The organism is Leminorella richardii (assembly GCF_900478135.1).
In the GTDB taxonomy this organism is placed as follows: Bacteria; Pseudomonadota; Gammaproteobacteria; order Enterobacterales; family Enterobacteriaceae; genus Leminorella; species Leminorella richardii.
On sequence record NZ_LS483470.1, the window covers coordinates 773127 to 888469 of the forward strand.

Annotated in this window: 104 protein-coding genes, 1 tRNA gene and 2 pseudogenes (2 of these 107 cut by a window edge); 71 read left to right on the forward strand and 36 right to left on the reverse strand. The window is 52.3% G+C overall.

Features of this window, described 5'->3' with window-relative positions:
- From DQM29_RS03620 to DQM29_RS03635, 4 genes are all read right to left on the reverse strand, one after another.
- Positions 1–652, reverse strand: partial view of a LutC/YkgG family protein gene (locus DQM29_RS03620; RefSeq protein WP_232054852.1) — the 5' portion only. Its footprint begins 53 nt before the window's first position; the window shows 652 of its 705 coding nt (coding positions 1–652); its start codon is at positions 650–652; its stop codon lies beyond the left edge, outside the window.
- 16 nt (positions 653–668) lie between these two features.
- Positions 669–2090 (reverse strand): LutB/LldF family L-lactate oxidation iron-sulfur protein, encoded by a 1422-nt coding sequence (locus DQM29_RS03625; RefSeq protein WP_111739353.1) that lies wholly within the window; start codon positions 2088–2090, stop codon positions 669–671.
- A 13-nt stretch (positions 2091–2103) separates the two neighbouring features.
- Positions 2104–2823: a (Fe-S)-binding protein gene (locus DQM29_RS03630; protein ID WP_111739354.1), complete on the reverse strand. Its 720-nt coding sequence runs from the start codon at positions 2821–2823 to the stop codon at positions 2104–2106.
- A 177-nt stretch (positions 2824–3000) separates the two neighbouring features.
- Positions 3001–4542 carry an L-lactate permease gene (locus DQM29_RS03635; RefSeq protein WP_111739355.1) on the reverse strand — a complete coding sequence of 514 codons (1542 nt, stop codon included), beginning with the start codon at positions 4540–4542 and terminating at the stop codon, positions 3001–3003.
- Positions 4543–4722: 180 nt separating this feature from the next.
- On the opposite strand from DQM29_RS03635, the gene DQM29_RS03640 reads away from it, so the two are divergent.
- From DQM29_RS03640 to DQM29_RS03650, 3 genes are all read left to right on the forward strand, one after another.
- Positions 4723–5118: a VOC family protein gene (locus tag DQM29_RS03640; RefSeq protein ID WP_111739356.1), complete on the forward strand. Its 396-nt coding sequence runs from the start codon at positions 4723–4725 to the stop codon at positions 5116–5118.
- A gap of 59 nt (positions 5119–5177) precedes the next feature.
- Complete coding sequence (gene tilS, locus DQM29_RS03645) at positions 5178–6515, forward strand: tRNA lysidine(34) synthetase TilS (protein WP_111739357.1); 1338 nt, start codon at positions 5178–5180, stop codon at positions 6513–6515.
- Between the two features lie 68 nt (positions 6516–6583).
- Positions 6584–6904, forward strand: coding sequence for a c-type cytochrome (locus DQM29_RS03650; protein WP_111739358.1), 321 nt, complete (start codon positions 6584–6586; stop codon positions 6902–6904).
- 54 nt (positions 6905–6958) lie between these two features.
- Here DQM29_RS03650 and rof read toward each other — a convergent pair whose 3' ends face one another.
- Both rof and DQM29_RS03660 read right to left on the reverse strand, forming a co-directional pair.
- Complete coding sequence (rof, locus tag DQM29_RS03655) at positions 6959–7225, reverse strand: Rho-binding antiterminator (RefSeq protein WP_111739359.1); 267 nt, start codon at positions 7223–7225, stop codon at positions 6959–6961.
- Positions 7212–7412: a YaeP family protein gene (locus DQM29_RS03660; protein ID WP_111739360.1), complete on the reverse strand. Its 201-nt coding sequence runs from the start codon at positions 7410–7412 to the stop codon at positions 7212–7214. Before DQM29_RS03660 ends, rof begins: the two co-directional genes overlap by 14 nt.
- Before the next feature lie 262 nt (positions 7413–7674).
- Between DQM29_RS03660 and DQM29_RS03665 the strand changes: the two genes are divergently transcribed.
- The 15 genes and pseudogenes from DQM29_RS03665 (at position 7675) to citG (ending at position 21746) form a co-directional block, all read left to right on the forward strand.
- Complete coding sequence (locus DQM29_RS03665; protein WP_111739361.1) at positions 7675–8211, forward strand: YaeQ family protein; 537 nt, start codon at positions 7675–7677, stop codon at positions 8209–8211.
- A 111-nt stretch (positions 8212–8322) separates the two neighbouring features.
- Entirely contained in the window at positions 8323–9957 is a 1635-nt protein-coding gene (locus DQM29_RS03670) for an ABC1 kinase family protein (protein WP_111741976.1), read from the forward strand.
- Between the two features lie 708 nt (positions 9958–10665).
- Positions 10666–10785, forward strand: a pseudogene (locus DQM29_RS18670) (hypothetical protein); the annotation flags it as partial.
- Positions 10786–10860: 75 nt separating this feature from the next.
- A complete protein-coding gene (locus DQM29_RS18265; protein ID WP_172622630.1) occupies positions 10861–10992 on the forward strand; it encodes a helix-turn-helix domain-containing protein in 132 nt (43 codons plus the stop codon).
- 688 nt (positions 10993–11680) lie between these two features.
- On the forward strand, positions 11681–11974 hold the full coding sequence (locus tag DQM29_RS03680) for a transposase-like zinc-binding domain-containing protein (RefSeq protein ID WP_111741977.1): 294 nt from the start codon (positions 11681–11683) through the stop codon (positions 11972–11974).
- A gap of 334 nt (positions 11975–12308) precedes the next feature.
- Positions 12309–13934, forward strand: a complete 1626-nt coding sequence (dcuS, locus tag DQM29_RS03685; RefSeq protein WP_145960330.1) for a DcuS/MalK family sensor histidine kinase — start codon at positions 12309–12311, stop codon at positions 13932–13934.
- The gene (locus tag DQM29_RS03690; protein WP_170126480.1) at positions 13927–14595 is read left to right on the forward strand and encodes a response regulator; all 669 of its coding nucleotides are present in this window, start codon (positions 13927–13929) and stop codon (positions 14593–14595) included. The genes dcuS and DQM29_RS03690 overlap by 8 nt, the downstream gene beginning before the upstream one ends.
- 242 nt (positions 14596–14837) lie before the next feature.
- Positions 14838–16145 (forward strand): 2-hydroxycarboxylate transporter family protein, encoded by a 1308-nt coding sequence (locus DQM29_RS03695; protein WP_111739365.1) that lies wholly within the window; start codon positions 14838–14840, stop codon positions 16143–16145.
- A 20-nt stretch (positions 16146–16165) separates the two neighbouring features.
- Positions 16166–16465 (forward strand): citrate lyase acyl carrier protein, encoded by a 300-nt coding sequence (citD, locus tag DQM29_RS03700; protein WP_111739366.1) that lies wholly within the window; start codon positions 16166–16168, stop codon positions 16463–16465.
- A gap of 2 nt (positions 16466–16467) precedes the next feature.
- Positions 16468–16851 carry an HpcH/HpaI aldolase/citrate lyase family protein gene (locus DQM29_RS18545; RefSeq protein ID WP_197708843.1) on the forward strand — a complete coding sequence of 128 codons (384 nt, stop codon included), beginning with the start codon at positions 16468–16470 and terminating at the stop codon, positions 16849–16851.
- Complete coding sequence (locus DQM29_RS18550) at positions 16836–17342, forward strand: HpcH/HpaI aldolase/citrate lyase family protein (protein ID WP_197708844.1); 507 nt, start codon at positions 16836–16838, stop codon at positions 17340–17342. The genes DQM29_RS18545 and DQM29_RS18550 overlap by 16 nt, the downstream gene beginning before the upstream one ends.
- Positions 17339–18883: a citrate lyase subunit alpha gene (gene citF / locus DQM29_RS03710; protein WP_111739367.1), complete on the forward strand. Its 1545-nt coding sequence runs from the start codon at positions 17339–17341 to the stop codon at positions 18881–18883. The genes DQM29_RS18550 and citF overlap by 4 nt, the downstream gene beginning before the upstream one ends.
- Positions 18884–19282: 399 nt before the next feature.
- On the forward strand, positions 19283–20293 hold the full coding sequence (citC, locus tag DQM29_RS03715) for a [citrate (pro-3S)-lyase] ligase (protein WP_111739368.1): 1011 nt from the start codon (positions 19283–19285) through the stop codon (positions 20291–20293).
- A 9-nt stretch (positions 20294–20302) separates the two neighbouring features.
- A complete protein-coding gene (gene citX / locus DQM29_RS03720) occupies positions 20303–20833 on the forward strand; it encodes a citrate lyase holo-[acyl-carrier protein] synthase (protein ID WP_111739369.1) in 531 nt (176 codons plus the stop codon).
- A complete protein-coding gene (gene citG, locus DQM29_RS03725; RefSeq protein WP_111739370.1) occupies positions 20805–21746 on the forward strand; it encodes a triphosphoribosyl-dephospho-CoA synthase CitG in 942 nt (313 codons plus the stop codon). The genes citX and citG overlap by 29 nt, the downstream gene beginning before the upstream one ends.
- 3 nt (positions 21747–21749) lie before the next feature.
- On the opposite strand, the gene DQM29_RS03730 is transcribed toward citG, so the two are convergent.
- Positions 21750–22211, reverse strand: coding sequence for an Lrp/AsnC family transcriptional regulator (locus DQM29_RS03730; protein WP_111739371.1), 462 nt, complete (start codon positions 22209–22211; stop codon positions 21750–21752).
- Positions 22212–22630: 419 nt separating this feature from the next.
- On the opposite strand from DQM29_RS03730, the gene dpaL reads away from it, so the two are divergent.
- The 22 genes from dpaL to DQM29_RS03835 all read left to right on the forward strand — a co-directional run bounded on the left by dpaL (position 22631) and on the right by DQM29_RS03835 (position 51945).
- A complete protein-coding gene (dpaL, locus tag DQM29_RS03735; RefSeq protein WP_111739372.1) occupies positions 22631–23845 on the forward strand; it encodes a diaminopropionate ammonia-lyase in 1215 nt (404 codons plus the stop codon).
- A gap of 178 nt (positions 23846–24023) precedes the next feature.
- Complete coding sequence (locus tag DQM29_RS03740; RefSeq protein ID WP_111739373.1) at positions 24024–25313, forward strand: aromatic amino acid transport family protein; 1290 nt, start codon at positions 24024–24026, stop codon at positions 25311–25313.
- 76 nt (positions 25314–25389) lie between these two features.
- Positions 25390–26553: a M20 aminoacylase family protein gene (locus DQM29_RS03745; protein WP_111739374.1), complete on the forward strand. Its 1164-nt coding sequence runs from the start codon at positions 25390–25392 to the stop codon at positions 26551–26553.
- A 692-nt stretch (positions 26554–27245) separates the two neighbouring features.
- Positions 27246–28337, forward strand: a complete 1092-nt coding sequence (locus DQM29_RS03750; RefSeq protein ID WP_415270855.1) for a NapC/NirT family cytochrome c — start codon at positions 27246–27248, stop codon at positions 28335–28337.
- Positions 28338–28391: 54 nt separating this feature from the next.
- Positions 28392–30845, forward strand: coding sequence for a trimethylamine-N-oxide reductase 2 (locus DQM29_RS03755; protein ID WP_111739375.1), 2454 nt, complete (start codon positions 28392–28394; stop codon positions 30843–30845).
- Between the two features lie 570 nt (positions 30846–31415).
- Complete coding sequence (locus DQM29_RS03760) at positions 31416–32084, forward strand: hypothetical protein (RefSeq protein WP_111739376.1); 669 nt, start codon at positions 31416–31418, stop codon at positions 32082–32084.
- Entirely contained in the window at positions 32062–34104 is a 2043-nt protein-coding gene (locus DQM29_RS03765) for an autotransporter outer membrane beta-barrel domain-containing protein (RefSeq protein ID WP_232054854.1), read from the forward strand. The genes DQM29_RS03760 and DQM29_RS03765 overlap by 23 nt, the downstream gene beginning before the upstream one ends.
- A 258-nt stretch (positions 34105–34362) precedes the next feature.
- Positions 34363–34488 (forward strand): hypothetical protein, encoded by a 126-nt coding sequence (locus DQM29_RS18555; protein ID WP_269472283.1) that lies wholly within the window; start codon positions 34363–34365, stop codon positions 34486–34488.
- Positions 34489–35556: 1068 nt separating this feature from the next.
- Positions 35557–36126, forward strand: a complete 570-nt coding sequence (locus DQM29_RS03775; RefSeq protein ID WP_111739378.1) for a hypothetical protein — start codon at positions 35557–35559, stop codon at positions 36124–36126.
- Between the two features lie 172 nt (positions 36127–36298).
- Complete coding sequence (locus DQM29_RS18675; RefSeq protein WP_415270856.1) at positions 36299–36484, forward strand: transposase-like zinc-binding domain-containing protein; 186 nt, start codon at positions 36299–36301, stop codon at positions 36482–36484.
- Positions 36485–36772: 288 nt separating this feature from the next.
- Complete coding sequence (locus DQM29_RS03780; RefSeq protein WP_170126481.1) at positions 36773–37921, forward strand: efflux RND transporter periplasmic adaptor subunit; 1149 nt, start codon at positions 36773–36775, stop codon at positions 37919–37921.
- Positions 37922–41032, forward strand: a complete 3111-nt coding sequence (locus DQM29_RS03785; RefSeq protein WP_111739380.1) for an efflux RND transporter permease subunit — start codon at positions 37922–37924, stop codon at positions 41030–41032.
- Positions 41016–41891, forward strand: a complete 876-nt coding sequence (locus tag DQM29_RS03790) for a MipA/OmpV family protein (RefSeq protein ID WP_170126482.1) — start codon at positions 41016–41018, stop codon at positions 41889–41891. Before DQM29_RS03785 ends, DQM29_RS03790 begins: the two co-directional genes overlap by 17 nt.
- 60 nt (positions 41892–41951) lie before the next feature.
- Positions 41952–42350 carry a helix-turn-helix transcriptional regulator gene (locus tag DQM29_RS03795; RefSeq protein WP_111739382.1) on the forward strand — a complete coding sequence of 133 codons (399 nt, stop codon included), beginning with the start codon at positions 41952–41954 and terminating at the stop codon, positions 42348–42350.
- 1145 nt (positions 42351–43495) lie between these two features.
- The gene (locus tag DQM29_RS03800) at positions 43496–44080 is read left to right on the forward strand and encodes a fimbrial protein (RefSeq protein WP_170126483.1); all 585 of its coding nucleotides are present in this window, start codon (positions 43496–43498) and stop codon (positions 44078–44080) included.
- Between the two features lie 115 nt (positions 44081–44195).
- Positions 44196–46841, forward strand: coding sequence for a fimbria/pilus outer membrane usher protein (locus DQM29_RS03805; protein ID WP_111739384.1), 2646 nt, complete (start codon positions 44196–44198; stop codon positions 46839–46841).
- A 58-nt stretch (positions 46842–46899) separates the two neighbouring features.
- Entirely contained in the window at positions 46900–47652 is a 753-nt protein-coding gene (locus tag DQM29_RS03810) for a fimbrial biogenesis chaperone (RefSeq protein WP_111739385.1), read from the forward strand.
- A 143-nt stretch (positions 47653–47795) separates the two neighbouring features.
- Positions 47796–49034 (forward strand): hypothetical protein, encoded by a 1239-nt coding sequence (locus DQM29_RS18085; protein ID WP_145960332.1) that lies wholly within the window; start codon positions 47796–47798, stop codon positions 49032–49034.
- A 9-nt stretch (positions 49035–49043) separates the two neighbouring features.
- Entirely contained in the window at positions 49044–50156 is a 1113-nt protein-coding gene (locus DQM29_RS03820) for an LPS O-antigen chain length determinant protein WzzB (protein WP_111739387.1), read from the forward strand.
- A 64-nt stretch (positions 50157–50220) separates the two neighbouring features.
- Positions 50221–50451 carry an IS1/IS1595 family N-terminal zinc-binding domain-containing protein gene (locus DQM29_RS03825; RefSeq protein WP_111739388.1) on the forward strand — a complete coding sequence of 77 codons (231 nt, stop codon included), beginning with the start codon at positions 50221–50223 and terminating at the stop codon, positions 50449–50451.
- A 287-nt stretch (positions 50452–50738) separates the two neighbouring features.
- Entirely contained in the window at positions 50739–51251 is a 513-nt protein-coding gene (locus tag DQM29_RS03830; protein WP_145960333.1) for a hypothetical protein, read from the forward strand.
- Positions 51252–51399: 148 nt separating this feature from the next.
- Positions 51400–51945 carry a hypothetical protein gene (locus DQM29_RS03835; RefSeq protein WP_111739390.1) on the forward strand — a complete coding sequence of 182 codons (546 nt, stop codon included), beginning with the start codon at positions 51400–51402 and terminating at the stop codon, positions 51943–51945.
- Positions 51946–51995: 50 nt separating this feature from the next.
- On the opposite strand, the gene DQM29_RS03840 is transcribed toward DQM29_RS03835, so the two are convergent.
- Positions 51996–52205, reverse strand: a complete 210-nt coding sequence (locus DQM29_RS03840; protein ID WP_111739391.1) for a tautomerase family protein — start codon at positions 52203–52205, stop codon at positions 51996–51998.
- Positions 52206–52493: 288 nt separating this feature from the next.
- On the opposite strand from DQM29_RS03840, the gene DQM29_RS03845 reads away from it, so the two are divergent.
- Positions 52494–53027, forward strand: a complete 534-nt coding sequence (locus DQM29_RS03845) for a hypothetical protein (protein ID WP_111739392.1) — start codon at positions 52494–52496, stop codon at positions 53025–53027.
- Positions 53028–53139: 112 nt separating this feature from the next.
- Here DQM29_RS03845 and DQM29_RS03850 read toward each other — a convergent pair whose 3' ends face one another.
- The gene (locus DQM29_RS03850) at positions 53140–53706 is read right to left on the reverse strand and encodes a periplasmic heavy metal sensor (protein ID WP_111739393.1); all 567 of its coding nucleotides are present in this window, start codon (positions 53704–53706) and stop codon (positions 53140–53142) included.
- Positions 53707–53819: 113 nt separating this feature from the next.
- The gene (locus DQM29_RS03855; protein WP_170126484.1) at positions 53820–54734 is read right to left on the reverse strand and encodes a LysR family transcriptional regulator; all 915 of its coding nucleotides are present in this window, start codon (positions 54732–54734) and stop codon (positions 53820–53822) included.
- 345 nt (positions 54735–55079) lie between these two features.
- Between DQM29_RS03855 and DQM29_RS03860 the strand changes: the two genes are divergently transcribed.
- The 5 genes from DQM29_RS03860 (at position 55080) to DQM29_RS03880 (ending at position 60559) form a co-directional block, all read left to right on the forward strand.
- On the forward strand, positions 55080–56045 hold the full coding sequence (locus DQM29_RS03860) for a hydroxyacid dehydrogenase (protein ID WP_111739395.1): 966 nt from the start codon (positions 55080–55082) through the stop codon (positions 56043–56045).
- 26 nt (positions 56046–56071) lie between these two features.
- Complete coding sequence (locus DQM29_RS03865) at positions 56072–56770, forward strand: RraA family protein (RefSeq protein ID WP_111739396.1); 699 nt, start codon at positions 56072–56074, stop codon at positions 56768–56770.
- A 54-nt stretch (positions 56771–56824) separates the two neighbouring features.
- Positions 56825–58261, forward strand: a complete 1437-nt coding sequence (locus DQM29_RS03870; RefSeq protein WP_111739397.1) for a DASS family sodium-coupled anion symporter — start codon at positions 56825–56827, stop codon at positions 58259–58261.
- Positions 58262–58435: 174 nt separating this feature from the next.
- The gene (gene pdxR / locus DQM29_RS03875; protein WP_111739398.1) at positions 58436–59944 is read left to right on the forward strand and encodes a MocR-like pyridoxine biosynthesis transcription factor PdxR; all 1509 of its coding nucleotides are present in this window, start codon (positions 58436–58438) and stop codon (positions 59942–59944) included.
- 159 nt (positions 59945–60103) lie between these two features.
- Positions 60104–60559 carry a GNAT family N-acetyltransferase gene (locus DQM29_RS03880; protein ID WP_111739399.1) on the forward strand — a complete coding sequence of 152 codons (456 nt, stop codon included), beginning with the start codon at positions 60104–60106 and terminating at the stop codon, positions 60557–60559.
- A gap of 144 nt (positions 60560–60703) precedes the next feature.
- Here the strand turns inward: DQM29_RS03880 and DQM29_RS03885 are convergent, their stop codons facing one another.
- On the reverse strand, positions 60704–61921 hold the full coding sequence (locus DQM29_RS03885; RefSeq protein WP_170126485.1) for a sensor histidine kinase: 1218 nt from the start codon (positions 61919–61921) through the stop codon (positions 60704–60706).
- A gap of 191 nt (positions 61922–62112) precedes the next feature.
- Positions 62113–62778, reverse strand: a complete 666-nt coding sequence (locus tag DQM29_RS03890) for a response regulator (RefSeq protein WP_111739401.1) — start codon at positions 62776–62778, stop codon at positions 62113–62115.
- Positions 62779–63139: 361 nt separating this feature from the next.
- Here DQM29_RS03890 and DQM29_RS18680 point away from each other — a divergent pair, with 361 nt between their 5' ends.
- Both DQM29_RS18680 and DQM29_RS18685 read left to right on the forward strand, forming a co-directional pair.
- On the forward strand, positions 63140–63310 hold the full coding sequence (locus DQM29_RS18680) for an IS1/IS1595 family N-terminal zinc-binding domain-containing protein (protein ID WP_415270857.1): 171 nt from the start codon (positions 63140–63142) through the stop codon (positions 63308–63310).
- A 208-nt stretch (positions 63311–63518) separates the two neighbouring features.
- Complete coding sequence (locus DQM29_RS18685) at positions 63519–63689, forward strand: IS1/IS1595 family N-terminal zinc-binding domain-containing protein (protein ID WP_415270858.1); 171 nt, start codon at positions 63519–63521, stop codon at positions 63687–63689.
- A gap of 391 nt (positions 63690–64080) precedes the next feature.
- On the opposite strand, the gene DQM29_RS03895 is transcribed toward DQM29_RS18685, so the two are convergent.
- From DQM29_RS03895 to DQM29_RS03920, 6 genes and pseudogenes are all read right to left on the reverse strand, one after another.
- Positions 64081–65031, reverse strand: a complete 951-nt coding sequence (locus DQM29_RS03895) for a nucleotidyl transferase AbiEii/AbiGii toxin family protein (RefSeq protein ID WP_111739402.1) — start codon at positions 65029–65031, stop codon at positions 64081–64083.
- Positions 65024–65419, reverse strand: a complete 396-nt coding sequence (locus DQM29_RS03900) for a DUF6088 family protein (RefSeq protein WP_111739403.1) — start codon at positions 65417–65419, stop codon at positions 65024–65026. Before DQM29_RS03900 ends, DQM29_RS03895 begins: the two co-directional genes overlap by 8 nt.
- A 70-nt stretch (positions 65420–65489) precedes the next feature.
- Positions 65490–65763 (reverse strand): annotated as a pseudogene (locus tag DQM29_RS03905) (DUF4942 domain-containing protein); the annotation flags it as partial.
- Positions 65764–65905: 142 nt separating this feature from the next.
- Positions 65906–65990 (reverse strand) — tRNA-Leu (locus tag DQM29_RS03910).
- A 128-nt stretch (positions 65991–66118) separates the two neighbouring features.
- Positions 66119–66910, reverse strand: a complete 792-nt coding sequence (locus DQM29_RS03915; protein WP_111739404.1) for a DeoR/GlpR family DNA-binding transcription regulator — start codon at positions 66908–66910, stop codon at positions 66119–66121.
- A 48-nt stretch (positions 66911–66958) separates the two neighbouring features.
- Positions 66959–67855 carry a sugar kinase gene (locus DQM29_RS03920; RefSeq protein WP_111739405.1) on the reverse strand — a complete coding sequence of 299 codons (897 nt, stop codon included), beginning with the start codon at positions 67853–67855 and terminating at the stop codon, positions 66959–66961.
- A gap of 198 nt (positions 67856–68053) precedes the next feature.
- Between DQM29_RS03920 and yihU the strand changes: the two genes are divergently transcribed.
- The 6 genes from yihU (at position 68054) to DQM29_RS03950 (ending at position 74913) form a co-directional block, all read left to right on the forward strand.
- Entirely contained in the window at positions 68054–68941 is an 888-nt protein-coding gene (yihU, locus tag DQM29_RS03925) for a sulfolactaldehyde 3-reductase (RefSeq protein WP_111739406.1), read from the forward strand.
- Between the two features lie 78 nt (positions 68942–69019).
- Complete coding sequence (locus tag DQM29_RS03930; RefSeq protein WP_232054855.1) at positions 69020–69859, forward strand: class II fructose-bisphosphate aldolase; 840 nt, start codon at positions 69020–69022, stop codon at positions 69857–69859.
- 55 nt (positions 69860–69914) lie between these two features.
- Positions 69915–70925: a zinc-dependent alcohol dehydrogenase gene (locus DQM29_RS03935; protein ID WP_111739408.1), complete on the forward strand. Its 1011-nt coding sequence runs from the start codon at positions 69915–69917 to the stop codon at positions 70923–70925.
- 169 nt (positions 70926–71094) lie between these two features.
- A complete protein-coding gene (locus DQM29_RS03940; protein ID WP_111739409.1) occupies positions 71095–72540 on the forward strand; it encodes an MFS transporter in 1446 nt (481 codons plus the stop codon).
- 54 nt (positions 72541–72594) lie between these two features.
- Complete coding sequence (locus DQM29_RS03945) at positions 72595–73962, forward strand: MFS transporter (protein ID WP_111739410.1); 1368 nt, start codon at positions 72595–72597, stop codon at positions 73960–73962.
- Between the two features lie 36 nt (positions 73963–73998).
- Complete coding sequence (locus DQM29_RS03950) at positions 73999–74913, forward strand: aldose epimerase family protein (RefSeq protein ID WP_111739411.1); 915 nt, start codon at positions 73999–74001, stop codon at positions 74911–74913.
- Positions 74914–74978: 65 nt separating this feature from the next.
- On the opposite strand, the gene DQM29_RS03955 is transcribed toward DQM29_RS03950, so the two are convergent.
- From DQM29_RS03955 to lptF, 4 genes are all read right to left on the reverse strand, one after another.
- Positions 74979–76502, reverse strand: coding sequence for a multicopper oxidase family protein (locus tag DQM29_RS03955; protein WP_111739412.1), 1524 nt, complete (start codon positions 76500–76502; stop codon positions 74979–74981).
- Between the two features lie 87 nt (positions 76503–76589).
- A complete protein-coding gene (locus DQM29_RS03960) occupies positions 76590–76919 on the reverse strand; it encodes a hypothetical protein (protein ID WP_111739413.1) in 330 nt (109 codons plus the stop codon).
- A gap of 142 nt (positions 76920–77061) precedes the next feature.
- Positions 77062–78138, reverse strand: a complete 1077-nt coding sequence (lptG, locus tag DQM29_RS03965) for an LPS export ABC transporter permease LptG (protein WP_111739414.1) — start codon at positions 78136–78138, stop codon at positions 77062–77064.
- Between the two features lie 2 nt (positions 78139–78140).
- Entirely contained in the window at positions 78141–79235 is a 1095-nt protein-coding gene (gene lptF / locus DQM29_RS03970) for an LPS export ABC transporter permease LptF (RefSeq protein ID WP_111739415.1), read from the reverse strand.
- 262 nt (positions 79236–79497) lie between these two features.
- Between lptF and pepA the strand changes: the two genes are divergently transcribed.
- The 3 genes from pepA (at position 79498) to DQM29_RS03990 (ending at position 84476) form a co-directional block, all read left to right on the forward strand.
- Positions 79498–81009, forward strand: a complete 1512-nt coding sequence (gene pepA, locus DQM29_RS03980; protein ID WP_111739417.1) for a leucyl aminopeptidase — start codon at positions 79498–79500, stop codon at positions 81007–81009.
- Between the two features lie 130 nt (positions 81010–81139).
- Complete coding sequence (locus tag DQM29_RS03985) at positions 81140–81589, forward strand: DNA polymerase III subunit chi (RefSeq protein ID WP_111739418.1); 450 nt, start codon at positions 81140–81142, stop codon at positions 81587–81589.
- Positions 81590–81620: 31 nt separating this feature from the next.
- A complete protein-coding gene (locus tag DQM29_RS03990) occupies positions 81621–84476 on the forward strand; it encodes a valine--tRNA ligase (protein WP_111739419.1) in 2856 nt (951 codons plus the stop codon).
- Between the two features lie 73 nt (positions 84477–84549).
- Here the strand turns inward: DQM29_RS03990 and DQM29_RS03995 are convergent, their stop codons facing one another.
- From DQM29_RS03995 to rraB, 3 genes are read right to left on the reverse strand one after another with little or no spacing between them, the layout of a single operon-like run.
- Positions 84550–85038 (reverse strand): phosphatidylglycerophosphatase A family protein, encoded by a 489-nt coding sequence (locus tag DQM29_RS03995; RefSeq protein WP_197708861.1) that lies wholly within the window; start codon positions 85036–85038, stop codon positions 84550–84552.
- Positions 85039–85098: 60 nt separating this feature from the next.
- Positions 85099–85947, reverse strand: a complete 849-nt coding sequence (locus DQM29_RS04000; RefSeq protein WP_111739421.1) for an aldo/keto reductase — start codon at positions 85945–85947, stop codon at positions 85099–85101.
- A gap of 27 nt (positions 85948–85974) precedes the next feature.
- Positions 85975–86406, reverse strand: coding sequence for a ribonuclease E inhibitor RraB (gene rraB / locus DQM29_RS04005; RefSeq protein WP_111741980.1), 432 nt, complete (start codon positions 86404–86406; stop codon positions 85975–85977).
- A gap of 187 nt (positions 86407–86593) precedes the next feature.
- Between rraB and argF the strand changes: the two genes are divergently transcribed.
- Positions 86594–87601, forward strand: a complete 1008-nt coding sequence (gene argF / locus DQM29_RS04010) for an ornithine carbamoyltransferase (RefSeq protein WP_111739422.1) — start codon at positions 86594–86596, stop codon at positions 87599–87601.
- A gap of 78 nt (positions 87602–87679) precedes the next feature.
- Here the strand turns inward: argF and DQM29_RS04015 are convergent, their stop codons facing one another.
- A complete protein-coding gene (locus tag DQM29_RS04015) occupies positions 87680–88144 on the reverse strand; it encodes a NanQ anomerase/TabA/YiaL family protein (protein ID WP_111739423.1) in 465 nt (154 codons plus the stop codon).
- Positions 88145–88366: 222 nt separating this feature from the next.
- Between DQM29_RS04015 and ridA the strand changes: the two genes are divergently transcribed.
- Positions 88367–88753: a 2-iminobutanoate/2-iminopropanoate deaminase gene (ridA, locus tag DQM29_RS04020; RefSeq protein WP_111739424.1), complete on the forward strand. Its 387-nt coding sequence runs from the start codon at positions 88367–88369 to the stop codon at positions 88751–88753.
- 77 nt (positions 88754–88830) lie between these two features.
- On the opposite strand, the gene rsmC is transcribed toward ridA, so the two are convergent.
- Entirely contained in the window at positions 88831–89859 is a 1029-nt protein-coding gene (gene rsmC / locus DQM29_RS04025; protein ID WP_111739425.1) for a 16S rRNA (guanine(1207)-N(2))-methyltransferase RsmC, read from the reverse strand.
- Positions 89860–90018: 159 nt separating this feature from the next.
- Here rsmC and DQM29_RS04030 point away from each other — a divergent pair, with 159 nt between their 5' ends.
- Together DQM29_RS04030 and rimI are read left to right on the forward strand one after the other, a co-directional pair.
- Positions 90019–90474 (forward strand): DNA polymerase III subunit psi, encoded by a 456-nt coding sequence (locus tag DQM29_RS04030; RefSeq protein WP_111739426.1) that lies wholly within the window; start codon positions 90019–90021, stop codon positions 90472–90474.
- A complete protein-coding gene (gene rimI, locus DQM29_RS04035) occupies positions 90419–90859 on the forward strand; it encodes a ribosomal protein S18-alanine N-acetyltransferase (protein ID WP_111739427.1) in 441 nt (146 codons plus the stop codon). The genes DQM29_RS04030 and rimI overlap by 56 nt, the downstream gene beginning before the upstream one ends.
- Positions 90860–90911: 52 nt before the next feature.
- On the opposite strand, the gene DQM29_RS04040 is transcribed toward rimI, so the two are convergent.
- Positions 90912–91226: a BON domain-containing protein gene (locus DQM29_RS04040; RefSeq protein WP_111739428.1), complete on the reverse strand. Its 315-nt coding sequence runs from the start codon at positions 91224–91226 to the stop codon at positions 90912–90914.
- A 325-nt stretch (positions 91227–91551) separates the two neighbouring features.
- Between DQM29_RS04040 and prfC the strand changes: the two genes are divergently transcribed.
- Together prfC and DQM29_RS04050 are read left to right on the forward strand one after the other, a co-directional pair.
- Positions 91552–93141, forward strand: coding sequence for a peptide chain release factor 3 (gene prfC / locus DQM29_RS04045; RefSeq protein WP_111739429.1), 1590 nt, complete (start codon positions 91552–91554; stop codon positions 93139–93141).
- 91 nt (positions 93142–93232) lie between these two features.
- Positions 93233–93832: a hypothetical protein gene (locus DQM29_RS04050; protein WP_111739430.1), complete on the forward strand. Its 600-nt coding sequence runs from the start codon at positions 93233–93235 to the stop codon at positions 93830–93832.
- 40 nt (positions 93833–93872) lie between these two features.
- Here the strand turns inward: DQM29_RS04050 and DQM29_RS04055 are convergent, their stop codons facing one another.
- The 4 genes from DQM29_RS04055 to trxC form a co-directional block, all read right to left on the reverse strand.
- Positions 93873–94637 carry a transporter substrate-binding domain-containing protein gene (locus tag DQM29_RS04055; RefSeq protein ID WP_111739431.1) on the reverse strand — a complete coding sequence of 255 codons (765 nt, stop codon included), beginning with the start codon at positions 94635–94637 and terminating at the stop codon, positions 93873–93875.
- 187 nt (positions 94638–94824) lie between these two features.
- Positions 94825–96180: a CDP-diacylglycerol--serine O-phosphatidyltransferase gene (gene pssA, locus DQM29_RS04060; protein WP_111739432.1), complete on the reverse strand. Its 1356-nt coding sequence runs from the start codon at positions 96178–96180 to the stop codon at positions 94825–94827.
- Between the two features lie 221 nt (positions 96181–96401).
- Positions 96402–97136 (reverse strand): tRNA-uridine aminocarboxypropyltransferase, encoded by a 735-nt coding sequence (locus DQM29_RS04065; protein ID WP_111739433.1) that lies wholly within the window; start codon positions 97134–97136, stop codon positions 96402–96404.
- 86 nt (positions 97137–97222) lie between these two features.
- A complete protein-coding gene (gene trxC / locus DQM29_RS04070; RefSeq protein ID WP_111739434.1) occupies positions 97223–97648 on the reverse strand; it encodes a thioredoxin TrxC in 426 nt (141 codons plus the stop codon).
- Between the two features lie 187 nt (positions 97649–97835).
- Between trxC and DQM29_RS04075 the strand changes: the two genes are divergently transcribed.
- The gene (locus DQM29_RS04075; protein WP_111739435.1) at positions 97836–99026 is read left to right on the forward strand and encodes a tRNA/rRNA methyltransferase; all 1191 of its coding nucleotides are present in this window, start codon (positions 97836–97838) and stop codon (positions 99024–99026) included.
- A gap of 102 nt (positions 99027–99128) precedes the next feature.
- Here the strand turns inward: DQM29_RS04075 and DQM29_RS04080 are convergent, their stop codons facing one another.
- The 3 genes from DQM29_RS04080 to DQM29_RS04090 form a co-directional block, all read right to left on the reverse strand.
- Complete coding sequence (locus DQM29_RS04080) at positions 99129–99389, reverse strand: YfhL family 4Fe-4S dicluster ferredoxin (protein ID WP_111739436.1); 261 nt, start codon at positions 99387–99389, stop codon at positions 99129–99131.
- Positions 99390–99674: 285 nt separating this feature from the next.
- Positions 99675–100454, reverse strand: coding sequence for a creatininase family protein (locus DQM29_RS04085; protein ID WP_111739437.1), 780 nt, complete (start codon positions 100452–100454; stop codon positions 99675–99677).
- 18 nt (positions 100455–100472) lie between these two features.
- On the reverse strand, positions 100473–101864 hold the full coding sequence (locus DQM29_RS04090) for a purine-cytosine permease family protein (protein WP_111739438.1): 1392 nt from the start codon (positions 101862–101864) through the stop codon (positions 100473–100475).
- Positions 101865–102431: 567 nt separating this feature from the next.
- Here DQM29_RS04090 and yfhb point away from each other — a divergent pair.
- Entirely contained in the window at positions 102432–103106 is a 675-nt protein-coding gene (gene yfhb, locus DQM29_RS04095; protein ID WP_111739439.1) for a phosphatidylglycerophosphatase C, read from the forward strand.
- On the forward strand, positions 103106–103615 hold the full coding sequence (tadA, locus tag DQM29_RS04100) for a tRNA adenosine(34) deaminase TadA (RefSeq protein WP_111739440.1): 510 nt from the start codon (positions 103106–103108) through the stop codon (positions 103613–103615). The genes yfhb and tadA overlap by 1 nt, the downstream gene beginning before the upstream one ends.
- On the opposite strand, the gene mltF is transcribed toward tadA, so the two are convergent.
- Entirely contained in the window at positions 103612–105099 is a 1488-nt protein-coding gene (gene mltF, locus DQM29_RS04105) for a membrane-bound lytic murein transglycosylase MltF (RefSeq protein WP_111739441.1), read from the reverse strand. The genes tadA and mltF overlap by 4 nt on opposite strands.
- A gap of 299 nt (positions 105100–105398) precedes the next feature.
- Here mltF and purL point away from each other — a divergent pair, with 299 nt between their 5' ends.
- From purL to DQM29_RS04130, 5 genes are all read left to right on the forward strand, one after another.
- On the forward strand, positions 105399–109292 hold the full coding sequence (gene purL / locus DQM29_RS04110) for a phosphoribosylformylglycinamidine synthase (protein ID WP_172622640.1): 3894 nt from the start codon (positions 105399–105401) through the stop codon (positions 109290–109292).
- An 816-nt stretch (positions 109293–110108) separates the two neighbouring features.
- Positions 110109–111536, forward strand: coding sequence for a sensor histidine kinase (locus DQM29_RS04115; protein WP_111739443.1), 1428 nt, complete (start codon positions 110109–110111; stop codon positions 111534–111536).
- A gap of 3 nt (positions 111537–111539) precedes the next feature.
- Positions 111540–112604 carry a hypothetical protein gene (locus DQM29_RS04120; protein WP_111739444.1) on the forward strand — a complete coding sequence of 355 codons (1065 nt, stop codon included), beginning with the start codon at positions 111540–111542 and terminating at the stop codon, positions 112602–112604.
- A gap of 26 nt (positions 112605–112630) precedes the next feature.
- Positions 112631–113974 (forward strand): two-component system response regulator GlrR, encoded by a 1344-nt coding sequence (gene glrR, locus DQM29_RS04125; protein ID WP_111739445.1) that lies wholly within the window; start codon positions 112631–112633, stop codon positions 113972–113974.
- 68 nt (positions 113975–114042) lie between these two features.
- Positions 114043–115343, forward strand: the 5' portion of a protein-coding gene (locus DQM29_RS04130) for an NAD+ synthase (RefSeq protein WP_111739446.1). 319 nt of this gene lie beyond the right edge of the window; only the first 1301 of its 1620 coding nucleotides appear in the window; its start codon is at positions 114043–114045; the stop codon falls past the right edge of the window.

Below are 115343 nucleotides of genomic sequence, written 5' to 3' on the forward strand. Positions count from 1 at the left end.
ATACCTTAATCAGCTCGATGTCAGCGGTGGAGCTTGGGCCGCCGATCAGGTTGATACAGGAGGGCATGCGCTCACCGGCTTCCGCCATTTTGTGCAGCCGCTGAGCTATCTGCGCTACGCGGGGCAGAATGGTGCTTTTGCGCAGCACAAATACGGAGGTTTCCGGCAGCAGGCTGACGGAGCGGCCGCGCTCAGGGGCGGAGAACAGCACCACGCCGCCGGACTCGGTCAGGCCCGCTTCGGCATAAACGATGCCGATCTTGGCCTTTTCCGCCATGTGAATATTCTCTTCACCGTTGGCCGGATCCCACTCATAGGCCTGATAGCTCTCTTTCAGCGCGTCAGTAATGCCCAGCTCTTTTAGACGAACGTCGCCGCTGATAACCACTGGCGCACCGCCGTACTCGTCACACAGGGCAACCAGATCGCCGATAAGCCCTTCAGGGCGGCTCAGAACGCATTTCACTTTCTGCGTGCTGGCAAACTCCATAAAGGCCTGGCACAGCTCGTCCTGAGTTTTGTCTGTTAGGCGGGTCTGTGGGTGATCGTTTACCGGTGCGGCAGCGGCTTCCGGCGCGTGGCGCACTTCGCGACCCAGCTGTTGGGCGATTTCACTGAGAAACGACGCGCGATTTTGTTCATTCATTAGCATAATTATTTATTCCCCATTACCTGTTCTTCTGGGCCTGATGACGCTTGAACCAGCTGCGGAAGCCTTCGCCGTCCGGCGCGGGCAGGTCGCGAGCCTCTGTCCAGTCATTGAGGACGTTGATGCTGAACGGAATTTTACCGTCCTTGATCATCCAGTTCGCCATTTTGGCACCCATTGTCATACCGACTTTCCAGAGGGCAGGGTGGGAGTTGGCGTAGTTGAACAGACGCGTAAAGCGCTGCTCGCCCTTCGGCGTCAGGCCGGTTTCTGCCATCACGCGGCGGTGCTTAACGATAAGCTGCGCCAGCGGGATTTTCACCGGGCAAACCTGGTTACAGGCGTTACACAGCGAGCAGGCGTAAGGCAGGTCGTGGAAGTCTTCATAGCCGCCCAGCAGCGGAGAAATCACCGCGCCGATAGGCCCCGGATAGATTGAACCGTAGCCGTGGCCGCCGATTTGGCGATAGGCCGGGCAGGTGTTCAGGCAGGCACCGCAGCGGATACAGCGCAGCACGTCCTTGAACTCTGAGCCTAGGATCTTGGAGCGGCCGTTGTCGACAATCACCAAGTGGAACTCTTCCGGGCCGTCCACGTGGTTTTCTTCACGAGGGCCGGTCAGCCAAGTGTTGTAGCTGGTTAGACGGGTGCCCACCGCGCTGCGGCACAGCAGGGTGATCAGCACGTCCACTTCTTCAAAGGTCGGCGCGATGCGCTCCATGCCCATGACCGCGATATGGGTCTTCGGCAGGGTAGTCGCCATGCGTAGGTTGCCTTCGTTGGTCACCAGACACAGGCTGCCGGTTTCTGCCACGGCAAAGTTACAGCCGCTGATGCCGATATCGGCTTCAAGGAAGTCTTTACGAATGCGCTCGCGGATAAACAGTGTCATCGCTTCCGGCGTTTCCGGGCCGTCGTAGCCCAGCTTTTCGTTCAGCACCTTGCGGATTTGATAGCGGTCTTTGTGGATGGCCGGTACTACAATGTGTGATGGCGGATCGTTATCAACCTGAAGAATGTACTCGCCGAGGTCGGTTTCGACCACTTCGATACCTTCCGCCTGCAGCACGTGGTTAAGGCCAATCTCTTCCGTCACCATTGACTTGGACTTCACCACTTTTTTAGCCTGCTTTTCGCGGGCAACGTTGCGGATATAGTCAGTGGCTTCTTCTTTGGTGCGGGCGAAGTAAACGTGCCCGCCGTTCTGAGTGACTTTCTCAGACAGCTGATACAGATAGGCGTCCAGATTCTCAAGCACGTGGTTGCGGATCTGCTCGGCGCGGTCGCGCCATTCGTCCCAATGGCCCAGTTCGTTCACCATAATCTGGCGGTTGGCGCCGATGCGCTCTTGAGCCATCGCCACCGCGTTGCGCATGATGGTGTCTTCCATCTCTGCCTTGATGCGGGGCTTGAATTCGACGTTGCTGGTTTTCATCGACATGGTCTTGGTCCCCTTAGCGGCTCATTAATACTTCAGCGATGTGCATGACTTTTACCGGACGCTTTTCACGCGTCAGGCGGCCGCTGATATTGATTAGGCAGCTGGTGTCGGCGCCGATAACAAAGTCCGGCTCAACGTCCATAATGTGCTCTACCTTCTCTTTCACCATTTCGCCAGAAATTTCTGACATCTTGACGGAGAAGGTGCCGCCGAAGCCACAGCAGGTTTCCTGATTGACGATAGGCAGTAGTTCTAAGCCTTCTACGTTGTTCAGCAGCATAATAGGCTCATCTTTCACGCCGAGCTTGCGGAACAGGCTACAGGAAGGGTGATAAACTGCGCGGCCGGGCAGACGAGCGCCGACGTTGACCACGCCCAGCGTATGCACGATAAAGCTGGTCAGATCCTGCATGCGGTCAGCGACGGCCTGCGCTCTGGCTGCCCACTCTGGCTCGTCCGCCAGGTGTGTCGGGTAGCTTTTGATCGCGTAGGTACAAGAGCCCGCAGGGGAAACGATAGGGTAGTCGTTGACTTCCATCGCAGCGATAAGGGACTTCATGGCGGGTTTCGCGTCGTTGACGTAGCCGCTGTTAAGCGCAGGCTGACCACAGCAGCCCTGACGCTCAGGGAAGAAAACTTCACAGCCAAGCTGCTCAAGCAGCAAAACGCTGTCACGGGCCATGTTGGCCTTAATGGTGTCACCTATACAGGTTACGTAAAAATTTACTTTCATTACACATTGCTCCACAAGCGGAAAATAATCGGCGCTTAGCGTTTGCTGTCAGCCTAAGCCAGATACAAAGGCCGGTTATCCGTATTCTTTTGTTGGTCTGAACCGGCTCCTAAGGAGCCGGTGTATTTTCAGAGGCCGGATAATACCATCGCTTAAACGCGTTGTATGTGATTTGTATTACAAATGGAACAGGTAGTACATGGCGCCGATCTTCACGCCGAGAATAATAATATAAATCGCACAGTACTTGAGGGTGCCGGACATAATGGCACTGCCCTGACCGTCCATCTTGGTCGCGGAAACGGCGATAGCGATACTCTGTGGGGAGATCATCTTGCCGCCGGTTGCACCAGAGGTGTTAGCCGCTGCCAGCAGGATGGGGTCAATGTTCAGCTGGGCTGCGGCGCTGGTCTGCAGCTTGCCGAACAGGACGTTAGAGTTGGTGTCGCTGCCGGTTACGAAGGTACCCAGCGCGCCGATAACCGGGGCGATGAAGATGTATCCCGTACCGGTGACGCTAACCAGCGTGTTGGCGATAGAGCCAATCATGCCGCTGGTGTCCATCACGGTCGCCATAGCAACGATGGCGGTAATGGCGATAATCGAGTTCTTTAGCTGAACAACGGTTGACCACAGAACGGACAGCATAGTGCCGATGCCCGCGCCCTGAATCAGGCCGCCGATAAAGGTGGCGATGATAATCAGAACCCCAGGGGTGCTTAACCACTCAACCTTCAGCTTTAAGACAGTGGTGTCGCTCAGCGCGTAAGGGATCACGCTAGAGATTTGGCCCACGCCGTTTTTGATTGCTGGGAACAGGGGAGAACACAGCAGAATAAACAGGAACGTCAGCAGGTAAATGGCGCTGGCGCGAAACAGTTCACCACCGCTGTACTTAACGGCGGCTGGAGCGTCCGCTGACTGCTCTGCTGCTGGCGTTTTGTGGCGCTTGGCCAGGAAGATCGTGACCAGCAGGCTCACCAGGCTACCGGCAAATGCAGGAAGCTCTGCGCCCAGATAGGTGGCAACAAAATACTGAGGGATCAGGGTGCTGATACCGCACATCAGGGTAATAAAGAATACTCCCTTGATAGCGCGAATACCGCCGCCGGCGATGGCAACAATAACGAACGGCAGCAGGATGTTAAACAGCGAGAGCTGAATAATGATCATGCTGCTGAGCTCGCGCACTGGCAGGCCGGTTTGTTCAGCAAGAATAGAGACCGGAATACCCACGGCGCCAAAGGCGGTAGGAACGGTGTTGGCAACCAGCGAGGCGATAGCGGCCTTCAGCGGGTTAAAGCCTAGTGCGATCAGAATGCCGATCGGGATAGCAACTGCGGTACCGTATCCTGCTGCGGCTTCAAGGAAGCCACCGAAACACCAGGAAATAAGCAGGATCTGGATGCGCTTATCGTCGCTGATGTTGGCCAGCACGTTCTTCAGAACGTCCATACCGCCGGTTTTCAGCATCAGGTTGTAGCTATAGATAGCGCCTAAAATAACGATAATGATTGGCCACAGCCCTTTAGAGGCGCCGTAGAGTGTCGACATTGTCAGGTTTTGCACCGGCGTATGCCAAAATATACCTGCAATGGCCAGCGTGATGACAAGAGAAATAATAACCGCGTAGTGAATAGGGGTTTTTATCTTTAAAATCATCACAATCATGGCTATGAGTGGAATGATTCCCAGAAAGAAGGAAAGATATTCGGACATTTTTCAACCTTTTATTGTATTGATAGTAACGTGTTCTGGCGCGGGATTTTAGTTGTTATCATTTTGTAATTCAGTGAGCTGAATCGTGTTACCAATAAAAATACTGATAAATAGTTATTGTATGATTATTTTCAATCCATTGATTTAAATAATAATAAAACTATGTGTTTGGAGTATTTGATGATAAAAGTGGAAAAAATGCACCATCTTGCAGTGATTTGTCGAAATTACGAGCAAAGCAAGAGGTTTTATTGTCATACATTAGGCTTTGAGGTGCTGTCTGAGTGCTATCGGGCAGAGCGGCTATCGTGGAAGGGCGACCTCGCACTGAACGGCGTCTATATGATTGAGCTGTTCTCGTTTCCCTCGCCGCCGCCTCGACCCACCCATCCGGAGGCCTGTGGGCTGCGGCATTTGGCCTTTAGCGTCAAGAATATTGATGAGGCGATTGCTGGGTTAGAAAGTGAGGGGGTAGAGTGTGAGCCCGTGCGCATCGATCCCTATACTGGACGGCGTTTTACCTTTTTCCGCGATCCAGACCAATTGCCGATAGAACTTTATGAAAGCAACAGTTAGCCTGATGAGGATATACTCACAGACGCTGAGTAAGGTAAATTTTTTGTGTGAGTCGTGTAATGACGCGTAACGATACTGCAAACACTGAGAACCTCTTAAAACAAATTGATAGCGTCTTTGAGAACGGCGCCCGTCTGCTGGTGGCTTTTAGCGGCGGCGTTGACTCTTCGGTGCTTCTTCATGCCCTCGTTAGCCTGAGGTCAACATCCCGTATAGACATTGTTCTGCGCGCGGTTTACGTGCACCACGGGCTAAGCCAAAACGCTGACGCATGGGCTCTACACTGCCAGGCGCAGTGTGAACAGTGGGGGGTACCGCTGGAGGTGGTTCGAGTGGGCGTCGCCGCGGCAGGCGCCAGCGTAGAGGCCGCGGCGAGAGAGGCTCGATATCATGCATTATCCGAGAGGCTGCTAAAGGGAGAGGTGCTGGTCACCGCGCAGCATCTGGACGATCAGTGCGAAACCTTCATGCTGGCGCTAAAGCGCGGCAGCGGTCCGGCGGGGCTTTCATCGATGCCGGAATGCATGCCCTTTGGCAAAGGGACGCAAGTGCGACCGCTGCTTGGCGTTCCTCGCCGAGACATCGAGCGCTACGCGGCTGAACATGCCCTGACGTGGGTAGAAGATGAAAGCAATCAGGACGCGCGCTATGACCGAAACTTCCTGCGGCGGGACGTTCTACCGCAGATTGCCGGGCGCTGGCCTCACTTTACGCAGGCCGTTGCCCGCAGCGCAGCGCTGTGTGCGGAGCAGGAAAGCCTGCTTGACGAACTGCTGGCGCCTCAGCTTGCTCTGCTGTGTGATGATAATGGTGCATTGGATATCGACGGGCTGCGCACTGTTTCTGAACCCCATCGTCGGGCGCTGCTGCGGCGCTGGTTTGGTTTGCACGGCGTGACGATGCCTTCACGCGCTCAGCTTGAGACGCTGTGGCTTGAAGTGGCACAGAGCCAAGACGATGCCCAGCCGCAGCTTCAGCTGTTGACTCATCAGGTTCGGCGCTATCGCCAGAGGCTTTATCTGCTGCCGATCCTCAAGGATGTCTCTGCCTCGGTGCTTGAGTGGGACGGGCAGAAGGCGCTGAATTTGCCTGACGGGCTGGGTTCTCTCTCACTGACCTCCGAAGGTCAGGCTGTGAGAGCACCCAGCGACAGCGAGACGGTGACGATTCGCTTTTGCGCACCGGGCAGTCTGAATGTGGCTATTGTCGGGCGGCAGCACTCGCGCGCTCTTAAAAAGCTGTGGCAGGAGTTTGACGTTCCCCCTTGGCTCAGGCAGCGCACGCCGATGCTGTTCTATAATGACATTCTGGTGGCGGCCGTTGGCCTTTTCACCACCAAAGAGGGGGAGCCTCTAGGCACGAATACGGTTTGGCATCTTCAACACGATAAAAACTAGCGCACTCGCTGCGCCTCTTTATTTCTCTATGACTTACTGAAAGCAATGACGTTAACGAGGTTCTCTTGATGAAAAAAATGCTAATGCTGCTCTGTGGCGCGCTGTTGATAAACTTCTCTGTACAGGCTGCGGGTGACGCCGAAGCGGGTAAAAGCAAGTCGGCCAAGTGCGTGGCCTGCCACGGCATGAACGGCAAAATTACCATTCCGACTTACCCCAATCTGGCGGGGCAAAACCAGGTGTATCTGGAACACTCGATGCTGGCCTATAAGAAAGGCGAGCGCACCGGCGGTTTGGCTAACGTAATGGCGGCCTACGTTCAGGCGCTTTCTGAGCAGGATATTGCTGACCTGGCGGCTTATTATGCGGGTCTGGATGTGAAAGAGTAATCGGGATCTAACGAGAGGATACGCGGGCAGATTGCCTGCCCGCGACGGCGTAAATTAATCCGCCAGACTGATTTCGATTTTGCCAAGGGTGGGGTGGCTAAAATAGGCGATATTGTCGAGCCTAAGTTCACGCTGTTCCCCGTCGGCTTCAACAATCAGGTACTCCACTTTCTTTTTCAGCTGCAGGTCGCAGGCCTTAGCCTCCAGTTTTTCACCGCCTCTGAGCTTGATTTCAAGAACCAGATGGTGCTGACAGGCGAGCTCTAAATTATCATAGTCATCACAGTTTATGGGTTGGTACTCTTTTTCAGTCATCACCATAATCACTCACCAGTAAATTGGCGGCAGCGTATGCCGCGCTTTCCCTTACCTCAGACGGCAGCGACGCGTTAGCCGCAATGTCGTCTAATGCTTTTAGCACACAGCCCAGCGCATCGGCAACGTAGCCGAGCTCACCGCTGGCGATTTGCGCATACTTACGTCGAACGGGTTCACTGTATTTCTGCATTGACACCTCCTTTGCCGTGAACCAACGCAAAAAACTCTGTTCAATCGAAGTCAAAAAGGCTTTGTTCGACGAACAAGCGTTGACTATAGCATAGCCGTTATTCTTTATATCAGCTACTTGCCGTCGTTTGAGAAAAAAGTTTCTTTTGTTACTCAGCCCCTAAGGGAGAAAATCAAACGGCTGTGTTTAGCCTCAGGATTGGTTACACTGGACGCCGATTTTCTTTTTTAAATACCGCAAACAGCTACGGGGCGCAGCCTACATGGCACTGAAAGCAACAATTTATAAAGCCGCGCTGAACGTGGCGGATATGGACCGTCAGGTTTACCTCGATACAGCCCTGACGTTGGCTCAGCACCCGTCGGAAACAGAGCAGCGCATGATGCTGCGCCTGTTGGCGTGGATTTGCCATGCAGACGAACGCCTGACCTTTACCAAAGGGCTCTGTGCGGACGATGAACCCGAGCTGTGGTTGCAAAACGATGTGGGTGAAGTGGTACAGTGGATAGAGCTGGGGCTGCCTGATGAAAAGCGCCTGCGTAAAGCCTGCCACCGTGCGAAGCGGGTGACGCTATATGCCTACTCTGAGCGAGCGGCTCGCGTCTGGTGGCAGCAGAATCAGGCAAAGCTTGAGAGCCATAGCAATCTGTCGGTGTACTTTCTTGACGACGCGCAAATGACCCAGCTTACGACACTGTGTCAGCGCACAATGACGCTACAGGCCACCATTCAGGACGGTGCCATTTGGCTCTCTTCTGAGCAGGAAAATGTCGAGCTGACGTTTGAAACCTGGTTGTAGAACGCTGTTGTTTTTACGGTGCGCTTTTCGGCAGGAAGCCAAGCACACCGCGAGATCTCCTCTTTGTCGGCTACAGTTCGAGAAAGAAGCTACTGAAAAGGATGCGATATGCTGCTAAAAACCGTCTACGTTACCGCGCGCGACCGCGTGCGCCTCAAGGCCATTGGCCAGGTGCTGTTTAACTACGGCCTGCAGGATCTGATTCGCATTCTTGGCCTTGGTGCCCTGTTTGGCCGCCGCACTTCCAATGACACCGTTCCAGACAATCAGCCTCAGCGACTGCGTCAGGCGCTGGAGGCGCTGGGGCCAACCTTCGTTAAGCTAGGGCAAATTCTTGCAACGCGTGCAGATCTGTTTGATGAAACCTGGACCAGAGAGCTTGAAAAGCTGCACAGCAACGTAACTGCTGTGCCTTGGGAACAGATATGCCACCGGATCAGCGACTCTCTTGGCGCCCAGCCGGAAGAGGTGTTTGCCGAGTTTGATCGGACGCCGCTGGCAGCAGCTTCGATGGCACAGGTTTATCGCGCCCGACTGCACAGCGGTGAAGAGGTAGTGGTTAAAGTTCTTAAGCCCGGCCTAAAAGAAACTATCGAGGCGGATTTGCGTCTGCTGGCGTGGCTTGCAGAGCTGATTGAACAGCAAAGCCCAGAGCTGGCGCGCTTTCATCCTCGCCAGCTGGTTCGACAGCTGGCGACGGCGCTGAACAACGAGCTGGATTTAACCTTCGAAGCAAAGAATACCCAACGCTTTAGCGAGAACTTTGCCGACAGGCCGGATATCGTAATCCCTCGCCTGTGGCCAGAATATGCAACAGAGCACCTGATGGTGCAAAGCTATATTCCCGGAACGCCGCCTCAGAGCCAACAGCAGCTTGCCGATGCAGGGTTTGACGGACCGACCCTTGCGCGTAAAGGCGCACTGGCCTTTATGCAGATGGTTTTTCTTGACCGGCTCTACCACGCCGATCCCCACGCGGGCAATCTGATGGCGGTAGGAGACAATCAGGTCGCCTTTATTGATTTTGGCATGGCGGGGCAAATCTCAGAGCGACGCTGCAACCAGCTGCTGCTGATGATGCAGTCGCTATCAGAACGGGAATCCGAAGGGCTGGTGAACACGCTGATTCGCTGGAGTGAAGACGCCGGGCCAGATAGCGCAGTGCTTGAGCTAGCGGTGCAGGATTTTTACCAGCGGGTTGGCCCAGGGGAACTGACTCTGGGGCACGCTTTGGTGACGATTCTGGCCATTGCCCGAGAGTATCGCCTGAGTTTGCCGCCGGATCTGGTTCTGCTGTTCAAGGCGCTGATTACTGCTGACGGCGTTTTACGCCGTATCGATCCCAATATCGATATTATCGGTACCCTCAAGCCATTTTTGCGGCAAACCATGCTCAAACACTACGGCGCTGGCGCATCCGGTCGACGGTTGAAGCGGGTAGGGATTGAACTCGTCGAGCTGTGTGAAGCGCTTCCTCAGACGCTGAGTCTGGTTCTGCGACGGCTTCAGCACGGTAAGTTTCAGGCCGATCTGGAGGTTAAGAACCTTAACGAACTGGGGCGCTCTCTGGAACGCAGCGCGATGACGCTGGCGGTGGCAATCGTAACAGCGGCGTTTGCACTGGGGCTGGCGCCCTGGCTGTTGGCGAGCAATCTGACTCTGTTTGGTATACCGCTGTTTCCTCTGCTGTGCTTGGGTGCTGTAGGGACGGGTATCTTCCTGCTGGCACTAAGGCTTCGACCCTGACAAAGGCGCATAAAGTCCACTCTACTATCCACCGTAAAAAGGAGCGCTAGCGTCAAAAGCGCTCTTTGTTTTTTACAACGCAGTGCACGGTATCTTTTGAGCAGATTTATGCCTTTTCTATGCAGTTTTTCACTATTTTAGTAAGAAAACGTTTTTCTACTGTAGAGTACCGCCGCCTACGCTGGAGGCTGATGTTATTCCGTATGTGGAACGCCTTACTCGTAGATTTAGGCTTTTTCTCAAGATATACAGTTAGATATACTCTTTTCTTTAAAAACCTTTCTTTTTATATTGTTTTGCAACTTATTTATATTTATATGATTTATTGAGGTTATTTTTGTTTTCTTATTTTTTATTATATTTTTCATTTAATTTGTTTCTTAATGTTTTTAATCCGTTGAATTGGTTTATCTATTTGATTTAATTGGTTTTTATATTTAATGTTGTTATTCTTCAATATCTTCAATATAATTTTTAAAAAATGTATTACCGCCTATTTTCTATATAATAAACTCGTTGACTAATTATTTATAAGCCATTTTTTATTATTTCTTTTTTACTAGAAACACTTTTGTGTTGAAAATCAAGAAAGCAGGAAATAAGCACTGACAGCTTCACCACCGCTAACGCTATGGCTCTGAGATGAATGCTGATACGCCGCTACTGTGCGCGACTGGTGCGCAAAAGAAGATAAGTTGGAGAAAAGTGATGCTAGAAGGTTCAATCCCGTTTCTTGATAAGAAGAGACTGCGGCAGCTCAGGCAGCCGGTGTGCCCATTTTGCAATTCAAATAGTGAGGTTAGAAAGCACGGATTGGGGAATTCAGGCCTACAGCGCTACTTGTGTAAAAACTGCCGTCGGACTTTTCAATCGCGGTATTATTATCACGCGAACTATCATGACGTGAGTGAGAAGATTGATGTTCTTATTGGTGAAGGGTGGAGCGTGCGTAAAATCAGCGCTCACCTTAAGGTCAGCGAAGAGACGGTTTATCGTCGTATAAGAATTCAGTCAAGCGACGAGTCGGCTAAATAGCGACGACTCTGTGCTTGCTCGCTATCTATAGATTCACAGTGTGACGGCAGGCAAGGTCAATATGTCGGTCACCTTTACGATCGGCTATTACTGCTCCTGACAGGGTGATGTGATAAGAGAAAAGCGTCTTCGGGCGCTTTTTTAATACCAATAAATACTAAAAAAGAAATGATTTATCACGATTCATCGCTATGTGAAAAATACGTATTGGATATTTTTCCTGATCTTTTCATCGAGTTCTTCTCTAGAAACTCAAAAACCATATCGATCATAAAATCTTTTTTTATTATTAAAATGTAACTTACATATCGATGGATTATTTTAAATAGATATATCATGTGATTAAAACGATCTATGCCGATATATTGTAAATTGGTTTTTAAGTCTAAATTAACTAAAAAATAAGCCCTTTAATCTGATTTTATTTGTAAATGTGGGTTTTTAGATCGTTTACACTCTTTTGTCCCTATGATACCTTTAGCGTGAAATCTAGTTTATTTGTGTTTTTTGATGGTTTTAGCACTTTTTAGTTTTCTTTAAGTTTTTATTTTGCAACTCATTAGAATTTTATCGCTTTAGGGTGAAGGCAGACTACAGCTTTTGCTTTTGAAACAGGTATTGATACTTATACAGGCATCTCTGTAGAAGGGCTTTGCTATCAAATTTAACGTGGTGTGTGAGTAGCGACATGATGAAACAGTCATCGCCAACCTGCCCGTTCTGCCATTCGCAGGAGCAGGTCAAGAAACATGGTATAGGGAGCGCTGGCCTACAGCGCTATCTGTGTAAAGGGTGCAGCCGGACGTTTCAGGGGCGCTACTATTATCACGCCAATATTCCCTCTACCGAAGAGCAGGTGGTTCAGCTTTTTCAACAGGGATGGAGCGCCAGAAAGATCAGTATTCATTTAAAAATCAGCCAGCCTACAGTGAACAAGCGCATTCGCAAGTGGCAGGAGAGTTTGCAGCACGAAACCCTGTAGGGAATCCGCATCGTGCGTCATCATATTTAATATGTAGTTCAGCAGGAACCTGCTGTTTTTACCACATTTCCCTTGCCGCTAAATATGTTAAAGAGAGTAGTGAAAGCGCCTTTGGGCGCTTTTTCTTTGCAAAGAAAAGAGACTGTTTTAATAGTTTTATATAGCTGTTATAGAAGAATATAGAGTGATTTTGACGGTATTTTATGCAAGTTTGCACACTATTCGATTCATAAAGTTGCTTATTCATATCACACATCGCTTTCTTATTTTCTGATACGGTTATCTCGCACGGTGCGGTGTGGGCGCCGTTATCGTTGATAATAATGAGAACGCTATGAAACCCTTCGCTTTTTTTAAACGCCTTCCCCTAAGAGTGCAGATTATCATTCTGGTGGTTGCCGTGCTGACGCTGCCGCTGGTGGCGGCAAACGTGCAGATAGCAAAAGATATTGACGATCGGCTGCACGATCAGGCTGGTGACAAGGCGGAAATGGTGGCCGATGCTATTGCGTCATCGCCTCTGGTGATATCGGGATTAGGTAACCCAACCTTAGAGGTTCGCCAAGAGATTCAGGAATACTCTCAGTCGATTCAAAGAGCCACTGGCGTGGAATTTATCGTCATTATCGATATGAAAGCCATCCGCGTTTCCCATCCCGATGCGGCTAAGATCGGTAAACCGATGGTCGGGGGCGATGAGGGGCGAGTGCTCAACGGCGAGAGCTATATCTCTTCTGCCAAAGGGTCTTTGGGGCTTTCCCAGCGAGCTTTCAAACCTATTTTTGATCGTCAGGGACATCAGGTTGGTGCTGTAGTAGTGGGCATTATGTCCTACAGCATCGATCAGGCGGTAGAACGTGTGAACCAGCCTATTATGTCGGCGCTAACGCTGGCGCTGCTTATCGGCATCGGGCTGGCGGTGGTATTGTCTAACAGCATCAAGAAAATCCTGTTTGGCCTAGAGCCGATGGAAATCGCTCGCCAACTGGGCGAGCGCAACGCGGTGCTGGAATCGGTGCGCGAAGGGATCATAGCCATCGATCGCGACGCTCGCCTCGTAGTGGTCAATAACGAAGCCAAGCGTATTTTAGGCATGGCGGGCATTGTGCAAAATGTGATTGGTGAGAAGGTGGATGAATGCATCCCTCACACCCGCCTGACGGAGGTGCTTAGCTCTGGTGAACCGGAGTTTGACCGCGAACAGGATCTTAACGGCATTATTATTTTGACTAACCGAGTTCCCCTTTACGCTAACGGTGAAGTGATCGGCGCCATCGCGACGTTTCGCGATATGTCAGAAGTCAGCAAGCTGGCAGAGGAACTGACGGGGGTTAACCGCTACGTTGAGGCGCTGAGATCTTCCGCTCACGAATTTCTCAATAAGCTGCACGTTATTAACGGATTCGCGCGCAGTGATAATCGACAGGCGCTGCTGGAGTATTTGTCCGACATCATCAATGAAAATCAGGGCGAGCTGGCGTTTATTAATGACGCAGTGCGCGACCCTATTTTGTCGGCATTTCTGAACGGCAAATTTAGCCGAGCCAAAGAAATGGGTGTCGATCTGCTGCTGGACATTGACGACGCGCTGCCGGAAATCCAGCGACCCGGCGTTAGCCATGCGCTGGTTACTCTGTTAGGGAACCTGCTGGATAACGCTTTTGACGCGGTGCAGGCATCAGAGTTGAAAGAGGTTAACCTTCATCTGGCACAGCGAGACGGCGAGTGGAATATTGAGATAAGCGACAGCGGGCCGGGCATGGCGGCGGAGCGCATTCACCAGATCTTTCAGCGCGGATTTTCGACTAAAGGGGAGCACCGAGGGCTTGGGCTGTTTTTAGCCAGTGCCGCGTTAGACAAGCTAAACGGCACGATGGACGTTTCCAGCCGGGAAGGGGACGGCATGACGTTCTTTATCCGCATACCGGCGGATCAGATTAATGGAGGTGATGATGATTAACGTACTGGTGGTAGAAGACGATCCGATGGTGGCCGAGCTGAATAAGAGCTACCTGAGCATGATCGACGGTTTTTCACTGGCGGGAGTCATCAACAGCGGCAGCGCTGCGCTGGATTTTATGGCAAAGCACGACGTTTCTCTGCTGCTGCTGGACGTGTTTATGCCGGGACTGGACGGCCTGAGCCTGCTGAAAGAGGTGAGAAAGCGCTACCCCAGCGTGGACGTTATTATGGTGACCGCTGCCCGAGGAGGGGACGATATTCAGACAGCCCTGCGGCTAGGGGCGATTGACTATATCGTTAAGCCCTTTGTCTTTGAGCGCTTTCAGTCGGCGCTGGTGAACTACCGCGAGCGAGTAAGGCTGCTAGCGGACGAAGGGGAGCTTAGCCAGGCGGCCATAGACGGGCGGATTTTTGCCAAGGAGACCCGTAGCCATAAGGCGCCAAAGGGCATTGAACAGGAGACGCTATCGCGCATTCAGGCGATTATTCGCGAACAGCCTAAGCCGTTTGACGTTCAGGAACTGGTGCCCGTTGTCAGGCTGTCGCGCATATCCCTGAAGAAGTATCTCGACTATATGGTGGAGATAGGCGAACTCTACAGCGAGCTCGCCTATCGGGGGCAGGGAAGGCCGGTTACTCTCTATCGCCGCATTCGTTAGCCGTTTTTAACCAGTATCCTTTTGCGATCGGCGTAACGTTCTTACGCCGGTTTTGCTTTTATTACGTGATGACGATCGTTCTGTCGTGCCTTTTTCTAGATGATTATGAGAAGTTCGTCACAAATTTATCTTTTTAAAATCATTCGCTTACATAAGTTTCATAATGCTTAGATAAGTTTCAGATGCGAGACGCAGTGCAGCGCTCACACCAAAATGGCTCCGACTAACAAAGGAGTCTGATTATGCAAAGCGACGTACAAACTAGCGCTGAAACTGAAAAAAATAAGTTTTGGCAAATAAAAATAGGGCCACTGCCGCTACCTCTGTATCTGATCCTTGCCGCCATCGTACTGGCGGCATCGGTGTTTGGAAAACTGCCTGCCGATATGCTCGGCGGTATCGCTGTGATGATGATCATCGGCATGCTGCTGGGGGACATCGGTATGCGGGTTCCGATCCTTAAAGACATCGGCGGACCGGCTATTCTCTCCATCTTCATTCCGTCTATTTTGGTGTTCTATAACCTGCTTAACCCAGCGGCAGTTGCTGCCATTAAGTCGTTTACTAAAACCTCAAACTTTCTCTATTTCTACATTGCCTGTCTGGTGTCGGGCAGTATTCTCGGCATGGTGCGCGCGGTGCTGGTGCAGGGCTTCCTGCGGATGTTTGTTCCGCTGGTGGTTGGCACTATCGCTAGCTGCGTAGCCGGAGTGGCGGTAGGTTCTTTGACCGGGCTCGGCGCCTATCACTCGTTTTTCTTTGTGGTGATCCCGATCCTGTCTGGCGGTATCGGTGAGGGGATCCTTCCTCTGTCCGTTGCCTATTCGGAAATCTTAAGCCAGTCACCGGATAAGTTTATCGGCATGCTGGTGCCTGCGGCGATGCTGGGCAACCTGTTCGCCATTATGTCTGCGGGCTATCTGCGCCACTTAGGCGTGAAGAAGCCTCACCTGACCGGCAACGGTACGCTGGTTCGCTCTGGCGATATCGATCTCGGCGGTAAGAATGAAAATCAGCCGATCGACTTCGGCCTAATGGGTGCTGGTCTGGTTATTGCCTGCTGTTTCTATCTGTTCGGCATGCTGGCTAACCACTTCATCCCAATTCCGGCGCCGATCATCATGATCCTGTCTGCTGCGCTGGTGAAAACCCTTGGCATTATGCCGCGTCAGATGGAGCTGGGTGCCTATCAGCTTTATCGCTTCGTCGCACAAAACCTGACCTGGGCTCTGCTGGTGGGCGTTGGCGTACTTTATACCCCATGGAATGAAGTCGTCGCAGCTATTACCCCTGCCTACATCGCCACTGTTGCGGCGACCGTGCTGGCAATGATCTCAAGCGGCTTCTTCATTGGGCGCTACCTCAATATGTATCCGATTGAAGCGGCAATGGTCACTGGTTGCCACAGCGGTCTGGGCGGAACCGGCGACGTCGCCATTCTGTCTGCGGGTAACCGCATGGAGCTGATGCCGTTCGCGCAAATTGCTACCCGACTGGGAGGCGCCTGCGTCGTGGTACTGGCTGCAATCCTGATGCGCGTTATCAGCTAACCGAGCGGGAGACTATCACTATGACTATTAAGAAAGGGCATGCGGGCACGCTGGAGTCCAATGACATCATGATTTCCGTTGAGGAAAAGCCGTCTGGATTTGGCGTACAGATTGAATTGACCAGCATTGTTGAAGCTCAGTTCGGCAACGCCATCCGCTGCACGTTGGCTGAAGAGGCAGTGAAGGCAGGCTTCCCCGATATCTTTATTAAAGCGGTCGATAAAGGGGCGCTGGACTGTACGATCCGCGCCCGTCTGGAAACCGCCATCGATCGCGCCGTTGCATCGGCTACTGCACTTACACAACAGGAGGCACGTTAACTATGGACCTTCTTAGAACGCTTCTCTTTTTACCGGGCAACAACCCAGGCATGCTGCAGAACGGCGGCGTATTCGGCGCCGACGCGGTGATCCTCGATTTGGAAGACGCCGTATCGCCGCAGGAAAAAGATTCAGCCCGTCGGCTGGTGAGCCACGCGCTGTGTAAGGTGAACTACGGTAACAGCCGCAAAGTTGTGCGTATTAACCCGCTGGACTGCGGCGGCGCGCAGGACATTGCCGCCATCGTTCCCTGTGAGCCCGACGCGCTAGTGCTGCCGAAAATCGACAACGTCGAGATGCTTCGCGACGTGGTAGCGCTGATTGAGCACGCTGAACGACCAGGGCAAAAGCCAGTGAGGATTATTCCCTATTGGAAACCCCGCTAAGCGTGATTTACGCCTACGACATCGCCACTGCGGATCCTCGGGTATGGGCTATCTCCTTTGGAGCGGAAGACTACACCGCCGCTCTGGGCGCCGTGCGCTCTCGCTCTGGCGAAGAGATCCTGTCAGCGAGGATGACGATCGTTAACGCAGCGGCAGCAGCCGGTATCGACTCTATCGATACGCCGTTTACCGACGCGCAGGATGAAAGCGGGCTTGAGCAAGACTCCCTGTTTGCCCGCAGACTGGGCTTTAAGGGCAAGCTGGCTATCAACCCACGCCAGATAGACGTCATCCATCAGGCGTTTAGCCCGACGGCGGCGGATATCCACTGGGCTCGGCGAGTAGTCGATGCCCTAGAGCAGGCCAAGAAGCAGGGAACCGGCGTTATTGCTCTCGACGGCAAGATGATCGACGCACCGATTGTGCTGCGCGCCGAGCGCACACTGCGGCTTTCTGCCTATCTGAATCTTTCTCAGGAGGAAACGGTATGAAAAACCTAGTCAATCGCGAACTGCCTGAGGCGATAGCGGAAATCGGTACGCTGGCTCCTTATGCCGGAGCGTTTGCGCGAACTCCCGCAATGCGGCGCAGCGCGCCGAAGGTTAAGTGCTGCCTTCCCGGAAGCAACAAGCTGAGAGACGGGCTGGAGGCAGTCTTTGACGAGCTGCCCATTGTTGACGGCATGACGCTGTCGTTTCATCACCACTTTCGCAACGGCGACAGTCTGGTTAATCAGGTGCTAGAGATTGCTGCTCGCCGCGGCCTGAAGGGGCTTAGGGTTGCACTGAGTTCAGTTTTCCCGGTGCATGCGCCGATGGTAGAGCACTTCAAAAGCGGCACAGTCGTTTATCTGGACACTGACTATATGTCCGGCCCGGTGGCGACGGCGGTATCTCAGGGCGTACTGGCTAATCCGGTAATGCTGAGAAGCCACGGTGGGCGCGCCCGCGCCATTGAGTGCGGCGATCTGCACGTTGACGTCGCGTTTATCGCCGCGCCCACGGCTGACGAGTATGGCAATCTTAACGGCACCGAAGGGCCAACCGCCTGCGGCTCTCTGGGCTACGCTTTCCCAGACGCGGAATACGCTGACTACGTAGTAGCGGTAACCGATACGCTGGTGCCCTATCCGCTGAAGACTATCTCTATTCCTCAGACTCGGGTTGATTACGTAGTGACACTGCCGTCGGTTGGCGATCCGAAAGGGATCGTGTCCGGCACAACGCAGGTCACCAAAGATCCGGTACAGCTCAAAATCGCTTCGCTGGCGGCTAAGGCTATTGAGGCTTCAGGGCTGCTGAAGAACGGTTTTTCCTTCCAGACCGGCGCAGGCGGTGCGTCGCTGGCGGTGGCTCACTACCTGCGTAAGATCATGCGGGAAAGATCCATTGTCGGCAGCTTCGCGCTGGGGGGCATTACCGGCTATCTGGTTTCCATGCTGGAAGAGGGGCTGTTCGAACGGCTCATCGACGTGCAGGGCTTTGACTTAGAGGCGGTGCGCTCTTTAAAAGAGAATCCGAACCATCTGGAAGTCAGCGCCGGCATGTACGCTAGCCCGTTTAATTCCGGCTGTGTGGTCAATCAGCTGGACTGCGTCGTGCTGGGGGCAACAGAAATGGACACCCAGTTCAACGTTAACGTGGTTACCGGCTCCAACGGTTACATCATGGGCGGCTCCGGCGGGCACAGCGATGCGGCGGCGGGAGCAAAGCTCACCATCGTCACTGCCAACCTGATCCGCGGCCGACTGCCGATCCTGCGCGATGAGATCGTCACTATCACCACGCCGGGGGAAACGGTAGACGTGCTGGTCACCGAGTACGGTATCGCCGTTAACCCTCGCAGGCAGGATCTTATTGAGTGCCTGAGCGGGCGAGGGCTGCCGCTGAAAACCATCGAAGAGATGAAACAGCTAGCAGAAGATATTGCCGGCGTACCCGACCCTATCGCCCTAACCGACGATGTGGTTGCCGTCGTCGAGTACCGCGATGGGACGATTATTGACGTGGTGTATAGGCCAGCAAATAAGTAAGTGAAAGGCCAGAATAGGTTCTAAAGACCTACAGAGCTCAACGGTCTGGATAGGTTTTAAAGGCCTAAGGAGCTAATCGGAGGGAGAGCGTTACTCGCTTTGCTCGCCCTGCGGGCCAACACTTCGTGTTGTTCAACGCCTAAAGGCGTTGTCCGTTGGGGTCGACTTGGCGTAAGCCAACGACAAACCGGCTTTGCCGGTTTGAACAGCGCTTGCGCTGGCCCTGAAAGGGTGAAGCCCGAAGGGCTTCATAACAGCCCCTAGGGAGGCTATGCCCGACGCACTCCCAAAGCTAATTCAGGCGTCCTTCCGACCGCATACAATGGCTATATAGGCATATTGTATTTACGGTCGGAATATCCGCCAATGCCGATTTAGAATAGATCCTCCGGAGTCCCTATGAGCGACCAATACTCTTTCAACCCTCTCTTTGATCCCTCGCCCACGGCGAGCAAGGAGCTTGAATCCCTGCTCCATACCAACGGCCTAGGTCTAGAACCCAACCTATCGCAGTTTATTGAAGCTCGCTTTCAGGGTCAGCTAGTAGGCTGCGCGGGGCTTGATGGTAACGTCATCAAGTGCGTAGCGATCGATGAAGGCCACCGAGGTGGCGCGCTTAGCCTTCGGCTGCTGACCGAAGTGATGAATCTTGCCTATCGGCAGGGTGTTGAACAGCTGTTCCTCTATACCAAACCGGCTAACGTACCGCTGTTTGTAGGAGCGGGGTTTACCCCATTAGTGACAGTGCCGGAGCGGATAACGCTGATGGAAAACGGCTCTCGCGGGCTGTCTGACTACTGTAGCGAGCTGACGACTCTTCGCCAGCCGGGTAAAACAATCGGCAGCATCGTCATGAACGCCAACCCCTTTACGCTGGGGCACCTTTATCTGGTTGCGAGAGCGTTGGAACGCTGCGACTGGCTACACCTGTTCGTGGTCAAACAGGATGCATCGCGATTTGCCTACGACGATCGCCTGCGGCTTATCCGCGAGGGCATTAAGGGACTTGAGAGGATCACTCTTCATCCCGGTTCCGACTACACCATTTCCAAAGCGACTTTTCCTTCCTATTTTCTGAAAGAGCAGGGGCTGGTAGACGAATGCGCCACTGCGCTGGATCTGCTGCTGTTTCGTCAGTCCATTGCCCCCGCGCTGGGCATTAACGTGCGGTTTGTCGGCACCGAGCCCTTTGACCCAGTAACGGCTAAATACAATCTCGATATGGCGTTTTGGCTTTCCGAAGCGGATTCGCCAGCCCCGATTATTCGGGTAGAGGAGCTGCCGCGCGTTGAGGTTGACGGTGCGCCAGTGTCTGCTTCAAGAGTAAGAAAGCTGCTGGATGAGGGTAACGAAGCCGCTGTCGCTCGGCTGGTGCCGAGGACGACGTTTGACTTCTTGTTTAATCAATAAGGCTAAGTAATGACGGAACACAAAGTCACATTGGAGCAGATGCTGGACTGCCGCGAGAGGCGAGTCGAACGGCAAAAAGAGGCGAGACTGCGCTTTGGCGCTCCCGTTGTGTCTATCACGCTGGTTTGGCCGGGCGAGGTGAAGGATTCCCCTGAGTCGCGCTATGCCATGGAGCAGGCGCTTTGCGCTCTGGACGACGCGTTTGAGCAGTTAAATCTTTCTCCCAACTTCCGTCAGCGTGAGCTTTCCGTTACCGGACCAGAGGCTATCTATAGCGTCAATATGGACACCGTTACCCTTAAGCGCCTGTGTACTGAGTTAGAAGAGAAGCATCCCCTTGGGCGGCTGTGGGATATGGACGTTATCGACAGCGATGGGCGACCCGTCTCCCGCTCGGATATTGGGCTACCGTCGCGTCGCTGCCTGCTGTGTGACCAACCTGCTCACGTCTGTGCTCGCTCTCGGGCGCACAGTGTCGATCAATTACTGGAAGCCATCCACCGGAGGATCCATGCGTTTAAGCAGTCAGCTGGCGTCTGATACAGCCTACTATACGAGTGCTTCTCTCAGCGATGAGCAGCTTGCCCTATGGGGAAAGGCGCTTGGTCGTCTGGCTCATCGAGCCATGATGGAGGAAGTCTTGCTGACGCCTAAACCGGGGCTGGTGGACAGGCGCAACAGCGGTTCGCATCGGGATATGGATCGTCACTCGTTCGCTCGAAGCGCCCGCGCCATCGCTGACGGCCTGCCGGAGTTTGTTTACCTGGGCTACGCGCTGGGGGATATGCCCGCCTCTGAGGTGCTGTCGGCCCTAAGGGAGCCGGGCATGGTCTGCGAGCGCTCTATGCTCCGAGCTACCGACGGAGTGAACACTCACAAGGGGGCGATATTTGCCTTTGGCCTGCTGTGTGCGGCTGCGGGCAGACTGCTAGCGCGAAGCGCAGAGGTTGAGGCCTATACGCTGTGCCAAGAGGTGGCGGACATGTGTGAGGGGCTGGTAGCGCGAGAGCTTGCTCTGGTAAAAGAGGCAAGAACTGCCGGGGAGCGATTCTACCTGCGCTACGGGTTCACCGGCGCGCGGGGCGAGGCTGAATCAGGCTTTGCCACAGCCCTGAATCACGGGCTTCCTGTTTATCGGGAAAGTCTGCATAAAGGATGGAGCAGTGAGCGGTCGCTGCATCAGGCGCTGCTGGTACTGATGGCACACAATGATGATACCAATCTGGTCTCGAGGGGTGGCGTTGAAGGACTAACGTATGCCAAGAAACAGGCTCAGGCTCTGCTCAAGGACGGCGGCATGACGGATTCGCGGGCTAAAGAGCGTCTTGCGGCGATGGACGACGCCTTTATCGCGAAAAACCTCAGCCCCGGCGGTAGTGCCGATCTGCTGGCAGTGGTTTGGTTTTTAGCGCACCTCCCTAAAGTAATAAGCACCGAAATAATAAGTAAGTAGTCGCTACTCTATCAGTACCGTCATTTCCTGCTTAGCGTTCTGCATAGACACGATAGTTTTAAACGATTTGATGTTGCCCGAGGCGAAAAACAGCTCTCGGGTCAAGGCTTCGTACTCCGCCATGTCGCGGACGTTCATCACCAGCATAAAGTCAAAATCCCCCGTTACGTAGTAGACCTGCTGCACTTGAGGGCAGTTAACGAATCGCTGCTTGTCCTCCTGTAGTAGGTCGAGTCTTTCGTTCTCAATCATGACCTGAACCACAATAGTGATCGGGCGACCGACTTTACTGGAGTCCACTACGCTAACGTTAGACTTCACGATACCCGCCTCTTCCAGTGCGGCAATGCGGCGGTTAACTGCTGAAGGCGACAGATTGACGAGATCGGCAATCTGTCGCTGGGACAGACGGTTGTTTCGCTGTAACAGCGTCAGAATTTTTTTGTCGTAGAGGTCGAGCTTCATGGTTTAGGTTGCCTTTTATTGCGTGATAAGCATCACATTGCGCAATTTTGTTGCGCTTAAGGACTAAATTAGGGTGAAAGTTGCGCCTAAGCGGGCAATTTTGCGCCATTTACCTGATTAAAGCATAGTAACATCTCAATCAGTGGAAATAAGAGTGAGGAGTGGGAGAAAGGTGTCGCAGCCAAAATATATCCCACTTTGATGTCGCAAAGTAACACATTAGATAAAACAAATTAGATAGAACGCTTTGGCAAAAAGCGAGGCTCAATAAGGTTAAAGAAATCAAAACGGCTATTGAATAAATAGCGCGGGTTCCCATTGCCTTTTTACTGAGCAATAGGGCGCACGCAGTGAATGAAAGGTTATATAAAAATTTTATTTATCATTGCATTACAGGAAATGGTCACTGAGGTGTTTTCATGACGGACATTATTAACTACCAGTTTAACAATAGAAAAAAAGCCTACGGTCAGGGAACGGACTTAAGTTTGCTGAATGACAGCGTTGGCAGCGAAGTCCTCGCGTTTCATAAAAAGTTTCCTAACTATCGGGCAACGCCGCTGCGTAGGCTTCCTCACCTGAGCCAGCGGCTAGGGCTGGGATCGATTCACGTGAAGGACGAGTCTCAGCGCTTTGGTCTGAACGCGTTTAAAGGACTGGGTGGTTCCTATGCAGTAGGGAAATACTTGGCTGAAAAGCTTGGTCTGGATATTCATTCACTGACTTTTTCTGCACTTAATGCGCCAGATATTAAATCAAAGATAGAAAACATCGTTTTCGTCACGGCGACTGACGGTAATCACGGCCGCGGCGTAGCCTGGGCGGCAGAGCAGTTGGGTCTTAAAGCGGTCGTTTTTATGCCTAAGGGATCGTCCCCGATTCGGGCGCAAAACATCCGCAACCACGGCGCGGAGTGCACCATCACCGATCTCAACTATGACGATACCGTTCGCTTGGCAAGCCAGCAGGCGGAGGAAAAGGGCTGGGTGCTGCTACAGGATACCGCTTGGGAAGGCTATGAGCAGATCCCTACCTGGATTATGCAGGGCTACGTGACGCTGGCTATCGAAGCCTATGAACAGCTGGTGGAAAGCGGCGCAGCGCTTCCAACACATCTGGTTTTACAGGCCGGAGTGGGATCTTTTGCCGGCAGCATCATGGGCTACTTTATTGAAAAGATGAAAGACAAAGCGCCTGCCGTCATCGTTGTTGAGCCCCATCAGGCGAACTGCCTGTACCGTTCTGCGGTGATTAACGACGGGCAGCCTCACAGCGTCGGCGGAGATATGGCGACACTGATGGCCGGGCTGGCCTGCGGTGAGCCCAATACCTCCTGCTGGCCGATTATTCGCGACAACGCGGTGTGCTTTATTTCTGCGGACGACAGGCTGGCGGCTAACGGCATGCGCATTCTGGCGGCGCCTCGACCCAATACTGATGAACCCTTTATTTCCGGCGAATCCGGGGCGATCGGTGCGGGGTTGATTTATGAACTGATGAGCCACGAGTGCCACCGGGAACTGCGAGAGCGCTTGGGGTTGAATGTGAACGCTCACGTTTTGCTTATCAGCACTGAGGGGGATACCTCTCCAGACGTGTATGAAGACATTGTTTGGTTTGGGCGCAGCGCCTGATTCATGCATTGAGACATAAGACCTGATTACCCTACACAAAACATAAAAAAGAGGGCCAGCGTTTGAACCGTTGAGCTCTCATTCAAACAGCGGCTCTTATAAAACGGTACTGGTAAGACAGTATAGATAATAAATAAAAAATGCGCGGCGACGCAGCATGAACAAGAGAACATCTACCATGAATAAGAATAACGATCCGACTATACGCGAGTTCAAAAATCCCAAAAAGTGGCACAGTGAAGACACCGTGTGGGTGCTTGGCCTGTTTGGCACGGCGATTGGTGCCGGAGTGCTATTTTTACCCATTAACGCGGGTATCGGCGGCTTTTGGCCGCTGCTGATAGTTTTCGCGCTGGCCTTTCCCATTACTTACCTAGCCCACCGCGGGCTGGCGCGCTTTATCTACTCCTCCAACACGCCAGAAAGCACCATTACCGACGCTATCGGTGAGCACTTCGGCGCGCTGGCGGGGAAAGTGTTTACCGTTATCTACTTCTTCGCTATCTATACCATTTTGATCATGTACGCGGTGGCTGTAACCAATACGGCACAGAGCTTTATTACTCACCAGCTGCATCTGCCAGAACCGCCCAGAGCCATAGTGTCTATTGTGCTTATCCTAGGGTTGATGTTTATCGTGCGGCTGGGGCAGCAGATCATTATGCGAGTGATGAGTACACTGGTGTACCCTTTTATTGGCTCGCTGGTTTTTATGGCGCTGTATCTTATTCCCCACTGGAACGGCGCTATTTTTGACACCATGGATCTGAATACCGTAGGAACGGGGCAGGGAATTTTGATGACGCTGTGGATGACCTTTCCCGTGCTGGTCATGTCTTTTAATCACTATCCTATTGTTTCGCCGATGGTGGTTCGCCAGAAGCAGCTTTACGGTATTGAAGCCGCTGACACCAAGTGTGGGCAGATTCAGATGCGTGGGATCCTGCTGATGGTGGTTGTGGTGCTGTTCTTTGTTTTGAGCTGCGTTATGAGCCTGTCGCCCCAGCAGCTGGCTGAAGCAAAGGCGCAAAACCTGTCTATTTTGTCCTATTTAGCCAACCAGTTTGATACGCCAGTTATCGCCTACCTGTCGCCAATTATTGCCTTTGTAGCCATTACTAAATCGTTTCTAGGGCACTACATTGGCGCCTATGAGTCACTGCGGGACATGATAGTCGAGACGGCAAGTGCCAAAGGAAAAGCGCCGAGCGCCAAGGCTATTAACACCGTTATCTTTGTCTTTATGGTGCTGACCTGCTGGTTTGCCGCCTATAAGAACCCTAGCATTCTGGGCATTATCGAAAGCATCAGCGGCCCTACCGGCGCGGCGATTTTGCTGCTGTTGCCGATGTACGCTATCCACAAGCTTCCGGTGCTGGCGCCCTATCGGGGCAAAATCAGCAACGTCTTTGTGACGATCATTGGCCTGATTACTGTATCGGCCATTTTTTACGGCATGATGAAGTAACGGTGCCCCACGGGTTGTTCAAAAAACTCTTGAATGGCCTTGTTAGAGAACACCTCATTTTATACGGAGTTTCACTATGAATCAGGAACAGCTAAAGCAGCAGTTAATCGAGTGGCGTCACTACCTGCATGCTCACCCGGAAAGCGCCTTTGAAGAGCAGAATACCTCGGACTTTATTGCCGAAAAGCTCGAACAAATGGGGATTGAGGTACATCGGCAGATCGGTAAAACAGGGCTGGTGGGGGTACTGAAGTGCGGAGACGGTGACGGTGTTATCGGCATTCGGGCCGATATTGATTCCATCCAGTTGACTGAGCAGGGGGACAGACCCTACCGCTCAACTACCCCTAACCGCATGCACGGATGCGGTCACGACGGCCATACGTCTATCGCGCTGGGGGCAGCTCGGCTGCTGTTAGAGCGAAGAAACTTCAACGGCACTGTGTGCTTTGTATTTCAGCCCGCAGAAGAGCCGGGCTACGGCGCTAACGCCATGATGGAAGACGGCCTGCTGGAGCGCTTTGGCATTCAGGAGATTTACGGCTTGCACAATATGCCCGGCATGAAGGCGGGTACAATCTCAACTCGCGTTGGCGGCATTATGGCCAGCGAGGACAACTTCGTTATCAAGATTAGGGGTCAGGGCTCACATGCCGCTCGCCCACACATGAGCAGAGATCCGCTGGTTATCGCTGCTGAAATTATTATGGCACTGCAAACGGTGGTGTCTCGTAACGTAGATCCTAATGTGCCCGCTGTGATCTCCTGTACTGAACTACACACCGACGGTATTCGCAACGCAATCCCCACTCATGTAGAAATCAAGGGCGATACGCGCAGCTACTCGCCAGAGGTTCAGGATCTGCTGGAAACGCGCATGCGGGTAATCAGCGAGAGCCTGTGCGCAATGAACGGTGCGGAGTGTGAATTCTCTTATACCCACGAGTTTGCGCCGACGGTCAACTGGGAGTCCTGTGTTAACGTTGCGGTGGAGGCGGCGAAGCGGGTTGTTGGTGAAGATAGCGTCAACGGCAGTGTGCAGCAGATGATGATTTCGGAAGATTTCGGTGCCTTCCTGCAAAAAATCCCCGGCTGCTTTGTCTTTTTAGGCAATGGTGATGATACCGATGCTAAAGGCAGCACTCCCTTACACAACGCCTGCTATGACTTCAATGACGATATTTTACTCACTGGCGCAGAGTATTTTGCTGAAATAGTGAAGATTCGCTTGCCAAAATAAGTATCAACTCTATTGCTGTACTAAAAGTGCGCTTCGACGATCGGGCGCACTTTTACTTTTTGCTGTGGATGATTCTGGCAACCATATTGGATTTTCTATCAGCATCGCGGCTAAAAAAAGAACAGGCTGCCAGCGAACTAAATCACAAAGTGTTATTTTCCCCTCTTTGGGTAAAGGAGCTATTTAATAGTCTATTTCTAATTTTTTATTTTAAAAATTACGGATTATCTCGAATTTAATTGTTTTTTTATCGGAGAAATCGTGTTTTTTGAAATATAAGCCTTAGCCAATATGAAAGCATTTTGAGATGAGAATATAAAAATAAGAAGTAGATCAATGTTATTCAATACTTTGAATTATAATGATTTTTATTCCTATCTTTCGATTTTTTTAATAAAAAATCATTTAAATACAAAGAATAACGTTAGTTATGACAGACAGGCGAATAAGCGTTAGTATACTCCGATTGAGGTACCGGCAGGCTGTTTTTTGAACGGAATCATATTTTTGACAATGGATATTGTTACTTTATTCACTTTTATTTCTGAAATTAGCTCATCTAACAATTCCATTATGTATTTTATTATATAACGATAGTTGGGCGGTCTTCAATGGGTTGTGTAATTAAATATATAACGATGTGTAACGCTTTACTATAAAAATGTTTTTTAACAAAGAAGGTTATTTTCACTATGGCAATAAGGAAGTCTAAGCTTTTCTGGGGCATTGTCCTGGGAGCTATTATTGGGGCAATCGCGTTTGGTGGCAGCTCTTATATGCTGCATAAAACCTCAGAAACCAGTTTCTGTCTATCCTGTCACACGATGCAGGCGCCGTATGAGGAGTATCAGGGTTCTGTTCATTTCAAAAACCAAAAAGGCATACGCGCCGAGTGTTCTGACTGCCATATTCCACAGGAACCGCTCGACTTCTTTATCGCCAAGATGAAGGCCAGTAAAGACGTTTACCATCAGTTTGTCAGCAAAAAAATCGACACGCCGGAGCTGTATGAAGAGCACCGTTTGGCAATGGCGCAAACGGTTTGGGATCAGCTAAAGGCGACTGACTCAGCCACCTGCCGTTCCTGCCATACGTTTGACGCAATGGATTTAGCCTCTCAAAGCCAGGATGCGCAGAAGATGCACAACCTCGGCATTAAAGAGAAGCAGACCTGTATCGATTGCCACAAGGGTGTCGCTCACTTCCCGCCTGAAATCAAAATAGATGACAAAGCGCTGGATGAAGTGATGGCTACAGCGAAGCAGACTACAGCAGAAGCCAAAGAGGTCTATCCGGCAACGCCTATCAAGATGGGTGATTTAGCGACTGTGTATCCGGCGACGGCACTGAAGGTGATCAAGGCAGACGGCGCAACGCGTGAAGTTGAACTGCTTGGCTCACAGATGAAAGGCGCCGAGCAGGTTATCTATCTGGCACAGGGGCAGCGTCTGATCCTCGCAAGCCTGAGTGAAGCAGGGCAGGCCGCTCTGAAGGTTCAGGGTGACTACGTTAAGGATGACTACGACAATGAGTGGCGCCCGGTCAGCCTGACGGGAACGGTTACTGAACCCGTATTGGCCGATAGAAAAGCGCTGTGGGGCTATGCAGAAAACCTGGATACCGTCTACTGTTCCGGCTGTCACGCCAAGATTTCATCCAAGCACTATACCGCCAACGCCTGGCCCGCAGTTGCTAAAGGCATGGGGGATAGGACTGACATTACGCCACAGAATTTAGATATTTTGACCAGGTATTTCCAATACAACGCGAAAGATATGAAGTAATACAGAGATGTAGCAGTAGGACTTGAAATAATTATTAATAGAAGAGGATAACCTATGAACGTATCACGTCGAGGTTTTATTAAAGGTGCAGGTGTAACCGCTGGGGCTATGGCGATATCCTCAGCAATCCCTCTTCCGGCTTGGGCAGAAGCCCCGGCAGGAACCGTACTGACCGCAGGCCGCTGGGGCGCGATGTACGTTGAGGTAAAAGATGGGAAAGTGATTTCTTCTAAAGGGGCGCTGGCTAAAACTGTGCCAAACAGTCTGCAAACGACGGCTCCCGATCAGCTTTATACTAACGCTCGGGTCAAGTATCCGATGGTGCGCAAAGGCTTTATGGCGAATCCAACCGCGCCGGACGGCAAGCGCGGCAGCGATGAGTTTGTTCGCGTTTCTTGGGACGAAGCCTACAAGCTTATCCACGAGCAGCATATGCGTATCCGTAAGGCATACGGCCCGTCTTCTGTGTTTGCCGGCTCTTACGGCTGGCGCTCCAGCGGCATTTTGCATAAGGCGCAAACCCTGCTGCAGCGCTATATGAGTCTGGCTGGTGGCTATTCTGGCCACTTGGGCGATTACTCAACCGGTGCCGCGCAGGTGATCATGCCGCACGTTGTTGGCTCTGTTGAAGTATATGAACAGCAGACTACCTATCCGGTTATTCTTGAAAACACTCAAGTTGTAGTGCTGTGGGGGATGAACCCGCTAAACACGCTGAAGATTGCGTGGACCAGCACCGACGAGCAGGGCATTGAGTTCTTTAACCAGCTCAAGAGCTCCGGCAAGAAAGTGATTGCCATCGACCCAATGCGTTCTGAAACCATCGAGTTCTTTGGTGATAACGCCCAGTGGATTGCGCCAAACATGGGTACTGACGTCGCCATGATGCTGGGTATTGCCCACACGCTGGTGACCAAGTCACTGCATGATAAAGCGTTTTTGGAGAAGTACACCACCGGTTACGACAAGTTTGAAGAGTACCTGCTGGGTAAGTCTGACAACACGCCAAAAACTGCGGCTTGGGCAGCAGAAATCTGTGGTGTGCCGGCCGAGCAGCTTGAACTGCTGGCGGATATCTTTAGCAAGAACCGCACCATGATTATGGGCGGCTGGGGCATTCAGCGCCAGCAGTACGGTGAGCAGAAGCACTGGATGCTGGTGACGCTGGCAGCCATGCTGGGCCAGATCGGTACGGAAGGCGGCGGCTTCGGCTTCTCCTACCACTACTCGAACGGCGGCAACCCGACCCGCGCGGGCGGCGTACTGCCTGCGATTTCGTCCTCTGTGGCGGGTCTTTCTTCCGCAGGGAACGATTGGGCTGCGTCTGAAGCGGTAGCCAGCTTCCCGCTGGCGCGCATTACTGAAGCGCTGGAAAGCCCTAACACTAAGTTCCAGCACAACGGCCACGAGCTGACCTTCCCTGAGATCAAAATGATCTGGTGGGCAGGTGGTGCAAACTTTACTCACCATCAGGACACCAACCGCCTAATCAAGGCCTGGCAAAAGCCGGAGATGATCGTTATTTCCGAGTGCTACTGGACAGCTGCGGCGAAGCATGCGGATATCGTTCTGCCTATCACGACGTCGTACGAGCGTAACGACCTGACCATGACCGGTGACTACAGTAACCAGCATCTGGTGCCGATGAAGCAGGTTGTTCCACCGATGCACGAGTCGCGTAACGACTTTGACGTGTTTGCTGACATGTCTGAGTTGCTCAAGCCGGGTGGCCGCAAGGTTTACACCGAAGGCAAAGAGGAAATGGACTGGCTGAAAGAGTTCTACGACGCGGCTCAGAAGGGCGCCCGTGCTCAGCGCGTGGCTATGCCGATGTTCAATCAGTTCTGGCAGGAAAATAAACTGATTGAAATGCGTAAGAACGACAAAAACGAGAAGTTCGTTCGCTATTCAGAGTTCCGTGCCGATCCGGTGATGAACCCGCTGGGTACGCCAAGCGGCAAGATCGAGATCTATTCCAAAACCATCGAAGGCTTTGGCTATAAAGACTGTCCGGCGCATCCAACCTGGCTGGCGCCTAAAGAGTGGAAAGGCTCAGCGAAAGAAGGGCAGCTGCAGCTGCTGACCGCGCACGCGGCTCATCGTCTGCACAGCCAGCTGAACTACGCTAAACTGCGCGAACTGTACGCTGTTGCGAACCGCGAGCCGATTACTATTCACCCAGAAGACGCCAAAGCGCGCGGCATTGCTGATGGCGATTTGGTTCGGGCGTTTAACGATCGCGGCCAAGTGCTGGTGGGCGCTCACGTGTCCGACGGCATCAAGCAGGGCGTAGTCTGTATTCACGAAGGCGGCTGGCCGGATTTGGATCCCGCAACGGGCATCTGTAAGAACGGCGGCGCTAACGTGCTGACGGACGATATCCCGTCTTCACAACTGGCAAATGGCTGCTCCGGCAACTCTGCGCTGGTGTCTATTGAGAAATACACCGGGCCAGCGTTGACGCTGACAGCGTTTGATCCACCTAAGGGTGAACCAGCAGCAGCCTAACCTCGCTCTAGACGATGTCATCATATAAGGCCCCTGATTTTAGGGGCTTTTTTATTGAAGGCTTGTGTTAACTAAAGCCATAGCGGTATGGCGATATAATAAATGAGTGTTTATTTTTTATTGTGGGTATTTTTGTTTGGAAAAAATGTTTTGCTTATTCATGTGCTATCTTTTGTGTTATAAATCATCCCTCCTATATTGAATAGTTTTATTTTAAAATATCCAATTATATTACTGTTAATATTCTTATTATTCATATTCTATGTGTTCTTGATGGTTATTAATTGTGCTTATAATAAATATCAGTTAATGAGAATTGTACGTGAAATGATTTTTTTTGTTTTTCTTTTTTGATATTTGGGTTTTATTTTAATTAATTGATTTTGTTATATTTATTTTTTGTGTTTTTTATGTTGTCTAGAGATAAATTTATTATTTATTGATGAATTAATTATTTTATTAATTTGTTGATCGATTACATATAAAGTGGGATTCTTTATAAGAAGAAGTTTTATTTCTCTCTTTTTCATTAGCGTTTCTCCTATTGTGATTAAATTTAAAGGAGGAAGTATGAAAGTATTTAATAAGAGTGAATTTAGACTGTCAAAGCTGTCTGTATGCGTGTGCTCTTCTTTATTTTTACTCAGTCTGTCTTATTCGGCCGAGCCTGCGAGCTGTAGTTCTTCTGACGGCCAAACTTTAATTTGTACCGTTAAAGGCGGTATAGGGAGCTGGGGCGAGCGCATTCCGTCTATCATGTCGGGTGAATATGGCTTAATGAACACCTACGACTTCGTTGAAATAGACGCGAGCGGTTCTGCCGTTGCGGCGGGCGGAGTAGGGCCTCGCGGATACGGTATCTACGTTGACTACTCCGGTGTACTGACCTCCAAAACTCTTCTCATCACAACCAATGGTTCGGGCGCTGACGGTATTCGGGTCAATAAAGGAGAGTATGACTTTACGGTTGCCGGGAAGCTGACGATTAATTCAAAGGGAACGTCCGGTGACGGAATTAACGTGGCCAACTCCAATAACGCTGGTAGTCGCGTTTTCATCACGGGAGAACAGGCCTACATCGAAAGCAAAGGCGGGATTGGCGTTAGAGCCAACCTGACGTCCAACGCTCGGGGCAATGAAGTTCATCTGGCGAAAAACGCCACTATCGTTACGTTAGGCACGGGTTCTAACACTTACGCAGGGACGGGGATACGCGGTGTATGCTGGCGATCGCAATAGCGATACGGTCAATACGCCGCTGGAAGATACGGCGAGGGTTTTCATTAACGACGGCAGCAGTATCCGTACCGAAGGGCGTAACGCCTATGCGGTTTATGCTAACAAAACCGGTGAGATACAGCTGGGTAGTACAACGATAAGCACTTCAGGTGCTTCTGCCCACGCTATCGTCGCAGAAGACGGAACCGTGACTTACAGTGGGACAACCAAGATTTACAAAGGTGGGCAGGTTTATCTGACGGGCGATACCAATGTTTCGGTAACTGATCCGAACAGCTATGCGATGTTTTCATCGGGAGATGAGTCGTTCATCGGGTCTAAGTTTAAAGATGGAAGTGCCGCCTCTGGCATTTTTACCATAAATGGCTCTCTGGTGAGCCAAAATCTGGGCGTTATAGATTTAGCGATGGTCGACGGTAGTCACTTTATTGGTACAGCCAACTCTAATGAGTATGACGCGAGCGGCGTTCCTAATACGACGACTAACGGTACTGTGAACTTAAACATCTCCGGCAGCAACAGCCTATGGGATATGACAGCCGACTCTGTTATTTCACGTTTGACGCTGACGGGCGCCACGCTGAGATTTGCTTCTCCAACCGATCCCGCTGCCTTTACACCTAAAACGCTCACTATTGCTGGGAACTATGCCGGTAACGGAGGCAATCTGGTGCTGAATACCGTTGTGGGCGGTGATAATTCTTTGAGCGACAGGCTGATCGTTGCCGGTGATGTAGAAGCGGGAACAACCTATGTCTCCATTGTTAACATAGGCGGCGGCGGCGATCTAACGGTTGAAGGTATTAAAATTGTTGAGGTTGGCGGTCGATCCATTGGCGATTTCGTTAAACAGTCTCGTATTGTCGCGGGTGCCTATGACTACGATGTTGTTAAGGGCGCTTCGAATGAAAACTGGTATCTGTCCAGTAAAGTTCCGGTCGTTGACCCCGACCCGGATCCAGATCCCGATCCAGATCCAGATCCAGATCCAGATCCAGATCCGGAACCGGGAGGGCCTAGCCCGGGCGGTGAGAATAAATACCGTCCTGAATTTGGCAGCTATTTGGCTAACAGCTACGCGGCGAACACTATGTTCCTGACGCGCCTGCACGATCGCTTGGGCGAAACCCAATATACCGACGTTTTGAGCGGTGAGCAGAAGGTCACGAGCATGTGGATGCGCAACGTGGGCAGCCATACCCGCTTTCGGGATAGCCACGAGCAGCTAAAAACCAAGAGCAATCGCTATGTGCTTCAGCTGGGTGGTGACCTAGCTCAGTGGAGCTCGGATGGATTTGATCGCTGGCATCTGGGTGCCATGGTGGGTTACGGCAACACCCAGAGTAAGACGATATCTGATGTGACCTCCCACTACTCTCACGGGCAGGTTACGGGCTACAGCGCGGGACTTTACGGCACGTGGTACGCCAATGAAGCGGATAAGACGGGGGCGTATCTGGACTCTTGGATACTCTATAGCTGGTTTGACAATAAAGTGATGGGGGAAGACCGGGCTGCCGAGAAGTATAAGTCTCGCGGCGTGACGGCATCGGTTGAAGGAGGCTACAGCGTTAAGCTGGGCGAAAAAGGGCTGAACAGCTACTGGATCCAGCCGAAGGCGCAGGTCATTTGGATGGGCGTGCGGGCGAAGGATCACTACGAGCAGAGCGATGTGGCGGGAGGGCGCACTAAAGTCAGTGATGGTACTAATGGCAACCTGATGACACGCTTCGGCGTTCGAGCCTATATGAAAGGTCAGAGCGCGCAGGACGAAGGAAAAGATCGGACGTTCCAACCGTTTATTGAGGCTAACTGGATCCATAACACTCGGAACTACAGCGTGAAGATGGCGGACGTAAAGGATGAAATACGCGGCGTTAAAAATATCGGTGAGGTAAAAGTCGGTATTGAAGGGCAGTTGAACACGCGCCTGAACCTGTGGGGCAACGTGGCCCAGCAGGTTGGCGATGATGGCTACAGCGATACGTCTGCCATGCTGGGCGTGAAATACTCATTCTGATCCGTCAGACTGTCACTCTTAAACGGTTTCCACAGGAAGGTGGTTGAAGAGTGATAACAAAAAGAAGAGGCCGCAGCCAGGCTTGCGCAGCGGCCTTTTAGCCATTGCTTTAGCGATAGAAATAATAGAAATTAAAGAAAGCACAAAAAGGGCTGTCGTATCGTTGCGATAACCAACTCTCTGCTGTCGCCCATTGTTCAGCATGCGGCGCTTAAGTTTATTACTGCCGTTAAACCACTTTCGTTTGCCGATCTGTTTGTGGCGCCTTTTGCTTTGGTTACCGCTCTGTCTTTGGAATACAGCCTGCCGACAAAGTATCAAACTGCCGGTTCACTGAAGGAGTTTGATAACATCATGCTGCGGCGTAAGAACGTAGTGGTTTAGCGAGAGCCGACACATGGCGTCCGGTACGACGCTGTTTATCGTCTATGTCCTATGATTTGTTTTAAGGTGAGTTAATCGCTCTAGTGGTTGACCTGTTGCTCTTTCTTAAAAGCGTTCACGTTTTACTGAATCTACACGACTGTGTTGATATAACCTGTAGAGTTCCCACGCCTTTGCCATAAATGAATAACTTTATTTTTGTCATTTTCTGCAACGAAGAGGTTATCGATTCTCTAGGGAGGGAAATCGTTAATTTTTTGCAAAGATACTTGACGATGAAATATTATTTTTGATGAGTTGGTGTTTTTGACTTAAATCAATAAGCATAAGAATAATACATATTGGACAAATATCATTTCAGTTATATTTTAAGTGGTCATCACAATAAAAAGCACAGATATGACATTTTTAACTAAAATGGATTTTTGAAAAATAACGTTTAATAACATAAAGATCTACCTGTTTATTTTGCTAAAATTTATTTATCCATTAGAAATAATTACAAAAGTAATATTATAGATGAGATAAAAAAGTGCAAAATAAAACAAAAAAGGATTTAATATTTATTAATTTTGTTTTTCATTTATAAAAATTCAGTTTACCTATTTTTATAGCATTAAGTATCTTGATTTCAACACACTATTGGTTTTTTATGAAACATGTGTTGCTTTACATAAGATTATAGATCGTGTTTTAATGCGAATAAGATGGATTTTGGATAATTAGAGGAGCTTCTTATGGATGAGAAGTCAGCGTGTTCAAAGAATAATACCCGCTTTTTCTCTGGTATTTTTCAACTATTATTTAAAAATACCGATTAGATTTTAACATGCGCTTCGCCTTTTTTATGAGGGCGAAAATATTATTTTTATTAATCTATAAAATCGTATTTTCAAAGCATTAGGGAGATGGGGCGGGTAATCCTGAGTCTATTTTTCTATGATGATATCTCATGATTTATAACTATTTTGAGGTATGTGTTGGTTGTATAGTCAATTAGAAAGTAAAGCATGTGGCGTGCGTTGACTATTTTAATTAAAAGAATGTAATTCAAACATGGAGTCTGTTATGGATTTTAATAAACGCTTGCAGAAAGGTAAATTCCTCTCGCTGCTGGCTGGTCTGGCAATCATTCCTGTTCTTCTTTTAGCTGGCTGTGGTGAAGGTGAAAAGAAGTGTGAAAAAGGGAACGTGCTTAGCGGTAAGGCGTGCATTACGCTGTCTGGCGAGTTTGATAGAATGCCGGAAGACATGCTGAGTAAAAAATATCTTTCAAACCAGCGTCCGACTGAAGCCTGGTATAAAAAGAGTGAAGACGGCAAGGTTTCACTTTCCTTTGTTCAAACCACTCAAGCCATGAAGGATACACAGCTTTCCGTTTTTGCAGGTGCAATGAAAGATCAGCTAAGCGCGTTTTCGCCGAAAGTCACTGAAGGTAAGGTGAATGGGAAAAAAGTCGTCTTTCTGGAGATGACGACGCCGGATAATATTAATCCCGGTAGCCCAAATGTTTTCAGTATCATGCAGCTTTCATCTATGAACGACAAACTGTTAATCACGACTTTTAGCATGACGGAAGACGTGAAGGATAAATATTATCAAGAGGGTAAAGCCACGCTAGATTCGCTCTACTGGTAATAGCCTTTTCTGCTTTGGGCCGAAAGGTATATCGGCCCGTTTATTTTTTATTGAAGTCAGATTTTATTGAAGCTGTCGTCAAGGCGTTATATATGGCATTAAGTATGCAATAAATAGCTCTGTGCAATATGACGCTACAGGATGGGTGACCATAAACAATGGAGATGTTTATATGTTAGCCGAGATTGGAGCTTATCAAAGGTGCCCTTACTGCAGCGGCATTAATTTTAGACTGCATGGATTTAGCAAAGCAAAAATTCAGCGCTATTTTTGTTTGGGATGCAGTAGAACGTTTCAAAAAAAATACATCTATTTAAAAAATGAATTAAAGACAACGACTTCGTCTTTAAAATCATAGCTATTAAAGTTCTATTTTAAATATGTCTTACTGAGGGGCATATTTTCTACAAGTAGACGTTCATAGATAGACGTTCAGAGCATGGAGCAATCAGTTCAGGCGATACTATTTTTATTATCAGTTCCATGCCCTGGCGATGGCAGTTGTTCAACTATTGAATTGCACAAATATTTCCTTAAGCAGCCTGACGTATTTCACTGATACAGGTCGAGTCTGTACATGCCTGTTTCTAGGTTCACTATTTTTGCCGCATGTGCACGAAAGGGCGCAATAAGGAAGTTAAACGAGATGAAAAAGCGATTAATGAATAAGGGAGTGCGGTTTTTTCATCGATGGATATGGCGCACCGCTTTAATACTAAGCGCGGCTTATGCAATACATTATGCAGCGGCACAGCAGACAGAGCCGACTTCAGCGCCTCCTGCCGTTGAGAATACTGCACTAACCGTTTCCACGCTGTCACCAAGGGCTATGACCTGGAGCCGTACCCTGCTTGCCACTGGCAGCATTGCTGCATGGCAGGAGGCTTTTATCAGTACCGAAGCTCACGGCGTCAGTATCACTAGCGTGCTGGTTGACGTGGGAGATGAGGTGCGCAAAGGCCAACTGCTGGCTGAACTACAGAGTCAGACTCTGTCTGCCGAGCTTGAGCAGGCAGAGGCGGAACTGCGTCAGGCAATCGCCCAGCGGGAAGAGGCCAGAGCCGACGCTCAGCGGGTGAATCGGCTGCAAACGTCCGCAGCAATCAGCGCTCAGCAGGCGACGCAGTACCGGGTGACTGAAAAAATAGCCAACGCTCGCGTTGCCGCGCTGGAAGCAAAAGTTAAGGCGGCGCGCTATCGGGTAGAGCAAACAAACATTGTCGCTCCAGACGACGGCACAGTAACAGAGCGCTTGGCGACGCTGGGGCACGTGGTGTCTTCCGGTGACGTGCTGTTTAAGCTCAATCGGCAAAACAGAATGGAGTGGCACGCTGAGCTTCCCGCTGACGATCTTGCCCTTATTCAGGCTGGGCAGCGCGTAACGCTGAGCATTGCCGAACTGGCTCCGGTAAACGGCCAGGTTCGCCAGATTGCACCCACGATCGACAAAAACACGCGTAATGGCCGGGTCTATATCGATCTGCAGCCGTCTTCAGTGGTTCGAGCGGGCTCGTTCGCGACGGGGAAGATTGTCGTTGGCCACTCGCAGGTTATTGCCGTTCCTGAGTCAGCGCTGCTGCTGCACGACGGCTATGCCTACGTTTTTCGTGTGAAGAATGAGAACCGCGTCCAGCGGATTCGAGTAGTGACAGGGGTGCGTCAAGAAGGCTGGGTAGCTATCACAGAAGGGCTACAGACTGACGATGTTATCGTTGCCGATGGGGGAACTTTTCTATCCGATGGTGACAGCGTCCGCATTGTTTCTCATCAAGATCGCAGTCTGGAGGAGAAGTAAATGAACGTTTCCTCTTGGTCGATTAGCAATCCTATTCCTGCCGTGCTGCTTTTTATGCTGCTGACCGTCATCGGGCTAAGCGCCTTTCAGCAAATGAAGATTCAGAACATGCCGGACGTGGAGCTGCCGGTGGTGACGGTGACGGCCTCGCTTCAGGGGGGCTCGCCGTCGCAAATAGAAAACGACATCGCGCGCAAGCTGGAAAATACCATTGCGTCAGTGCCCGGCGTGAAGCACATTTTTACCACGGTACAGGACGGTTCCGCCTCTGTTGCCGTCGAATTCCATATTGAAAAATCGCTACAGGACGCTATGGACGATGTCCGAGATGCGGTAGCGCGTATCCGGGCAGACCTGCCTGGGGATATGGACGAACCTATTATTTCCAAACTCGATCTGGCGGGTATGCCAGTGCTGGCTTACGCCGTACAGGCCGAAGGGATGGATGAATCGTCCCTCTCCTGGTTTGTTGATAACACCGTGGCCAGAACGCTGCTGAGCGTTAAGGGTGTTGGATCCATCTCTCGCGTAGGTGGCGTATCCCGGCAAATCAATGTCGATCTTTCTCCCGATCGGCTGTTAGCGCTGCAAATTTCAGCGGCTGACGTTTCTCGGCGACTGAGGTCAACGCAGCAGGAGGCTTCAGCGGGGCGTATCGACGCGTCGGCATCGGAGCATCGCGCCCGCACGCTGGCGACAGTGAAGTCGGCAGGGGAACTGGCGCACATGAATATTCTGCTGTCCGACGGGCGGCAAGTGCGGCTAAATCACATTGCCACCGTCAGCGACTCGGTTGCCGAGCAGCGCAGCGGAGCCTTCTTGAACGGGAAGCCGGTCGTTGCATTTGAGGTAGTTCGCACTAAGGGCGGCGGTGAAGTTGACATCATGCACGCTGTGCGTCAAAAGCTGGCTGAGCTGAGTGAGCAGCATCCGAATATTCACATTACTGAAGCCTTCAACTTCGTGGATCCGGTGGTTGAAAACTATGAAGGCTCTATGCAGCTGCTGTATGAAGGCGCATTTTTAGCCATTGTGGTGGTGTGGGGATTTTTACGCAGTTGGAGGGCTACGATGGTTGCAGCGGTTGCGCTGCCGCTGTCGATTATTCCGACGCTGGCCGTTATGCATGCCATGGGTTTTACCTTAAATACGGTGACGCTGCTTTCTCTGTCTCTGGTTGTTGGGGTGCTGGTAGACGATGCGATCGTTGAAATTGAAAATATCATGCGTCATCTGGCCATGGGGAAAACGCCTCTACAGGCTGCCAGAGAAGCGGCTGATGAAATCGGCCTAGCGGTCATTGCCACCACGTTCACTCTGATTGCCGTCTTTCTCCCTACCGCCTTTATGCCCGGCATTATTGGCCGATTTTTCATTCAGTTTGGCTGGACGGCGGCCATTGCGGTGTTTTTCTCACTGGTGGTTGCTCGGCTGCTAACCCCGATGATGGCGGCCTATTTGCTTAAGCCGACGACGCATGCCCATCGGCAGGCATCCTGGGAGCGCGGTTTTTCTCGGGCAGCTGACTGGTGCATGCAGCACCGGCTGAAGACATTAGCAATAGCCGGGGTCTTTTTCTTCGGCATTCTGATGGGATTAGGGCCAAATCTACCGACAGGCTTTATGCCCGCAGACGATCTATCGCAGACCCAGATTAACCTTAAGCTTCCTCCGGGTAGCAGCTACGGGCAGACGCTGGCGAAGGTTCAGCAGGCGGAAGCGATTGTTCGAGAAAACCCTCACGTACGGGATATTTATACCACTATTGGCGGCGGTTCCGCCGGAGGTAACGCCGGTGAGCAGACGGCAGCGGATCCTCGACAGGCGACGCTAACGCTGGCTCTGTCTCCAAGAGGGGAAAGGACAGGGGTAAGCAAACAGGAAATAGAGGCTCAGCTGCGTAAAAGTTTAGATGTGCTAACAGGGGTTCGTATGACGGTGGCGCTTGGCGGCACGACGCAGAATTACCAGTTGGCACTGACCGGAGAGGATGGCGATGCCCTCATTGCTTACTCTCAGAACGTTATTAGAGAGATGCGAGATATTCCCGGCATTGGCAACGTCATCTCCGATACTAGCCTGATTCGCCCGGAAATCATTTTCCGTCCGGACTTTGCCCGGGCGGCGGATCTGGGGGTAACAACAGAAAATATTGCCGATACGCTGCGCGTTGCCACGCTGGGTGACTACAGCCAGACGCAGGCAAAAATGAATCTGGAGCAGCGGCAGATCCCGATTGTCGTCAGGCTGGAGGAAAGCGCGCGGCAGGATCTGGCGCTGCTTTCTCGCCTTACAGTACCCGGTGCTAAGGGGCCGGTCATGTTGGCCAACGTGGCGAAGATAGAGGTCGGTGGCGGCATTGACAAGATCGAGCGCTACGACCGTCGGCGCACCGTCAATATTGATATCGAACTTAACGGCGTGCCGCTTGGTGATGTAGAGCAGCAGGTCGCCAATTTGCCCAGCATAAAACGCCTCCCGGCAGGAATGTACGTTAGCCCAGTGGGGGATGCTGAAATGATGGTGGAATTGATGACCGGATTTTCCCTCTCTATGGGTACTGGAGTGCTGTGCATCTTTATTGTGCTGGTTCTGCTGTTCAAAGACTTTCTACAGCCCGTCACGATCCTTGCTGCGCTGGTGCTGTCGATCCCCGGCGCGATCCTTTCACTGTTCTTGACCCAAAAATCACTCTCTATGCCGGCTCTGTTGGGGTTAATCATGCTGATGGGGGTGGCGACGAAAAACGCCATTCTGCTGGTGGAGTATGCCATTAAGGCACGATCAGAAACCTCTATGAGCAGAAAAGAAGCGCTGATGGACGCGGGGAAAAAGCGCACGCGCCCAATCGTGATGACCACTATCGCGATGGGAGGAGGGATGCTGCCCATTGCGCTGGGGATGGGCGCTGATTCCAGCTTCCGCTCGCCGATGGCCATCGTAGTTATTGGGGGGCTTATTACCTCGACGTTCCTGAGCCTGATAGTGGTTCCGGTCATTTTTACCTGTGTTGATGATGTACGGCTGTGGGGCAAGCGCGCTATCGCGCGCGTGCAGAGAGGCAGCTCGTCGTCTGAGCAAAAGGATATCACTCATGCTGCGCGACAGTAAGCGCGGCGACTCACCCTACAGTAAAGAGGATTTGATATTGAAATACGTTAAACGACACGGCTCACAGAGATCTTTTACCTGCCGCGCTCTGGCTTTAGGCGCACTGTTCTCGCTCTCTTGCGCTCAGGCGTGGGCCAACGCGTCGGTATCCGATACGCACGATTTGACGTTAGGCATTGGCGGCAGGCTGGCGCCGGAATACTCCGGTTCGGATAAGTCACAGGTTTCTCCAATACCCGTTATTCACTATCAGCACGCCAGCGGCTTCTTTGCCAGCACGCTTGATGGGCTGGGGTACAAAGGGGAAATTAGCCGGTTGACCTACAGCGCTGCGCTGTACTACCGAGAAGGACGGAAGGCTAAGGATCTTCGTGACTATCGAGGGAAGACCGGTCGTCTAAAAGGCATGGGAGACGTTGAGTGGTCCGCGACGGTGCAAGTTGGGGCAGGGCTCAAGCTGGGGGAATACGTTCACGTAAGCGCGATAGCGGATATGCCGGTGTCTGAAAGCGATAACGGCAACGCTCTCCAGATCGGCGCTGACGCCACTTTCTTGCAAACCCAGAGGCATCATTTGGCAGCCAACGCGGCGCTTCACGTTGGCGACAGTCGATACATGAAGACCTACTACGGCGTTAGCCATAAGCAGTCGTTACGAACGGGGCTTCACGGCTATACCCCTGATGCTGGGCTGTATGCGCTAAGTACTGAGCTAACCTGGACGTATAACGTTGCGTCAAACTGGCACGTTATCACTCAGGGTGGAGTGACCACGTTGGTAAGAGATGCCGCTAAGGGGCCTCTCGTTCAGCGAAAGACAGCGCCAACGGCCGGTGTGTATGTCACCTATGCGTTTTAATGCAGCGAATTTTTGTGACGATATGGCAAGACGTTATCGGGAAATAAGAAGGGAAAAGCTATGCGTAAAAAAGCATTTATTGCCTCACTGTTGGCCTGGATAGAGCAAAATCTGAATAGAGAAATCGCTATTCAGGAGATCGTCAATAAATCGGGCTATTCTAGATGGTATTTGCAAAGACTGTTTAAACAGGAAACAGGCTATTCGCTGCGCCACTATATTTTACTGCGCCGTCTGACGATGTCCGCTACGACGCTCTGCGAGGGAAATTCAGTGAGTATTACTGATATTTCTGAGCGCTATTACTTCAGCTCGCCGCAGTATTTCTGCCGCACCTTCAGAAAGCAGTTTGGCTACACTCCTTCTCAGTATCGGCAGCTAAATGCCGTTCAGCGACAGAACATTCCGGGATTAAAAACGGTTCCTGTGCTGTCTTCAGGGGCGCTGTTTATTCGCTGAGGAGCTGTAACGGAAATCACTACGAGAGTATAGCGCTTCATTTATCCATTTCTTCTACTGTTGTTCTATCAGGCGGGGGACGATCAGTTCCCCGTTCCCCGTTCCCTGCTATTACGCTATTAGACAGTCGCCTCGTTATCATTGGCCGGTATTCTGCGGGCTTTTTGTAATATTTATTTTGGCTTTAACAATCAATAACAGGCGCTATAGGCATTTGTTGCAGATCCTCCTCCCTTTGACACGATAGTGGAATAATAGAAAATTCGTCATCACAGAGATAGTTAATGATGTAATATAAAAATTTAATTTTGTATTTTATGTAACTATCATCAACTATTATTTAATGCTCTGAATGATAGATAACTAAAGGATTTATGGCAATATTTTATTGTTTTTATAAGTGTTCTTTTTTGCTTTGATGTGAGCGTTTTTATAAACACGCATATTGAGATAAATTATTTTCTGAAAAATAAGATATTGTTCTTAAAAATAAGTAGTAATAACCATGTTTTTACCGAATTGAATATTATTTTTCTTTTTTTTGTTTGTTTTTTAATTTAAAAAACCATTAATTTCGAATTGATTGGTTTATAAATCTATTAATAAAATTTTACACAGAATTATTGATCGTGTTTTAATGTTTTCAGTGAGTTTTAAGACTGAAAAAATCGTTATGGTTTGGTGAAACGGTTACACGGTCATTGCCTGTCCTTAATGATGGCCTATACGCAGTAGCCTATTCAGACTACAGCCGCTAGCTGCAAGGGATTACGGAGAAGTGGGTGTCTCTTGTTTATATATAAAGCTATCGTGGCATTTTTATTTTAAATGAGGCGTTGGGGCTACAGATAAACGTACTTATGCGCGCTCAGTGCTAATGGGTTAGAGAAAATATTCATTTTTCCACTTCTTATTGATGGGGGAAATAAGACTACACACGCGTTATAGGAATATATCGCGGTAAAGCATTCTCGTTCTATAAAAAATGAGGATATTCGCGCGAGCATGGGTGCCATTCGCTCTTGCGGGATCGGTGCGCCTATTGCTCACAGAACCAGTGAGGTAACCGTCCAAAAGTAAAGCACGTGGCAGGGCGGCCTACTTCAATTTAACCGACAGTTAATACTAACAATATGGAGTTTGTTATGAAGTTCAATCAGTATATTTTGGCCTCGGCCGTTATGGCAGCACTCGGCAGCACTGCCGTTAACGCCGCCGACGGCACCATCACCTTTAACGGTACCGTGACCGATTCCGCCTGTACCGCCATCGCCTCGGTGACGGCAGACGCGGTCTCCACCGGTACACCCATCAACGCCACGCTGACCCTGCCACCCGTGACCAGCACCGTGCTGAACGCCGCTGCAGGTACCTATGCAGGCCAAACGCCGTTCTCTATCCAACTGACCGGCTGCGAAGCCGCGACCGGACTGAACAACGTGCGGGCGCTGTTCACCACCTCCAGCGCCACCAGTGACGGCTACGTCATGGCTAACACCGCAGGAACGACGCCTGCCGCTAACGTGGGTATCGCCATCATGCGCCAGAACGGCACTACGCAAATCGACCTGAACAACGGTCCGGCCAAAGACCCGGGCGCAGCCCTGCCGGCCGCCGCCTCTCCGGGCCCTGTCACCCTGAACTACCAGGCCGCCTACAAGTCGCTGACCACCGGCGTCACCGCGGGTAACGTCACCGCGGCGGCCGACTTCGTTATCTCCTATTTCTAATCACCACCGGAAATAGCGAGAGCGCGTCGCGTTCATCATCGCAATAACCACCGGAGCTGTCGCCAGATGGCTCCGGTGTTCAAGGAAAGCAGCAGGGGACGGGAGAGCGTCAGACATGACCACACGACACGGACGCACAGCGGCCAGAACAACAATAAAAACCACGGTGACCGCAGCGGGCACGCTGTCTCTTCTAGCCTCGTCACTGCTTATCGCCTTCACCTCCAGCGCCTGGGCACAGGAGAGCGACAGCGACAGCGAGTTTGAAAGCATTTTCCTGCGCAAGGACAAAAACGGCGCTTCGCCGGACATCTTTCTCTACAAAAACGCCATCGCCCCCGGTATCAAGCGCGTCGAAGTGGTGGTCAACGACCGCGTGGCCGACGTCTATGACGTTCACTTTGTTGCCGACGCCCAAAGCGGCACGGTCATCCCCTGCCTCAACCGCAGCCTGTTGAAAGAGGTCGGCATCAAGACCGAGTTGTACGATGACTGGCAAACGTCGCTGAAAGATTCAGGCTTAGATTCAAACCCGGAGTCAATACCCGCCGTCTGCGACGACCTTGGGGAACGCATTCCCGCCGCCCGGGTATTCTACGACGACGCCCACCAGCGCCTGCGCCTGACCGTGCCTCAGGAGGCGGTCAACAGCCTGCGCTTTCAGATGATTTCCCCCAAGGAGTGGGACGACGGTACGCCCACCCTGCGCACTTCTTATAACGGCTACTTCTACCATTCGCGCCAGAAAAACAGCGGCAATAGTGGCGGCAGCGGCGGGCGGGATATTAACAACAGCGCCTTCGTCAGCCTGAACAGCACCGCCAGCCTGGGGCCGTGGCGAGTCTACAGTTTCGACACCTTTAACAAGAGTGCCAATCAGGGCTGGAAAACCAACCACGACCGGCTGTACGCCGAAAGAAACATTGCCGCCCTGCACTCAAAAGTCTCGGCGGGGGATATTTATACCTACACGCCGAGCAATATCATGGGGGTTATTCCCCTGCGGGGCTTTACCCTTCGCACCAACGAACGCATGCTGCTGGAGTCCCAGTTTACCTACGCGCCGGTGATACGCGGCACTGCCCGCACCAACGCCCGCCTGGTGGTGCGCCAGCGGGGCAACATCATCTACAGCCGCACCCTGACCCCGGGGCCGTTCGCCATTGACGACGTCTATACCGGTCAGGTGGGTGCTGACCTCGACGTGACGGTAGAAGAGACTGACGGCAGCGAGCAGACGTTTTCGGTGCCCTATACTTCACTGCCCAATATGATACGCCCCGGCGCCTTTCGCTACAGCCTGTCGGTGGGGGAGTACCGCGACGACCAGGCGGACAAGCCGATAATGGGGGCGCTGAGCGTTGAGCGGGGGTTTGAAGCTTTTACCCTGAACGTCTCAGGATTAGGGTCGGACAGCTACCAGTCGCTGGCCGCGGGGGCGGCCTGGAACATCGGCAACATCGGCGCCTTCTCGCTGGACGTCGCTCAGGCCAGATACGTCTATGACCGGGTCAACGGCCTGTATGACAAAGAGACCAGGAACGGCACTGCCGTGCGCCTGCTGTACGCCAAGCAGTTTGATACTACCGATACCGGCCTGCGTATCCTCGGCTACCAGTACCGCTCCGAGCACTTTCTGTCGTTCTCCGAGTTCAACAGCCGCAACTACCACCGGGGCGAGCGCTATGACAGCGACTACGAGGACGGCGACAGTCTGTGGAACAAGCGTCGCCGCAGCCGCCTTGAGGTTAACGTCAACCAGGGGATGCAGGAGTACGGCAACCTCTACCTGACCCTGAGTCAGGACCGCTACTACGGCACGTCGGAGAAATCCACCTCGGCGTCCGGCGGCTACGGCTTTCTGATTGGGCCTGCCAACGTCAGCCTGTCCTACACCTACAGCAAAAACGGCAAAGGGGACAACGACAACTCGCTTAACCTCGGGGTCAGCATTCCCCTGCGCTGGGGCGAGCGGGAGCGCAACTACAACTCGGTCAACTACAACCTGACCCGCAACCGGGACAACCGCTACAGCCAGTCGGTCGGGATATCGGGCAGCCAGCAGGACAGTCCGCTGTCCTACAGCCTGAACGTGCAGAAGGACTACAAAGACAAGTTCAGCGAATCCGCCTCGCTGGGCTACAACGCCAACCTGGCCACCCTGAACACGTCGGTCAGCCACAGCAGCCATTCAGACCAGTTTTCTGCCGGGATGGCCGGCGGGCTGGTGCTGTACAAGGGCGGCGTCATTCTGGCGCCGAGAATGGGCGACACCATTGCCATTATCGAAACGCCCGGGGCGTCCGACATCGGCGTGTCGGGTAGCCAGAACAAGACCGACTACTTTGGTCGGGCGGTGGTCAACTACCTGAGCCCGTACCGCTACAACACCGTGAGTTTAGACACCACCAACGCCCCCACCACGGAGCTGAAGGAGTCCAGCCGCAAGGTGGTGCCAACGGAAGGGGCGGCGGTACTGCTGCGCTTTGCCACCCGCGTTGGTCGCAGAGCCATGGTGATTGTGCAGGGGCCGCACGGTGTGCCGGTGGGCGCCATTGTGACGGTAGACGGGCAGGACGAAGAGGCGGGCATTGTCGGCAACGGCGGGCTGGCCTACCTGACGGGACTGGACGCGCGGCGGGACGAGACGCTGACGGTGTCCTGGGGACGAGACCAGCAGTGCCGGTTTACCCTGCCGAAGCTGCCGGAGGGGGACAGCGAGTCCCAGTGGCACACCAAAATCCCGGTGGACTGCCGCTAGTTTATCGATTTACACAACGAACAACGCCATAAAGAACAGACGTAAAGGAAACGCGAACATGACGCTTTTGACCCACCTGAAAACTTTCAAGCGCGGTGCGCTGGTTGCCTCAGCGCTAGGAATCACCCTGCTGTCAGCCCAGACCTACGGCGCTGTGCGCCCGCAGCTGACCCGAATAGTCGCCTACGCCGAGGACAAGGAAACGCCCATCGAGGTGGTGAACGAAAGTCAGGAGACCTACCTCATCCAGTCGTGGCTGGAAGACCTGAAGGGCAACGAGAACGGTCTGCCGCTGGTGCTGACGCCACCGGTAATGAAAATCGGCGGCAAGCAGGAGGGCAAGCTGCGCTTAGTCGTGCTGCCGGGGGAAATCCCGCAGGACCGGGAATCGGTGTACTGGCTGTCGATACAGGAAATCCCGCCCAAGGCCAAGGACGGGGGCGACAACAAGCTGGTGCTGGCTATCCGCAGTCGGCTGAAGGTGTTTGTGCGCCCGAAAGGATTGGACGGCACGAAGGCGTCGGACGCGGTGAAGTCATTGAGCTGGTCGGTGGAGCGCGAGGGTGGCGAGGTGTGGCTGAAGGCCACCAACCCCACGCCGTACCACGTGAGCTTCGGCAAGCTGGAGCTTAAGGCCGGCGGTGCGAAAGGTATAACGCTGGAAGACAAAATCCAGATGCCGCCGCCGATGGGCAGCCAGCGCTACGCGGTGCCGAAGAGCCTCAGGGGCAAGTCGGTGACGTTAACCTACAGCGGGGTGAACGACTACGGCGGTGAGACTGAGGTGTTGAGTACGGGGGTGAAATTGTGAAATTCAGACATATCATTATCCCTTTCGTAATGGCTGTTACGTCTCTTATGGGGATGACCGGTAGGTTAAGCGCTCAGACTTATAGTTACAGTTACACTTGGGCTGACCCTAATAACTGTCCACAGTTATCTGGCTCAGCTACTGTGCCAAATCCAAATTTCGGAAAAAATGCGGGGTCTTGTACGTTCACATATCCAACCAATAAGCCGTTTACTCAGGCGAAAACGCTGATTGTCGATAACCATTTACCAACTGGCTCTGTTCTTTACGCCTGGGATTATAATGATTTTCTACCCAACTTTGGCTGGTCCTGCACGAGTTCGGGAATTAGTCAATGTGCAAATACCGTCAAGTCTAATGCAGGTATAACCACTTTCAATCCTTCATTTTCTCTATCAACAAACCTTGTGCAAAGTGGAACACAGCTATCTTCCGGAATCTATAAAACTTCAATAGAGGGGATTGGCGTAAAATTGTATATGAAAGTTTCGGCGAATACTTCGTATGACAGAGGTTCCTGTAATTATGGCACGAGTGTTATAAGTACATATGATAATAGTGGATACATAAGTAATCCAATTCCAGGGAATGAAATAGTACTGGGATACAGCAACTCCATTAGCGCCAATCTAGGTAACCTTACGACATACTGTGTTAATAATACAAACGCCAATGTACCAGCCAGAGTTTTGCATTCATTAAAAGGGCAAGCAAGCTATTCGATCAGAGCCGAACTCATAAAAACGGGTGATATTACGTCTTATGGGGCGTTAAGCGTTATAGGGGCTGATGCCGGCACGACAACAGTGACTATAACTGGGCAGAGTCCAGTCAATCCGGGAGCTTTGCTCAGTGGGAATGCTATCACGATACAACCCGTTGCGTGTCGACTGCGTGGGGCGACGGATTATCAAATAAGTCTGGGTCGTTGGGTAAATTTGGCGTCGAACTCAGTTCAGCCTAATGTCAGCCTACCTTATACAGGAAATATCGAACCTATCAATCTTAAGCTAGAGTGTTCTGGTAAGCTCGACAATGTCGAATTCAGCTTCCAGGACACAGGTTCATCCCCCCTTACTAACCGTAATATTAGCCTCTATGACAGTATTGGAGGCCAATCTATTGATGGGCTAGAAGTCGAAATGCTCTATAACGACACACGACTGAATGTGCATAAAATAGGGGAAGCCGTCACCACCTACAAAACTAATACTGGTGCTCATGGCAGCATAAAAACCAATACGCAAGACTTCACCTACAACAGCCAAAGCCAGGCTCAGTTCGGCGCCCGCTTTATCCAGCGCAGCGCCATTAAGCGCAACGGCGTGGCCTATACCGGGCCCGTTACCGGCAAGGTCAATATGTTCGTGACCTACCATTAGGTAATACGCATGGCTATGGACAACAGCGACATTCTACCGCACGGCCGCTATTCATCATCACGCAATGATGAGATCGATCTGATTGCACTGATCCTGCTGCTGTGGCGCGCGCGGCGGTGGATATTCACCAGTATTGCCTTGTCGCTCATACTGGCGGCGGGCTACCTGTTCATCACCCCGGCACAGTGGGTCGCCACGTCGTACGTAACGGCTCCTCGCCTCGCGGGATTCAGCGAATATCTGGCGCAGCGGCGCGCCGTCTCGCTGGTATTGGATCTCAGCGTGACCCCCGAGGAGATCTCCAGCAGGCTGTTTGGCCACTTTACCGCTACTGCACGCCGCCCTAACGAAAAGCACGCCTACCTCGCCAGCACCGACTATTTTCAGGCGCAGACTCAGGGGCTGGATGAGAAAGAGACTCGCCGTCGCCTTGAGCTGATGGCCGAGCGGGAGCTGCTCGTCATAACGCCGGATGAGAAAAGGCAGATACCGTACTTCGTGATTGAAGCCAGAGCCGACTCGCCGGACACTGCCAGAACGCTGATGGCGGGCTACGTTGACTATATCAATCACCGAGTGCTCCAGCAGGATGAAGACGAATTCCAAAACCGCGTCGAGGCTCTGGTGGCTGCTCGCCAGAAGGAACTGGCGGATATCGAGTTCAGCCTGCAAACCCAGCACGATAATCAGCTTAAGGAGCTCAACCGGGCGCTGGACGTCGCCCGGCAGGCGGGGATCACCGACTACTACACCCGCTCCGCAGAGCAGGGAGGGACCAAAATCGAGCTGGCCAACAGTGTGCATAAATACATGCTGGGGGAGAACTACCTGAATGCGGAAATCAGCGCCCTGAAAAACGGCTCCAGAGTCTATCCGGCTCGCTATCACGATATCCAGCGTGAACTGCACATTTTGGCACCGCTGCTGAAACAGAACGCGACGGACAGCGCGCACTGCTACCAGTTTACGCTGGATGCCTCAGTGAAAAAGGAGCGACCGAAAAGCCTGTTGATCCTGATGTTGGCGGTGCTTCTCGGGGGAATGGTGGGCGTCGGTATTACGCTGGTGCGACACGCGCTGGCACAGTATGACAGCAGGGGGGCTGCAAGCCTGTTGCGCTGAGCAAACGTTGCACAAGGAACTATCAAAACAGAGTGGCAGCACTGTCTAAAAGGAGAAATAGGTCATGTTTAATAAGAAAATCCCTTGCCGATACTGCACAAGAACGCATACGGTGAAGAAGCACGGCACGGCTCGTTCAGGCTACCAGCGATACTGGTGTAATCACTGCCGGCGAACCTTTCAGATGAAGTATATCTATTCGGCCTACCGGCTGTATGTGGAAGACGCTGAAGTGTTCAAACAGCAACAGGCTCTAGAGCAAGGGCGGAAGGAAACTGAAATATATTCCGCTTAAGCCATCATAACGGTCTGAATGCGCGTTTAATATTTTTTATATCACGGTGTCTATTTAGCTAAGGCGGCTTTACACATTCTGGACAAACGGCGGGGCCTAAGTCCGTGATAGGATAACTAATGGCATTTTAAGTGAATAAATATCAATTGGTTATATTTTCTCGGCGTTTTTACGACAAAACAGGATGTTATAGCGGCCTTTTATTTTTTTAGGATCTTTGGGTGTTACAACGCTTTTATATCGGTCTGTAGTTACAGGGAAAGCGCCGGACGATAGGCGAGAAGACAATGGCCACTACTCTATATTATTGTGATTTAAATGGAATTTGTATGTACTCTATCGGAGCTGGAGTGGCTGCGCTGGCGATATTAATAGTACTGGCGCATAAAGGTCTTTTTCAGCAGAAAGGCAAGCGCGGCGGACAAAAACAGGCGCCTTCCGATAAGGTTTATTCACTGCAAACCAACGGTCAATCTTATTCCCACGATGAGATAAGCGCTGCCTTAATTAAGGATATTTTAAGCGGCCTCAGCGCGGACTATTGGGATTTTATCACTATTACTCCCTGTGACCCCATTAACGGCAGCACGTTTATTCAGGTTGGCGCGCCTGATTCAATAACCCATTTTGACTTGACGGTAGAAGTGGGAGTTAGGGATGAACGCCCCGGCTGTACAATATATAAATACTACACAAAAGACAGAGAGCTTATTCTCCGATTCCTTCTGGATTACTTTGAGCGGCAAGAAACGCCGGATATTTCCCATTGGGAAAAATATTTTATTGAAATCAAAAAGTAGGTAATACAGAAATATTGTGCAGTGAACGTTGCGACACGCCTTTAATTTAAAAGGATTAATAGGAGACAGAATGTGAGTGACTATCAGTTTACTAAATTCCGCCTAAAGAGATGCGGTTTGCTTCATTACACCATCAGGGGCGTGTGAAATGATAACTAAAAAACTCGCGTTGACTCACGCTGGTCATCATATTGAGTTCTGTATTGTCTTTAACCCTTTTCGGCTGGCAAGCCATGAGACACTGTCAGTAGACGGGCAGGTGATTGCCAAATCGGATCCTTCAAGAAACCGAGTGCAGAGCAGGCTCACGGAGGATTACGCCTTCAAAGGCGTGACTCAGCATATTGTCGCGACATCTGCGCCGATGAAAGGCGGATTAAAACAGGGGCTACAGGTTTACATCGATGGTCAATTTATTGGCGGAGATAAAGAGCTAGTGATTGCAGAGACTAAAGAGAGCAATCATTCACAGTCTGAGGCGGTTCAAAAAAAGAGCGGTATTCGATCTTTTAGCATCATAAAAGTATATGGGGTGATTCTACTCATGTTTCTTTTAGCGACGATCAGAAGCGAGGGAACCGGCTTTTTACGCACTATGTACATTGACGATCTTTTCTTTTTTCTGGCGATCCCCGCGGTTATTACGGCAATGTATTTTGTTGGGATGAGCGTGCTAAAAAGGATATTTAGCTAGACATGGCCGCTTAAATAAGGCGCCGCGAGGCGCCCTGAGCCAGATGAGACTTAACCGGCTTCCTGTCTGCGCTGAGTTGTGGTTTTCCCTCCGACGCCCCAGTTATCCATATCTACTTCATCAATAATAACGACAGTCGTTGCCGGATTCTTATTCAGCACTCTGACTAACAGGTCAGTGACTCCGCGGATAAGTTCACTTTTTTGCTCAGGCGTCGGCGCTTCCGCACCTCCGGTAACTTTTATATTTACGTAGGGCATTTTTATTCTCCTGATTTATGTATGTGTACTGCCTAATTTAGCGAAAAAAACGTTAACCACAAGTCAATAACGCGGTGTGGCATCGAATGTTTTTTACCCGTCAGCCAATACTGACGCCTTGGGCAGAATATTCCATCGCGTTTTCTAACTTTACTCATTGTAGATAAAAGGCAGGGGCAGCGTGCGTGTTAGGATCCGTCCCGCATGTAGCATCTTTTTTAAAAGCCGCTTTTCCCAGTGGCGAGAATTATTAGGACGATAATTTCTACTCTTTCAAGAGGGACCGAGATGAAGATAAGAACGTTATTCAGTGCAGCGCTGGTGCTTTTTACTCTTGTGGGAACCGGCTATGCCGAAGCAAAAACTGAAAAGGTATTAGGGGGAAAAGCGCGCATCACGCTTCCCAGTGGATATGAGAAATTGTCCAGCAGCGCGCTGAGAAAAGCCTACCCTGGCTCAGATCGGCCAAAAGAGGCCTGGTATCTGGACGGCCAAGGCGGTAAAGCGCTGATTTCGTTTAGCGTGTTTGAAATGAGAGGACAAAAAATTAACGAGTCGCATCTGGCAACGATAGCCGATGGGATGAGAGAAGAGCTTGAACCCTACTCGCCGACGATGCGAGAGGGGAGAGTCAACGGCCGCAAAGTCGTATGGCTAGAGGTAAAGGCGCCGAGTGGACGAGGATCTGAAAGGAAGAACATGGTGATGCTAGTCTCTGCGTTTCAGGGGAAAATGCTGGTTACGTCGCTGATGATCGATAAAGATAATAACGGTAGGCACCTCAGAGCGGGCAAGAGCGCATTGGGCACGCTGTCCTATTAGCTATAGCGCCTGAAAGAGCCCGAAATCGCGTCCGTCGCGAAATAAACAGAAAGGCCGCGACCCAAAATATGGTGGGTCGTGGCCTTTTAGGCTTAGATTGAATGTAAAAGAACTACTGGCAGCAGCCTTTTTTACCCTTCTCGCCGTGCATGCCCATACCCATGCCCATAGCACCAGGCATTCCGTGTTCCATCATCGGGATACCCGCTTTTGCCATTTGGATATCCATATTGACGCGAAGCTGCTCGATTTCACTGCGAACTGCGCTGATTTCTTTACTGATCGTCTGGAGCTTCTGCTCATCAAGAGGAACGGCGGTCAGTGCTGCCTTGTACTCATAGCCCTTTGACGTCAGCTTTTGACGAAGCGGCGCGGTAGCTGCGCGAAAGTCTTCATGCGCCTTGGTCAGCAGTGCCTGCTGTTCTGGCGTAAACTGGCTCATCATGCCTTTGGGGCCGCCCTTCATGCCTTTCGAGCCGCACATCATTCCGCCTTCTTGGCCGTGCGAACCGTGTCCAGCCATCATTGGCGGAGCTTCTGCCGCTGCGGCAGGAGCTTCAGTTTGTGCGGGCTGCCCGTGCCCCATGGCGGCGTGGTCGTGACCCGGTGCGGCAGAGGCGCCGAACCCAAGAGCGGTAAGGGAAAGCAGGGCGGCGAGAGCCGTTTTTTTGATTTGCATAAAAATTCCTTCTCGTTGTAGGTAGAGGATATTGTTGTGATAAATATTATACCGCAGGGGTTACATCATAAAGCGTCTTCTTTATGGCAAAAACGACAAAAACCTGCAGCGGGCTAAAACATTTCCGCGCCTTTCTCTCTGATCAGCTGTATTAGCTTTTCGGTAATGGGGGAGGGCTGTCGGTCTTTCAGCCTGCCTAGAATAAAGTGGCGAGAGTTAGTGGTGCCCGCCAGCGGGATCTCTTTCAGCTGTCGGTAGGCCACGCCGCCTTTGGTGAGATTGCGTCGAGGAATAAACCCTAGCAGTTCCTCGTTGGCTGTGAGGATCTTCGGCATCAGGCGCGATGACGATGTCTCTATCTGAACCTGCGGCGGCGGCAGGCCACGGCTGATAAAAAACTGATCTATCCAGCTGCGGGACGCCGTGTGCTTGCCGGACAGCAGCCACCGGTACTGAACCAGATCTTCCGGCGTAATTGACTTGACGCCTTTACTGAACAGAGGGTGCTGGCAGCTGGCCACCAAAACGACGGCGTCGTCGATAATGGGATAAACGATGGCGTTTTCATAGTTGATGGTTTTGGTCACCAGAATAATGTCTAGCTGGTAGTTTTCCAGATTGTCCCAGAGGTAGTCGTTAACACCGGGAACGATTTCCAGCGTAGCCAGCGGGTTTTCGGCTAAGAACGTCTGGCACAGGGTTGGGATCAGGTACTCTGCTACTGTAGGTACGCAGCCGATGCGGATTTTACCCGAAACGCCCCGCACGTAGTTCTCTAGATCCTGCTCGGTTTGATCCATAAAGAAGCACAGCTTTCTGGCTCTCTCCCGCATGATTTCCCCCGCCGCCGTCAGCGTAACGCCGTGTCCGCTTCGTGCAAGCAGCGGCGTTCCCACTTCGTCCTCCAGCCGCTGAATACACTTCGACAGCGCTGGCTGCGAGCGACCAATGCGCTCAGAGGCCTGACCGAGGCTACCCTCTTCAGCAATGATGTAAAAAAATTTTAAATCGCGGATATTTAGGTTCATGACTCTTCGGCGCCTTTTATCGTTCATCCCTAGACGACATAGTAAGGTAATGCCGTTTGCTTTTTTATTGACCTGACGGCGAAAAATCGCATTTTTTTATTGCCATATCGATGGCAAAAACGGCCGATAAGTGTGAAGTCGACCGGAAATGCAGAGTGGTGCTTTGCTATAAAAAGAACAGGTCAAAATATCTAATTGATTGTATTTAAATATAATTAATTGATTCTTGGGAGTTGGCTTCTCTACCATAAAAAGTTATTGCCGCTATCAATATTATTGTCTGTCTCTTCCCCCTCTCCCTGCGCTAAAAATCTCCCAACCAAAAAATGGAGAGAGGAGAAGAGAATGAGCTTTACCGTACTGATGACGGCTCCAAAGCTTGCGCCAAAGGGCGTGAAAAAGCTTTCTGAGGCTGGCTGTCGAGTTATCTACGTAGATAACCCTAAAGATCCAGACGCGGTTTACCGCATTTTATCCACTGAGCCAGTGGACGCCGTTATTTCCCGCACGCTGGATCTGACGGGAGAGGCGATTCGCGCCTGTCCAACCCTGAAGGTCATCACCAAGCACGGCGTCGGTGTAAGCAATATTGACGTCGACGCGGCGACGCAAAGAAACATTCCCGTTTTGGTGACGCCCGGCACTAACTCCCAGTCAGTTGCTGAACTTGCGCTGGGGTTGATGCTGGCGGCGGCAAGGCGGATAGCCCTGTATGACCGAGATCTGCGAGCCGGGAACTGGAGCCGTTCTGGCGATGGTCAGCAGCTAAGCGGTCGCACGCTGGGGCTGGTCGGCTTTGGGCAGATCGGGCAAACGCTGGCGACCTTTTGCATGGCGATTGGCATGAAGGTAGTGGCGTACGACCCCATGATGAAGCAGAGCCCGGTTGAAGGAGTGACGCTAATCGATGAACTCCCCGAACTGCTGCGTCAAAGCCAAGTGCTAAGCCTTCACTGTCCGCTGCTGCCCTCGACGAAAAACCTGATCGATGAACAGGCGCTGTCGCTGCTGCCGGACGGCGCCATTCTGGTTAACACCGCCAGAGGGCCGCTTATCGACGAAAGCGCCATGGTCGCTGCCCTGCAAAGCGGCAAGCTGGCGGGCGCAGGTCTGGATACCTTTGTCAATGAACCCCTGAGCGCCAGCGATGCAATTGCCTCTATGCCGACGGTTGTTATGACGCCGCACGTCGGCGGCTCGACCCCCGATGCGCTAGAGGCGATGGCCGCTCACGCGGCAGACAACGTGCTTCGCTTCCTTAACGGTGAGCCTCTGGCGCCGACGCTGTGCGTCAATCACTTAATCAAATAACCTTTACTATCTACTGGAGAAAGACCATGTCTATCGGATTTAGAGTATTTACCCAACGTGAACTTCCCGCTGCCGAAGTGGTTGAAGGTTTTAAAACTATTCCTGCTGCAAACATCGCCGACTGTATGGGGCGGCTGAGCGCCATGAGCTGCCGCATCCGCCGGATGACCGAGCCGACGGAACAGAATATGGTCGGCGTTGCTTTGACGGTTAAGGCGCGCCCCGGCGACAACCTGATGATGCACAAGGCGTTAAACATGATTAAGCCCGGCGATATTCTGGTGGTTTCCAACGAGGGGGACAACAGCCAGTCGCTGATGGGAGAAATTATGGTGGCCTATGCGAAGTCTCAGGGAATTGCCGGCATCGTGCTGGACGGCCCGATGCGCGATCTTGACACCATATATTCCATGGGCGTTCCCGTATATGCTACCGGCCATACCCCTGGAGGGCCTTACAAAGAGGGTCCGGGTGAGGTCAACGTCCCCATCGCCTGCGGCAATATTCACGTCATGCCTGGCGATATCATTGTCGGCGACGGCGATGGCGTAATCGTTATTCCTAAGCACGATGCGGCAAAACTGCTGGAAGAAGCGCGTAAGTTTTCAGCCAATGATCATGCAAAGCTAGTGGCAGCCCAAACGGGGCAGGCAGAGCGCGGTTGGGTAGATAAATCGCTAGCAGCCAAGGGCTGTGAAATTATTGACGCGGTTTATCCCGGCTGATCCTAACGCTGCCGACCGCGAAAGTGGTCGGCTCTCTTAAAGAGGCGAATAATAATGACAGAAAAAATAAAAGACTCTTCATTTAAGAAGCGGTGGGGAATACCGCTGGCGCTGTTGGCCATGGTAGTGACCTATATGCTTCTTTTGGAAGGGCCAGCCACGGCTGGACTATCTACGGAAGGGCGACATGCGCTGGTGCTGTTCGCTGGGATCTTTATCCTGTTTTTAACCGAGCCAGTGCCAATTGTTGTGTCCAGTTTGCTTATTGTTCCGGCTGCGGTGCTGTTTAAGGTGTGTAACCTGAAGATGGCGCTGTCCGGCTTTTCGTCATCGTCAGCCTATCTGCTGGTGGGCGCTTTTATCATGGCGGTGGCGCTGACGAAAACGCGGCTGGCAGAAAGGATCACCTTCTTAATTTTGAAAGTTACCGGCAGCAGCGTGCGAAACCTGACGCTGGGGGTGACTATTGCCAACATCGTGCTGGCGTTCTTTATTCCCTCTTCAACACCGCGAGTGGCGATCCTGTTGCCTATCTGCCTTAACCTGATTGCGCTGTTTAAAGAAGAGGGAAGAACGAAATTTGCGGTAAACCTGCTGTTCACGATGTCTTTCACTAACTCGACGATCAGCGGCGGCATTTTGACGGCAAACCTGCCTAATCCAATAACCGTTGAGTTTATCCATAATGCCAGCGGGCAGGTGATCTCCTATCTGGATTTCCTGATCGTTGGCTTCCCTCCGGCGTTAATCATGACGTTTATCACTTGGCTATACCTTCAGTTTGCCTACCCGCCGGAGCAGTCTCACATTCCCGGTGGTGAAAAGCTGATTAAGGAAAGTCTGGAGGGAATGGGGAAAATGTCCCCCGCAGAGTGGAAGACACTCTGTATCTTCCTTGGGGTGGTGTTCCTCTGGGTGACCGGTGAGTGGCTGGGGATCGATTCAACCACCGCCTGCCTGCTGGGAGCCTGTCTGCTGTTTTTCCCGAAGCTGGGGGTGATCAGCTGGTCTGAAGCCAACAAGGGTGTTTCGTGGCAGGTGCTGTTTATCTGCGGTGGCGGCGTGAGCATGGGGGCAATTCTGATGAAAACCGGTGCTGCCGAGTGGATCTCCATGCTCATTTTCAATCATCTCGGGCTGTCGACACTGTCTACCGTGGCGCTGATTATCGTCGTGCTGGTGGTAGTCCAGTACCTACACGTTTTCTTTGTTGGCACCACGGCGATGGCTGCCGCGATGTTGCCGGTGTTGATTGGCATCGCTACCGCAGCGGGTCTGCCACCGGCCATGCTGGCCTTACCGGGGGGAATGATTATCGGCGCCTATCCGCTGCTGATGTTCTATAACACCATTCCCGGTGTGCTGGTCTATGGAACAGGTAAAGTGGTTATCAGTGACTATCCGCGCGTTGGTATTGTGCTGTGCGGCATTGCTTGCCTGATTTATGCGCTGTGCGCCCTGTTTTACTGGCCGCTGCTGGGTATCTTCTAGCGTTTAAAAGCGCCGCTCTGCGGTGCGTCTATCACTTCCCTTCGAGAGGCGGCAGTTCAGAGTTTGAACGCTGCCTCATTTTTCCTACCGACCTTGGCCTCGGCGGTTCGCCAGCGGAATTGACTTGATGATAAACTGAGCGGCATCGTTCGCTAACGGACTGAAACGCCAGCTATGTTAACTGAGAAACACATTGAATACCTTCGTGAACAAAAAGCGCAGGCCTTGCAGAAAGGAGCATCAGGGCTTTTGACGGAAGCGCTGGTTAGCGCTCTTAAAGCGATGATTGACCAAGGCGAGTTTGCCCGCACTCAGCGGCTGCCACCAAGCCGCGTTCTTGCGGCATCGATTCAGGTTTCCAGAGGGACGGTAGAGCGCTGCTACTCGGCGCTGGAGTCCGAAGGCTATGTGCACCGGGAGGTAGGGCGCGGTAGCTTTATTTCCCCACGCGAACGCCCACTGCTAGGGAAGCGTTCAGTGCTACAGCCTACACTGGATAACGCGTTCTTTTCGAATACCGCTTTAAGCCGCAGGAGTACAAACGGCGCTCAAATTGCCTTCGACAGCGTACCCTATCAGCGGCCTTTCACCCCCGGGGTTCCCGAAACGCGAAACTTTCCAATGCACATCTGGTTAAAGCTGTATCAGCAAGTAGCCAAGGAGGAGGGCGCTCTGGCGATTGGCGGCAGTCGGGTTAAAGGCAGCGAAGCGCTGTGTGGCGTTATCAGCGACTATTTACGTGCGGAGCGCGGCGTGAGGGCAAGCGCCGAGCAGGTCATTATTGTTAGCAGCACTCAGCAGGCGCTGTCGCTGTGTGCTCAGGTGCTGGCGGACGCCGATGACACGGTTTATATGGAAAACCCCGGTTACCCCGGTGCCATTCGCGCGTTTCGCGCCGCACAGCTGAATGTACAGCCGATTTCAGTGGATGACAGCGGCATTGACGTTGAGTCTATAAGCCGTTCGGCTGTGAGAGCGAAGGCGATTTATCTTACTCCGTCTAATCAGTATCCCACCGGCAGTATTCTCTCACTACAGCGCCGCCTAGCGCTGATTGCTCAGGCAAAGCAGCGCGGGATGTGGATTATTGAAGACGACTACGACAGCGAATTTCACTACAGCGGCGTTGCCACAACGTCTCTACAGGGGCTGGATGGCTATCAGCGAACGATTTATTTAGGCACTTTTAGCAAAACGCTGCTTCCCGCGCTGGGTGTCGCCTATATGGTGGTGCCCGAGCCGCTTGTTGAGCCGATGGTGGCTATGCGTAGGGCGATGGACGGCGCTGTCTCGCCGCTTACTCAGTTGACGCTGGCCAGGTTTATGCAACAGGGTCATTTCAGAGAGTATGTCCGCATCATGAGGAAAATGTACGCTACGCGGGTGGAGCGTTTTATCCAGCTGTTGAAGCAGTACGTTGGCGACAAAGCGACGATTATCTATCCCGAATGCGGCCTACAGGTTCTGTGTCTGGTGGAAAATAAAGCCATTGAGCGATTCGTTATTGCTCAGTCGATAGCGTCAGGCATCGCCTTACAGGGGCTGTCCGACCTGTGCTGTGGAGACGACGCTCTGTCGGGCTGGGTGATGGGATTTGCCGCGTTTGATCCTATAGAGGCCGAACGCTATGTGAAGCAGTTTGCCGATATTCTTCATCAGTATGATGAGTATGATGGAAAATAGATCAGCGAGCGCCGCTTTTCGGTTTTAGCCGTATTAAAAATTGGTCCCTCAAAATTCATAAATTGGTCTATTAACCCGATGAAGTCGGGTGTCTATATTACTCTGGCTGAGTTAATGGAGCTCAATAAGGACTACATAAAGACGACAGTCGGAGGGGTTATGAAAAAAACAGCGGAAAACGTCACCATCAGAGCGATTACTGAGGCCGACCGGCAGGAATGGCTTTCACTATGGCAGCAGTATCAACACTTCTATCGGGCAAAGATTACGCCAGAAGTAACGGCAAACACCTTCTCGGCGCTGTGCGAGGGGAAGGATATTTGCGGTCTGGTTGCCGTTGACGGCAGTAACAGGCTGCTGGGCTTTATGCATATTGTTTACCACGCCTCGACCTGGAGCGACAGAGACTATTGCTACATTGAAGATCTCTTTGTCGATAAGTCGGCACGAGGAGAGAACGTTGCTGAAAAGCTGTTTGATGAAGCCTATCGTCAGGCTGAAGCGCGGGATTGCAGCCGCGTCTACTGGATGACGCAGGAGTTTAACTCTTCGGCTCGCTCCCTGTATGACGTTATTGGCAAGCGCACGTCGTTTGTGATTTATATGAAAAACTAGCTTAATACACTCGTGAAGACAGCAGTGGGGCGGTAAAAGACTCATTATCGCCCACTTATTTTTTGTGGCTGCTCGATGTACCCCAACGCTTTCTCGGTTCCCAGCACTTGCCTAGTGACCGTTTTCTAACGATATACAGTCTCCTTAGCGGGGATATGTCGCTCTTGGCAGTCGGATAATCACTTTTAATCCTGAGCCGTCTTCCTGGCTGTGAGTTAACTCAATCGTGCCGTGGTGCTGAAGTATGACGGCGTGAACAATAGAGAGTCCAAGGCCACTGCCGCTTTCTGTTTGGTCAGGCGCGCGGAAGAAACGGCTGAATACGCGTTCGCGCAGGACGTTGTCGATCCCTGGACCTCTGTCGCTGACAACCAGCTCTATCTGATTGTCTACCCTATGCAGGCTGATGGTCACTGTGCTTTCTTTGGGGCTATATTTAATCGCGTTCTCGACGAGATTGTCGGTGAGAGAAATTAAGCCTTCCCGATAGCCATCAATAAAGAGTTCAGGTTCAGACAGGAGCTCCACTTCGATATTTTTCTGCCAGGCTAAGCCGGACAGAACCGCTAATCTCTCCTGTAGCAGGCTTTCTAGGTCAATGAGCGCGGTGGCACTGTTGTCAGCGACATCATTACGCATCAAGTTAAGCAGCTGACTGACCAGACGCGTTGCTCGCCAGTTGCTGTTTAGGATACCGGTAAGCAGTTCATTGAAATTATGGCCTTTGGCTTGCTGTTCCAGCGCTTCAACGTGGATCCGCATGGCGGCTAACGGCGTTCGCAGCTCATGCGCGGCATCGGCAATAAAGCTTCGCTCTCTGGCACTGCTGGTTCTTAGCCTTTGCAGCAGCATATTGATGTTATCCACCATCGTTACCAGTTCTTTATGTTTAGGCTTAAAGGTGAGCTCGGTTAAGTCTCTGGGGCCTCGCTGCGAGACTTCATGTATCACTTTATTAAGCGGCCTTAGGCCGATATAAATCGTTAACCAAGCGGGAAAAAGCAGTAGCGGCAGGCTGATGATAATCGGCGTTAGATAGAAGTTAGTAGTATTGACTGTTGAATAGAAGACGCCCATCTCCAGCTGACTCAATAGAAACGTCACGTAAATATCTGACTCTAGCGGCTTGCTGGTATAGGTATACCAGCAGCTTCCCTGACTGATACTGCAGAGCGTTTCAAGCTTATCAGTGCTTCGATAATGTAAGTCTGACGGCAAATGTGGCGAACGGTAAACGATCTGGTCTCCTTGCTGTATCATGACTCGATAGGCAAATCCTGGCATATCGCCACCGTAGTCCTGCTGTAGGGCAAGATCGAAGCGATGAATAAAGTGTTGCCGCTTCTCGGGATTGTCCCTCATCTGTTCGGTTAATTCCGCCAGTAATGTATAAGTTTGCTTAAATTTTGGAAATTCTGAACCGAGATTATGGGGTGACATAGAGTACAAAAGGGTAGTCAGCCATATCACCGTGAGTAAAAGCATTTGCCAAAACAGTAATCGGCGAACTAAGGTTGGCTTGGTCAGCCAGAAAAAAAAGTGTTTGATTATTTTCATGTAGAGCGTTGATCAATAATATAGCCAACTCCGCGTACTGTACGGATATAGCCATCGCCTATTTTTCGGCGCAGGTTAGCGATATGAACATCAAGGGTGTTGCTAATATTATTATGGCCGCCGGAAAGTACCTGCTCTTCCAGCTGCCGTCGGGTGACTACACGATTAATCCGTATTAGCATCGTTTTTAATAGTGCATATTCGCTGGCGGTAAGTTCTAGCGGTTTTCCCTGTAGGCTAACGCGGTGAGTTGAGATATTTAGCGTGAGTTCGCCAATAGAAAGCATCTTGCCGTCAAAACCGTAGCTTCGCCGTACTAAAGCACGCACTCGTGATAAAAGTTCTGATAGTTCAAAAGGTTTAACTAAATAGTCATCGGCACCGTTATCTAACCCTCTCAGCCTATCGCTCAGGCTGTCTCTGGCGCTGAGAATAATGACGGGTAAGTCCTGATGCTTCCGATGTACTTTATTGAGCAGGCTCAACCCATCTCCGTCTGGCAGGCTTAAGTCCAGCAGGATAAGGTCACACAGGTTATTTTCCAGATATCGGACTGTCGCAGAAAGCTGGCGAAGCCAGACGACCTCCATGCCCTGTTCAGAGAGCGCAATGCGAATGCCGTTGCCTAAATCTAAATCATCTTCTAGCAATAATATTTTCATAATCCTTTACTCGCTTGCTCAAAGAGTCGCCTGATTCTTCATTTAATCACGCTATTCTAAAGAAAACATGAAGAGTATGAAGCGTTGTTTCTTCATGCAATCTTAAGCTTGTGCTCATGTTCTCTTAATTCTATCTGTAAATACTATTATTAGGTAACTTAATTGGGTTGATTTTTATTTAAATATTATAAGTAAAGAGTAATGGTCTTGATTTACTTATGTGATTTATTTGTATTGAATTAACATATTTTAGTTTCTTGATGTTATTTAATTTATTTGAGAATAAATGATTAACTAACTATTAATGATAAGTTTTGTTTTTTGAAAGTGTTTGTTTGTTAAGGTCTGTTTTGGAGTTGCTATGTTTAAATTTAACGTTATTTGCCGATATTGTTCAAAGAATGATGCTATTAAAAAGTATGGGGTGTCATATTCAGGACGCCAGCGTTATTTATGTGGTCACTGTAATCGGACATTTCAACTTGTTTATGCTTCAGAATATAAAAACGTCTGTGAGGTAAAGCTTAAGTGAAGTGGCAAAAGTAAGAAAAGCTTAGCTCTCTTTTTACTGGCTGATTTAACTGTGGTTTTTTACCCTTTTTAGTCAATTAACGGAGGGCTGCGTGACGTTTTAGTAGAAGGTTTTTATAGGAAAGGCGAGTGTTAGGCCGTCTTGTTGAAAGAAGGTCAGACGTCAAAAGTGGCCTATCAAGGAAGTAAGAAAAAAAGGAGAGAAAGTGATGTTTAAAGTCAAAGTTCAACCTCCCTGTCGTCACTGTCAGCAGACACAGCATGTTAAAAGACACGGTACGGCGCGTTCAGGGTATCAGCGCTACTACTGTCAGTCCTGCAAGCGAACTTTTCAGATAAAATACATTTACGCAGTGCGCGAGCCTGCTTTATCAAATTGAGCGCGAAAAAGCAGTATGCTTTTTTATATACATTCACAGACAGCGAAATTGGCCGCAGCCACTCGATTGGAAGCGTGCGGTAATTTCTACCTTTGGCTGTTGCATAAAACTTGCTGAACCTGAATGTCAGGCACAAAAAAGACGCCGATTGGCGTCTTTTGCTGTATCCATACTGAAAAAGCATGGTGCTGAGGCCGGACCGTGGTCAGTGTATTATTTATTTGAAATATATGAAATTGTTTAAATTAAAAATCACATTATATACTCACATGTATACTCATAGCTATTCTTTGAAAAAGGGTTTACCAGGCTCAGTTGCTTATCACCACCTTCTACAGGTTCTGTTGATATTATTTGTAATGTTGCAATTTCACTCCGGTTTCCATGTTGCTTAGTCAGCATTCAGAATGGCTAGCGCGATCTGTCGGAAACTGGCGTACGCTTCATCCCATGAGGCTTTACGTGCACCATACACCATCGGAGCAACAAACTGCTGGTAGCGTGTCTGATAGAGCGGATTACACGCCAGCTCATCCAATCCCATTTTCAGTTCATCAATAGGAGAAGTACAAAACTGCGGGTATTGACTGCCGTAACGTTGAATGTCCTGCTCGATGGTTCGCTGAACATAATCAGTAAGCAGGGGCATATTAACGCCACCCGCTTCAACAATACAGTATGTGTCGTAGATATGACGTACCAGAGAAGCGTCGTCAAATCGTTCCACATCTCGCACTATTGCCGCCGTTCGGCGCAGCATCGCCACGAGTTTTTCAGCCTGAGTATTGGCAACCGTAGCGCAAGGAAACGCTGAAACAACGGGTGCTTTTCCCGTTAATGCCGTTATCAGGGAGTGAATATCCCGCGGTTCCGGCGGCTCCAGTAAGTTTGACTCCATCAGTTCCAACCGGATAAAAGGCCGTAGGCAAGGTGCCTGTGCTACGCGCTGAGGGTAACGAACCGGAATATCGCTATAGCAATACTCATCCCTTGTCACTTTTGGGTAGTCGTCATCAAAACTAAACACATCCGTTGTAGTTATCGCGCCGGAGATTGCCAAGACAATCGCTTTGCGGGTATTTTTTCTCTGGTTACGTGAAAGCGCCTGAAAAGCCGCTGTTGGTACCAGCTTAATATCTACGTCTTCTGACATTCGGTTGAGCGCAACGCCGGATTTTGCCAGTGCGGTGCCTCCGGCGAATACTAGTTGGTGAGTGTCAAACGTCAGCTGCTTGAGTAAACGTAGGAGCTCAACGATATAGTGATCCTTTTCCACAATAGCGACGGACTCTATGCCAAGCGCATCCGCGACATCAGAAAAAAGAACATTCAGGTCATCCATTGAGTTTACTGCTCCCTACTGACAGTGCGCGTTTAAAACGCGAAGAGGTTTTGATTTCTGGTGATGCTGGGATCTGCGTGGAGTTACCGCTGTTATAGGCTTGCGTTTCTTCGGCAAGGCGATAGCGTACTTTCAGGCGCTCAAGCGTTTCAACGATCACCGCTGAAGATCCTCCAGGCGCGGCAGGCATTACTTTACCGGTGATGCTGTTTTGGCGGGCTTTGGTGTATACGCCATATCCTACTTTTAGTAGTTGCCCTTCTTTGATCAGATCGCGCAACACTCTGCCAACCTGGTCGTAGCCTGCAATGTCTTTGAAATCGTCACGAGTGAATACATAGCGTTTTGAACGTTTCAGTCGTGACTGAATGCGTGCTTTTATCGTCATATTCGCCTCCTGAGTCACAGTATAAAGAATAGCAAACATACGACATTTTTAACAGCAAACATACGACATTTCATTTGGCAGTCAATGCGCCCGGGTAATGCTTCGCCACAATGTCATTCATCCTATCCACCAAACCAGCTGCTTGAACGTCAGGTGCCCTGAACCTTTCTGAAAGTAGCGGATGTGGAAAAACTCATCTTCATAAACCTGCTGCTTGGGATTGTCGTGGATAAAGTCCATCAGCTTTATGGCGATATCGTTACGGTTGTCCGGGATCGTTTTGCCGTCCAGCAGGTAGAGCATGCATTCCAGGCCAGGCTGTAGCCCCAGCGATCGTAGGTTACGGTGCTCATAAGTCGCTTAATGTGGGTTGATTTAGATTGACGGTAGTAGAGAAGAAATCGTGGATAATCTTGTATTATATTGATTTTATAAACAAAAAAAGACGTCAATCGACGTCTATTGTTGTATCCACATCTAGAGATATGGTGCCTGAGGCCGGACTCGAACCGGCACACCCGAAGGCGGTTGATTTTGAATCAACTGCGTCTACCGATTTCGCCACTCAGGCACTGGGGGATACGGAAAACCTCGGCATTATACCTGCCCTCAGAGGTGACGCAAGGACTATTCCTCAAAAATTCGTCTGACTGATATGAAAATAACCGCCTTCGATAGAAGGCGGTTACTGTGGTCTTTTTACTCTTCTTTCAAGACGCTGGCGACGTGAATCTCGACCTGATGCTGTTTCAAATGTGAAGCCAGTCGCGCGGGCGGCATTTCATCGGTAAACAGCGCTCTGGCCTGACTGACGTTGCCGATGTCCACTGCCGCTGAAGCGTGATACTTGGTGTGGTCTGCTGCCAATAGCAGGTTGCGGGAGTGAGCGATCATCGCTTTGACTACCGCCGCTTCGTTCACATCAAACTCCAAAAGGCTGCCGTCGCTTTCCAGCGCACCCATGCTGGTGATCAGATAGTCAGCGCGAAACCCCTCGACAAAGGCAACGGCGCTGGGGCCGATGATCCCTCCGTTGTGGCGGCGAACGGTGCCTCCCGGCACCATGACTTCAAACTCCGTGTGCTTATAAAGCAGATGAGCGACCCGCAGGCTATTGGTGATAATGCGCAGGTTTTTACACACTTCCAGCGCTTTAGCGACCTGTTCAACAGTGGTGCCGATAGTGATAAACAGCGTGCTGCCGTCTTCAATGTAGTCGGCAATTTCCTGAGCGATAGCAATCTTTTCGCGGGTATAGGAAATCTCCCTCTGTTCAAAGGCGGTATTAATCACGCTGGACGCCCGTCCTGCACCGCCGTGGTGGCGCGAGATAAAGCCCATGTCGCTGAGCTTTCGAATATCGCGGCGCACAGTCTGAGTGGAGACATCAAGGATCTGTGCCAGCTCTTCAATATTCATATAGCCGCGCTCGGCAATCAGCGCGATCAGGCGGTCGTGTCTGGGATTTCCCGTCAGCTCCGTCAACGCCATTGTTAGTCTCCCCTTAATTGACATCGCTTAAGACTATGTTTGTCCATTTTATACCGAATGTGACAAAAAATCGTCTGTTTGTGAGCGAGTTGGGATACCTTCTCTGCCTCCGGGGCGGGTACATTTCAGGGCAGCGACCGCGTTAGCGAAGCGAACGGCATCATTGATCTCCATCTTGGACGCCAGCGCATAGGCCAGCGCGCCGTGGAACACGTCACCGGCACCTGTGGTGTCGACCACATTGACGCTAAAACCAGCTCTGTGGCTCAGGCGACCTTTCTCTATCCAGGCACAGCCCTTAGAGCCTTGGGTGACATAGGCAATACCCTGCGTTGTTTCAGCTGCCAGCTTAAGCCCCGTCAGAGCGTCGCTTTCTCCGGTCGTTTTTTTCAGGCCCGGCTCTGAAAATACTGCGTGATCTGACAGGGCGACCAGTGAGTGAATATCCTGAGGCGTCAGATCGGCATCCAAAAGCGTTGGAACACCCGCTTCACGCGCTCGCGCCAGCGCATACTCAGCTCCTTCATGCCAGCGGACGTCAGCCAGCACCATGTCGTACTGTGAAAAATCAATATTGCTCATCCAGCTTGCGTCACTGAGCAACTCAGGGCTGGGGTGATTGATGATAATTCGCTCTCCCTGACGGTCGACTAAAATTGCCGACTGAGACGAGCGGGCGTGAGAATACACGCGAGTCAGCGAGACGTTAACGCCTTCTTGTTCAAGTTCCGCCAGCAGGGTTTTTCCCGCCGCGTCGTCTCCCAGTCGACCGATAAAGTCGACACTGGCGCCTAGCCTCGCTGCCGCAACGGCCGCTGTCGCCGCAGGCCCTCCGCCGATTTCTTTATAGTCACGAGCTACGTATTTACCGCCGCCGTCCGGCAGCGTTTCTACGTAATAGAGGCGATCCTGAACCGCGATGCCAACGCAGGCGATCTTCAGCATAGTTAGACTCCTTTTATATTCCTGTCTGAATTGTCAGATGTTGATCTCATTGTGTCCATTTTAATTCATTTAAATGTTAAAAGAGTGATTGGTGTCACTTTAATTACTAAAAACTACAAATATCATCACATCAATTCCAATAAATGACAAAAAATGACAATTCTGGTCAAGTGGAGTCAACGTGAACAGGAGGGGGAAATGGCGGAGATAGCCTTTATCGGGCTGGGACAGATGGGGTCTCCAATGGCGACCAATCTGATTAAGAAAGGACATCGGCTGTCGGTATATGACATAAACGCTCAGGCCGTTACCACACTGAGTGAGTTGGGCGCCACAGCGGCCAGTAGCCCGGCGGAAGCCGCCAAAGGGGCGGAGTTTGTCATCACTATGTTGCCAAACGGCACTCTGGTTCAGGACGTGCTGTTTGGCGAGCGTGGCGTAACGCAAACCCTGAGCCGCGATGCGCTGGTCATCGATATGTCGACTATTCATCCGTTGGAAAGCGACCGCCTTTGTCAGCGGATGAGCGAGGCCGAATTTAGCTATATGGACGCGCCAGTCGGCCGGACCTCGGATCACGCTATTGCCGGTACGCTGCTGATTCTGGCAGGAGGAACCGCAGAGCAGGTCGATCGCGCGACGCCGATCCTGATGTGCATGGGGTCGGAGCTGGTCAACTGTGAAGGGCCAGGCATGGGGATCCGCGTCAAGCTGATTAACAACTATATGAGCATTGCGCTTAACGCGCTGTCCGCAGAGGCAGCGGTCATGTGCGAAGCGCTGGGCCTGCCGCTCGACGTGGCGGTGAAGGTGATGTCCAACACGCCTGCCGGAAAGGGGCACTTTACTACCAGCTGGCCGAACAAGGTGCTTAAGGGTGATTTGACGCCGTCGTTCATGATCGATCTGGCGCATAAGGACTTAGGCATCGCGCTGGACGTTGCCAATCAGCTTCACGTTCCGACACCGCTTGGCGCAGCGGCGCGTGAGGTTTACAGCGTGGCTCGCGCAGCGGGAAGAGGGCGACAGGACTGGACGGCCATTCTGGCACAGGTCCGCACACTGGCGGGACGCGCCGCCGACTAGCGTTATTCACGACGAACAAATAAGCAGATAAACAGAACAGTAAGAGAGACAACTATGCCGTACATATCGGGAAAACAAATGATTCAACAGGCCTGGAAGGGCGGTTACGCCATCGGAGCTTTCAGTGTCCACAATGCCGAAACTATTCGCGCCGTGCTTCTGGCGGCCAAGGAGGAGCGAGCGCCGGTGATGGTGCAAATCGGCCAGCGGGTGATCAATACCCTAGGGCTGCTGCCAATGAAAGCCATGGTGGACGCTTTTATGGCTGAGTGTGACGTGCCGGTCTGTATTCATCTGGATCACAGCCGCAGCTTTGAGCAGACCATGGAGGCGGTTCGCGCCGGCTTCCATTCCGTGATGTTTGATGGCTCCCACCTGAGTTTTGATGAAAACGTGAGAATAACCCGTGCGGTTGCCGACGTTTCACACGCTTTGGGTGTAGGCTGTGAAGGGGAAATCGGTAAAATCGGCGGCACAGAAGACGATATCTCCGTCGATGAAAAAGATGCCTTTATTACCAGCTGTGAAGAGACGCTGTCGTTCTCACAGGGCACTACCGTGGACTATCTGGCCGTCTCTATCGGCACGGCGCACGGCATTTACAAGCAGGAGCCTAAGCTGGCGTTTGGCCGGCTGGCGGAAATTCGCGACGCGGTGAAAAAGCCGATTGTGCTGCACGGCGGCTCCGGCGTGCCGGACGAGCAGATCCGTAAGGCCGTTGAGCTGGGCGTAGCGAAAGTTAACGTCGATACCGAACTGCGTCAGGCCTTTACTGAAGGTGTGCTTGACGTGTTGGGGCACGATCCGCACGAGTACACGCTGGCTCTCTCGCTTGGTCGCGGAACGGACTTTATGAAAGAAAGAGTGAAAGAAAAAATTCGCCTGTTTGGAAGCCACAACAGAGCGGCGGACTTTTAGGCCGCACTTTAACGAGCTGACCCCGATTTCTTTTTGATTAGATAAGGTTGCCATTATGAGTAAAGTGACAAATGTCCTGTTTTCGGCCGTAGGCCAGGTAGTAACCGAACATCGTGACGTTGAGGATAAGGCGCTGGCACCGCATGAAGTGCGTATCGCTCCTATTTATATGGGTATCTGCGGTTCTGATTTACACGTGCTGGCAGATGGCCATCCGTTTGCCAAGCCGCCTATCGTGCCCGGCCATGAAATTGCCGCTCGCGTGACTGAAATTGGTTCTGACGTGACTAACGTCAGTGTCGGTGACCACGTGGTGGTCGATCCCATTATGGCCTGTATGGAGTGCCGAGCCTGTAAAGCCGGGCGCTTCAACCTGTGCGAACCGCCGCAGGTAGCGGGTTTCCGCGCGCCGGGTTTTGCCCGTTCCTCTCACGTGGTGCCTGCCCGCAATCTTCACATTGCGCCTAAGTCTCTGCCGCTTAACGTTCTGGCTTTTGCCGAGCCTGCGGCCTGCGCGCGCCACTGCGTAAACCGTATGCCAGAAGCCTCACGGGAAATCGTGCTGGTGATTGGCGCAGGCACCATTGGTCTGTCGGTGGTTCAGGCGCTGCGCATTATGGGCGCGAAGGACGTTACCGTCGTTGAGCCAGACGCTAAAAAGCGCGAACTGGCGCTGAAGCTTGGCGCTCGCCGCGCGCTGGCGCCGGGTGAACTGGCCGCTGAGGAGCGTTTTACCGGTGTTATCGACGTAGTGGCCGCTCAGGCGACCCTGATGGAAGCCTGCACGAAGGTCATGGCGGGCGGCACCGTGGTTTGCATGGGTGTTCCTAGCGGAAACCGCGAAATCCCGCTGCCGAGCATGCAGCGCTTTGAACGGGATCTGATCAGCTCCGGTATGTACGTTCCTGAAGACTTTGACGTGGTCATCGAATGGCTGGCGGACGGCCGCTTTGATACCCGCGACTTAGTGACAGACGTCTTCCCTGTGGAGCAGGCGTCGCAGGCGTTCGTTAGGGCGAAAGAGTCGGACTCTATTAAGGTTCTTATCCAGTTCGCTAAGGACTGATCGACAGACGCCTTTGGCTCCTCGAAGGGGGGAGCCTGATTTCAGACTATAACAACAACGATACACAAAATCTTTCAAGGGGCATCGAGGCGGCAAGTGAGTACCGCCATCGAAAAGGCAGCTTGAAGGATGAAGTGGACACTATTACTGAAATAGTAAGGACACCATAATGACACACTCTTCTGCCCGAACGACTTACCGGATAAGCCGTCCGCAGGACGTGATTGACATCGTTAACGCTAACTCTGCGCTTCGCTCCAATATCGGTATTGTGCTGATCGCGCTGGGTGGCATTTTGATTGACGCCTATCAGGCAGCAATGGTCGGCTTTGGTAATAAATATATCGCTGCCGAGTTCGGCATTTCTCCCGGTCTCGCCGCAACCGTTAACGCCTCAGTGCTGATTGCCGCCCTGATTGGCGGGCTGCTGGCAAACCGGGTGATTAATACTTTCGGTCAGCGCAAAGCGTTTCTGATCGGCATGGGCATGTGTACCCTGGGCGCTGCCGCAGTGGCCTTTGCGCCTAACATTTGGTGGGTGCTTGCTGCCCGCGTCATTATGGGATTCGGGCTGGGCATCGATTTCCCTCTGGCGACCAGCGCTGTGGCTGAGCTTCGCGGAACATCGTCGAAGAAGTCGGGTTCCTCGGTAAACCTGTGGCAAATGGGATGGTATGTCTCTACAACGATCGTGTATCTGGTACTGATCCCGCTGCACTTTGCCGACGTGGCGGAAAGCCATCTCTGGCGCTACGGTATCTTTATCGGCGCTGCGTTTGCCGTGCTGGTAATGATCCTGCGCTATGTCTTTATGGGGGAGTCAGCCATGTGGGCTGCCCGCGTTGGTAAGTACGACTTGTCTTGCCAGATACTCAAAGAGCGCTACGGTATTGACGCCCAGGTGGCAGAAAACGTCCAGAACACGCCACAGGTTGAGAAAAAGGCCAAGATCGAAGGCGCTTACTCCGTCCTGTTTAATAAAACCTACCGCCGCCGCACTCTGTTAGGCTGCATTGTTGCGACGATGCAGGCGTGGCAGTACAACGCAGTGGGCGTTTACTTACCTCTGACGCTGGCGGGCATCCTCAGCGGCGGCCTGACGGGCGCGCTGACCGGCTCTGCCGTGGTGAACGCCTTGTGCGGCGTGACCGGTGGCGCTATCGGTTCGCTGATTGTCAGCAAAGTGGGTTCTCGTCGTCAGTCTATGATTGGCTTTGCCATGGTGACGATTGCGCTGCTGGCGCTGGGCGCGCTAGCCACGACTAACCCGTGGCTGTCTCTGGCGCTGCTGGGCTCTATCATCTTCTTCCACTCTGCCGGACCGGGTGGGCTGGGAATGACGATTGCGACGCTTTCTTACCCACCAAGCATTCGTCCAGCTGGCGTTGGCTTTGCTCGCGCCATTATGCGTACGGGTGCCATTGCCGGGCTTATCTTCTGGCCAATGCTGTGGGGAAGCCTGAATACACAGGCCTTTTACTGGCTGGCAATTGTACCGTTTATCGGCTTTGCCACCTGCCTATGCATTCGCTGGGAGCCTATTGGCGCTAACGTTGATGCGGAAGACGAAGCGGTGCTGGCACAGCTGAGCAAGAGTCAAAATCGACATGAGTAACCTTTACCGCCGGCGCTCAGCGTCGGCGGTATTCGCCGTAGAAGGAAGCAAGCGATGAAGACGAATAATAATCACGGCGTCTCCAACGATGGGCTGTCAGACGCCGCAATGCGTCGGGTGGTCGCCGCCAGCTTTGCCGGCGCGCTGTTGGAATGGTACGACTTTTTTATTTTTGGTACGGCAGCGGGACTAGTGTTTGGACCGCTGTTTTTCCCACAGGAAGATCCCATCGTTGGCACCATTGCCGCTTTCGCCACCTTCGGTGTCGGTTTTTTGGCGCGCCCGCTGGGGGGAATTGTCTTCGGCCACTACGGCGATCGAGTTGGGCGCAAGGTAACGCTGATTTGGACGTTAATCATCGTCGGCTTGTCGACTTTTCTTATCGGTTTACTGCCCACATACGCCAGCGCGGGCGTGTGGGCTCCAGCGCTGTTGGTTGTTCTACGCCTGATTCAGGGCTTCGGTCTGGGTGGAGAATACGGCGGTGCGGCGCTGATGACCATTGAATCAGCCCCAGAGCACAAGAGAGGCTTCTTAGGTTCCCTACCGCAAACGGCGGCTTCAGCGGGCATTATGCTGGCTACTGGTGTATTTGCTCTGTGCAACTGGCTTCTGACGCCGGAGCAGTTTATGGCGTGGGGCTGGCGCATTCCCTTTATGCTGTCCGCCGTGATGCTGGTGGTCGGCATGTATATTCGCCTGCATACCGAGGAAACCGGTGATTTTCGTCACGCTAAGCGTGAAAGCATGGCGCAAAAGCGGGAGATCCTGACTGTGCCGATGAGCGATAGGCCGTCAGAGAAGGCAATGCGAAAAGAATCTCTGCCAATCGTCGAACTGTTTCGCAAGCACCCGCGCAATATCTTTCTGGCTCTGGGTGCAAGGCTGGCAGAAACCGTCTCTTCAAACATGATTAACGCCTTCGGTATCGCCTACCTGTCGACACAGCTGGCGATGGACAGGCAAATTCCTCTGACGGCAATGCTGATCGCTTCCGCGATTGGGCTAATTTCCTGCCCGCTTATTGGCTGGCTGTCAGATCGCTTTGGTCAGCGTGTGTTTTATACCCTTGGTGCAGCGTTTTGTGTCGCCTTTGCTTTCCCGTTCTTCTGGCTTCTCGGCACTCAGCAGCCGCTGGCGATCTGCTTAGCCATGATTATTGGCTATAACCTTGGCCCGACTATGATGTTTGCCGTTCAGCCGACCATGTTCACCCGCATGTTTGGCACTAAGGTTCGCTATACCGGCCTGTCTTTTGCCTATCAGTTTTCCGCCATTCTGGGAGGAATGACGCCTCTTATCGCCTCTTCGCTGCTGGCGCTTGGCGATGGGAAGCCTTGGTATGTGGCCGCTTACTTTGCACTGATTTCCGCCGTTTCGTTTATCTGCGTTAGGCTGATCCGCCAGCAGGAAACGGAATAGGTGAGAACCGCTTTTTAAAGAAATGAGGACAGAACGATGACCACAGAGACAAAAGAGAACCCCTATTTCGCGGTTCGCCGAGCGTTTGATGCCCCTTGGCCGGGGCCGCGCGGAGCGAAAGTTGAGATCGCTTCAGGCTCCCTGCGGGCAGTTATCTACCCGGAGGACGGCTGCCGACTGGCTTCCCTCAATGCCTTTGGCTATGAGTTGCTGCGCCAGTGGAATCCGCAGCGCCGAGCGTTTCAATACGGCTGCTTTCCCATGGTGCCGTGGGTAGGGCGCATGGGCGGCGCCGAGTTGAGCTTTGAAGGAAAAATCCACGCGCTGCCAATGAACAAGCCGCCCCACGCGCTGCACGGCATGGCCTGCTTTGGCGCGTGGGAGATTGTAGAGACGTCACCCACGGAGGCGGCGTTTAGGTTGAGACTGGATAAGCCTTGGCCGTGGCAAGGCGAAGTGATTCAGCGCTTTACGCTGAAGGACAATACGTTGACGGTTAGCCTGCTGGTAAAAAGCGACGGTGAACGTTTTCCTGCCGCTGCCGGCTGGCACCCGTGGTTCGCCAAGTGGACGGGCGATACAGACTATGTCAGTCAGGCTCCAATAGGGGAGGCCGACGAACAGCTAAGGGTAACGTTTAACGCCAACTGGCAGGAAGAGCCCGGCGATAACGAACTGCCTACCGGCAGGCGCATTGCACCAAGACCGGGGCCGTGGGACGACTGCTTTGGCTTTGATAACGGCATGTCCGCCGAGCTGCTCTGGCCGGGAAAAGTGCGTTTGGCGATGAGCTCAAAAGCGCCGTCGATGGTGGTGTTTGACAAGCAGCCCGACGCCGCCTGCGTTGAGCCGCTGTCCGGCCCGCCGAACTGTGTTAATACGGCGCCAACGGTGGTAATGAAAGACGCGCCGCTGTTTATTGAGAGCCGCTGGGAGATTACTTCTCTATAAATGAAAGACCCGTGAGATATCAATGAAATAAAAACGGGGCTCTGCTGAGCCCCGTTTTCTAATTTCTACACCACCTCTAACTGCCCCATCATCCCCAGCGTTTCGTGTTCAAGAATATGGCAGTGGTACATTCGTAGCCCTTTGTGGTGCTGTGCCATTCTGATGCGCACGCGTTCATAAGGCTTCAGGTTAACGGTGTCTTTGTGCCCCACATAGTCGGGTTTTCTTACCTGACCGTTAAGCCTGTAGTCCACAATGGTGAACTGGGTGCCGTGCAGGTGGAAGTTGTGGTCCATATGGGAGTTATTGAAGATTTCCCACTCTTCCACATCGCCGAGTTTACTGGTGAGGTCGACACGGCTAGGGTCGTGCTTTTTGCCGTTGATCAGGAAGTTCATGCCGGACATGCCCATGTCCATGGTTTCCGTGTACTCCAGCGTCTTTGTGGCGACGGGCTGGCCCAGTGTAGGCAGGGTGCGAAGTGAAGCCGGTAGCGTAGGCATTTCACTCTGGGTCATTGCAACGGTTGCCAGCGTGCGAACCCCTTCAACGCCGCTACAGCCCATTTTCCCTCTATCGTAAGAGAGCGACTGTAGGCTTTGCTGACCAGTTTTTGTCGGCACAATCAGCACTTCTGCTCGTTCTCCCGGCGACAGCAGTAGGGCATCGACCCTGTGGGGCTGTTCAATCAGGCCGCCGTCGGTGCCGATAACATAGACGTTAGCCTCATTTAGCGCCAGATTGAGATAGCGACCAGAACAGGCGTTCCAAATCCGGGCGCGAGTTGCTCCGTTGAGGGTAATTTGCGGGCGAAGGGCTCCGTTTATCAGCACAAACTGGCCTTCGCGACCGTTCATCCAGTCCATCATCGAGTTATCAGCGATTTTTCCGTCAGCGTCTAGCTTTAGATCAGAGAGCAGCCAGTCCTGTACCGGAATGTGGGACAGCCTGTCCTGCTTTGGCTTGACGATAAACGCCCCTGCCAGCCCGCGGAAGGCCTGTTCAGCAACGGTATTGTGGCCGTGTGGGTGATACCAGTAGGTACCCGCGCAGTCTTCCGGCAGGGTAAAGCGGTAAGTTCGGGTAGCTCCCGGCATAACTTCATCCTGAGGATTGCCGTCCTGATCGGGAGGAACGGGCAGGCCGTGCCAGTGGAGGGTTGTTGGCTGTGGGAGCTCGTTTTTGAAGGTGATATCTACCGTGTCGCCTTCAAATACCTCAATGGCCGGGCCGGGAATTTGGCCGTTGTAGGCCCAGAATTCGGTCATTAGCCCGTGAGCTAGCTCAACGCTGATGGGCTTGGCGGTTAGATTGCCGGTAAAGGTACCGGCTGTTCCGCTGACGTTGGCTAATTTCGGCAGGGCGGGAAGGGTATTACCCTGAGGCAGCGCTGATTCAGGGAGTAGATGGCTACTTCCCATATGGCCGCTGGCGCTGCTGTTTGACATGCCGTGACCGGACATTTGCCCGTGATCCATGCCGTGCCCGTTTGATGAATGTCCCATTGTCTCCCGCTGGGCCAGCACGTTAGTGGCTGCCAGCGCGCCAACGGCGGCGGCGATTTTGGTTAAAAACAGTCTGCGATTCATAATTATCCTCTCTTCCGCATAGATTGCGGGCTGGCGCAAAGCGCGGCTCTGCGTCAAAAATTGATGTTATCTGATACTAAAAATAGGCTAAGAACGATAACGCCTTGGAGGATAGGGTTCAGGAGACAGCGAGCGGGAGTATTCGCTTTCGTTGACTGTACGGTGTGATTCACGCTCATCGTCACCGCTGAACGTCAGTAAAATCGTGGGGAGAGCAAAAATGCACTGTGCGCAGTGGGCGGCGTCAATGCAGTGGGTTTGGCATGAGGTATCGGCTTTGGCGGCTGCGTGATGGTGCTCTGATGCAGTGGTTTCCTGGCTCGCGTGGCTACAGCCGAACGCCAGTGCGGAAAACGCCGCGCCGGAAAACAGCAAAGCCAGTATGAAAAACGCGCCGGTCAGCCAACGTAAACGCATAGCAGCAAGCTCAAACCTCGATGACAAATGGGAAAAATAGCGTATCGGCAAATGTTAGCGCCGAGTTAAAGGTGTTGCAACGCAATTTGCGGTTCTTTAAACAACGCCCCTTTCAAAGTGCGGGTTTGAAAGGGGCGGCTGCCTAGCTCCGCCGTCTGAGAAGGAACAGGCTTAAGGTGAGGAATACGGCGCTGGGCAGCAGTGCGCCCAGCATGGAGGGCACGTTATAGATATTACTGAACTGCCCAAACACTTCGTTGAGCACGTAAAAAACGAAGCCGCAGGCAATGCCGGTGACGACGCGCACGCCCATTGGCACACTGCGCAGCGGGCCGAAGATAAACGACAGCGCCATCAGCATCATCACGGCAACGGATATCGGCGTGAAAATCTTCTTCCAGAACAGCAGTGAATAGCGGTTGGCTTCTTGACCACTCTGCTTGAGGTACTGGCTGTATTCGTACAGACCACTGGCGGACAGCGATTCAGGATTCATGGCGACCACCCCGAGCTTGTCCGGCGTCAGGTTGGTTTTCCATTCTTCATTCAGCGTCTGAGTGCCAACAATTTTATTGGTTTGGCTGAGGTCGGACTGATCGACCTGAGACAGCGTCCAGCTTTGCCTATCCTTATTGTAAACGGCTGTACCGGCGTAGCGGACAGACTGCAGCTTGCGGGCTTCGTCAAAGTGATAGATGCTGACGCCGGAAAGCTCGCTTTCGTTTACAACGTTCTGAATATAGATAAAGTCGTGGTTGTCCTTTGCCCACATGCCGTCTTTGGTAGACAGTAACGAGCTGCCGTACAGCATCTGCGCGCGCACGTTACGCGCCGTCTGTTCGCCGATAGGCGCAACCCATTCGCCGATCGCCATCGTCAGCAGCACTAGCGGGATGGCGGTTTTCATCACGGCGCTGGCAATCTGTAAACGAGTAAAGCCGGACGCTTCCATGACTACCAGTTCGCTGCGGGTCGCCAATGCTCCCAGACCCAAAAGTGCTCCAAGCAGCGCAGCCATAGGGAAGAAGATTTCGATGTCTTTCGGCACGCTCAGAAGAGTGTAAAGCCCGGCGCCCCAAACGTCATAGTCGCCCTTGCCGGTTTTACGCAGCTGATCGACAAATTTGATAATGCCGGACAGGCTGACCAGCATAAACAGCGTGGCCATGATGGTGCTGAGTATCGTCCGGCCGATGTAGCGGTCTAATACGCTGAACATAATTATGCCGCTCCCTTCAGTTTTGCACGCAGGCGGCGCATAGGCAGGGTATCCCACAGGTTGAGCACTATGCCCAGCGCTAAATAGGCAGCGTTAACAACCCAGATCCACATCATTGGATCAATTTTCCCACGAGCTGCGTTGGATTTAAGAGAGCTCTGCAGTAAAAAGTAAAGCAGATACAGCAGCATCGCGGGCAGCATACTGACCACGCGACCCTGACGAGGGTTCACTTCGCTTAAAGGAACGACCAAAAGCGCCATCAGCGGAACGGAAATAATCAGCGTCAGGCGCCAGTTCATTTCGGCTTTAGCCTGATGGGTATCCATTTTTGCGAGCGCTGAGAAGCTGGCCTGCTCCACGTCGCTATCATCAAGGGCGATTTCCTGATGACCGATGACTGCCTGATAGGCGTTAAAATCGGTGATGCGGAAGTCGCGCAGCATGGCGGTACCCTCATAGCGGGTGCCTTTGTCCATAAAGATGCGCTGATTGCCCAGATTGTCTGATTCGATGTGGCCTTTATCAGCAACGACCACTGAAGGCCGCTGATTACCGGAAGGGCGAAGCTGTGCTAAAAAAACGTCAGTGAACTGGTTGCCGTCCACTTTGCCGACAAACATAACGGCGTTGCCGTCCTGAGACGTTTGGAACTGACCTTCAACAAGAGCGCCCAGACTAGGGTTAGCCTTGGCGTCAGCAATCAGCTTTTCCTGACTGATGGCAGACATGGGGCTAAACCACAGTGCGTTAACGGCGGCAGCAACGCCGGTCAGTAGAGACAGCGTAAGGGCTGAAATCAGCAGAATATTTTTACCCAGTCCGCAGGCGTGCATCACGGTGATTTCACTTTCCGAATACAGCTTGCTGAAGGTCATCAAAATGCCGAGAAACAGACTAAGCGGCAGAATAAGCTGTGCCATTTCCGGAACGCCCAGACCGAGCAGGGAAAACACGAGGTTTGCCGGAATGTCGCCTTCAACCGCCATCGACAGCACTTTGACCAGCTTCTGACAGAAAAAAATCAGCAGCAGGATGAACAGGATCGCGATCTGACTCTTGAACGTTTCCCGGATCAAATATCTAATGATTATCAAGTTAAATACGCCTGTGAAAACTTGTTTTTTTGCAGGAAAGCCGATACTTTCTTGGTTAATTCGCTATTTTTACTAACATCTACCATAATGGCAGGCGCCTTATTGCGCGAATCGCTAATAGTAGTGCTAATAATAGTATTAATGCGCGTAAATATTAACACGAAATGTGTCGTGTTCGTGAAAACTTCAGGTGAACGGTAAGCTGGTGGCCATTTTATCCTTAACCGCTTCGCCTTGTCTCTTTTAAGATTCAGGAGAGTGCATGGAGTTCAGTGTAAAAAGCGGTAGCCCGGAAAAACAGCGCAGCGCCTGCATTGTCGTCGGCGTTTTTGAGCCACGTCGCCTGTCGCCGATTGCCGAGCAGCTGGATAAAATCAGCGATGGCTACATCAGCGCGCTGCTTCGTCGCGGCGAGCTGGAGGGTAAGGTCGGCCAGTCCCTGCTGTTGCACCATGTGCCGAATATTCTGTCTGAACGCATTCTGCTTATCGGCTGCGGCAAAGAGCGCGAGCTGGACGAGCGTCAATACAAGCAGGTTATCCAGAAGACCATCAATACCCTTAACGACACGGGCTCAATGGAGGCGGTGTGCTTCCTGACTGAGCTGCACGTGAAGGGGCGCAACACTTACTGGAACGTGCGGCAGGCGGTAGAAACCACGAAAGAGACCCTTTACATCTTTGACCAGCTGAAAAGCAATAAGGTTGAGCCGCGTCGTCCGCTGCGCAAGATGGTGTTCAGCGTGCCGACTCGCCGCGAGCTGACCTGTGGCGAGCGCGCCATTGCACACGGCTTGGCTATTGCCGCTGGCGTAAAAGCGGCGAAAGATCTGGGCAATATGCCGCCTAATATCTGTAACGCCGCCTATCTGGCCTCTCAGGCGCGCCAACTGGCGGATGCCTATAGCGCGAGCACAACGACTCGCGTGATTGGCGAAGAGCAGATGAAAGAGCTGGGCATGAACGCCTATCTGGCCGTTGGTCAAGGCTCACAGAATGAATCTCTGATGTCGGTGATTGAGTACCGAGGCAATCCGTCTCCTGACGCCAAGCCTATCGTTCTCGTCGGTAAAGGACTGACCTTCGACTCCGGCGGCATTTCCATTAAGCCAGCCGAAGGCATGGACGAGATGAAATACGACATGTGCGGTGCGGCGTCAGTATATGGCGTGATGCGCGCCGCTGCTGAGCTTGGTTTGCCGCTGAACATTGTCGGCGTGATGGCGGGCTGTGAAAACATGCCTGGCGGGCGTGCCTATCGCCCCGGTGACGTGCTGACCACCATGTCCGGCCAAACGGTAGAAGTGCTTAACACTGATGCGGAAGGGCGCCTGGTACTGTGCGACGTGCTGACCTACGTGGAGCGCTTCGAGCCTGACGTGGTTATCGATATCGCGACGCTGACGGGCGCCTGCATTATCGCTCTGGGCCACCAGATTACCGGGCTGATGTCTAACCACAATCCGCTGGCCTCCGAACTGCTGAATGCCTCTGAGCAGGCGGGCGATCGCGCATGGCGTCTGCCAATGAGCGACGAGTATCAAGAACAGCTGGATTCCAACTTTGCCGATATGGCGAATATTGGTGGTCGCCCCGCCGGCGCCATTACCGCGGGCTGCTTCCTGTCACGCTTTACCCGCAAGTACAGCTGGGCACACTTGGACATTGCCGGTACAGCATGGCGTTCAGGCAAGGCCAAAGGCGCCACCGGTCGTCCGGTTGCGCTGTTGACGCAGTTCCTGTTGAACCGCGCCGGTCAAAGTTTCGAAGAGTAATCGCATCAAGACGAGGTTTCGATGCGCGATGCGCGGCAGCTTTATTAGCGAGCTGCGCCAGTTTTAAGCCCCTCAGAGGCCCGCACGCGGGCCTCTGACCATTACGTGAAGAGATCCGCCACGGCCCGCTATGAAGAGTGCGACATTCTATATTCTGGATAACGACAGCCTGTCCGATGGACTTACGCCCGTCGAAGCGCTGACCTGTCAGCTGGCCGCTGAGCGCTGGCGTATGGGAAAGCGTATCCTGATTTCCTGTGATTCTCAGGCACAGGCCGAGCGCCTTGACGAAGCGCTGTGGGCTCGTGATGCATCGTCGTTTGTCCCCCACAGTTTGGTCGGCGAAGGGCCTAAATACGGCGCGCCGGTTGAACTGTGCTGGCCGGGAAAGCGCGGTAGCGCGCCAAGGGATCTGCTGATTAATCTGCAAATACCATTTCCCGACTTTGCCACCGGTTTCTATGAAGTGATAGACTTTGTACCCCATGAAGACAGCCTGAAACAGCAGGCGCGCGAACGCTATAAAGTTTATCGCAGCGTCGGCTTTAACCTTTCGACGGCAACGCCGCCAGCCCTTTGAACGACATTTTTGAACGATACTAAAGAAGATCATGGAAAAAACATACAACCCGCAAGAGATTGAGCAGTCCCTGTATCAGCAATGGGAAGAAAACGGCTACTTTAAGCCGCACGGTGACACCAGCAAAGAAAGCTACTGCATCGTTATTCCCCCGCCGAACGTCACCGGTAGCCTGCACATGGGGCACGCCTTCCAGCAAACCATCATGGACGCCATGATCCGCTATCAGCGCATGCAGGGTAAAAACACCCTATGGCAGGCGGGAACCGATCACGCGGGCATTGCCACTCAGATGGTGGTGGAGCGCAAAATTGCGGCAGAAGAGAATAAGACTCGCCACGACTATGGCCGCGACGCCTTTATCGACAAGATTTGGCAGTGGAAGGCGGAGTCCGGCGGCACCATTACCCGCCAGATGCGTCGTCTGGGCGCGTCCGTTGACTGGGATCGCGAGCGTTTCACCATGGACGAAAGCCTGTCCAACGCGGTGAAAGAAGTGTTCGTTCGCCTGTATAAAGAAAACCTGATCTATCGCGGCAAGCGCTTGGTTAACTGGGATCCGAAGCTGCGCACTGCCATTTCCGATCTGGAAGTGGAAAGCCGTGAGACTAAAGGGTCTATGTGGCACCTGCGCTATCCGCTGGAGGACGGCGTTAAGACCGCTGACGGTAAGGACTATCTGGTTGTCGCTACCACCCGCCCGGAAACAGTACTGGGCGATACCGGCGTGGCCGTTAACCCGGAAGATCCTCGCTATAAAGATTTAATCGGCAAGTTTGTCGTTCTGCCGCTGGTCAACCGCCGGATTCCTATCGTTGGTGACGAACACGCAGACATGGAAAAAGGTACGGGCTGCGTGAAAATCACGCCTGCTCACGACTTTAACGACTACGAAGTCGGTCGCCGTCACGCTCTGCCGATGATCAACATTTTCACGTTTGACGCTGAAATTCGCGATGCGGCGGAAGTGTTTGACACCAACGGTGAGCCGAGCGAAGCCTATTCAGCCGAGCTGCCTGAGTCCCTGCGCGGCCTAGAGCGCTTTGCTGCCCGTAAAGCGGTTGTTGCGGCTTTTGACGCTGCCGGGCTGCTTGAAGAAATTAAACCGCACGACCTGACAGTACCTTACGGCGACCGCGGCGGCGTTGTTATTGAGCCGATGCTGACCGACCAGTGGTACGTTCGCACTAAGCCGCTGGCGAAAGTGGCTATCGAAGCGGTAGAAAACGGCGACATTCAGTTTGTGCCGAAGCAGTACGAAAATATGTACTTCTCGTGGATGCGCGACATTCAGGACTGGTGTATTTCTCGCCAGCTGTGGTGGGGACACCGCATTCCTGCATGGTATGACGCTGAAGGCAACGTATACGTTGGCCGTAACGAAGACGAAGTGCGTAAAGAGAACGGTATTGCGGCGAGCGTGGCGCTTTCTCAGGACGAAGACGTGCTGGACACTTGGTTCTCCTCTGGCCTGTGGACCTTCTCTACGCTTGGCTGGCCGGAAAATACCGAAGACCTACGCACCTTCCACCCGACTGACGTGCTGGTCAGCGGCTTTGACATCATCTTCTTCTGGATTGCGCGCATGATCATGATGACCATGCACTTCATCAAAGATGAAGACGGCAAGCCGCAGGTGCCGTTTAAGCACGTTTACGTCACCGGGCTGATTCGCGATGAAGAAGGGCAGAAAATGTCCAAGTCCAAGGGCAACGTTATCGACCCGCTGGACATGATCGACGGCATCTCGCTGGAAAGCCTGCTGGAAAAGCGCACCGGCAATATGATGCAGCCGCAGCTGGCGGAAAAAATCCGCAAGCGCACCGAGAAGCAGTTCCCGAACGGTATCGAACCGCACGGCACCGATGCGCTGCGCTTTACGCTGGCGGCGCTGGCGTCAACTGGTCGCGACATTAACTGGGACATGAAGCGTCTTGAAGGCTACCGCAACTTCTGTAACAAGCTGTGGAACGCCAGCCGCTTTGTGCTGATGAACACCGAAGAGCACGACTGCGGCCAGAACGGCGGCGAAATGACGCTGTCGCTGGCAGACCGCTGGATCCTGGCGGAATTTAACCGCACAGTAAAAGCCTATCGCGACGCGCTGGACGGCTACCGCTTCGATATGGCGGCCGGCATTCTGTATGAATTCACCTGGAACCAGTTCTGCGACTGGTATCTGGAGTTGACCAAGCCCGTCATGAGCAACGGTTCAGAGTCTGAGCTTCGCGGTACTCGCCACACGCTGGTTCAGGTGCTGGAAGCGCTGCTGCGTCTGGCTCATCCTATTATTCCGTTCATTACTGAAACTATCTGGCAGCGCGTGAAAACGCTGCGGAATATTACTGCGGACACCATCATGCTGCAGTCAATGCCGGAATACGACGAGCAGCTTAACGACGAGCAGGCTTTGGCCGATCTGGAGTGGATCAAGCAGGCCATCGTGGCGGTGCGCAACATTCGTGCCGAAATGAACATTGCGCCAAGCAAGCCTCTTGACGTACTGCTGCGCGACGCCTCTGCCGATGCAGTAAGGCGCGTTCAGGACAACGAAGGCTTTATCAACACGCTGGCGCGCCTGACGGGTGTGACCATTCTGCCTGCGGGTGACAAGGGCCCGGTCTCTGTCACCAAACTGGTAGACGGTGCTGAGCTGCTGATCCCAATGGCGGGGCTGATTGATAAAGACGCCGAGCTCGATCGTCTGACCAAAGAAGTGACGCGCATTGAAGACGAAATTGCCCGTATTGAAAGCAAGCTGTCAAACGAAGGCTTTGTTGCTCGCGCACCGGAGGCCGTGGTGGCTAAAGAGCGTGAAAAACTGACCGGTTATGCAGAGGCTAAGGCCAAGCTGCTGGAGCAGAAGGCGACGATTGCTGCGCTATAGTGATGGCGAGGTATGGCGCGAAACAGTCAAAAAAGGCCGCGAAAGCGGCCTTTTTTATCCCATAGAAAATGTCCTAGAGCATCAGCCAGTAAACCAGCTGTACAACTCCAAGTGCTGCAATTCCCGCGACAACGTCGTCTGTCATAATGCCTAAACCGCCGCTAAGGTTTTCATCGAACCAGCGGATGGGCCACGGCTTGAGAATATCGAAAAAGCGAAAGGCGACAAATGCCAGCAGCATCCAGACTATGCCGGAGGGCAGGGCGATACAGGCGATCCACATGCCGACGAATTCATCCCAGACGATGGCGCCGTGATCGTGCTCGCCAATGGCTTTGGCCGCGCTGCGGCAGGCCCAAATGCCGATAGTGAATGAAGCAACGAGAATAACGAGGTAGGCCGGAAGCGAGAACCACTGCAACAGCAGATAGTAAAAGGGAATGGCAGCAAGGGAACCAAAGGTGCCGGGTGCTTTTGGAGATAGCCCTGAGCCGAAGCCAACGGCAAGCCAGTGCAGCGGGTTACGGGCAGAGAGACGGTAAAGTTCAGGTTTTATCGTGATGCGCAAAGTCGATGTCTTCTTTTAGAGGCGGCTCTTCCCGAGCCGCCGCGTGGACGGACACTACAGCATTTCCAGCGGCACTTTCCTGGCCGGAGGTGGGAATGCAGCGTTAAGCGTGACGTAGTCTTCATGGTGAAGCTCAATGCTGAGGCTTTCTATGTTTTCCAGCATGTGCTTAACGTTAGCAGCCTTGGGAATGGTGATGACGTTGCGATCGTGAAGCACCCAGGCGATGGCGACCTGAGCCGGGCTTACGCCGTGACGCTTAGCAACCTCGATAAGCGCAGGATGCTCAAGCAGCCGAGCCTGTTCAATGGGAGAATAGGCCATAACCGGCAAGCTGTTGCTGCGACACCACGGCAGTAGATCATATTCAATGCCGCGTCGGGACAGATTATACAGCACCTGATTGGTGGCAACCTGTTCGTTGTCGACCACGGTCATTAGTTCTTCCAGATCCTCAACGTCGAAGTTGCTGACGCCCCACTGGCCAATTTTGCCCTGTTCAACCAGGTTTTCCATAGCTTCTGCCGTTTCTGCCAGCGGAATATGACCGCGCCAGTGAAGCAGATAAAGGTCGATATAGTCAGTTCCCAGCCTGCGAAGGCTGGCTTCACAGGCGGCAACGGTTCCTTCAAGACTGGCGTTTCCGGGCAGCACTTTGCTGACTAGAAAAACGTCATCACGACGCCCTTTAATGGCGGCGCCGACCACTTTCTCAGCGCCGCCGTCGGCGTACATTTCGGCGGTATCAATAAGAGCCAGTCCACGCTCAATACCCTGTTGCAGAGTGCTAATTTCCTGCTGCAGGTCTGAGCTGCGTTCACCCATAAACCAAGTACCCTGCCCGAGAACGGGCATTTCATCTCCACTGGGTAGCGTGATATAGCGCATGCGCTGTCTGGCCATCGTTGACCTCCGTTAGGTGGTTAAAGCCTAGTGACGGGGCTGCTCCCGATCTTCTTCATCCTCTTCGGCGTCGTCGTCTTCATCACCGCCGCCGTTAGGATCTTCGAAGTAGGTGCCCCAGCCGTCGTAGTTGATTTCAAAGCGTTCAGCGAGAATAAATAGCTGTTCAACCTGCTTGTCGATGATTTCTGCGTTAAGCCCCACTTCGCTGATGACGTCACAGCACAGCAGCGTCAGGCCGTCTTCTACCTCAAGCTCTTCTGGATCGGTGACTTCATAGCCCAGCTTAAAGGCTTCTACTGCCGCTTTTTCCAGCGTATCGAAGTCTTCAGAAGAAAAGTGGTGTTCAATAGCGTACAGGGCGTCCGGATCGCTACCGTCTTCCAGCAGCTCTTCAATAATCAGTCGGGTCTCTTCACGCTGTTCTTCGAGCAGTGCGTTCAGTTCATCGGTAGACATAGTGGCCATGATAGTTCTCGCTTGTAATAGTTAGTTTTGGCTATTCTCACACAGTGCCCTGATAAGCTCCACCACAAAAGCGGGCGTTCCGATTAAACTTTAGTTGATTGTGAATTTTAATTCATATAGATTGATTTTAAATTCATTTTTTATCTCTATTCCACGTACAAAGTCGAGGAGAGCGACGATGCCTCAGTTTTACCAGCGCCACCTGTTACGCTTATTGGATTTTAGCCCAGAAGAGATTCGTTCTCTGCTTTCGCTGGCGGCCTCGCTGAAGAAAGATAAAAAGGCAGGCGTTGAGAAGCCGAGGCTAAGTGGGAAAAACATCGCGCTTATCTTTGAAAAAGACTCTACCCGCACGCGCTGCGCGTTTGAGGTGGCGGCGTTCGACCAGGGGGCTAGAGTTACCTATTTGGGGCCAAGCGGTAGCCAGATTGGTCATAAAGAATCTATCAAGGACACTGCGCGGGTGCTGGGGGGCATGTATGACGGCATTCAGTATCGCGGCTTTGGTCAACAGATTGTTGAAACACTGGCGCAGTATTCCGGCGTGCCGGTGTGGAACGGCCTGACTGATGAATTTCACCCCACTCAGATTTTGGCGGATCTGCTGACGATGCAGGAGTTCCTGCCGCAAAAGAGCCTGTCAGAGATGAAGATGGCCTATCTGGGTGACGCGCGCAACAATATGGGGAATTCTCTGCTGGAGGGCGCAGCGCTGATGGGTATGGATTTTCGGCTAGTCGCACCGAAGGCCTGCTGGCCCGATCCTGTTCTGGTGGAGGCTTGCCAAAAGGTTGCTAAACAGACCGGCGCAGTGTTAACCCTGACGGAAGACGTGGCAGAAGGCGTTAGCGGGGTTGACTACCTGTATACCGACGTGTGGGTCTCGATGGGTGAGGCTAAAGAGGTTTGGCAGGAGCGTATTCGACTGCTTAAGCCCTATCAGATCAACCGTCAGGTGCTTGAGCTGACCGGTAACCCAGATGTGAAATTCTTACACTGCCTGCCGGCCTTTCACGACGACCAAACGACGATGGGAAAACAGATGGCTCAGCAGTACGGTCTCCACGGCGGTATGGAAGTGACCGACGAGGTGTTTGAATCCCCTCACAGCGTGGTATTCGTTCAGGCGGAAAACCGGATGCACACCATTAAGGCAGTGATGGTAGCGACGCTAAGTAAAGCGTAGTGCGTTCTCTGTATGATAAACAGGAAGCCCCGCACTATGCGGGGCTTCTGCTTTCAGTCTTTCGCCAATTAGCCCACCTTAAAGCGAGCTGACCAGCATCTTGACAAGCGCTTTTCGCACTTTGCCCGGTTTACCGACGGTACAAAGAGGCTTATGCAGCTCTCCCGGGTAAAAAACGATGAAGTCGCCTTCCTGCATAGCGATAAGCTTTTCCTGAGGACAGGACGGGATAAACGCCAGATCTTTCTCCGCCAGCAGGTCTTCCGAGGTTTCAGTCGCCGGAAGGTTGCTGAATCCCATGCCCTCTACGCCGTTTAGCACAATCTGAATGTCCAAATAGCGTTCATGGTACTCGGCACGGCGGCTTTCCTGCGCTTCGGTATCGTTATTTGAGACCATAACAAACGCGTTTTGACCGTCAATTTCATAGCGGCCGTCAGGGGTATCGGCGGTGACGTTTTTCTTAACGAACTCAATGGCGGCCCTGAGCTTGGCGGGTAGGTAAGGCGTAAGCTCGAGATGGTGAATATTGCCGGTAAGCATAGGAGCGATCCTTATAAAATGAAATAGCGTTTCATATTCATGAAGTCTCCCGCAATAGGCAAGGTTTTTTATTCTAATCCGTACATTGGCCGTTACATTAGCGAGATATATCGTACAGTTAAGAAGAATTGAATTTACATCTCAGGATTTGCCGCTTATGGTACATGTTTCGGTAACTGCCTTATTCAGTGGCTATAACTTAAAATAGAGAAAGGAGCACCCATGTCCCATATTATTAATACCGACAAAGCGCCCGCGGCTATTGGACCCTACGTTCAGGGCGTCGATCTGGGTAATATGATTATCACTTCCGGCCAGCTGCCTCTTGATCCAAAAACCGGTGAGTTCCCAGCAGACGTAGCCGCACAGGCGCGCCAGTCGCTGGAAAACGTCAAGGCGATTGTTGAAGCGGCGGGCCTGAAAGTGGCGGACATTGTAAAAACAACCGTATTTGTTAAAGATCTGAACGACTTTGGCACGGTTAACGCAGCCTATGAGGCGTTTTTCGTTGAGCACAGTGCGCCGTTCCCGGCTCGCTCCTGTGTAGAAGTCGCGCGTCTGCCAAAAGACGCCAAAGTTGAAATTGAAGTGATCGCTGTTCGTCGCTAAAACAGCGTTGATATAAGACGGGCTTTCCTCTTATCGATTGACTGATAAGAGGAAAGCCCGTTTTTTATGGGAAAACGCTAGCGCGATCTGGCCGCTCGGCCAAGGATCGCCTGATACACCTTGAATTTCCCCGTTTGCGCCAGTACCTCATGACTGCCAAAGGCGGCGTCGAGCAGGTTAGGGTAGGGCAAGAAAGCGTTAGCGACGATACACAGGCGCCCGCCGGGGTGCAGGTGCTTAACCGCGCCGCGGATCAGCGCCTCAGCGGCGTTGAGGTTAGTCTGTAGGCCGTCATGGAAAGGGGGATTGGAAACGATCAGGTTAAAACGCCCCTGAATATCAGAGAACACGTCGCTGGCCAGCACTTCACCGTGTAGCCCGTTGGCAGCCAGAGTTGCGCGAGCGGCTTCCAGCGCGGCAGCGTTTACGTCACTCAGCGTAAGCTTAAGCCCCGGCGCGGATTTCGCCATTGCCGCGGCAAGAACACCGGCACCGCATCCAACGTCCAGAACCATACCGCCTACGTTTTGCAGCGCAGAAAGCAGCAGTCGGCTACCGACGTCCAGCCCGTCTTGGCTGAAGACACCGGGCAGCGTTTTCACGATTAGGTCGTCCAGATGATATTCTGACCACCACTCCTCAAGAGAGAACGTTGCCTGACGTTCAAGGCGGCAGTGATATAGCCCGCAGCGGCGAGCGCTGTCAATCTTTGCGATAGCGCCGTAGTCCGCCAGCAGCGTTTCGGCGCTGCGCACTCCGCTACGATTTTCACCGACGATAAACAGTTCGCAGCCGACGGGAAGCAGAGAGAGAAGGGCATCCAGCTGGAAGCGCGCCTCTTGCTTGCTTTTCGGCCAGTAGTAAATCAGCGTATCGATGCCGTCTGTTAGCGCGGCGTCTGGCAGCAGACTAAACGTCGCTCGGTCTCCCATCGCTGGATGCAGTCGATTCCAGTGGTGATACTGGGTGCAGTAAACGCGGGTTTCTTTTGCTTCAAACCGCGCCGCGAGCGTGTCCTGAATGTCTCCGGCAAACAGCACCCGGCGTTCGGTAAATTCATCGGTATGGCGCAGTATGACTTCACTGGCCGGGGAATAAGCGGACATGACGTTCTCCTGTAAGACGGTGCGCCCTCAGCGGGATGAAAAGGTGTGCACAACGCAGGGCGGGATTATAGAGCGTTATTGTCATTGGCGGAAGTTCGTCGGGTTTGTTAGCATAACTGCCGCTATTTCATATTTTCATCACGGCAACGGACAGGAACCATGGCAACCTCACGGCGCGACTGGCAATTAGAGCAGATGGGTATCCGGCAGTATCGACTGACCCGGCCTGCTGCGCTGCGCGGTGAGGTGGCAATCACCATACCGGACGACGTGAAGGTGATCGTTATTTGTCAGACTATGCCCGAAAGCGCGTCGCCACTTTGGCTGGATCTTCTAAGAGCCATGGCGTTAACGTCAGATCGCGTGTACTGCCTAATGCTGGATAACGTGATGATGATCCCTGAAAGCGTGCGCTGTGCCTTTTGGCTGCTGGGGCTGGATGAAGCTCCTGCACTACCGTCCGCGCTACAGACACTCCCTGTGCTCAACAGCCCGTCTCTCGACGCGCTGTCGACTAATCCCGAGGCGAAGCGCCTCCTTTGGCAGCAGATCTCTCACCATGAACACCATTTCTTCCCTCACGCCGAGCGACCTGACAGCAGCCTATCGAATTGAGCTGGCCAGTCACGCCTTTCCCTGGACGGAAAAAACGCTGCAAAGCAATCAGGGGGAGCGCTACCTCAATTTAAAGCTTGAGGTCAACGGCCAGATGGCGGCATTTGCCGTTACTCAAGTTGTGCTGGATGAGGCGACGCTGTTTAACATCGCCGTTCACCCAGACTTTCAGCGTCAGGGGCTTGGACGCACGCTGCTTCAGGCTTTAATTACTGAGCTTGGCGAGCGCGGAGTGATGACCCTGTGGCTTGAAGTGCGAGCCTCAAACGCCAAGGCCATTGCCCTGTATCGATCGTTTGATTTTAACGAAGTGTCGGTAAGAAAAGGCTATTACCCCTCTGCGGAAGGGCGGGAAGACGCCGTGATTATGGCGCTGGTGCTGTAAACAGTTCTCGATCGAGCAGGCGCGCGGCGCCCGCTGATCGGGAAAGTCGGAGTTATTTAATCAGAAGATCGTTAGAGACGGAACGTACGCCCTCTACGGTTTTAGTGACGTCTACCGCAGCGCGAGCTTCATCCTTCGAACGAACAAATCCGCTTAGCTGTACGCGCCCTTTAAAGGTGGTGACGGTAATCTGAGTTGAGTGGATAGACTTTTCTCCCAACAGGGCGGCTTTCACTTTAGTCGTGACGACGGAGTCATCGAGATAGCCGCCAGTGCCTTCAGTTTTTTCCGTTGGTGCACAGGCTGCGACCGTGAGCGCAATCAGGATGGCGGCGAATAGAGCGGCAGCGGACTTCATGATTTTCATATTCATACTCCTTAACGATGGGTGAAAACAGCAAATATCGTGCTGACGGCAGCGCAAGAGGCAGCTGCGTCGAAGGATCCTGTAGCGGTTATTTTTACTGGCAGTTCTATTAACTATAGATCCTGAGCGGCGGAGCTGCGACTTATGGGGTGAGAGAATCGGGCGCAGTTTGAGTCAAAAGCCCGTCGCCGCAGGGCTGGATTGCCCTTAAGAACGAGGGTTTTTACTGTCCTTTCCTTCACCATATGTGTAAAATCCACCCCCATTGCCAGCGCGCTCCCAAAGACTTAGCGCGCCAGATCGAACCTTTGCTGAGACTACCCGGATGAATGAAACTTCAAGAGCCGCAGAAATTGCGTGCCGACGCACGTTCGCTATTATTTCCCACCCCGATGCCGGTAAAACCACGATTACCGAAAAGGTGCTGCTGTTCGGGCACGCGATCCAGAAGGCGGGAACGGTAAAGGGCCGCGGTTCAAACCAGCACGCCAAGTCTGACTGGATGGAGATGGAAAAGCAGCGCGGCATCTCGATTACCACCTCGGTGATGCAGTTTCCCTATCAGTCCTGTCTGGTTAACCTGCTGGACACCCCGGGGCACGAAGACTTCTCAGAAGATACCTACCGTACGCTGACCGCCGTTGACTGCTGTCTGATGGTGATTGACGCGGCGAAGGGCGTAGAAGATCGTACCCGCAAGCTGATGGAGGTTACGCGCCTGCGCGATACGCCGATCCTGACGTTTATGAACAAGCTTGACCGAGATATCCGCGATCCGATGGAGCTGTTGGACGAAGTCGAAAGCGAGCTGAAGATCATGTGTTCTCCTATTACCTGGCCTATTGGCTGCGGCAAGCTGTTTAAAGGGGTCTATCACCTGTACAAGGATGAAACCTACCTTTATCAAAGCGGCATGGGGCACACTATTCAGGAAGTCCGCATTGTTAAGGGGTTAGACAACCCTGAGCTAGACGCTGCCGTAGGTGAAGACTTAGCGAACCAGCTGCGCGAAGAGCTGGAATTGGTCAAGGGCGCTTCTCACGAGTTTGATCTGGAGACTTTTCTGGCCGGTGAGCTGACGCCAGTCTTTTTCGGCACTGCCCTCGGTAACTTTGGCGTAGACCACATGCTGGACGGCCTGGTTGAATGGGCACCTGCGCCGATGCCGCGTAAAACTAACGTGCGTGAAGTTAACGCCGAAGAAGAGAAGTTTTCCGGCTTTGTGTTCAAAATTCAGGCCAACATGGATCCTAAACACCGCGACCGCGTAGCCTTTATGCGCGTGGTGTCTGGTACCTATGAAAAGGGCATGAAGCTGCGTCAGGTGCGTACCGGCAAAGACGTGACAATTTCCGATGCGCTGACCTTTATGGCTGGGGACCGCTCCCATGTGGAAGAGGCTTATCCCGGCGACATCATTGGTTTGCACAACCACGGCACGATTCAAATCGGCGATACCTTCACTCAGGGTGAAGACATGAAGTTCACCGGGATCCCGAACTTTGCGCCAGAGCTGTTCCGCCGCATTCGCCTGAAGGATCCTCTCAAGCAGAAACAGCTGCTGAAGGGGCTGGTGCAGCTGTCTGAAGAGGGCGCGGTTCAGGTTTTCCGCCCCATTGCCAACAACGACCTGATCGTTGGTGCAGTCGGCGTACTGCAGTTTGACGTGGTGGTTTCCCGCCTCAAGAGTGAGTATAACGTCGAGGCTATCTATGAGTCGGTGAACGTATCAACTGCCCGCTGGGTCGAATGCAAAGACGCGAAGAAACTAGAAGAGTTTAAGCGTAAAAACGAGATGAATATTGCCCTCGACGGCGGCGATAACCTGAGCTATATCGCCCCGACGATGGTTAATCTCAATCTGACTCAAGAGCGCTACCCTGACGTGGAGTTCCATAAAACGCGGGAACATTGATTTTACAGAATGTGAATTCTGTGAAGAGCAAACCCGGCGCCAGTACCGGGTTTATTTTGAGCAGGGATACAGAGATGAGAGGGATACTTTAATGGCACTACTGAGAGCCGGCATTTGTTTTGGCATCCTGTTAGGCTTGAGTCTGCCATCTTTGGCTAATTCTTCGCTGGAAGACTCAGTGAGGGTGGTTCTTCTCGGCTTTCAGCAGCAGGATGCCCAAAAGATTAACGCAATGATCCATGCAGACAGGGGGCTGTGCGTGATGTTCCGGCGCGGTGCGCCGAACACCTACGAGTGTGTTGAACGCCTAGATTTTAGCGCTCCTGTTCCCGAGTATTTACCCTATGAGAAACTTTCTCAGCGCGCGCTAGAGCGGTATGGAAAAACTATCCACTACGGTGGCGAGCCCAGATTTGAATGTGTCAAAGAGCGCTGGAGCGCGTTTGGACTTTTCATCGGTAAACTAGGGGCTAACCATATGCTGTCAGAAAGTGCGGAATGGCTGAAAAAGTATGAAAGACCGGATTCACCGGATGAAGATATTTCTGCCATGAAACACCTTGAGGCGACAAGCCATCGAGTGATATTCGCGACAGAGGACGGGGAATCGCTGATCTTTCACTTAAGCCTTATAAAGGGCAAGTGGTATTTGACGCTGCTGGATCGACTGAGCGGTGACTGCAGTGCCTGATAAAACGGCTCCGATAGCGGAGCCGAAATAGGCGTGAGAGTTACTCGGTACGTATTTTCCACTGTTTGGCCAATTGAGACTTGGTCTCTCCCGCCAGCCAGACGTTGATGCTTTCTAAAAGCTGAGTATCGTTCTTTTTCACCATATAGACTTTGTGGCTTTCGGTGCCGGCAAACGGCTGCTGGGTTGCCATGCACAGGACGCCGGGCTCTTTATTCTGATAGTAGTCCCCTTCAATCAGATCGGTCACCATCATGTCAGCGGTGCGATCGCGCAGCGCCTGTAGGTTATCGTAGTTGTCTTTAACGCGGATAACCTGCGCTTTTTTAATGTTTCCATCAACGAAGCTTTGGTTGGTGCCGCCCGGGTTAACCACGACTTTGACGCTGGGTTGGTCAATTTTTTCCAAATCTCCCAAAGATCCCGCAACGGCGCACCCAGCCAGCGCGATTTTACCGTTTGGCACAATAGGCTTAGTCAGGCCAAACTCGGCTTCACGCTTCGCTGTTGCGGTCACGCCGCCCATGGCAACGTCAAACTTGTCAGCGGCCAGATCGCTGGAAAGGGACGGCCAACTGGTCAGCACGAATTCCACGTTGAGCTTCAGGTCTTTTGCCAGCGCTTTTGCCATATCAACATCGTAGCCGACTAATTTTCCGTCGGCATCGTGGTAGGCAAGAGGAGCATAGTCGCCGGGAACGCCGACTTTAAGGGTTCCCGCCTGCTGAATGTCGGCCATGGTTCGGGCTTCCACCTGCATTGCGGTGAGGATCAGTGCGGAACTCAGTAAAACGCGCAGCTTCATAATGATTACTTCCTGTCTGTGTGAGTCATTGTGTTGCATTAATAAAACACGAACACAGGAAAGAATGCTAGCAAAAAGCGTAGGTCGTCAGCATGAATGGCGGTTTTAACAGAGTGATATATATTGGTTTTTCTGCGGATATCAGCATTAAAAAGCCCCGCCAAAGGGCGGGGCTGGGAAGTATTGACTACAGGATGCGGCTAATCAGGCGGTCGATTCTGATACGCCTCAGTCGGCGTATCAGCTTGCGGATTTTCACCGGATAAAACTGCATGCTCTGCAGCTGTTGGAAGTGATTAATCACGAAAGTGTGAGTGCGAATTAGCGCCAGCTCATTTTGACTCTCTTCCTTCAGCTCCTGCTTGGGATCGTGGATCAAAATGGCGTTTTCCAGATCGAGATGCCAAGCGCGGGGGTTCAGGTTGTTGCCTGTTATCAGCATCCAGCTGTCGTCGACCCACATGCCCTTCAGGTGATAGGTGTTGTCTTCATCTTTCCACAGGCGCACTGTCAGTAGGCCGTCATCGACGTAGCGCTGTAGGCGAGTGACGAAGCGACGCAGGTTGATTTCGTACAGATAGGGCAGCGCGCCAATGATTTTGAACGGCTGATCTTCGGGAATGTAGAAGTCGTTGGCGGTTTTGTCGCCGACGATAATTTCAACCTGTTTGCCCTGACGCAGCAGGCAGATGATGTTTTTTACCAGCTGAGCAGGCAGATTAAAGTAGGGAGTACACAGCGTGAGCTTGTGCTCGGTACTGTTCATCAGACGGTCGATGACTTTGTTCAGCGGGCTATGTCGCCCAAGGCCTACCAGCGGCGTGACGGACAGCTCGTCGTTCGAGGCGCTGTTTTCAAACTCGTATCCGCTCTGGCGCAGGCTTTGCCTGAATTTTTTGATATCGCCTTTGATTTCGGGGCTGCGTGGGCGATTGTGACAGTCGAGATTTCTGACCGCTTCTGCTGGCAGCAGGTGCTGTTTAACGTAATCCACCATGCTGTTTGCCAACGAGGCATTGGTAATCAGCTGATAGCGATCGTAGCGGTATTTGTCGTGGCGATGAAGATAAACGTCGTTAACGCTGGCGCCAGTGTAGGCGACAGTATCATCAATAATGCTGCCTTTAAGGTGCAGAACGCCCAGCGCTTCGCGGGTGTTAACGGGAACGCCGTAAACGGGAACGCACACGTTAGGAAAGCGTTCGGCCATTTTGCAGTACCAGTCAGCATTGGTGCTGCTGGCGGCATCGCCGATGCGGCCACGCTGAGCGCGGTGCCAGTCAACCAGAATGGCAACTTCAAGATCGGGGCGAGCTTCTTTAGCCTGATAGATAGCCGACAGCACGTCAATCCCGGCGTCGTCATGTTCCAGATATAGAGCAATCAGATAGATGCGTTTTTCTGCACGGCCTATCAAATCAAGCAGCTGAGCGCGGTAGTCGCCTGGGCCTGATAATACGTCGATATTATCAATGTGTTGGCGGATCTTCGGCAGTTGTGCAAGGTGTTGTTGAGATTTCTTACGTTTAAATGATGACAACATCACAGTGCATTCTTCTCTTTGTTGGGTTACGGCAGCTGCCGCAACGAGCAATGATAATAATGAATCAGGTCGGATCGGGTAATATTATCACCACTTTTCCTGAATGTGACGAAAAAAACCGAATGAATCTGGCAAAACTGCTGCTGAGGTAACAGTTTTGCCGAGGCGGGATTTTTATCTTTTTGATATTAAATAATAAGTTAAGTGCAACACATCCCGTTTTACTGTGAAGCTAAAATACGTTCCAGAGGCACGTTGGCTTTTCCCGCCAGATAGCGTTGCCGGAATTCGCTAAAGTGCGCCGCAAGTCGCTCGGCTGCGGGCTGCTGCTCCGCCAGCTGCAAAAGGCTGACAGCAACTTCCGCAGTACAAAGCTGTTCTTTATGGCTTGCTTCCCTTAGGCGATAGTCTGAGCTTTCTAAACTTTCAATCGACAGAACTGGCAGAGCGTCCAGATAGGGGCTTTTACGGAACATCTTTCTTGCTTCAGTCCATGTGCCGTCAAGAATGATAAACAGAGGTAGTTTACCCGCTTCAGGAGCAACCTGTGTGGTGACGCGTTCAGCATTAGCGTAGGACGCAGGAAAAATCACGTAAGGCTGGTAGTGCGGTGAGGAAAGCAGCGCCAGTAAGTCGGCGGGCGGTTCCGTGCGAGACCATAAAAAGGCCTCTGTATTGAGCAGTACATCGGCAATCAGTCGACCCGTATTGCTGGGCTTAAGGGGCTCGGTATCGTACATCACCAGACAAAAACGGCAGTCTGCATGGGCCGTTGAAAGCGTATGGCACAGGCAGAGCTTTTTAGGCAACAGGCAGCGTTGGCAGCGGATCACACGCCCGCCGCGCGCTTGAAATGGGCGCGTAGACTGAGCCAACCGCTCTTCACGAAGCCTGAGGACGGCGTTGTGGGCTGTACTGTCGCTTGAACGGGGTGAAGAGAGTTCGTCGTCTGCCATTATCGTGTCCGTCGGTTTACTGTACCGATAATATGAAAAAGGCGCATGATAACGGATCGTGCGCCTGAGTCATCGGATTTTTTACACTATTCGCCGAGCGCTTCGTCTAGCCACTGGTTAAACGGCTCTTTAGGCATAGCGCCGTTTAAAACATCAACGCGTTCACCGTTTTTAAATACCATAATGGTCGGTATACTGCGAATACCAAAGCGCGCGCTGAGAGCGGGTTCGGCTTCTGTATCGACCTTAATAAAACGGATAGCGTTAGCCCTGTCCTGAGCGATATCTTCAAAGATAGGTGCGAAGCTGCGGCAGGGGCCGCACCAGGGGGCCCAGAAGTCAATCACAACCGGCAGGTCATCGCTGAGCAGCGCATCAAAAGAAGACGCAGTGGCGTTGATGACTTCTCCGTCAAAAAGCGCGTGCCCACAGCGGCCGCACTTGGCGTTTTCTTCCAGACGTTCATCGGGAACGCGGTTTTTGGTGTGGCAGGAAGGGCAAAGCGTATTCATGAGTGACCTCAGTCAAAATTGCATAAGACATAATCGCGATAAGTATGGTTAAGGCTTGGCAAATCAACAACGGGGTTTTATCGATAGCTATAATAGTTTTAGGCTTTGACTTATTCATTAGTGGCTAACCGCCGTAACATCGGGTAATCTGCGCGCCGGATGCGGTGGTGAAGTGGAGAAATTAATTATGAGCGATTCGTTTAACGGCAAGAGCGGAAAAGTCAAAGTGATGTATGTCCGCAGCGAAGACGACAAGGGCGGCAAAGACGAAAGCAGAAGCGGCAAGCGCCCAGACAGAAGTCGCGATGGCCAGAAAAGCGCGGGTCGAGGAGATCGAGATCGTGATGGTCAGAGAGGCGGCGGCCGAGGCGACCGTGACCGCGATGGTCAGAGAAGCGCAGGTCGAGGTGACAGAGATCGCGACGGTCAAAGAAGTGCGGGTCGAGGCGATCGTGACCGCGGACCTCGCTGGGGCGATGAACAGCGTCCACGTGCACCGGTTCGCCAAGCCGATGAACGCCCACCTCGTTCCGCCTGGCAGGCCAGACTTCAGGATGCCAGTGAGCCAGAAGCCGAGCCGTTTGACCACGGCGGCATCAGCGGAAAAAGCCAAATCGACCCGGCTCAGCTTCGTCGCCAGCGAGAAGAAGAAAGTAAGGTTTACGGCGAGAACGCCTGTCAGGCGCTCTACCAGAGTCGTCCTGAAGCTATCGTTCGCGCCTATTTTGTGCAGTCTGTGACTCCACGCTTTCGCGATGCACTGCGCTGGATGGCTGCTAATCGCAAGGCTTACCACGTTGTTGATGAGCAGGAGCTGGCGAAAGTGTCCGGCACTGAACACCACGGCGGCGTCTGTTTTCTGATTAAAAAGCGCCCCGGCTTAAGCGTGGCCAACTACCTTCAAAACGCACCGGCTAACGACTGCGTGATGGCGTTGGATAACGTAGGCAACCCCCATAACTTGGGAGGAATGGTTCGCTCATGCGCCTTCTTCGGCGTGAAAGGCGTTCTGCTGCGGGATCCGGGCCAGCTGGAATCTGGTGCAGCTGTGCGCACTGCCGAAGGCGGTGCTGAACGACTGACTGCTATCGGATGCGACGACTTTTCTCAGGCGCTGGACGAGTTTCAGCGTGCGGGATACTCCGTCGTTGTGGTTGGCAAAGGTGAAGGTGAGCGGGCGCTGCTGTCGTCGCTTTCATTCCCAGCCAAGACAGTGCTGGTGCTGAGCGAAGAGAGAGACGGGCGCTCAAGCCTAGCGGCTAAGCAGAGCGATCTCAGCGTTGAGATTGACGGTGCCGGTCAGTTGGAAAGTCTGAACGTATCGGTTACCGCAGGCGTACTGCTAGCGGCATGGTGGCGCCAGTTCGGCTCAAAATAGTTGAGGCGATACGCTGAAAAAAGGGACGCTTGCGTCCCTTTTTCTATTCATGGCCTACGGAAAGCTAAACGATAGCTACATTGACTCCATATAGGGGAAGGATTAGAGCTTGTCGGCGTGGTGCAAAAGAACAAACTTATCCCAAAGCGCTTCGTTGGTTTCTGGGTGCTCAGGATCGTGAATGATAGTGTTGTCGATAGGGCACACCTTCATGCAGGTAGGCTCATCATAGTGACCGACGCACTCGGTACAGAGGTCGGGGTTAATTTCATAAATCTCATCCCCCATGGAAATCGCCTGATTAGGGCACTCCGGTTCGCACATATCGCAGTTTATGCAGCGTTTGGTGATTAGTAGAGCCATTTCAATAAATTATTTATTCAGTGCCGACAGGGGAAGTATCAATATAGCAATATAAGCTTTTGCACCATATTGACTCTTAATCTTCATACTAAAACGCATTATAGCGACAATGAGTCTGATTTTATATTAATCGTCATTTTTATAGCGGTTTGAAAAGTTCTGAATACGCTTTTCACTGCTTCCCACACCGGGAATGTTATCTGAAGTTTCCGGTGTGGGAAGCTGCTTTATTGCTTAGTCTGTTTAAAGGCGTATCGATAAGGCCAGTGTACTTGCGCTAGTTCTCTAACTCAGGCGTCTGTCATAGTTCCAGTCGGTTTTCTCCAGTTCCAAGATACTTTCGACAACCACATCTACCAGGGCATCTAACATCTTTTGGCCTTTCTCTATGCTGGCTTTGGTGGGATCCCCCGTTGCGCCAGTAGCGGAAACTTCGGAGATATCCCACATCAGCTGTATATGTTTACCGTGCCGAATACTGTCATCGGGCATCTGCCGTACGGCTTTGCTTAAATCGCATAAGTCAGGGCGTACCGCAGCCGTAATTGAGGACTCTCCTTCACCTCCGTGGCCGAGGCCGTCCCAGTCATCAAAAAAATCCTTTCCCAGTCTGTCTCCCATCAGGTACCACCACGCGGGTAAAAAGGCGAAGACAACGTCTTTATGACGCGCTTTGACTTTTCTCTGGGCAATGTCCAAAGCCGGAATATTTCCGTCGTGACCGTTGAGTACAAAAATGTGCTTAATACCGTACTGGATTAGGCTTTCGAACATATCCTCTGCAATAGCGATAACGGTCTCGAACCTGAGCGTTACGGCCATTGGGTTGGCGTTATAGTGCATTGACGTACCGAAAGGGACTCCCGGGACAACGATGGTTCGTTCCAACTTTTGCGCTGCCCGGCAGGCTACTTCTGTCGGTACAAACAGATCGGGACCGAGAGGCAGATGTCCACCGTGGCTTTCGCAGCTGCCAAAGATTGTAATGGCGCTGTCTATCTTATTTTCGGCAAAAAGCGGTTCTAATTCGCTGGTGCTAAATTCGTTTAATAGGACTTTTTTCATTGTATTACTCCTCAATAATTAGTTCACTGGCACACGGCTTTTAGCCCATAGAGGAAACAAACAGGTGTATAAAATAACGGTAATAAACAGCGCTAATAGTCCTGTAGGCCAGTCAGTTAAAATACCGAAAAGGGAGAAACCAAGCCCTAGGATCATGCCCACAGAGGCACTAATAACGCCAGCGGGGTTGATTGCCGGTTGGCGCTCAAGCTCGCTAAGGGCGTATTGACCTTTCTTTATCAAATAGAAATCAGCCAGCAGAGGTCCGGCTAAAGGCGGGGCCATGATGCCTAGATAGTTGATGAAGTCAGCAAACAGGATTTGATAAAAGCCGATAGCGCCGAGTAGCGTACCGAGGATGCCTACAGTCAAGATAAGCTTTTTCTTATTAACGGGCAGTCCGAATGATTTTAGCACCGGCCCGGTATAGAGCGAGTTGCAGTAGAGCTCTGCGTCGTTGGTTGTCCACAGCGACAGTGTCCAGGTTATTACGCCCAGAAAAGCCAGCAGGAAGCTCTTTTCCATCATCCAGACGACATAGTTCGGCATTCCCACTGTCATTGTGCCGATATAGCCGACAACGTTTAGCAGCGGGTTGGTGAAAATGAAGCAGGCTGCAGCGCCCCACAGCACAGCACTCACTGATTTATTGAAGCGAAACAGGTCGACGCCCATAACCGCTCCAGCAATCCAGCTACCGATGACCATGGTAATTGCCGTTGGTAGTGAAAGGCCGCTGTTTTGGCTGGACTTTTCAATAAAAATTGACAGCCCTCCACCTTCGTTAAGCATGGCGATCCCTGTCACGATGGCAATTATCATGATGATAGGAGAGACGGGGATAGCGATAATCTCCAGCCCTTTCATGCCATAGAGTGACGTAAGCGTAAACACTAGGCCAAATACGGCGCAGGTAACAAAAACCTCCAGCGTGATGGGAGCGCCGCTTTGACCAAACGTAGCGGGATCGAAGAGAGTGATGCCTGTAGGATTGCCAATAAAAGAGCCCCAAATGTCGCCAACCATTCCCGTAATGGCAGCAAACCAGCCGAGTGTCAAAAGGCCCATTGCGATCATTGGCAGATTTGTGCCCTGCCTGCCATAGGAATATCTGCTGATTAAAGCCAGACTGAGTCCGGTTTTTTGCGCCATGATGCCCAGCAGTGATGTCAGAATGAATAGCGCACCCATTCCAATAGCGATTGCCAGCATCGCCATGGGAAACGGCATTCCGGGATTACCGCCTACACCGGCTAGCGCCCCCCCAATGAATAAACCTGTTGCAACGTATCCAAATCCTATCCATACCAGTACCTGCTTCCAAGTAGGTCGACGAGCAGAGAGAGGTATCGGCGTAAACATAAAGTCAGCGTCGTCGGCTGTAGGCTGTGTTTTTTGTGTTATTTCCATTGTTTTGTTTTTCCTGAATTTGTGAAGTAGTCATATTTCTATCTGTTTTATGTTTTGTTCAGTAAAAAACATCTTGGCTCATAGAACGAGTGTGCCGAGGAAAGCTATCGTATAGCGAGCTCCATATACGGTAAGCGTCGGATCTATCGTTCATTTATTTTATATATGATCCACTATTTATCTTAAAGCAGACCTATTGGAGATAACAGTCTCATTAAATGAAACGTTAAATTGTACTGAAAGAAAACGACACAGTGAGTATTCCAACCGGTGAAATGCGTATACAACAGAACAAAAGGGAGTCATACAAACCCAAAGGCAACGATTTTCTATAACGTCATTCAGTAAAGCTCAAGAAGAGAGTGTGCTTTCACGAGCCGCCGTTGACATAGACTCGCAGCGAAGCGGGGGAAGGAATTATGTTCATGAAGCGGCTTACTCCCTATCTGGGTTAAGATATAGCGTAGTGAAAGAGCGCTTAATTGAACGCTAGAGGTATCAACAAGTAAGGTATACTTAGCGGTAATATTTCGGCTTAAGCTTAACGCGACTAAAAGGAGCTCGGCTTTGTCTGACGGCAGCACTCAGCGGCGTAACGTATTTTTCGATCTGGACGGCACTCTGCATCAGCAGGATCTGTTTGGCCTATTTCTTCGCTATTTGATTCATAGCCTGCCTGCGAACCTGCTGCTGCTTATTCCGCTGCTGCCGGTGATTGGCGTAGGGCTTTTGGTTAACGGCCGTTCAGCTCGCTGGCCGGTTAGCCTGATGCTGTGGGCAATGACGGCTGGACATCCGCAGAGCCGGTTAAACTGGCTGATGGAGCGCTTTGCGCAACAGAATAAAAGTAGGCTAACCCCTTTTCCGCAAGTACAGGCGCGGCTGGCGGACTATCTCGATGATCCAAACACTTCAGTTTGGCTGCTGACGGGCTCGCCCCAGCTGCTGGTGGAAGCCGTGTATGGCGACAGTTTTTTCCTGCCTCGCGTTAACCTGATCGGTACTCAAATAGCCTATCGCTACGGCGGCTGGACGATTGACATGCGCTGCCTGAATAAAGAAAAGGTGGTTCAGCTTGAGCAGAGGCTGGGCAAACCTCTTGCGCTCTATAGCGGCTACAGCGACAGCGAACAGGATGATCCCGTGATGGTTTTCTGCCTGCACCGCTGGCGAGTTGACGCTCAGGGTAATTTAACCGAGCTGGGTGGCGACAAGGCTTCTGACGTGAAGGAAAACGGTTGATGATAGGCCTTCGCAGTGATGAAGAGTGGATGCGCTACGCACTGTCGCTCGCCAAGCGTGCGGACGACGAAGGCGAAATCCCCGTTGGTGCGGTGCTGGTGCTGGATAATCAAGTTATCGGCGAGGGTTGGAACAGGCCAATCGGCCACCACGATCCGACAGCGCATGCGGAGATTATGGCACTGCGGCAGGGCGGGGAGACGCTACAAAACTACCGACTGTTGGGAGCGACTCTCTATGTAACTCTAGAGCCGTGCATTATGTGCGCAGGCGCGATGGTGCATAGCCGAATTGCGCGGCTGGTGTACGGTGCCAGCGATTTTAAAACCGGAGCGGCAGGTTCTCTGATCGATATTCTTGGGCACCCCGCAATGAACCATCGAGTGGAGGTCACTGCCGGCGTGCTGGAGGACGTTTGCTCGTCCAGCCTGAGCGATTTCTTTCGCCGTCGCCGAGAGCAGATTAAGGCCGAAAAGGCCAAATCGTCGAATGACTCAAGTGCCGCTTAGTTCGGTGGAGCTGTCTGAGTGACCTGGTTGGGCATAACGGCCGGATAGGCGCTGCCGACTCCGGCCTGAATCACTCCAGTGAGAGGCACTCTTGCTGTACGCTTTTCCTTCTCTTTTTCCTGAAGGTAGCCCATCAGGCTTATCTGATAGCGTCGGATATTTTCCACAAAATGATAGGCCTGATACCCCTTGGCGTAGCCGTAGCGCGTCTGGCTGTAGTACTGCTTTTGCGTCAGCATGGTTAATCGCTTTTTGACTTCGGCCCAGCTGTCAGGATCGCCACCCTGCTTTTCGGTAAGGCTTCTGGCATCCATCATATGGGAAAAACCCATATTGTAGGCCGCGAGCGCAAACCAGATTTTTTCATCCTCAGCGATAGTGCCCGGCAGCTTTTCCATCAGCTGTTCGAGGTAGACGAGCCCGCCGCGAATGCTTTGTTCAGGATCCAGACGATCGGTAACGCCGAGAGAGTCGGCAGTGTTGCGCGTCAGCATCATGATCCCGCGCACGCCCGTTGATGACGTAGCGGTCGGGTTCCAGTGGGATTCCTGATAGGCGATGGCCGCCGCTAGCCGCCAGTCTATTTGCCGGGCGTATTTTTCAAACAGAGGGCGCAGCTCGGGGAGAACGCCGTCGATAGCGTTAAGAAACGTTTTGGTGTCGACATAGTTAAATTCGCCGACGTGGCCTAGATATTTCTCTTCCAGTTTGGCAAATCGGCCGTCTTCATTAATCTGGTTAAAAAAGTCTAGCATGGCCGCATTTAGGCTGTTGTCGTCGCTTTTACGGGTGTACCACACCACCGGTTCTTCTTCGGTTAGGTCAAACGCGACGGCTAGCGTAGGGTAAATTCGCTGCAAAATAGCGATCGTGACGGAGTCGGTAATTGTGTAGTCCAGCTCGCCGCTAGCAACCTGCTTAAGCAGGTCAGTTGAGGTGTTCGCTGTTGTGGTTTCCCACGTCAGTTCGGGATAGGCACTTTTCTTTTTCTGATGAAGCATGGAGATACTGGCTGAGCCGGACACCACGCTCAGGCGGCCCTTAAGATCTTTTAAGGATGATGGTTTAACGGCGCTTTGCCGATATACCAGCTGTTGAGAGACAGAATAGTAGGCCGGACCTGCGTTCAGCGCCTTCATCCGTTCCTGATTAAATATAAGGCCGGCGGCCAGCATGTCGGCTTCGCCGCCCGTCAGCCCTTTGAACAGATCGGTAACGCTGCGATGGGTTTTGATATTTAGCTTTACGCCAAGATAGCTGGCAAACATCTCAGCCAGTTCGTAGTCCAGCCCTTTAATACCGCTGTCGTCTTTGTAGTAATAGGGGGCGACGTTCAGCGTATGAACGTTGAGTTCACCGCGCGCGATGATTTTTTGCAGCTGGGTGTCCCCGCTGCTTTTCCAATACAGAATTGGCCACAGCGTGAGCATCAGCAAGAGAGTGACTGCGCCAATCAGCAGATAGTTGGTCTTTAACAGCTTCAATAGTTTTTCTCTAAACAAATAGCGACCACAGCGTTAACGGCTATGGTGTTGATGGCTTAGCGTCGCGTCTTTTGGTTGTTAAATTAAAAAGTTACTCTTATTTCTGCCGTTGGCGGGTGCGGCTTTTTCGAACGTTAGGGGGGCATTTTGCTTAAGCCCTGAGGGATTGGCAAATAGTATGTGATGTAGTTTGGGGATTGATCGCATAAATAATAAACACGCAAACGGTTTCGTCGCGGGGGCGGATTCTCTATAATGTGGCCAGTTCTTTCCGACCAGCCCCAGACCAGAGACATTCTATTATGGAAATTTTGCGCGGCTCGCCTGCTTTATCTGCATTTCGTATTGCCAAGTTGCTCTCCCGCTGTCAGGAACGTCAACTGCCCGTCAGTGACATTTACGCTGAGTATCTTCATTTTGCTGAACTGACCGCTCCGCTAAGCCAAAAAGAGCAGGAAACGTTAAAACAGTTGCTTAACTATGGCCCGTCTCTGACAGAGCATGAACCTCAGGGGCAACTAATATTGGTCACGCCACGGCCGGGAACCATCTCTCCCTGGGCTTCCAAGGCGACGGACATCGCTCACAACTGTGGCCTAAGCCAGATTTATCGTCTTGAGCGGGGTATTGCTTACTATATTCAGGCGCCGCAGCTTAGCGACGAGCAGCAAAAGGCGCTGGCCGAGCTGTTGCACGATCGCATGATGGAGTCCGTCTTTAGCGAGGTTTCACAGGCGCAGGCGCTGTTTGCTCGGCATGAGCCAGCGCCGCTGGTGGAAGTTGACGCTCTGGGCAAGGGGCGCCGCGCGCTGGAAGAGGCTAACGAAAATCTCGGACTGGCGCTGGCGCCGGATGAGATTGACTATCTGCTTGACGCCTTTACGCGCCTGAAGCGTAACCCGACGGACGTTGAGCTATATATGTTCGCTCAGGCCAACTCGGAACACTGCCGCCACAAGATTTTTAATGCCGACTGGATTATTGACGGCAAGCCACAGCCCAAGTCGCTGTTCAAGATGATTAAGAACACCTATGAGCAAACGCCTGACTATGTGCTGTCCGCCTATAAAGACAACGCCGCCGTCATGGAAGGTTCAGCTGTAGGGCGTTTCTTTGCACAGCCAGACTCTGGCGTATACGACTATCATCAGGAAGACGCGCATATCCTGATGAAGGTGGAAACTCACAACCATCCGACGGCTATTTCTCCCTGGCCGGGAGCGGCAACGGGCTCTGGCGGTGAAATTCGCGATGAGGGAGCAACCGGGCGCGGGGCCAAGCCGAAAGCGGGACTGGTGGGCTTTTCCGTTTCCAACCTGCGCATTCCCGGCTTTGAACAGCCTTGGGAGCAGGATTTCGGCAAGCCGGATCGCATTGTTACCGCACTGGACATTATGACTGAAGGCCCCTTGGGCGGCGCGGCGTTTAATAACGAATTCGGACGCCCGGCGCTGCTGGGATACTTCCGAACCTATGAAGAGAAGGTTGCCAGCCACAACGGTGAAGAGCTTCGCGGCTATCACAAGCCGATTATGCTGGCGGGCGGCATCGGCAACATTCGCGCTGAGCACGTTAAAAAAGGTGAGATAAGCGTGGGAGCTAAGCTTATCGTGCTGGGCGGCCCGGCAATGAATATCGGGCTCGGTGGCGGTGCGGCGTCTTCAATGGCGTCAGGCCAGTCCGAGGCTTCTCTGGACTTTGCGTCTGTACAGCGCGACAACCCGGAAATGGAGCGCCGCTGTCAGGAAGTGATCGATCGCTGTTGGCAGATGGGAGACGGCAATCCGATTCTGTTTATTCACGACGTGGGCGCGGGCGGTCTGTCTAACGCCATGCCTGAGCTGGTGAGCGACGGTGGCAGAGGCGGTCGCTTTGAGCTTCGCAATATTCTCAGCGATGAGCCGGGCATGAGCCCGCTGGAAACATGGTGTAACGAATCTCAGGAGCGCTACGTGCTGGCCGTGGCGCCGGAGCAGCTACCACTGTTTGACGAAATCTGTCAGCGGGAAAGGGCGCCGTATGCCGTTATCGGCGAGGCCACGCAAGAGCAGCATCTGTCACTACACGACAGCCACTTTAACAACCAGCCTATCGACTTGCCTCTTGACGTACTGCTGGGTAAAACGCCCAAAATGACCCGCGACGTCACAACATTGCAGGCCGCGGGTAAACCGCTGGCTCGCGAAGGGATTGAGCTGGAAGAGGCGATAAAGCGGGTTCTTCATCTTCCCGCGGTGGCGGAGAAAACCTTTCTTATCACCATCGGTGACCGCTCTGTCACCGGTATGGTTGCTCGAGATCAGATGGTCGGGCCGTGGCAAATCCCAGTGGCAGACTGTGCGGTAACGACCGCGAGCTACGACAGCTACTACGGTGAAGCTATGTCACTGGGGGAGCGTACTCCAGTGGCGCTGCTGGATTTTGCCGCATCGGCACGCATGGCGGTCGGTGAAGCGTTGACCAACATCGCTTCGGCGCAAATCGGTGAACTGAAGCGCGTGAAGCTGTCAGCTAACTGGATGGCGGCTGCTGGGCACCCGGGAGAAGATGCCGGGCTGTACGAAGCGGTTAAAGCCGTAGGTGAGGAGCTTTGCCCTGCGCTGGGTCTGACAATACCGGTGGGTAAAGACTCTATGTCGATGAAAACCCGCTGGCGGCAAAACGATGAGGATGTGGCAATGACGTCGCCGCTGTCGCTGGTGGTGACAGCCTTTGCCCGAGTTGAAGACGTGCGCGGCACCGTAACGCCACAGCTGCGTACCGACAAGGGTGATGCAACGCTGTTGCTTATCGATCTTGGCGAAGGGCGTAATGCGCTGGGCGCTACCGCACTAGCACAGGTTTATCGCCAGCTTGGTGATAAACCTGCTGACGTGAGAAACGTGGATAAACTGGGGGCATTCTTTAACGCCATTCAGTCTCTGGTCACTGACCGTAAGCTGCTGGCCTATCACGATCGCTCTGACGGGGGCCTGCTGGTCACTCTGGCTGAAATGGCGTTTGCCGGGCACTGCGGCCTAGAGTTAGACCTTGCTTCGCTGGGGGATGACCTGCTGGCGGCACTGTTTAACGAGGAGCTGGGTGCGGTTATTCAGGTCGCTGATAGCGATTTGACTGACGTTGAGGCACTTCTGTCTCAGGCCGGGCTTGATAGCGGTGTACACCGCCTTGGCCGCGCCGTTGCTGGCGATGACATCGTGATTTGCTGCGGCGAAAACGCTGTTTATCGCCAGAGCCGACAAACGCTGCGCGTCTGGTGGGCCGAAACGACCTGGCAAATGCAGCGCCTGCGCGATAACCCGCAGTGTGCAGATCTGGAACACCTTGCCAAGCAGGACGCAGCGGATCCCGGTATGAGCGCTAAGCTGAGCTTCTCCCCAAGCGAAGACGTCGCCGCGCCTTATTTACTGAAGTCTGCCAGACCGCAGATTGCAGTGCTGCGCGAGCAGGGTGTGAACTCACACGTTGAGATGGCCGCTGCTTTCCACCGCGCTGGCTTTGACGCCGTTGACGTTCACATGAGTGACCTGCTGGCTGGGCGCATCGGTCTTGAAGGCTTTCAGGCGCTGGTGGCCTGTGGAGGGTTCTCCTACGGTGACGTGCTGGGAGCGGGAGAAGGGTGGGCGAAGTCCATTCTGTTCAACGAGCGAGTGCGCGAGCAGTTTACCCGTTTCTTCCATCGTCCAGACACGCTGGCGCTAGGGGTGTGTAACGGCTGCCAGATGATGTCTAACCTGAGCGAGCTGATGCCGGGTGCAGCCCACTGGCCGCGTTTTGTACGCAACCTGTCAGAGCGCTTTGAGGCGCGGTTTAGTCTGGTGGAGATCGTGGGAAGTCCCTCTCTGTTGCTGAACGGCATGGTGGGGTCGCGACTGCCGATCGCCGTTTCTCACGGTGAAGGCCGCGTAGAAGTACGAAACGCACAGCACCTTCAAGAGCTGGAGGCGCAAGGGCTGGTAGCAATGCGCTACGTGAACAACCGTGGTCAAGTCACTGAAGACTACCCGGCTAACCCGAACGGCTCGCCAAACGGTATTACGGCGGTGACGAACCTCGACGGTAGGATAACCGTAATGATGCCGCACCCAGAGCGCGTATTCCGAACAGTAGTGAACTCTTGGCACCCTGACGAGTGGGGTGAGGACGGTCCGTGGATGCGCCTGTTCCGCAACGCCCGCAGGCAGCTAGGCTGATGTAGCCTCTGAGCGTTTTATACCTCGATAAAAAATCCCCCGCGCTTCGGCTAGGGGGATTTTTATTTTTATGATTTATATATTTTTTTATCCAGTGTTGGTAAATGCAGACAGTAGGGGGTTTTGGGTGTCTCAAAAAAGAGACATTTAACTGATTGATTTTTAATGATGCTATTTGAGTGAAGAAAGGATGTCTTCTTTTGGAGACACAATTGACGCATCAATCCTCGTTTAATGACGGAATATCGGATATGAAATCGAAAGGTGTTTTATTTTTTCTTTAATTATCATTCTGTTATTTTTAATTTGAAAAGTTGGCACGATACGTGCTTTAGAATACCCGTCGCTCATTCACCTTTTTATGTCAGAACGCGGTAACGTGACGCTACATAAGCCTTAGAATGATGCCAAAGCCATGGTGCCTATCGTCAATTGAACCGATATCAACTGCGCAAGCAGCTTATCAAACTCAAGACGACACGTTGAGTGAGGCGCCAGCCCTTAATGTCATGCCGTGATGAAATGAACTTCATCGATATTTGACACTATGGATGTTATTCGTCCGACTTTTGATGATGGTTCTGCCTCATCGCCCTACGGACGACGCTAACGGACATCCACCCATTTCTCTCGGGTGATAAATCGTTATCCGGGACTGAGTAACAAACCTTATCAGGCACTTAACCATTTTTGGATAAGTGCCTTTTTTTCGTTAAAGCCATAAAATCTTTAGCCCTGTTGCGCAATAACGCTGTTTTCTTGCGCTTAGGTCAGATAGCATCGTTGCCGATTGGGTATTGTGATGAGAGTGCCGCGTTGAAAAAGTTTAGCCGTTTTCCCCGCTCCCTTCGCCAGCTGGTTCTGTTGGCCTTCCTGCTGGTGCTGCTTCCGCTGCTGGTGCTGGCGTGGCAGGCCTATAAAAGCCTGGATCTGCTGAGTGAGCAGGCCGCCGATATTAACAGTACCACGCTTCGAGACGCCCGCCGCAGTGAGGCGATGACTAACCTTGCCCTGAGCATGGAGAGAAGCTACCGGCAGTACTGCGTACTGGGGGATGAAACCCTGAGTAAGCTCTATCAGGAGCAGCGGCAGCAGTATGCCAGCATGCTGGACGTTCACGCCGCCGTGCTGCCCAGCGAGGAAACTTATGCTTCCCTTAAAAAGCTGTTGGCTGACCTAGGGAAAATCCAGTGCAAAAACAGCGGGCCGGACGAGGAGTCGTCGGAGCTGCTGATTCAGTTTTCGAAAGCCAGTAACGAAATGGTACAGGCAACCCGAGGCATCATCTTTTCTCGCGGCGAGAAACTACAGCAGGCCATTGCGGACAAAGGCTACTTCTTTGGCCAGCAGGCGCTGGTGCTGTTTTTGCTCAGCGTTATGCTGGTGTTCTTATTTACACGTATGATCATTGGGCCGGTAAAACAGGTCGAACGCATGATTAATCGGCTCGGCGAAGGAAAAAGCCTGAGTACTCTGGCTGCGTTCAAGGGGCCGCGTGAAATTCAGTCACTGGCGCAAAGAATCGTCTGGTTAAGTGAACGCCTGTCATGGCTGGAATCGCAGCGGCACGAGTTCTTGCGGCACATTTCTCACGAGTTAAAAACACCGTTGGCCAGCATGCGTGAAGGTACCGAACTGCTGCTGGATCGGGTTGCGGGCCCGCTGACGGACGATCAAAAGGATATTGTCGCTATTCTCGACAACAGCAGTCGCGACTTACAGCGGCTGATAGAGCAACTGCTTGACTATAACCGGTATCAGTCCGGCGTTAAGACAGAGAAGTCCCATATTGATTTAGCAAAAATGGTGGGTGAGGTCATTGCCGCGCACAGCCTCCCGGCTAGGGCGAAAATGATGAACGCTGAATGCCAGCTGGCGCAGAGCGACTGCTGGGCCGAATCGATGCTGCTGCGACGTGTACTTGATAATCTCTACTCCAATGCGGTGCACTATGGCGAGGAATCCGGTACTATTTGGATCGCGAGCCGTCGCGTTGGTCAAACTATCCAGATAGACATTGCCAATACCGGTGAAAAAATTCCACCGCAGGAAAGCGCCATGCTGTTTGAACCTTTTTATCAGGGCAGTCGCCAACGAAAGGGGGCAGTAAAGGGCAGCGGTCTGGGATTGAGTATCGCCCGAGACTGTATCCACCAAATGGAGGGAGAACTCCATCTGGTTGACGTGGACTATGCTGACGTTTGTTTTCGCATTGAATTACCTTTACCCATTGAGAAATCGTAGATAATGCCCAAGAGTTCTGTCAGAACCGTTACATTAAAAGAGAAGGCGAATCCTAAGCGCGACCTTAACGGCCTGCGAGGGCGTGCGTTACTGCTGTTGATACCTCTTCTGCTTACCGGCTGCGCCGGGCGAGGCGTTGTCGATGCCGTTTCCGGCGAAGTGAAATATGAATCGCCAGATCGCAAGGTCAGCGACTATTCCCGTGTGCGCTGCGATGGTGACATCTGGAAAAATCAAAACGACGAAACCAACGCTAACGGGCTCTACTGGCTAAGACTGATTAGCTGCGCCAGAACCTTTACCCCGACTCAGGCTCGCGTACAGTCTTACGGTTACGACAGTGCAAAATGGGACGGCGCGTTTAAGCGCGCTATTCTTCTTGCCCGACTAGAGCAAGGTAACGCTGAACGGCGCAGCGCGCTGGAACAGCTAAAGAACGTTCAGGCAAACTACCCCGAAAGCGTTTATCCGCTGGCCATGATGTGGCGCAGCGAGCAGCTGATTCAGGCTACGCTTCAAGATGAGCGAGGCCGGGCTCAGCGTCAAAAAGAGAGTGCTGAAGCGCAGATTATTGAGCTCCAGCTGCAAATGGCCGACACCAAACATCAGCTGCACGAGACAACCCGTAAACTGCAAAATCTGACCGATATCGAACGGCAGCTTTCTTCCCGCAAGATGACTCAGGGGGAAGGGATAACGCCGATAAGCCCGCTTCCGCCTGAGAATCCTGAGGGGAACGCTTCAGCGGCCGCGGGAGATGTGTCAGGCTCGGCCAGCACTGCGGCACCAAAGCCTAACGACGAGAATGGAAAAAAAGCGACTGAGAAGCCAGCAGAAACCGATTCGGCGCCTGCCGTAAAAAGCGAGAAAAAACCTTCCAGCAGCGCGTCTTCAGAGGTGGTGAAGCCGCCGGAAAAGCCAGCTGTCGTAGAGCCTCAACCCGTGGGCGTTCCAGAGAAACCGGCAACTGTAAAGCCTCAGCCGGAGACCACGCCAGAGAAGCCGGTACAGTCGCCTCAAAGTACGCCTTCGCAAAGCGAAGCCGCGCCCCAGACGCAGACACCCTGAGACGGTGATGAAAGGAGTTTGGTGAAATGACACAGCGTAAAGCCGCCAATTTGTTGCTGGTCGACGACGATCCCAGCCTGCTGAAACTGTTGGGGATGCGCCTGACCAGCGAAGGATTCAGCGTCACCACCGCAGAAAACGGTCAGGAAGCGCTGCGGCGTTTGGCCAGAGAGCAGATCGATCTGGTTATCAGCGACCTGCGGATGGACGAAATGGACGGCATGGCGCTGTTTGCTGAAATACAGAAGCGACAGCCGGGGATGCCGGTGATTATCCTGACAGCGCACGGCTCGATCCCTGATGCCGTAGCGGCGACTCAGCAGGGCGTATTCAGCTTTTTGACCAAGCCTGTCGACAAAGACGCGCTGTATAAGGCTATTGATGAAGCGCTCGCGCTAAAAATCCCCGCTAGCGCCAGTGACGACGGCTGGCGTGAAGAAATCGTTACCCGCAGCCCAGTTATGCTGAGGCTGTTGGAACAGGCGAAGATGGTAGCGCAGTCCGACGTTAGCGTGCTGATTAACGGCATGAGCGGTACCGGGAAAGAGGTGTTGGCAAAGGCCATTCACCGCGCCAGTCCGCGCGGCAACAAGCCGTTTATTGCCATTAACTGTGGCGCGCTGCCTGAGCAGCTTTTAGAATCCGAGCTGTTCGGCCACGCTAAAGGCGCTTTCACCGGCGCTGTCAGCAGTCGGGACGGCCTGTTTCAAGCGGCAACCGGCGGAACCCTGTTTTTAGACGAAATCGGCGATATGCCCCTAGCGCTGCAGGTCAAACTGCTGCGAGTCCTGCAAGAGCGTAAGGTGCGGCCGCTGGGCAGCAATCGCGATCTGGACATCGACGTGCGCATTATTTCCGCGACCCACCGCGATTTGCCAAAAGCGATGGCCAAAGGTGAGTTTCGCGAAGACCTCTACTACCGCCTGAACGTGGTAAACCTGAAAATTCCCGCGCTCAACGAGCGTTCGGAAGATATTCCACTGTTGGCAGATCACCTGCTGCGTGAGTCCGCCAAGCGTCATAAGCCGTTTGTAAAAAGCTTTTCCACCGATGCGATGAAACACCTGATGGCCGCCAGCTGGCCGGGTAACGTGCGCCAATTGGTAAACGTTATCGAACAGTGTGTAGCGTTGACCAGCACGCCGGTGATTAACGAATCCTTGGTACAGCAGGCGCTGGAAGGTGAGAACACCGCTTTGCCGACCTTTGTCGAGGCGCGCAATCAGTTTGAACTGGTTTACTTGCGCAAGCTGCTGCAAATGACCAAAGGCAACGTAACGCACGCCGCCAGAATGGCGGGCCGCAACCGAACAGAGTTCTACAAGCTGCTTTCGCGCCACGAGCTGGATGCGAATGATTTTAAAGAGTAGGCTTTTTAATTCACTGGGCGGTCATTTATACTGCCCCCTTGGTTATCCGATAGTGAAAGTGGACTGATATGAGTAAAGCGCTTTCTATTGCTTTAGCGCAGTTAAACTGGCTGGTTGGCGACATAGAGGGAAATGCCGACCGAATGCTTCAGACCGTCAGCGAGCAGCGGCAGGCCGGAGCAGATATTGTCATGTTCTCCGAGTTAGCGCTGACCGGCTATCCGCCGGAAGACCTGCTCTATCGCGATGACCTGTATCTTCGAAACGAAGTGCAGTTAGAGCGCCTGCGAGCCGCCTCAAGCGACGTTGCTATCATCGTCGGTCACCCGTGGAGAGAGGGTGATGCTTTATACAACGCACTGTCAATGTTCTGGCAGGGTGAGCTTCTTGCTCGATATTACAAACAGCAGCTTCCCAACTATGGCGTGTTTGATGAAAAGCGCTATTTCAGCGCGGGCAGTGAAAGCTGTAGCGTTGACTTCAAAGGGTATCACTTAGGCCTGCTAATCTGTGAAGACCTCTGGTTTGACGGACCGGTTGACGCCCTGAAGGCAAAGTCGGTGGATCTTATCCTGTCGATTAACGCATCTCCCTATAATCGCGAAAAGCCCTATATCCGCAACCAGCTGCTGTCAGAGCACTGCCGCCGCACCGGAATTCCTCTGGTTTATCTAAACCAGGTGGGCGGGCAGGATGAACTGATTTTCGACGGCTGTTCTAAAGCTTTCGACGCCAAGGGCAATATGACCCACAAACTGGCGCCGTTTAATGAAGATGTGCGTCGAGTGGCTTTCCAAAACGGCCAGCTGGACGCGATGGAGATCCCAGCCCAGCCGTCCGATCTTTCGCTGATTTATGACGCGCTGGTGCTGGCGGTGCGCGACTACGTCACCAAGAATGGCTTTAAGGGCGCGCTTCTGGGGTTGTCTGGCGGGATTGACTCGGCGCTGACGCTGGCGATAGCCGTTGACGCGCTGGGTAAAGATAAGGTTCAGGCGCTGATGATGCCGTTCCGCTATACCGCTGAGATAAGCATTGAAGACGCAAGGGAAGAAGCAGAGCTACTCGGCGTTGAGTTTGACGTGGTGTCCATTGAGCCAGTGTTTGACGCCTTTATGGGGCAGCTTTCGCCACTGTTTGCCGATACGCGTCGCGATACCACAGAAGAAAACCTACAGGCTCGCTGCCGCGGCGTGATCCTGATGGCGCTCTCTAACAAGCGCGGTCGTCTGGTGTTGACTACCGGCAATAAAAGTGAGATCGCCGTTGGATATTCTACGCTTTATGGTGATATGGCCGGCGGTTTTGATGTATTAAAAGACGTGCCGAAAACGCTGGTGTTTACGCTTTCCGAGTACAGAAACAGCCG

Coding starts and splice junctions, on each gene's coding strand:
- DQM29_RS03740 (WP_111739373.1), top strand. CDS start 24,024: ATGAATAAGAATAACGATCCGACTATACGCGAGTTCAAAAATCCCAAA.
- DQM29_RS04030 (WP_111739426.1), top strand. CDS start 90,019: ATGGCAACCTCACGGCGCGACTGGCAATTAGAGCAGATGGGTATCCGG.
- DQM29_RS03940 (WP_111739409.1), top strand. CDS start 71,095: ATGACACACTCTTCTGCCCGAACGACTTACCGGATAAGCCGTCCGCAG.
- DQM29_RS03880 (WP_111739399.1), top strand. CDS start 60,104: ATGAAAAAAACAGCGGAAAACGTCACCATCAGAGCGATTACTGAGGCC.
- rimI (WP_111739427.1), top strand. CDS start 90,419: ATGAACACCATTTCTTCCCTCACGCCGAGCGACCTGACAGCAGCCTAT.
- prfC (WP_111739429.1), top strand. CDS start 91,552: ATGAATGAAACTTCAAGAGCCGCAGAAATTGCGTGCCGACGCACGTTC.
- DQM29_RS04050 (WP_111739430.1), top strand. CDS start 93,233: ATGGCACTACTGAGAGCCGGCATTTGTTTTGGCATCCTGTTAGGCTTG.
- DQM29_RS03850 (WP_111739393.1), bottom strand. CDS start 53,706: ATGCAAATCAAAAAAACGGCTCTCGCCGCCCTGCTTTCCCTTACCGCT.
- DQM29_RS03660 (WP_111739360.1), bottom strand. CDS start 7,412: ATGCAGAAATACAGTGAACCCGTTCGACGTAAGTATGCGCAAATCGCC.
- DQM29_RS03935 (WP_111739408.1), top strand. CDS start 69,915: ATGAGTAAAGTGACAAATGTCCTGTTTTCGGCCGTAGGCCAGGTAGTA.
- DQM29_RS03665 (WP_111739361.1), top strand. CDS start 7,675: ATGGCACTGAAAGCAACAATTTATAAAGCCGCGCTGAACGTGGCGGAT.
- DQM29_RS03890 (WP_111739401.1), bottom strand. CDS start 62,778: ATGAAAATATTATTGCTAGAAGATGATTTAGATTTAGGCAACGGCATT.
- DQM29_RS04055 (WP_111739431.1), bottom strand. CDS start 94,637: ATGAAGCTGCGCGTTTTACTGAGTTCCGCACTGATCCTCACCGCAATG.
- yihU (WP_111739406.1), top strand. CDS start 68,054: ATGGCGGAGATAGCCTTTATCGGGCTGGGACAGATGGGGTCTCCAATG.
- citF (WP_111739367.1), top strand. CDS start 17,339: ATGAAAAACCTAGTCAATCGCGAACTGCCTGAGGCGATAGCGGAAATC.
- DQM29_RS03990 (WP_111739419.1), top strand. CDS start 81,621: ATGGAAAAAACATACAACCCGCAAGAGATTGAGCAGTCCCTGTATCAG.
- DQM29_RS03830 (WP_145960333.1), top strand. CDS start 50,739: ATGGCCACTACTCTATATTATTGTGATTTAAATGGAATTTGTATGTAC.
- ridA (WP_111739424.1), top strand. CDS start 88,367: ATGTCCCATATTATTAATACCGACAAAGCGCCCGCGGCTATTGGACCC.
- glrR (WP_111739445.1), top strand. CDS start 112,631: ATGACACAGCGTAAAGCCGCCAATTTGTTGCTGGTCGACGACGATCCC.
- DQM29_RS03835 (WP_111739390.1), top strand. CDS start 51,400: ATGATAACTAAAAAACTCGCGTTGACTCACGCTGGTCATCATATTGAG.
- argF (WP_111739422.1), top strand. CDS start 86,594: ATGCCTCAGTTTTACCAGCGCCACCTGTTACGCTTATTGGATTTTAGC.
- trxC (WP_111739434.1), bottom strand. CDS start 97,648: ATGAATACGCTTTGCCCTTCCTGCCACACCAAAAACCGCGTTCCCGAT.
- DQM29_RS03690 (WP_170126480.1), top strand. CDS start 13,927: ATGATTAACGTACTGGTGGTAGAAGACGATCCGATGGTGGCCGAGCTG.
- dcuS (WP_145960330.1), top strand. CDS start 12,309: ATGAAACCCTTCGCTTTTTTTAAACGCCTTCCCCTAAGAGTGCAGATT.
- lptG (WP_111739414.1), bottom strand. CDS start 78,138: ATGTTCAGCGTATTAGACCGCTACATCGGCCGGACGATACTCAGCACC.
- DQM29_RS03885 (WP_170126485.1), bottom strand. CDS start 61,921: ATGAGGGACAATCCCGAGAAGCGGCAACACTTTATTCATCGCTTCGAT.
- DQM29_RS03820 (WP_111739387.1), top strand. CDS start 49,044: ATGGCTATGGACAACAGCGACATTCTACCGCACGGCCGCTATTCATCA.
- DQM29_RS03900 (WP_111739403.1), bottom strand. CDS start 65,419: ATGACGATAAAAGCACGCATTCAGTCACGACTGAAACGTTCAAAACGC.
- DQM29_RS03650 (WP_111739358.1), top strand. CDS start 6,584: ATGAAAAAAATGCTAATGCTGCTCTGTGGCGCGCTGTTGATAAACTTC.
- tilS (WP_111739357.1), top strand. CDS start 5,178: ATGACGCGTAACGATACTGCAAACACTGAGAACCTCTTAAAACAAATT.
- DQM29_RS03930 (WP_232054855.1), top strand. CDS start 69,020: ATGATTCAACAGGCCTGGAAGGGCGGTTACGCCATCGGAGCTTTCAGT.
- DQM29_RS03960 (WP_111739413.1), bottom strand. CDS start 76,919: ATGCGTTTACGTTGGCTGACCGGCGCGTTTTTCATACTGGCTTTGCTG.
- DQM29_RS03680 (WP_111741977.1), top strand. CDS start 11,681: ATGATGAAACAGTCATCGCCAACCTGCCCGTTCTGCCATTCGCAGGAG.
- rraB (WP_111741980.1), bottom strand. CDS start 86,406: ATGTCTACCGATGAACTGAACGCACTGCTCGAAGAACAGCGTGAAGAG.
- DQM29_RS03755 (WP_111739375.1), top strand. CDS start 28,392: ATGAACGTATCACGTCGAGGTTTTATTAAAGGTGCAGGTGTAACCGCT.
- DQM29_RS03915 (WP_111739404.1), bottom strand. CDS start 66,910: ATGGCGTTGACGGAGCTGACGGGAAATCCCAGACACGACCGCCTGATC.
- rof (WP_111739359.1), bottom strand. CDS start 7,225: ATGGTGATGACTGAAAAAGAGTACCAACCCATAAACTGTGATGACTAT.
- DQM29_RS04120 (WP_111739444.1), top strand. CDS start 111,540: ATGCCCAAGAGTTCTGTCAGAACCGTTACATTAAAAGAGAAGGCGAAT.
- DQM29_RS03840 (WP_111739391.1), bottom strand. CDS start 52,205: ATGCCCTACGTAAATATAAAAGTTACCGGAGGTGCGGAAGCGCCGACG.
- DQM29_RS03785 (WP_111739380.1), top strand. CDS start 37,922: ATGAACGTTTCCTCTTGGTCGATTAGCAATCCTATTCCTGCCGTGCTG.
- DQM29_RS03855 (WP_170126484.1), bottom strand. CDS start 54,734: ATGAACCTAAATATCCGCGATTTAAAATTTTTTTACATCATTGCTGAA.
- DQM29_RS03635 (WP_111739355.1), bottom strand. CDS start 4,542: ATGTCCGAATATCTTTCCTTCTTTCTGGGAATCATTCCACTCATAGCC.
- DQM29_RS04040 (WP_111739428.1), bottom strand. CDS start 91,226: ATGAAAATCATGAAGTCCGCTGCCGCTCTATTCGCCGCCATCCTGATT.
- pssA (WP_111739432.1), bottom strand. CDS start 96,180: ATGTTGTCATCATTTAAACGTAAGAAATCTCAACAACACCTTGCACAA.
- DQM29_RS03790 (WP_170126482.1), top strand. CDS start 41,016: ATGCTGCGCGACAGTAAGCGCGGCGACTCACCCTACAGTAAAGAGGAT.
- DQM29_RS03640 (WP_111739356.1), top strand. CDS start 4,723: ATGATAAAAGTGGAAAAAATGCACCATCTTGCAGTGATTTGTCGAAAT.
- citX (WP_111739369.1), top strand. CDS start 20,303: ATGACGGAACACAAAGTCACATTGGAGCAGATGCTGGACTGCCGCGAG.
- rsmC (WP_111739425.1), bottom strand. CDS start 89,859: ATGTCCGCTTATTCCCCGGCCAGTGAAGTCATACTGCGCCATACCGAT.
- pdxR (WP_111739398.1), top strand. CDS start 58,436: ATGTTAACTGAGAAACACATTGAATACCTTCGTGAACAAAAAGCGCAG.
- DQM29_RS03745 (WP_111739374.1), top strand. CDS start 25,390: ATGAATCAGGAACAGCTAAAGCAGCAGTTAATCGAGTGGCGTCACTAC.
- DQM29_RS03795 (WP_111739382.1), top strand. CDS start 41,952: ATGCGTAAAAAAGCATTTATTGCCTCACTGTTGGCCTGGATAGAGCAA.
- DQM29_RS03800 (WP_170126483.1), top strand. CDS start 43,496: ATGAAGTTCAATCAGTATATTTTGGCCTCGGCCGTTATGGCAGCACTC.
- DQM29_RS03805 (WP_111739384.1), top strand. CDS start 44,196: ATGACCACACGACACGGACGCACAGCGGCCAGAACAACAATAAAAACC.
- DQM29_RS03950 (WP_111739411.1), top strand. CDS start 73,999: ATGACCACAGAGACAAAAGAGAACCCCTATTTCGCGGTTCGCCGAGCG.
- DQM29_RS03630 (WP_111739354.1), bottom strand. CDS start 2,823: ATGAAAGTAAATTTTTACGTAACCTGTATAGGTGACACCATTAAGGCC.
- DQM29_RS03945 (WP_111739410.1), top strand. CDS start 72,595: ATGAAGACGAATAATAATCACGGCGTCTCCAACGATGGGCTGTCAGAC.
- DQM29_RS03870 (WP_111739397.1), top strand. CDS start 56,825: ATGACAGAAAAAATAAAAGACTCTTCATTTAAGAAGCGGTGGGGAATA.
- DQM29_RS03625 (WP_111739353.1), bottom strand. CDS start 2,090: ATGTCGATGAAAACCAGCAACGTCGAATTCAAGCCCCGCATCAAGGCA.
- DQM29_RS03695 (WP_111739365.1), top strand. CDS start 14,838: ATGCAAAGCGACGTACAAACTAGCGCTGAAACTGAAAAAAATAAGTTT.
- DQM29_RS03920 (WP_111739405.1), bottom strand. CDS start 67,855: ATGCTGAAGATCGCCTGCGTTGGCATCGCGGTTCAGGATCGCCTCTAT.
- DQM29_RS04065 (WP_111739433.1), bottom strand. CDS start 97,136: ATGGCAGACGACGAACTCTCTTCACCCCGTTCAAGCGACAGTACAGCC.
- DQM29_RS18680 (WP_415270857.1), top strand. CDS start 63,140: ATGTTTAAATTTAACGTTATTTGCCGATATTGTTCAAAGAATGATGCT.
- DQM29_RS18675 (WP_415270856.1), top strand. CDS start 36,299: ATGTTAGCCGAGATTGGAGCTTATCAAAGGTGCCCTTACTGCAGCGGC.
- DQM29_RS03780 (WP_170126481.1), top strand. CDS start 36,773: ATGAAAAAGCGATTAATGAATAAGGGAGTGCGGTTTTTTCATCGATGG.
- DQM29_RS03955 (WP_111739412.1), bottom strand. CDS start 76,502: ATGAATCGCAGACTGTTTTTAACCAAAATCGCCGCCGCCGTTGGCGCG.
- citD (WP_111739366.1), top strand. CDS start 16,166: ATGACTATTAAGAAAGGGCATGCGGGCACGCTGGAGTCCAATGACATC.
- DQM29_RS04000 (WP_111739421.1), bottom strand. CDS start 85,947: ATGGCCAGACAGCGCATGCGCTATATCACGCTACCCAGTGGAGATGAA.
- DQM29_RS03730 (WP_111739371.1), bottom strand. CDS start 22,211: ATGAAGCTCGACCTCTACGACAAAAAAATTCTGACGCTGTTACAGCGA.
- citC (WP_111739368.1), top strand. CDS start 19,283: ATGAGCGACCAATACTCTTTCAACCCTCTCTTTGATCCCTCGCCCACG.
- DQM29_RS03860 (WP_111739395.1), top strand. CDS start 55,080: ATGAGCTTTACCGTACTGATGACGGCTCCAAAGCTTGCGCCAAAGGGC.
- dpaL (WP_111739372.1), top strand. CDS start 22,631: ATGACGGACATTATTAACTACCAGTTTAACAATAGAAAAAAAGCCTAC.
- DQM29_RS03760 (WP_111739376.1), top strand. CDS start 31,416: ATGAAAGTATTTAATAAGAGTGAATTTAGACTGTCAAAGCTGTCTGTA.
- DQM29_RS03810 (WP_111739385.1), top strand. CDS start 46,900: ATGACGCTTTTGACCCACCTGAAAACTTTCAAGCGCGGTGCGCTGGTT.
- DQM29_RS03865 (WP_111739396.1), top strand. CDS start 56,072: ATGTCTATCGGATTTAGAGTATTTACCCAACGTGAACTTCCCGCTGCC.
- DQM29_RS04090 (WP_111739438.1), bottom strand. CDS start 101,864: ATGGAAATAACACAAAAAACACAGCCTACAGCCGACGACGCTGACTTT.
- DQM29_RS03895 (WP_111739402.1), bottom strand. CDS start 65,031: ATGGATGACCTGAATGTTCTTTTTTCTGATGTCGCGGATGCGCTTGGC.
- DQM29_RS18685 (WP_415270858.1), top strand. CDS start 63,519: ATGTTTAAAGTCAAAGTTCAACCTCCCTGTCGTCACTGTCAGCAGACA.
- DQM29_RS03985 (WP_111739418.1), top strand. CDS start 81,140: ATGAAGAGTGCGACATTCTATATTCTGGATAACGACAGCCTGTCCGAT.
- DQM29_RS04080 (WP_111739436.1), bottom strand. CDS start 99,389: ATGGCTCTACTAATCACCAAACGCTGCATAAACTGCGATATGTGCGAA.
- pepA (WP_111739417.1), top strand. CDS start 79,498: ATGGAGTTCAGTGTAAAAAGCGGTAGCCCGGAAAAACAGCGCAGCGCC.
- tadA (WP_111739440.1), top strand. CDS start 103,106: ATGATAGGCCTTCGCAGTGATGAAGAGTGGATGCGCTACGCACTGTCG.
- DQM29_RS04015 (WP_111739423.1), bottom strand. CDS start 88,144: ATGCTTACCGGCAATATTCACCATCTCGAGCTTACGCCTTACCTACCC.
- DQM29_RS18545 (WP_197708843.1), top strand. CDS start 16,468: ATGGACCTTCTTAGAACGCTTCTCTTTTTACCGGGCAACAACCCAGGC.
- DQM29_RS03750 (WP_415270855.1), top strand. CDS start 27,246: ATGGCAATAAGGAAGTCTAAGCTTTTCTGGGGCATTGTCCTGGGAGCT.
- DQM29_RS04085 (WP_111739437.1), bottom strand. CDS start 100,454: ATGAAAAAAGTCCTATTAAACGAATTTAGCACCAGCGAATTAGAACCG.
- DQM29_RS03775 (WP_111739378.1), top strand. CDS start 35,557: ATGGATTTTAATAAACGCTTGCAGAAAGGTAAATTCCTCTCGCTGCTG.
- DQM29_RS03825 (WP_111739388.1), top strand. CDS start 50,221: ATGTTTAATAAGAAAATCCCTTGCCGATACTGCACAAGAACGCATACG.
- DQM29_RS04075 (WP_111739435.1), top strand. CDS start 97,836: ATGAGCGATTCGTTTAACGGCAAGAGCGGAAAAGTCAAAGTGATGTAT.
- citG (WP_111739370.1), top strand. CDS start 20,805: ATGCGTTTAAGCAGTCAGCTGGCGTCTGATACAGCCTACTATACGAGT.
- DQM29_RS03845 (WP_111739392.1), top strand. CDS start 52,494: ATGAAGATAAGAACGTTATTCAGTGCAGCGCTGGTGCTTTTTACTCTT.